General features: G+C 75.2%; 92 protein-coding genes and 1 pseudogene (1 of these 93 running past the window's edge). 45 read left to right on the forward strand and 48 right to left on the reverse strand.

From position 1 onward, the window contains the following. Window positions 1-38: 38 nt before the first annotated feature. The gene (locus ACFYUY_RS10535; protein ID WP_387899876.1) at window positions 39-941 is read left to right on the forward strand and encodes a DeoR/GlpR family DNA-binding transcription regulator; all 903 of its coding nucleotides are present in this window, start codon (window positions 39-41) and stop codon (window positions 939-941) included. Between the two features lie 16 nt (window positions 942-957). On the opposite strand, the gene ACFYUY_RS10540 is transcribed toward ACFYUY_RS10535, so the two are convergent. Genes ACFYUY_RS10540 through ACFYUY_RS10560 form a run of 5 tightly spaced genes read right to left on the reverse strand, consistent with a single transcriptional unit; the run spans window position 958 to window position 6844 of the window. Continuing rightward, entirely contained in the window at window positions 958-1977 is a 1020-nt protein-coding gene (locus ACFYUY_RS10540; protein ID WP_360214844.1) for a LacI family DNA-binding transcriptional regulator, read from the reverse strand. Window positions 1978-2014: 37 nt separating this feature from the next. Next, complete coding sequence (locus ACFYUY_RS10545; protein WP_387899878.1) at window positions 2015-3733, reverse strand: glycoside hydrolase family 36 protein; 1719 nt, start codon at window positions 3731-3733, stop codon at window positions 2015-2017. A 2-nt stretch (window positions 3734-3735) separates the two neighbouring features. Next, window positions 3736-4563 carry a carbohydrate ABC transporter permease gene (locus ACFYUY_RS10550; protein ID WP_360214850.1) on the reverse strand — a complete coding sequence of 276 codons (828 nt, stop codon included), beginning with the start codon at window positions 4561-4563 and terminating at the stop codon, window positions 3736-3738. After that, window positions 4560-5504, reverse strand: coding sequence for a sugar ABC transporter permease (locus ACFYUY_RS10555; RefSeq protein WP_360214853.1), 945 nt, complete (start codon window positions 5502-5504; stop codon window positions 4560-4562). The genes ACFYUY_RS10550 and ACFYUY_RS10555 overlap by 4 nt, the downstream gene beginning before the upstream one ends. Then, on the reverse strand, window positions 5501-6844 hold the full coding sequence (locus ACFYUY_RS10560) for an extracellular solute-binding protein (RefSeq protein WP_360214856.1): 1344 nt from the start codon (window positions 6842-6844) through the stop codon (window positions 5501-5503). The genes ACFYUY_RS10555 and ACFYUY_RS10560 overlap by 4 nt, the downstream gene beginning before the upstream one ends. Before the next feature lie 382 nt (window positions 6845-7226). Between ACFYUY_RS10560 and ACFYUY_RS10565 the strand changes: the two genes are divergently transcribed. Further along, window positions 7227-8513 (forward strand): hypothetical protein, encoded by a 1287-nt coding sequence (locus ACFYUY_RS10565; RefSeq protein ID WP_387899880.1) that lies wholly within the window; start codon window positions 7227-7229, stop codon window positions 8511-8513. 120 nt (window positions 8514-8633) lie between these two features. Here ACFYUY_RS10565 and ACFYUY_RS10570 read toward each other — a convergent pair whose 3' ends face one another. Next, window positions 8634-10622, reverse strand: a complete 1989-nt coding sequence (locus tag ACFYUY_RS10570; RefSeq protein WP_387899882.1) for a transglycosylase domain-containing protein — start codon at window positions 10620-10622, stop codon at window positions 8634-8636. 235 nt (window positions 10623-10857) lie between these two features. Between ACFYUY_RS10570 and ACFYUY_RS10575 the strand changes: the two genes are divergently transcribed. Then, window positions 10858-11523, forward strand: coding sequence for a hypothetical protein (locus ACFYUY_RS10575; protein WP_387899884.1), 666 nt, complete (start codon window positions 10858-10860; stop codon window positions 11521-11523). A gap of 187 nt (window positions 11524-11710) precedes the next feature. Continuing rightward, window positions 11711-12598, forward strand: coding sequence for a LysR family transcriptional regulator (locus tag ACFYUY_RS10580; RefSeq protein ID WP_360214867.1), 888 nt, complete (start codon window positions 11711-11713; stop codon window positions 12596-12598). A gap of 30 nt (window positions 12599-12628) precedes the next feature. On the opposite strand, the gene ACFYUY_RS10585 is transcribed toward ACFYUY_RS10580, so the two are convergent. The 3 genes from ACFYUY_RS10585 to ACFYUY_RS10595 all read right to left on the reverse strand — a co-directional run bounded on the left by ACFYUY_RS10585 (window position 12629) and on the right by ACFYUY_RS10595 (window position 15247). Then, window positions 12629-13423, reverse strand: coding sequence for a DUF2785 domain-containing protein (locus ACFYUY_RS10585; protein ID WP_387899886.1), 795 nt, complete (start codon window positions 13421-13423; stop codon window positions 12629-12631). A 121-nt stretch (window positions 13424-13544) separates the two neighbouring features. Then, complete coding sequence (gene lysA / locus ACFYUY_RS10590) at window positions 13545-14900, reverse strand: diaminopimelate decarboxylase (RefSeq protein WP_387899888.1); 1356 nt, start codon at window positions 14898-14900, stop codon at window positions 13545-13547. 155 nt (window positions 14901-15055) lie between these two features. After that, entirely contained in the window at window positions 15056-15247 is a 192-nt protein-coding gene (locus tag ACFYUY_RS10595) for a hypothetical protein (protein WP_360214873.1), read from the reverse strand. 334 nt (window positions 15248-15581) lie between these two features. Between ACFYUY_RS10595 and ACFYUY_RS10600 the strand changes: the two genes are divergently transcribed. After that, window positions 15582-16067: a universal stress protein gene (locus ACFYUY_RS10600; protein WP_360214876.1), complete on the forward strand. Its 486-nt coding sequence runs from the start codon at window positions 15582-15584 to the stop codon at window positions 16065-16067. A 14-nt stretch (window positions 16068-16081) separates the two neighbouring features. Here ACFYUY_RS10600 and ACFYUY_RS10605 read toward each other — a convergent pair whose 3' ends face one another. Then, window positions 16082-16891: an FAD binding domain-containing protein gene (locus ACFYUY_RS10605; RefSeq protein ID WP_387899890.1), complete on the reverse strand. Its 810-nt coding sequence runs from the start codon at window positions 16889-16891 to the stop codon at window positions 16082-16084. A 470-nt stretch (window positions 16892-17361) separates the two neighbouring features. Here ACFYUY_RS10605 and ACFYUY_RS10610 point away from each other — a divergent pair, with 470 nt between their 5' ends. Beyond that, window positions 17362-17826 (forward strand): hypothetical protein, encoded by a 465-nt coding sequence (locus ACFYUY_RS10610; protein WP_360214882.1) that lies wholly within the window; start codon window positions 17362-17364, stop codon window positions 17824-17826. Here ACFYUY_RS10610 and ACFYUY_RS10615 read toward each other — a convergent pair. Further along, the gene (locus ACFYUY_RS10615; protein WP_387899892.1) at window positions 17814-18443 is read right to left on the reverse strand and encodes a hypothetical protein; all 630 of its coding nucleotides are present in this window, start codon (window positions 18441-18443) and stop codon (window positions 17814-17816) included. The two genes, ACFYUY_RS10610 and ACFYUY_RS10615, sit on opposite strands and share 13 nt — an antisense overlap. 281 nt (window positions 18444-18724) lie before the next feature. Between ACFYUY_RS10615 and ACFYUY_RS10620 the strand changes: the two genes are divergently transcribed. Both ACFYUY_RS10620 and ACFYUY_RS10625 read left to right on the forward strand, forming a co-directional pair. Beyond that, a complete protein-coding gene (locus ACFYUY_RS10620) occupies window positions 18725-20143 on the forward strand; it encodes an APC family permease (RefSeq protein WP_360214888.1) in 1419 nt (472 codons plus the stop codon). Between the two features lie 55 nt (window positions 20144-20198). Continuing rightward, window positions 20199-21836, forward strand: a complete 1638-nt coding sequence (locus ACFYUY_RS10625; protein ID WP_387899894.1) for an amidohydrolase — start codon at window positions 20199-20201, stop codon at window positions 21834-21836. 110 nt (window positions 21837-21946) lie between these two features. Here the strand turns inward: ACFYUY_RS10625 and ACFYUY_RS10630 are convergent, their stop codons facing one another. The 4 genes from ACFYUY_RS10630 to nirB form a co-directional block, all read right to left on the reverse strand. Continuing rightward, window positions 21947-22558, reverse strand: a complete 612-nt coding sequence (locus tag ACFYUY_RS10630; RefSeq protein WP_387899896.1) for a hypothetical protein — start codon at window positions 22556-22558, stop codon at window positions 21947-21949. A 117-nt stretch (window positions 22559-22675) separates the two neighbouring features. Further along, window positions 22676-24007 carry a nitrate/nitrite transporter gene (locus ACFYUY_RS10635; protein ID WP_387899898.1) on the reverse strand — a complete coding sequence of 444 codons (1332 nt, stop codon included), beginning with the start codon at window positions 24005-24007 and terminating at the stop codon, window positions 22676-22678. Next, the gene (gene nirD / locus ACFYUY_RS10640; protein ID WP_360214900.1) at window positions 24004-24378 is read right to left on the reverse strand and encodes a nitrite reductase small subunit NirD; all 375 of its coding nucleotides are present in this window, start codon (window positions 24376-24378) and stop codon (window positions 24004-24006) included. Before nirD ends, ACFYUY_RS10635 begins: the two co-directional genes overlap by 4 nt. Continuing rightward, entirely contained in the window at window positions 24375-26984 is a 2610-nt protein-coding gene (gene nirB, locus ACFYUY_RS10645; protein WP_387899900.1) for a nitrite reductase large subunit NirB, read from the reverse strand. The genes nirD and nirB overlap by 4 nt, the downstream gene beginning before the upstream one ends. A gap of 191 nt (window positions 26985-27175) precedes the next feature. Here nirB and ACFYUY_RS10650 point away from each other — a divergent pair, with 191 nt between their 5' ends. Together ACFYUY_RS10650 and ACFYUY_RS10655 are read left to right on the forward strand one after the other, a co-directional pair. Next, window positions 27176-28297 (forward strand): uroporphyrinogen-III synthase, encoded by a 1122-nt coding sequence (locus ACFYUY_RS10650; protein ID WP_387899902.1) that lies wholly within the window; start codon window positions 27176-27178, stop codon window positions 28295-28297. Then, a complete protein-coding gene (locus ACFYUY_RS10655) occupies window positions 28297-29001 on the forward strand; it encodes a sirohydrochlorin chelatase (protein WP_387899903.1) in 705 nt (234 codons plus the stop codon). Before ACFYUY_RS10650 ends, ACFYUY_RS10655 begins: the two co-directional genes overlap by 1 nt. A gap of 157 nt (window positions 29002-29158) precedes the next feature. On the opposite strand, the gene ACFYUY_RS10660 is transcribed toward ACFYUY_RS10655, so the two are convergent. Beyond that, window positions 29159-30286 (reverse strand): NADH:flavin oxidoreductase, encoded by a 1128-nt coding sequence (locus ACFYUY_RS10660; RefSeq protein WP_360214912.1) that lies wholly within the window; start codon window positions 30284-30286, stop codon window positions 29159-29161. 328 nt (window positions 30287-30614) lie between these two features. Here ACFYUY_RS10660 and ACFYUY_RS10665 point away from each other — a divergent pair, with 328 nt between their 5' ends. Next, window positions 30615-31208: a hypothetical protein gene (locus ACFYUY_RS10665; RefSeq protein ID WP_387899906.1), complete on the forward strand. Its 594-nt coding sequence runs from the start codon at window positions 30615-30617 to the stop codon at window positions 31206-31208. Between the two features lie 89 nt (window positions 31209-31297). Here the strand turns inward: ACFYUY_RS10665 and ACFYUY_RS10670 are convergent, their stop codons facing one another. After that, a complete protein-coding gene (locus tag ACFYUY_RS10670) occupies window positions 31298-32959 on the reverse strand; it encodes a purple acid phosphatase family protein (protein WP_387899908.1) in 1662 nt (553 codons plus the stop codon). Window positions 32960-33536: 577 nt separating this feature from the next. On the opposite strand from ACFYUY_RS10670, the gene ACFYUY_RS10675 reads away from it, so the two are divergent. Further along, on the forward strand, window positions 33537-33977 hold the full coding sequence (locus ACFYUY_RS10675; RefSeq protein ID WP_360214921.1) for a hypothetical protein: 441 nt from the start codon (window positions 33537-33539) through the stop codon (window positions 33975-33977). A 305-nt stretch (window positions 33978-34282) separates the two neighbouring features. After that, window positions 34283-34918 (forward strand): transglycosylase family protein, encoded by a 636-nt coding sequence (locus tag ACFYUY_RS10680; RefSeq protein WP_360214924.1) that lies wholly within the window; start codon window positions 34283-34285, stop codon window positions 34916-34918. A gap of 89 nt (window positions 34919-35007) precedes the next feature. Here the strand turns inward: ACFYUY_RS10680 and ACFYUY_RS10685 are convergent, their stop codons facing one another. From ACFYUY_RS10685 to ACFYUY_RS10695, 3 genes are all read right to left on the reverse strand, one after another. Further along, entirely contained in the window at window positions 35008-36819 is a 1812-nt protein-coding gene (locus ACFYUY_RS10685) for an amino acid transporter (RefSeq protein WP_360217925.1), read from the reverse strand. Window positions 36820-37367: 548 nt separating this feature from the next. Further along, a complete protein-coding gene (locus ACFYUY_RS10690; protein WP_387899910.1) occupies window positions 37368-38990 on the reverse strand; it encodes a multicopper oxidase family protein in 1623 nt (540 codons plus the stop codon). Between the two features lie 87 nt (window positions 38991-39077). Further along, complete coding sequence (locus ACFYUY_RS10695; protein WP_387899912.1) at window positions 39078-39566, reverse strand: hypothetical protein; 489 nt, start codon at window positions 39564-39566, stop codon at window positions 39078-39080. 284 nt (window positions 39567-39850) lie between these two features. Between ACFYUY_RS10695 and ACFYUY_RS10700 the strand changes: the two genes are divergently transcribed. The 4 genes from ACFYUY_RS10700 (at window position 39851) to ACFYUY_RS10715 (ending at window position 45926) form a co-directional block, all read left to right on the forward strand. Next, complete coding sequence (locus ACFYUY_RS10700; RefSeq protein WP_387899914.1) at window positions 39851-42253, forward strand: collagenase; 2403 nt, start codon at window positions 39851-39853, stop codon at window positions 42251-42253. A 580-nt stretch (window positions 42254-42833) separates the two neighbouring features. Then, window positions 42834-43235, forward strand: a complete 402-nt coding sequence (locus ACFYUY_RS10705; protein ID WP_360217834.1) for a YccF domain-containing protein — start codon at window positions 42834-42836, stop codon at window positions 43233-43235. Between the two features lie 262 nt (window positions 43236-43497). After that, window positions 43498-44679, forward strand: coding sequence for a glycosyltransferase (locus ACFYUY_RS10710; RefSeq protein WP_387899916.1), 1182 nt, complete (start codon window positions 43498-43500; stop codon window positions 44677-44679). 140 nt (window positions 44680-44819) lie between these two features. Continuing rightward, window positions 44820-45926, forward strand: coding sequence for a hypothetical protein (locus ACFYUY_RS10715; protein WP_387899917.1), 1107 nt, complete (start codon window positions 44820-44822; stop codon window positions 45924-45926). Window positions 45927-46178: 252 nt separating this feature from the next. Here ACFYUY_RS10715 and ACFYUY_RS10720 read toward each other — a convergent pair whose 3' ends face one another. The 3 genes from ACFYUY_RS10720 to ACFYUY_RS10730 all read right to left on the reverse strand — a co-directional run bounded on the left by ACFYUY_RS10720 (window position 46179) and on the right by ACFYUY_RS10730 (window position 51295). After that, complete coding sequence (locus tag ACFYUY_RS10720) at window positions 46179-48005, reverse strand: ABC transporter ATP-binding protein (protein ID WP_387899919.1); 1827 nt, start codon at window positions 48003-48005, stop codon at window positions 46179-46181. Beyond that, on the reverse strand, window positions 48002-49891 hold the full coding sequence (locus ACFYUY_RS10725) for an ABC transporter ATP-binding protein (protein WP_387899921.1): 1890 nt from the start codon (window positions 49889-49891) through the stop codon (window positions 48002-48004). Before ACFYUY_RS10725 ends, ACFYUY_RS10720 begins: the two co-directional genes overlap by 4 nt. Window positions 49892-50083: 192 nt before the next feature. Continuing rightward, window positions 50084-51295, reverse strand: coding sequence for a helix-turn-helix domain-containing protein (locus tag ACFYUY_RS10730; RefSeq protein WP_387899923.1), 1212 nt, complete (start codon window positions 51293-51295; stop codon window positions 50084-50086). A 295-nt stretch (window positions 51296-51590) separates the two neighbouring features. Between ACFYUY_RS10730 and ACFYUY_RS10735 the strand changes: the two genes are divergently transcribed. From ACFYUY_RS10735 to ACFYUY_RS10780, 10 genes are all read left to right on the forward strand, one after another. Next, on the forward strand, window positions 51591-51857 hold the full coding sequence (locus ACFYUY_RS10735) for a hypothetical protein (RefSeq protein WP_360217852.1): 267 nt from the start codon (window positions 51591-51593) through the stop codon (window positions 51855-51857). Window positions 51858-51906: 49 nt separating this feature from the next. After that, on the forward strand, window positions 51907-52737 hold the full coding sequence (locus tag ACFYUY_RS10740) for a phytanoyl-CoA dioxygenase family protein (RefSeq protein WP_360217855.1): 831 nt from the start codon (window positions 51907-51909) through the stop codon (window positions 52735-52737). Between the two features lie 34 nt (window positions 52738-52771). Next, window positions 52772-53866: a polysaccharide deacetylase family protein gene (locus ACFYUY_RS10745; RefSeq protein ID WP_387899925.1), complete on the forward strand. Its 1095-nt coding sequence runs from the start codon at window positions 52772-52774 to the stop codon at window positions 53864-53866. Next, window positions 53863-55179, forward strand: coding sequence for a D-arabinono-1,4-lactone oxidase (locus ACFYUY_RS10750; RefSeq protein ID WP_387899927.1), 1317 nt, complete (start codon window positions 53863-53865; stop codon window positions 55177-55179). The genes ACFYUY_RS10745 and ACFYUY_RS10750 overlap by 4 nt, the downstream gene beginning before the upstream one ends. Next, a complete protein-coding gene (locus ACFYUY_RS10755; protein WP_387899928.1) occupies window positions 55176-56342 on the forward strand; it encodes a 2-deoxy-scyllo-inosose synthase in 1167 nt (388 codons plus the stop codon). Before ACFYUY_RS10750 ends, ACFYUY_RS10755 begins: the two co-directional genes overlap by 4 nt. Then, a complete protein-coding gene (locus tag ACFYUY_RS10760; RefSeq protein ID WP_360217867.1) occupies window positions 56342-57076 on the forward strand; it encodes a cupin domain-containing protein in 735 nt (244 codons plus the stop codon). The genes ACFYUY_RS10755 and ACFYUY_RS10760 overlap by 1 nt, the downstream gene beginning before the upstream one ends. Continuing rightward, window positions 57073-57882 (forward strand): SDR family NAD(P)-dependent oxidoreductase, encoded by an 810-nt coding sequence (locus ACFYUY_RS10765; RefSeq protein ID WP_387899930.1) that lies wholly within the window; start codon window positions 57073-57075, stop codon window positions 57880-57882. The genes ACFYUY_RS10760 and ACFYUY_RS10765 overlap by 4 nt, the downstream gene beginning before the upstream one ends. Before the next feature lie 183 nt (window positions 57883-58065). After that, window positions 58066-59343 (forward strand): DegT/DnrJ/EryC1/StrS family aminotransferase, encoded by a 1278-nt coding sequence (locus ACFYUY_RS10770; RefSeq protein WP_360217873.1) that lies wholly within the window; start codon window positions 58066-58068, stop codon window positions 59341-59343. A 169-nt stretch (window positions 59344-59512) separates the two neighbouring features. Beyond that, window positions 59513-60814 (forward strand): ATP-grasp domain-containing protein, encoded by a 1302-nt coding sequence (locus ACFYUY_RS10775; RefSeq protein WP_360217876.1) that lies wholly within the window; start codon window positions 59513-59515, stop codon window positions 60812-60814. A 74-nt stretch (window positions 60815-60888) separates the two neighbouring features. Then, a complete protein-coding gene (locus ACFYUY_RS10780; RefSeq protein ID WP_387899933.1) occupies window positions 60889-62262 on the forward strand; it encodes an MFS transporter in 1374 nt (457 codons plus the stop codon). A gap of 187 nt (window positions 62263-62449) precedes the next feature. On the opposite strand, the gene ACFYUY_RS10785 is transcribed toward ACFYUY_RS10780, so the two are convergent. The 3 genes from ACFYUY_RS10785 to ACFYUY_RS10795 form a co-directional block, all read right to left on the reverse strand. Continuing rightward, on the reverse strand, window positions 62450-63850 hold the full coding sequence (locus ACFYUY_RS10785) for a glutamine synthetase family protein (RefSeq protein WP_360217882.1): 1401 nt from the start codon (window positions 63848-63850) through the stop codon (window positions 62450-62452). Window positions 63851-64040: 190 nt separating this feature from the next. Then, a complete protein-coding gene (locus ACFYUY_RS10790; protein ID WP_360217885.1) occupies window positions 64041-64856 on the reverse strand; it encodes a hypothetical protein in 816 nt (271 codons plus the stop codon). Beyond that, on the reverse strand, window positions 64769-65581 hold the full coding sequence (locus ACFYUY_RS10795) for a class II glutamine amidotransferase (protein WP_387899935.1): 813 nt from the start codon (window positions 65579-65581) through the stop codon (window positions 64769-64771). The genes ACFYUY_RS10790 and ACFYUY_RS10795 overlap by 88 nt, the downstream gene beginning before the upstream one ends. Window positions 65582-65729: 148 nt before the next feature. Here ACFYUY_RS10795 and ACFYUY_RS10800 point away from each other — a divergent pair, with 148 nt between their 5' ends. Together ACFYUY_RS10800 and ACFYUY_RS10805 are read left to right on the forward strand one after the other, a co-directional pair. Further along, complete coding sequence (locus ACFYUY_RS10800) at window positions 65730-67013, forward strand: hypothetical protein (RefSeq protein ID WP_360217890.1); 1284 nt, start codon at window positions 65730-65732, stop codon at window positions 67011-67013. Next, window positions 67010-68353, forward strand: coding sequence for an MFS transporter (locus tag ACFYUY_RS10805; RefSeq protein ID WP_387899937.1), 1344 nt, complete (start codon window positions 67010-67012; stop codon window positions 68351-68353). Before ACFYUY_RS10800 ends, ACFYUY_RS10805 begins: the two co-directional genes overlap by 4 nt. Window positions 68354-68415: 62 nt before the next feature. Here ACFYUY_RS10805 and ACFYUY_RS10810 read toward each other — a convergent pair whose 3' ends face one another. After that, window positions 68416-69201, reverse strand: coding sequence for an SDR family NAD(P)-dependent oxidoreductase (locus ACFYUY_RS10810; RefSeq protein ID WP_387900025.1), 786 nt, complete (start codon window positions 69199-69201; stop codon window positions 68416-68418). 143 nt (window positions 69202-69344) lie between these two features. On the opposite strand from ACFYUY_RS10810, the gene ACFYUY_RS10815 reads away from it, so the two are divergent. Beyond that, window positions 69345-70340: an aldo/keto reductase gene (locus ACFYUY_RS10815; protein ID WP_360217896.1), complete on the forward strand. Its 996-nt coding sequence runs from the start codon at window positions 69345-69347 to the stop codon at window positions 70338-70340. A gap of 62 nt (window positions 70341-70402) precedes the next feature. Here the strand turns inward: ACFYUY_RS10815 and ACFYUY_RS10820 are convergent, their stop codons facing one another. The 7 genes from ACFYUY_RS10820 to ACFYUY_RS10850 form a co-directional block, all read right to left on the reverse strand. Next, a complete protein-coding gene (locus ACFYUY_RS10820; protein WP_387899939.1) occupies window positions 70403-72073 on the reverse strand; it encodes an AMP-binding protein in 1671 nt (556 codons plus the stop codon). A 99-nt stretch (window positions 72074-72172) separates the two neighbouring features. Continuing rightward, window positions 72173-72412 carry a chaplin gene (locus ACFYUY_RS10825; protein ID WP_360217902.1) on the reverse strand — a complete coding sequence of 80 codons (240 nt, stop codon included), beginning with the start codon at window positions 72410-72412 and terminating at the stop codon, window positions 72173-72175. Between the two features lie 179 nt (window positions 72413-72591). After that, window positions 72592-72990, reverse strand: coding sequence for a hypothetical protein (locus ACFYUY_RS10830; RefSeq protein ID WP_360217905.1), 399 nt, complete (start codon window positions 72988-72990; stop codon window positions 72592-72594). Continuing rightward, on the reverse strand, window positions 72987-75557 hold the full coding sequence (locus tag ACFYUY_RS10835) for an Hsp70 family protein (protein WP_387899941.1): 2571 nt from the start codon (window positions 75555-75557) through the stop codon (window positions 72987-72989). Before ACFYUY_RS10835 ends, ACFYUY_RS10830 begins: the two co-directional genes overlap by 4 nt. 31 nt (window positions 75558-75588) lie before the next feature. Then, entirely contained in the window at window positions 75589-76398 is an 810-nt protein-coding gene (locus ACFYUY_RS10840) for a nucleotide exchange factor GrpE (RefSeq protein ID WP_387899942.1), read from the reverse strand. Next, a complete protein-coding gene (locus ACFYUY_RS10845) occupies window positions 76395-76820 on the reverse strand; it encodes a hypothetical protein (RefSeq protein ID WP_360217914.1) in 426 nt (141 codons plus the stop codon). Before ACFYUY_RS10845 ends, ACFYUY_RS10840 begins: the two co-directional genes overlap by 4 nt. 191 nt (window positions 76821-77011) lie before the next feature. Continuing rightward, window positions 77012-81121 carry a hypothetical protein gene (locus tag ACFYUY_RS10850; protein ID WP_387899944.1) on the reverse strand — a complete coding sequence of 1370 codons (4110 nt, stop codon included), beginning with the start codon at window positions 81119-81121 and terminating at the stop codon, window positions 77012-77014. Between the two features lie 186 nt (window positions 81122-81307). Here ACFYUY_RS10850 and ACFYUY_RS10855 point away from each other — a divergent pair, with 186 nt between their 5' ends. After that, complete coding sequence (locus ACFYUY_RS10855; RefSeq protein ID WP_387899946.1) at window positions 81308-83101, forward strand: hypothetical protein; 1794 nt, start codon at window positions 81308-81310, stop codon at window positions 83099-83101. Window positions 83102-83317: 216 nt separating this feature from the next. On the opposite strand, the gene ACFYUY_RS10860 is transcribed toward ACFYUY_RS10855, so the two are convergent. Then, on the reverse strand, window positions 83318-85558 hold the full coding sequence (locus ACFYUY_RS10860) for a heavy metal translocating P-type ATPase (RefSeq protein WP_387899948.1): 2241 nt from the start codon (window positions 85556-85558) through the stop codon (window positions 83318-83320). 277 nt (window positions 85559-85835) lie between these two features. On the opposite strand from ACFYUY_RS10860, the gene ACFYUY_RS10865 reads away from it, so the two are divergent. Next, window positions 85836-86120 (forward strand): metal-sensitive transcriptional regulator, encoded by a 285-nt coding sequence (locus ACFYUY_RS10865; RefSeq protein ID WP_387899950.1) that lies wholly within the window; start codon window positions 85836-85838, stop codon window positions 86118-86120. A 58-nt stretch (window positions 86121-86178) separates the two neighbouring features. Then, complete coding sequence (locus tag ACFYUY_RS10870; RefSeq protein WP_363363037.1) at window positions 86179-87108, forward strand: hypothetical protein; 930 nt, start codon at window positions 86179-86181, stop codon at window positions 87106-87108. A gap of 136 nt (window positions 87109-87244) precedes the next feature. Here the strand turns inward: ACFYUY_RS10870 and metF are convergent, their stop codons facing one another. Then, window positions 87245-88219, reverse strand: coding sequence for a methylenetetrahydrofolate reductase [NAD(P)H] (metF, locus tag ACFYUY_RS10875; protein ID WP_387899952.1), 975 nt, complete (start codon window positions 88217-88219; stop codon window positions 87245-87247). A gap of 265 nt (window positions 88220-88484) precedes the next feature. Here metF and ACFYUY_RS10880 point away from each other — a divergent pair, with 265 nt between their 5' ends. Beyond that, on the forward strand, window positions 88485-88799 hold the full coding sequence (locus ACFYUY_RS10880) for a cation transporter (protein ID WP_360223465.1): 315 nt from the start codon (window positions 88485-88487) through the stop codon (window positions 88797-88799). A gap of 170 nt (window positions 88800-88969) precedes the next feature. Here ACFYUY_RS10880 and ACFYUY_RS10885 read toward each other — a convergent pair whose 3' ends face one another. Next, window positions 88970-89596 (reverse strand): TetR/AcrR family transcriptional regulator, encoded by a 627-nt coding sequence (locus ACFYUY_RS10885; protein WP_387899954.1) that lies wholly within the window; start codon window positions 89594-89596, stop codon window positions 88970-88972. Window positions 89597-89809: 213 nt separating this feature from the next. On the opposite strand from ACFYUY_RS10885, the gene ACFYUY_RS10890 reads away from it, so the two are divergent. Next, window positions 89810-91423: an FAD-dependent monooxygenase gene (locus tag ACFYUY_RS10890; protein ID WP_387899955.1), complete on the forward strand. Its 1614-nt coding sequence runs from the start codon at window positions 89810-89812 to the stop codon at window positions 91421-91423. A 61-nt stretch (window positions 91424-91484) separates the two neighbouring features. On the opposite strand, the gene ACFYUY_RS10895 is transcribed toward ACFYUY_RS10890, so the two are convergent. Beyond that, on the reverse strand, window positions 91485-91889 hold the full coding sequence (locus ACFYUY_RS10895) for a DUF4345 domain-containing protein (protein ID WP_387899957.1): 405 nt from the start codon (window positions 91887-91889) through the stop codon (window positions 91485-91487). An 87-nt stretch (window positions 91890-91976) separates the two neighbouring features. Between ACFYUY_RS10895 and ACFYUY_RS10900 the strand changes: the two genes are divergently transcribed. From ACFYUY_RS10900 to ACFYUY_RS10915, 4 genes are all read left to right on the forward strand, one after another. After that, complete coding sequence (locus tag ACFYUY_RS10900; RefSeq protein WP_387899959.1) at window positions 91977-92630, forward strand: TetR/AcrR family transcriptional regulator; 654 nt, start codon at window positions 91977-91979, stop codon at window positions 92628-92630. Window positions 92631-92788: 158 nt separating this feature from the next. After that, window positions 92789-94024: a cytochrome P450 gene (locus tag ACFYUY_RS10905; RefSeq protein WP_387899961.1), complete on the forward strand. Its 1236-nt coding sequence runs from the start codon at window positions 92789-92791 to the stop codon at window positions 94022-94024. 192 nt (window positions 94025-94216) lie between these two features. Further along, complete coding sequence (locus tag ACFYUY_RS10910; RefSeq protein WP_360214275.1) at window positions 94217-94654, forward strand: helix-turn-helix transcriptional regulator; 438 nt, start codon at window positions 94217-94219, stop codon at window positions 94652-94654. A 10-nt stretch (window positions 94655-94664) separates the two neighbouring features. Further along, window positions 94665-95081 carry a VOC family protein gene (locus ACFYUY_RS10915; RefSeq protein WP_360214277.1) on the forward strand — a complete coding sequence of 139 codons (417 nt, stop codon included), beginning with the start codon at window positions 94665-94667 and terminating at the stop codon, window positions 95079-95081. Between the two features lie 92 nt (window positions 95082-95173). Here ACFYUY_RS10915 and ACFYUY_RS10920 read toward each other — a convergent pair whose 3' ends face one another. Then, entirely contained in the window at window positions 95174-96133 is a 960-nt protein-coding gene (locus tag ACFYUY_RS10920) for a pirin family protein (protein ID WP_387899963.1), read from the reverse strand. A gap of 212 nt (window positions 96134-96345) precedes the next feature. Next, window positions 96346-97029, reverse strand: a complete 684-nt coding sequence (gene rpe, locus ACFYUY_RS10925) for a ribulose-phosphate 3-epimerase (RefSeq protein ID WP_360214281.1) — start codon at window positions 97027-97029, stop codon at window positions 96346-96348. 324 nt (window positions 97030-97353) lie between these two features. Here rpe and ACFYUY_RS10930 point away from each other — a divergent pair, with 324 nt between their 5' ends. Beyond that, window positions 97354-98205, forward strand: a complete 852-nt coding sequence (locus ACFYUY_RS10930) for a hypothetical protein (RefSeq protein ID WP_360214283.1) — start codon at window positions 97354-97356, stop codon at window positions 98203-98205. Window positions 98206-98358: 153 nt separating this feature from the next. On the opposite strand, the gene ACFYUY_RS10935 is transcribed toward ACFYUY_RS10930, so the two are convergent. From ACFYUY_RS10935 to ACFYUY_RS10955, 5 genes and pseudogenes are all read right to left on the reverse strand, one after another. Continuing rightward, window positions 98359-98988: a C39 family peptidase gene (locus ACFYUY_RS10935; RefSeq protein WP_387899965.1), complete on the reverse strand. Its 630-nt coding sequence runs from the start codon at window positions 98986-98988 to the stop codon at window positions 98359-98361. A 208-nt stretch (window positions 98989-99196) separates the two neighbouring features. Further along, a pseudogene (locus tag ACFYUY_RS10940) lies at window positions 99197-99694 on the reverse strand (DUF4188 domain-containing protein); the annotation flags it as partial. A 124-nt stretch (window positions 99695-99818) separates the two neighbouring features. Then, window positions 99819-100436 carry a TetR/AcrR family transcriptional regulator gene (locus ACFYUY_RS10945; protein WP_360214287.1) on the reverse strand — a complete coding sequence of 206 codons (618 nt, stop codon included), beginning with the start codon at window positions 100434-100436 and terminating at the stop codon, window positions 99819-99821. A gap of 127 nt (window positions 100437-100563) precedes the next feature. After that, window positions 100564-101550: an aldo/keto reductase gene (locus ACFYUY_RS10950; RefSeq protein WP_360214289.1), complete on the reverse strand. Its 987-nt coding sequence runs from the start codon at window positions 101548-101550 to the stop codon at window positions 100564-100566. A gap of 321 nt (window positions 101551-101871) precedes the next feature. Continuing rightward, entirely contained in the window at window positions 101872-103251 is a 1380-nt protein-coding gene (locus ACFYUY_RS10955) for a pyridoxal-phosphate dependent enzyme (protein WP_387899968.1), read from the reverse strand. Between the two features lie 334 nt (window positions 103252-103585). Between ACFYUY_RS10955 and ACFYUY_RS10960 the strand changes: the two genes are divergently transcribed. Then, window positions 103586-105043, forward strand: coding sequence for a glycosyl hydrolase family 18 protein (locus ACFYUY_RS10960; protein WP_360214293.1), 1458 nt, complete (start codon window positions 103586-103588; stop codon window positions 105041-105043). Between the two features lie 172 nt (window positions 105044-105215). On the opposite strand, the gene ACFYUY_RS10965 is transcribed toward ACFYUY_RS10960, so the two are convergent. Beyond that, entirely contained in the window at window positions 105216-106463 is a 1248-nt protein-coding gene (locus tag ACFYUY_RS10965; RefSeq protein WP_387899970.1) for an alpha/beta hydrolase family protein, read from the reverse strand. Window positions 106464-106836: 373 nt separating this feature from the next. Here ACFYUY_RS10965 and ACFYUY_RS10970 point away from each other — a divergent pair, with 373 nt between their 5' ends. Both ACFYUY_RS10970 and ACFYUY_RS10975 read left to right on the forward strand, forming a co-directional pair. Next, on the forward strand, window positions 106837-107979 hold the full coding sequence (locus tag ACFYUY_RS10970; RefSeq protein ID WP_360214296.1) for a serine hydrolase domain-containing protein: 1143 nt from the start codon (window positions 106837-106839) through the stop codon (window positions 107977-107979). Continuing rightward, window positions 107976-108533, forward strand: coding sequence for a hypothetical protein (locus ACFYUY_RS10975; protein ID WP_360214298.1), 558 nt, complete (start codon window positions 107976-107978; stop codon window positions 108531-108533). Before ACFYUY_RS10970 ends, ACFYUY_RS10975 begins: the two co-directional genes overlap by 4 nt. 127 nt (window positions 108534-108660) lie before the next feature. Here the strand turns inward: ACFYUY_RS10975 and ACFYUY_RS10980 are convergent, their stop codons facing one another. Continuing rightward, window positions 108661-110055, reverse strand: a complete 1395-nt coding sequence (locus ACFYUY_RS10980) for an alpha/beta fold hydrolase (protein WP_387899972.1) — start codon at window positions 110053-110055, stop codon at window positions 108661-108663. A gap of 215 nt (window positions 110056-110270) precedes the next feature. Here ACFYUY_RS10980 and ACFYUY_RS10985 point away from each other — a divergent pair, with 215 nt between their 5' ends. Further along, complete coding sequence (locus ACFYUY_RS10985; RefSeq protein WP_387899974.1) at window positions 110271-111287, forward strand: ArsR/SmtB family transcription factor; 1017 nt, start codon at window positions 110271-110273, stop codon at window positions 111285-111287. A 39-nt stretch (window positions 111288-111326) separates the two neighbouring features. Here the strand turns inward: ACFYUY_RS10985 and ACFYUY_RS10990 are convergent, their stop codons facing one another. Then, window positions 111327-112136 carry an alpha/beta hydrolase gene (locus ACFYUY_RS10990; protein ID WP_360214304.1) on the reverse strand — a complete coding sequence of 270 codons (810 nt, stop codon included), beginning with the start codon at window positions 112134-112136 and terminating at the stop codon, window positions 111327-111329. 275 nt (window positions 112137-112411) lie between these two features. Here ACFYUY_RS10990 and ACFYUY_RS10995 point away from each other — a divergent pair, with 275 nt between their 5' ends. After that, window positions 112412-113647, forward strand: the 5' portion of a protein-coding gene (locus ACFYUY_RS10995; RefSeq protein WP_387899976.1) for a tetratricopeptide repeat protein. It continues 1149 nt past the right edge of the window; only the first 1236 of its 2385 coding nucleotides appear in the window; its start codon is at window positions 112412-112414; the stop codon falls past the right edge of the window.

Consider the following 113647-nt stretch of genomic DNA (forward strand, 5'->3'; position numbering starts at 1 on the left):
ACCGGTCGGACCACCCCCCACCCCGAGGAGGCCCCCCGATGGCTGACAGCGCCCAACCGCTCGCCGGGCAGCGCCGCGTGCTGATCCTGGAGCAGGTCCGCGCGCGCGGCGGTGTCAGGGTGACCGAGCTCGTCCGGGACCTCGGGGTGTCCGACATGACGATCCGCCGCGACCTGGACGCGCTGGCCCGCCGCGGGCTGGTGCACAAGGTGCACGGCGGGGCGGTGCGGATCGAGGCGCCGGCCAGCGGCGAGCCCGGGTTCGAGACCAAGGCGCACTGGGAGCTGCCCGCCAAGGAGGCGATCGCCCGGGCCGCCGCCGCCCTGGTGCCGCCCGGCTCGGCCGTCGGACTGGCGGCCGGGACGACCACCTTCGCGGTCGCCCGGCACCTGCGCGCCGTCGAGGGCCTCACCGTGGTCACCAACTCGCTGCGGATCGCCGAGCTGCTGGAGCAGCCCGACGAGGACGGCACGCCCGCCACCGCCACGGTGATCCGCACCGGCGGCGTCCGCACCCCCTCGGACGCGCTGGTCGGACCGGTCGCCGACCAGGCGATCCGCTCCCTGCACGTCAACGTGCTGGTCATGGGCTGCCACGGGCTGTCCGCCGAGACCGGGCTGACCACCCCGAACCTCGCTGAGGCGGAGACCAACCGGACCTTCCTGCAGTCCGCCCGGCGGGTGGTCGTGGTGGCCGACCACACCAAGTGGAACGCGGTCGGCCTGGCCTCCTTCGCCGAACTGGACCAACTGGACGTGCTGGTCACCGACGACGCGCTGCCGGCCGAGCACCGGGCGGCGGCGGCCGGGCTGGTCGGCGAGCTGATCGTGGCAGCCTCCGGCGAGGGCGGTACCGGTGCCGGTGCCGGTGCCGGTGGCGCTGCCGCTGCCGGTGGCAGTGCCGGCACCGGCGGCGGCGAGGCCAACGGGGGCACCCCGTAGCGGACGCCGTGGCCGCTCACCCCGAGCTGGCCCGCACCACCAGCTCGGCCGGCAGCTCCAGCCCCTCCCCCGGCGCCCCGCCGCCCCGCACCTGGTCGAGCAGCCGCTCCACCAGCGCGACCGCGATCGCCCGCAGCGGCAGCCGCACCGAGGTGAGCGCGGGGTGCAGGTGCCGGCAGAGCGGCGTGTCGTGGAAGCCGGTGACGGCCACCCCGGCGGGCCCGACCGCCAGCCCCTCGGCCCGCACCGCCTCGTAGACGTCCAGCGCCAGCAGGTCGCTGCCCGCCACGAAGGCCGTCGGCCGCTCCCGCCCGCCCAGCAGCTCCCGCACCGCCGCCACGTCCGGGCGCGCCGCCGTCACCGCGGAGAGGCCGAGCCGCCGCGCCTCGGCGAGGAAGCCGGCCCGCCGGGCGGCCATCCACGGCAGCTCCTCGGCGCGGCCGAGGTAGCCGATCCGCCGGTGGCCCAGCCCCGCCAGGTGGCGCACCACCGCGGCGGTCGCCGTGTCGTTGGCGATGTCCACCCAGTGCTGCGGTTCCCCCGGGCCGGTCCGTCCGAAGGCGACGAACGGGACGCCGACCCGGGCCGCGTGCGCGATCCGGGGGTCGTCGCGCAGCACGTCGGCGAGGACCAGTCCGTCGACCTGACGGGCCGCCACCAGTTCGTCGATGGCGGCCAGCGGGTCGGTGCCGCCCGGGGCCGGGCGGAACAGCAGCACCCGCTGGCCCCGGGCCCCGGCCGCGTCGACCAGGGCCTCCAGGAAGCCGGCCATCAGCGGGTTGGGGTCGAGGGGGTCGTCCACCGGGGCGAGGTAGCCGAGGGTGCGCCGGGCGCCGCTGCGCAGCGACCGGGCCGACTGGTCGGGCTGGTAGCCGAGCTCGCGGACGGCCGTGCGCACCCGCTCCAGGGTGTCCGGGCGGACCCGCTGGGGCGCGTTGAGCGCGTTGGAGACGGTCTGCCGGGACACCCCGGCCGCACGCGCGACCTCCTCGATCGTGGTGGCGCCGCGGCGCGGTCGGCGGGTTCCCTCGGGCATCGCAGCTCCCAGCACGGTTTCTCGGACGGCCGGTCGGTCAGACCGCCGGGCGGCGCAGGGTCAGCAGTCCACCGCGCGGCACGGGCACGACGCCCGCCCCGCCGAGGTCGATCCCGCCCTGCCGGACGATACGCCCCCGGGCGTCCTGCACGGTGGCCTCGGCCGTCCCGCTGCCGCCGGTGAGCCGGACGTCCGGGTCGGCGTCGGCGTTGGCGACCAGCAGGGTGCGCCAGCCGTCCCCGGAGACGTCCACCGGCAGCGCGGCGTAGCGGGCGACCGCGACGGTGCCGCCGCCGACGGCGGTGACCATCGGGTAGCCGAGGTCCGGCCGGGCCGGGCGCAGTTCGCCGAGCTGCAGGGTGCCCGCGTGCTCGCGGAAGACGCCGAGCCAGAAGGCGATCGCCTCGCGCTGGGCGGTGCTCTGCGCCGCGAGGTCGACGGACACCTGCGGCACCGAGAACAGCACGTTGATCAGGTGGCAGGCGATCTGCTCCGGCGGCTCGGCCGGGTGCCACATCAGCATGTCGGCGTGGACCGGGACGGGCCCGGCGGCGAGCCGCACGTCGACGGTGCGCTGGCGGTTCTCCTGCGGGCTGAGCGGGCAGTCGGTGGCGCGGATCATGGTGACGTACGGCCACAGGTCGGGGCTGACGTACGGCTGGCGGTACTCGATCATCGCCTCCGGCTTCACCACGGCGATCCGGCGCCGGATCCCGGCGAGCAGCCGCTCCACGCCCTCGTCGACGCTCTCGCAGTCCGCTCCGGGCCCGGCGGGCGGGGCGTCGGCGCGGGCGAACCAGTCGACGAAGTCGACCTTGAGCCCGTCCATGCCCCACTCCTCGACGGCCCGGGCGAGCCGGCCGATCAGGAACTCGCGGACCTCCGGGTGGCGCGGGTCGGCGACGATCGCGCCCATGTGGGCGGCGTCGGCGAGCGCGTACCCGCCGATCCGCTCGAAGGCGGCGCTGTCCTTGCCGATGAACGGCAGCGCGTACCAGAGCAGGTACTGCACGCCGAGGTCGTGGACGCGCCGCACGTGGGCGGCGGTGTCGGGCAGCGAGACCGGCTCCCAGTCCCCGCAGTGCGCGTAGCCGCGGGTGCGGTCGGCGGTCATCCACCCGTCGTCGACGATGATGACGTCCATGCCGAGCTCCTTGCCGAGCGCGGCCTGCGTCTCCACCGCCTCCGGCGAGACGTCCTGGTGCATCGAGTACCAGGTGGAGTAGGCGGGGCGGCGGGCGGCCGGCGGGATGTCGGCCTCGCGGCCGGTCCACCACCAGGCGGCGAGGCCGGCCAGGCAGCGGGCGAAGTGGCGGCGCGAGGTGTCGATGCGGACGGTGAGCCGGCCGGCGGCCTGGGCCCAGAACCGGAACTCGCCGGTCTCCTCGAGCACTCCGGCGCCGGCCAGGACGTCGGCACGCTCGGCGGCGAAGGCGCAGAGCGCCACGTCGCCGGTGCCGATCAGGGCGGCGATCGGCGCGCCGTTGGCCAGGCTGGTGCGGCGCGGGGCGCTCCAGGCGGCGGGCAGCCAGCCGGTGCCGCGCGGCTCCGGGGTCCAGAAGGCGGTGGCGTCGACGCACGGCAGGCGCCACTCGATCCGGACCTCGCCCTCGCCCTCGGCGGTCACCTCGAGGATGCCGTCGCCCACCTCGCGGGCCGTCGCCGCGCCGCTGACCCGCAGGTCCAGGCCCTGGGCGGGCAGCGGGCGCAGGCCGCCGGCCGCGGCGGGGGCGTGCGGTTCCCAGATCTCGGTCATGCTCAGCCTTTCGTGGCGCCGGCCAGCAGGCCGGAGATGAACTGCCGCTGGAGGACCAGGAAGAGGACCATCATCGGCAGGGTGGACAGCGCGGTGCCGGAGAGGATCGCGCCGTAGTCGGTGGTGCTCTTGTTGCCGTAGAGCGTCGCGATGGCCACCGGGAGGGTGTGCATCTCCGGGCTGCGCAGCGCGATCAGCGGCCAGACGAACTGGTTCCAGGAGCCGAGGAACAGGAAGATCGACAGAGCCGCCAGCACCGGCCGCATGACCGGGACGACGACGCTCCACAGGACCCGCAGCTCGCCCGCGCCGTCGACCCGGGCGGCGTCCAGCAGTTCGTCGGGCAGGCTGGTGAGGGACTGCCGCATCAGGAAGATCGCGAACGGCACGCAGAGCCCGGGCAGGATGATCGCCTGGTAGGAGTCGAGCAGGCCGAAGCTCATCATCATCTTGAACAGCGGGACCAGCATGACCTGTTCGGGCACCACGAGGGTGGAGAGCAGCAGCCCGAAGAGCAGGCTCCGCCCGCGGAAGCGGAACTTGGCGAAGGCGTAGCCGGCCAGCAGCGCGACGACCAGCGCACCGGCGGTCTGCACGCCGGCGACCAGCAGCGAGTTGCCGACGACCCGGAGCAGGCCGATCTTGTGCTGGAGGCGTTCGAGGTTGTCGCCGAGGGCTCCGCCGGGCAGCAGCTTGGGCGGCCAGTCGAAGATCTCGGAGTCCTTGCGGGTGGTGGCGATCACCAGCCAGTAGAACGGGCCGACGGACAGGCCGGTGACGCCCGCCAGCAGGAAGGTCAGCGGCCAGCCCCGCAGTTTCGTGGACTTCACTTGTCGCGCTCTCCCATCAGGCGCATCTGGACCGCGCCGAGCACCGACACCAGCAGGGTGAGCGCGTAGGCGATGGCGGAGGCGTAGCCGAAGTCGAAGTACCGGAAGCCGTTCTGGTACAGGTACATGGAGACGGTCAGGCTCGCGTTGTCCGGCCCGCCGCCGGTCAGCACGTAGGGCTCGTCGAAGAGCTGGAGCGTGCCGATGGTGGACAGCACGACGGTGAACAGCAGCACCGGGCGCAGCGCCGGGACGGTGATGGCGGTGAAGCGCCGGACGGGGCCCGCGCCGTCGACCATCGCGGCCTCGTACAGCTCCCTGGGGATGCCCTGCAGGCCGGCCAGGTAGATCACCGCGTTGTACCCGGTGTAGTGCCAGGTGAGCACCAGGACGACGGACATCCGGGCCCAGAACGGCTGCCCGAGCCAGTCGACGGTGGGCAGGCCGACGGCGTCCAGCAGCCAGTTGACCGCGCCGTGGTCGGTGTTGAGCAGGAAGGCGAACATCACGCCGGTGGCGACCAGGCCGGTGACGGCCGGCATGAAGACGCCGAGCCGCCAGACGGCCCGCCAGCGGACCAGGACGGAGTTGATGCCGACGGCCATCAGCAGGGCCAGCCCGAGCATCAGCGGCACCTGGACGACGAGGATCTGCGCGGTGTTGCCCAGCGCCGTCCAGAACAGCGGGTCGTCCAGCAGCCGACGGTAGTTGGCCAGGCCGGCGCCGCGGGTGGCGGCGCCGGATCCGGTGGTGAACGACAGCAGCAGCGAGTCGACGATCGGGTAGGCCTTGAACAGCCCGAAGGCGATCAGGGCGGGGGCGAGCAGGAGGTACGGCAGGGCGGTGCGCCGCCGCCGGGCCCGGCGGTGGGCCCGCTCGGCGGCCGGCCCGGCCGGGGCGCCGGGCCGGGTCGGGACGGCGGGTCGGGTGGCGGTGGTCATGCGATGCCGCGTCCGGTCTGCTGGGCGAGCTGCTTGGCGGCGTCCTGGAGGACGGCCGCCGGGTCGCCGCCCTTGAGGAAGACCTTGGTCTGGGCGTCGCTGGCGAGCTTGAGGGCGCGGGCGTAGTCCCCGGAGTAGTTGGTCGGGTCGCCGCCGTCGGTGGCGAGCTCGGCGAAGGTCCGCAGGACCGGCTGGCCGCCGAAGTACGCGCTGGGCTTGGCGTACATCGGGTCGCCGTAGGCCTCGGTGAGGGCGGGGAAGACGCCGCCGGCGTCGAACATGCTGTTGACGGAGGCGGGGCGGGTGAGCGCGTACTCGACGAACTTCCAGGCGGCGCGGCGGCGCGGGCTGGAGCCGGCGACGGCCAGGTGGGTGGAGTTGACCAGGGCGGTGCGCTTCCCGCCGGCGGTGACGGCCGGGGGCTTGGCGAGGCGCCAGTTGCCGCTCTGGTCGGCGAACTTGGTCTCCAGGTAGTGCGCGGCCCAGGCGGGCATCGGGGCGATGGCGAGCTTGCCGGCCTTCATCAGGGTGGACCAGCCCTGGTCGCCGGGGGCGTCGGCGACCAGCCCCGCGTCGTCGAGGCGCTTGAGGGTGGCCAGGGCGCGGACGTCGGGCTCGGAGCCGAGGGTGACCTTGCCCTGGAGGTCGAAGTAGAAGGCGCCCTGGAGCTGCATCAGGGACTGCAGGAAGTCCAGGTCGGGGCTGGGGTTGGCGGCCTTGTTGATGCCGATCAGCGAGATGCCGGGGTTGGCGGCCTTGAACCGGTCGGCGATCGCGATCAGGTCGTCCCAGGTGGCGAGGGTGGCCGGGTCGACGCCGGCCTTGTCGAAGTAGTCCTTGCGGTAGAAGAAGCCGAGCGGGTTGACCTCCCAGGGCAGCGCGTAGGCGTGGCCGTCCTTGCCGCTGACGACCGGCCACAGGCCCTTGGCGAACTTGTCGCGGTGGGCGTCGGCGCCGAACGCGGAGAGGTCGGCGAGGCCGCCGGGGAACTTCTCCAGGTATCCCGGGAGGTAGTCGCAGCCGATGTGCAGGACGTCGCCGAGGCCCTGGCCGCCGGCCGCGAGGCCGACGGTGATCTTGTCCCAGATGGCGGGGTTGCCGATGTCCTGGACGTCGACCTTGATGCCCGGGTTGTCCTTCTCGAAGGCCGGGACGACCCCGCGCAGGGCGGCGGCGGCCGTGGCCCAGGACCAGACGGTGATCGTGCCGGTCTCGGCGTCCCCGCCGGAGCCGCCGCCCGAGCCGGAGTCGCCGCAGGCCGCGAGCGTGCCGCCGGCGGCCAGGGCCAGCAGGCCCGCGCCCGAGGCGCGGAGCAGGTCGCGACGGGAAAGGTGTGACATTGCATTCCTCTCGACGGGGTGGCACGAGGTGGGGGCGGAGTGAAGGGGGATGGGTGGGGCCGCTCAGGGCATCGCGGAAGCCCGGGTTCGATTTGAACGTTCAAACACACAAAAGAAACCAGAACCAAACAGGTTCGAACGGGCGGGTCACAGCAAACGCCCACCCTCCCCGCGCCGTCAAGACCCCGGCACGCGGAGAACCGGCTCCGAAACCGTTCCGTTATCCGCCCGCTCCGACCCCGGCGAATCCCCTGACAACCCGAACGAGGCCCCAGGTGATCTTCATCAGTGACAGGTCGACGTATTCGAAATACAGCTGACGCAGCGTCAAACCCGTGGTGCAGGACCTCGGGACCGCGGCGTCGGGGAAGCGGAGGACAGTGTGCGGACCGCCCGTGGCGTGGCCGCCCTGCTGGCGGTGGGGGTCCTCGCGGCCCTCTCCCTGGCCGCGGACGGCTCCGGCCCGCAGGACAGACCCGCCGAGGCCGGGGCCGCCGAGACCGCCGGGGCCGAAACCTCTGCCGCGGACGGCACGGCCGGGGGCGCCGGGGCCGCGGCGGCCACGCCGTCCGGGCCGCCCGCCCCCACACCGGCCTGGGACGGCCGGGTCAGGGTGCTCGGCGACGGCTCCACCTCCGACACCGGCCCCCAGCCCGGGCCGCTCAAGCCCGAGAAGCTGAAACCCGGCGAGAAGCCCCCGCAGTTCGTGGTCTTCTCCTGGGACGGCGCCCTGGAGGGCGACGACCACCTGTTCTCCCGCTTCCGCAGGCTCGGCGCGGAGAACAACGCCCGGATGACCTTCTTCCTCAGCGGCATCTACACCCTGCCGAAGGCCAAGCGCACCCTGTACCACCCGCCGCGGCACGACCCCGGCACCGCCTCCATCGACTTCGCCACCGACGGCCACATCAAGGACACCCTGGAGCAACTGCGCCTCGCCTGGCAGGAGGGCAACGAGATCGGCACGCACTTCAACGGGCACTTCTGCAACGCCAAGGGCGGAAAGGACTGGACCACCGAGGAGTGGCGGAGCGAGCTCGACCAGGCCGTCTCCTTCGTCACCCACTGGAAGACCAACACCGGCCTCAAGAACCTCCCGCCGCTGCCCTTCGACTACACCAAGGAGCTCGTCGGCGGCCGGGCCCCCTGCCTGGAGGGTCAGCAGGCGCTGCTCCCGGCCGAGAAGGCCGTGGGTTTCCGGTACGACGCCAGCTCACCGGGCGAGTTCCAGGTCTGGCCCGGAAAGAAGGAGGGCCTCTGGAACTTCCCGCTCCAGCTGCTGCCCTACCCGGGCCGGTCGGCCCAGGGCCTCTCGATGGACTTCAACTTCCTCGCCGGCCAGTCCGGGAACACCTCCGAGGGCGACCCCAGGAAGTACGCCGCCTGGGAGAAGGAGACCAGGGACAGCTACCTCAGCGGCTTCGAACGGGTCTACAACGGCAGCCGGGCCCCGCTCTTCATCGGGAACCACTTCGAGACCTGGAACGGCGGCATCTACATGCAGGCCGTCGAGGACGTGATGAGGAGCGTCTGCAGGCGCGACGGCGTCCGCTGCGTCTCCTTCCGCGAGGTCGCCGACTGGCTGGACGCCCAGGACCCCAAGGTGCTCGACAAGCTGCGCCGGCTGGACCCGGGGCAGCCCGGGGACTGGTCACGGCCGACCCGCTGACCCCGCTGTGGTGGCCGTGGTGCCGGCGCCACGGCCACCACGGCCACCACGGCCCGCGACGGGCCCGCGACGGCGGGGGCGCCACCGGACCGCCGCCCGCCGCGGCCGGGCACCACCGCCCTACCGGCCGCCGGTCGCCCTGGTGTACGAGGTCCAGATCCGGCCCGGCAGGGCGGAGTCCGGGGTGTCCGGGGCGGCGCCGCCCACCCCCTCCAGGGAGAGCAGCTTCATGTCCTTCAGGTCCGCCCGGAAGACCGTCACCGCCGTGGACGTCCGCCCGTCGTAACCGACCCACCACCCGGCGGTGCGGTCCGGCGTGGTGCCGGGCTTCCCGGCCAGGTCGGGCCCGGCCTCCGCCGCCGGGCGGGCGCTCCCGGTGCGCACCGCGCCCTTGAGCGCCGCGTCCACCTCCCGCGCGGCGGCCGCGGGCAGCGCCCGCACCGGCGCCGGCAGGCGCAGCGCGAGCGGCTCGCCGTTGCGGGTGATCCTCAGCACCGAGTACGGGTCCGTCCGGCTGCCGCCCCCGGCGAAGGCGGTGTAGGCGCCCGCGGTCCGGATCGCGCTCGGGGTGGAGTTCCCGGCCGCGAAGGCCGGCACCAGGTCCCCCATGCTGCCCGGCAGCAGGCCCAGGTCAACGGCGGTGCGCTGCACCTGCTCCAGGCCGACGTCCATCCCGAGCTGCACCAGCGGCCCGTCGACGGACTGCTCCACCGCGTTCCTGAGGGTCACCGTGCCCCAGTCCCGGCCGCCCTCGTTCACGGTCCTCACGATCTTGCCGTCGCTGCCCCAGTACGGCCCCTCCGGGGTCATCACCTTGACGCCGTTGTCGCCGTCGTAGGTCGTCGTGGGCAGCACCGGGGTGCGGGCGCCGCCCCGGCGGCGCTGCACGCCCTGGCTGAGCCCCGCCGCGTACACCAGCGGCGTGAAGGCCGAACCCACCGGCACCGTCGTGGCGTTGGCGTTGTCGAAGCCCTGCTTGAGGTAGTCGGGGCCGCCGTACAGCGCGACCATCCTCCCGTCCAGGGCCACCGAGGCGGCACCGACCCGCAGCAGCCGGTCGGCCTCCCGGCGGCCGGGGTCGACGCCGCTGGTGGCGTCCTGCACGGCCGCGGCCAGGGCATCGACCCGCGGCTTCTCGAAAGTGGTGAAGACCTGGTGGCCACCGAGGTCGAACTGGGCCGCGGTGATGTCGGCGTGGCTCTCCGCGTAGCTCCTGGCCATGTCCACCAGGTAGCCGATCTGGCCGCTCAGCCCCGCCGCCCTCGGCTGCGGCCTCGGCTCGGGGAAGACCGTGTACCGGGCGCGTTCGGCGGCGGAGAGCCGGCCGACCTCGACCATCCGGTCCAGGATCCAGGACCACCTGTCCTCGGCCCGGCGGCGGTTGTCCGCGCCGATCGCCGGATCGAACTGCCCGGCCCCGTTCAGCACGGCGGCCAGGAACGCCCCCTCGCTCGGATCGAGCTCCGAGACGTCCTTGCCGTAGTACGCGGCCGCGGCCCGCTCGATGCCGTAACTGCCGCGCCCGAACCAGCTGGTGTTCAGGTACCCGGCCAGGATGTCCTGCTTGCTCATCCGGTGGTCCAGCTTGATCGCGATGACCATCTCGCGCGCCTTGCGGGACACGTCCTGGCGCTGGTTCAGGTAGATGTTCTTGACGTACTGCTGGGTGATCGTCGAGCCGCCCTGGGTGTCGCCGCCCGAGACCATCTGCACGACCGCGCGGCCGATGCCGGTGAGCGAGATCCCCGGATCCTCGTAGAAGGTCTCGTTCTCGGCCGCCAGCACGGCCCACTGCACCGGCTCCGGCACCCGGTCCAGCGGCACCTCCTGCCGGTTGATCTGGCCCACCCGCGCCATCTCGGTGCCGTCCGCCCAGTAGTAGACGTTGTTCTGCTGGGTCGCGAAGGAGTTCAGGTCCTCCGGGACGGCCGTCCGGACGAAGAACCAGGCCACCAGCCCGACCGGCGCCGCCGCCGCGGCCCCCGACACCAGGAGCAGCAGCCGCCAGGACGGCAGCCAGCGGCGCACCCCGCGCCGCCCGCGGCGCGGGTAGTCGATCCACCGACGCCGCCCGGACGTCCCGTCCCCGCCGGCCCGATCAGCACGCACAATCCCGCCTCCGACTCACTCGTGGGCATACAGACCCCCCGCAGGGACAGATGCGGTGGGGGCCCGTGCAGGGAAGCCGGGATTCGGTGTGATCATGGTCATACCGAGCGGGGCCGCCGGCCGCCGCACCGGTGCGCGCCCACCGGACAGTCCGAGGGCGGGCCGTCCCGCGCGGGGAGCTCGAGCACACCGCGGGGGTCGAGCACCCTCGCCGCAGCAGCACACCGGAGAAGCCGTGAAACTGTCCGTCGCCGTCCACCGGGCCCGCCTGGGAGCCGACGAGTTCCGGGTCCTCCGGCCCGCCCGGCCGCCGGCCCGCGCCCTGCTCGTCGACCACGACCGGTACCTGGGCGCGTACCTCGACCACACCGCCGCCCTGACCGTCGCCGGACTGTGGCTGCTCGCCGCCCGCTCACCGCGCTCGCTGATCCACCTGCCGCTGCGGGCCAACCGCCCGCCGGCCGGGGCGGAACCGGACGGCGCCGGCCGGTACCTCGACCTTGTCCTCCTGCACCACTCGCTGCGGTTCGCCCCCGCGCGCTGGAAGCAGCTGCGCGGCCGCCTCGGCCCCGGCCGCCCCGGGACCGCGGACCTGCCCGAGGCGGACCACGACGCCGGCACGGAGCCCGACTTCGCGGCCCGGCACCACCGGGAGAACCGCGACCTGTTCCACCAGCACCTCCACGCCGAGACGCTGTTCATGACCGGCAGCGCCAAGGTCTTCCGGGAGACGGCACGGCACTTCCTCGACGTCGCCCGCGAGGGCCCGGTCCACACGCCGCTCCACCCCGGACGCCCGCACTACTGCACGGAACTGCACACCAACGACGGCGTCCTCGGCAACGCCCGCGAGATCCACATCGAGTACTGCGACGCCTGGGACGCCCCGGGCAAGGCCTGAACGGCCGACCGGGGGCGCCGCGCGCCGGGCCCGGCCGGCCGGCCGGGGACCCGACCACGTCGGCTTCCCCCGTGGAGAAGCGGTTCTGACCCCTCGACAGCCGGCCGGGCAGGAGAAACGATCACCGTATACTTCTGCGGCCCCGGCGGCCGCCGGGCCGGCGGGAGGGGACACCGGGAGGGGCGTCATGGAGCTTCGGGAGATCGAGATCTTCCTGACGCTGGCCGAGGAACTGCACTTCGGCCGGACCGCGGAACGGGTCCGGCTCTCCCAGGCCCGGGTCAGCCAGGCCATCAGGACGCAGGAGCGGCGCATCGGCGCCCCCCTGTTCGAGCGCACCAGCCGCACCGTGCGCCTGACCGCCGTCGGCCGCCAGCTGCGCGACGACCTGCAACCGGTCTACGCGGGCCTGCACGCGTCCCTGGACCGCGCCCGGCTGGCCGCGCGCGGCGCCACCGGCCGGCTCCGCGTCGGCATGATGCCGTTCAACGTCGTCGACCTGCACGGCTACTGGAAGGAGTTCCGCCGGCGGCACCCGCAGTGGGAGCTGGAGGTCCGCCAGCTGGTGTACCTCGATCCGTTCGGCCGGCTCCGGGACGGCGACCTGGACGTCCTCGTGGTCTGGCTGCCCGTGGAGGAACCGGACTTCACCGTCGGCCCGGTCCTGCTGACGGACCCCCGGATCCTCGCCGTGTCCGCCGACCACGAGCTCGCCGACCGGACCACCGCGCGGCTGGACATGTTCGCCGACTTCCAGCACGCCATGCCGCCCGCGATGCCGGACTACTGGGAGGACGGCTACCTGCCCTTCCACACCTCCCGGGGCCGGGCGATCGAGCGCGGCGAACCGGTGACCAACGCGGAGGAGCTGATCAACCGGGTCGGCATGGGCGAGATCGTCCACGGCTTCCCCAGCCACGTCACCCGGCACTGGGGCATGCCGAACATCCGCTGGATACCCGTCCCCGACCTGGCGGCCCTCTCCTACGCGCTGGTCTGGCGGACCGCGTCGGAGAACGAGGCGATCCGCGCGCTCGCCGACACCGTCCGCGACCTCGGCACGCACCGCTTCTGACGCTCCGTCATTGCCCTTTGCGCGCAGGCCTCACGGCAGATACGGGAAGACCTGGTCCGACACCTCGGCCAGCCGGGACTTGACCGCCTCGGCGTGGGTGAGCGGTGTGCGGGGCTCGCCGCGCCGCGCGGAGACACCGACATCCGCCACCACGTACAGGGCGCGCAGGGTGCGGACGGTGTTGGAGACCCAGAACGGCAACGGCCCTCCCTCCCGAGCGGCGAGGGCGGCCCCGACCGGGGACAGCCAGGCCGTCGACCGCTCCGCGGTCAGGTCGGCGCGGGTCAGCACGAAGGCGAGCGCCTTGGCGAGCCGGTCGTCCTCCCGCTGGGCGAACAGGTGGTCGGTCGGGGTGACCAGCCGCTCGGCGGCGAGCGCGAGCAACGGCTCCGGGTCGACCTCGGGCCTCCGGCCGAGGGCCGCCAGGAGGTCGGCGCCGTGCGCCACGGCGTGCAGCCAGCCGAGCGCGGCGTCGTGGCCCCGCAGATCGGTCTCCGAGCGGTACCAGGCGGTGAACGCCTCGACCCAGGCGGGCCGGAGGTCGCCCCGGCCCACGATCATCGTCAGGACGAGCGGGGCGAACGTCCGGGCCTGCACCCGCGGGTCGGTGAGCCGCGCCGCCATCAGGTCGCCGAGCGCCAGACGCCGGTCGCGGTCGATCACCCCGCGCGCGATCCAGGTCTCCAGCACCGCGTAGGGGTGGCCGTCCCGGACCGCAGGGTCCGGATCGCCCAGCGCCGCCGCCAGCTCCGCCACCAGGTCGTCCAGGGGGCGCCCCGGTGGGAGGGCGCAGTCGGTTTCGTAGATCTCCGGCCAGTCCGTCACGGACGGGACCCTAGCTGCGGCGGACGGTTCGCTCACCTGCTTTTCCGGGCGGCCGGCGGGCGGGCGGGCGGATGGCGGCCGGTCCGTCGGGGGCCGGGGCCGGCGGTCCGGCGGCCGCGGGTCAGCGGCCGACCTCCCGGGCGCGGAAGTCCTCCACGGTCTCGCGGCGGATCAGCAGCCGCGCCCGGCCGTCCTTCACCGCCGCCACCGCCGGACGGCCCACCAGGTTGTAGCCGGAGGCCATGGACAGCTGGTACGCGCCCGCCGCGGGCGCCGCCAGCAGGTCCCCCGGCCGCAGGTCGGCGGGCAGGACGGCGTCCCGCACCAGCACGTCGCCGGCCTCGCAGTGCCGGCCCACCACGTCCACCCGGACCTCCCCGGCCGTCGACCGCCGCCCCACCAGCCGCACGCTGTACGGCGATCCGTACAGCGCCGGGCGCGGGTTGTCGCTCATGCCGCCGTCCACCGCCGCGAAGCAGCGGCCGTCCGCCGTGTGCTTCACCGACAGCACCCGGTAGACCGCCACCGCGGCCGGCCCGACCAGTGCCCGGCCCGGCTCGACGACCAGGCGCGGCACCGCCAGGCCGGCCCCGGCGCAGCGCAGCGCCAGCCGCTCCGTCACCCGGGCGGCGAAGTCCGCGACGTCCAGTTCCGCGTCCCCGGGCAGGTAGCGGATGCCGTGGCCGCCGCCGAGGTCCAGCTCGGGCAGGACGACGCCGTGCCGCTCCCGCACCTCGGCGAGCAGCCGCACCAGGGCGTCCACCGCCTCCAGGTAGGGCTCCACCGCGGTGATCTGCGAGCCCAGGTGACAGTGCAGGCCGACCAGTTCGAGCCCGGGCTGGTCCAGGACCCGGGCGATCGCCCCGGCCGCGTCGCCACCGTCCACCGGGAAGCCGAACTTCTGCCCGCCGACGCCCGTCCGCACCGCCGGGTGGTGCCCGGCCGCGATCCCGGGCACCACCCGGACCAGCACGCGCTGCGGGGCGTCGGCGGCGACCAGCGCCGCCAGCCGGGCGATCTCCGCCGGTCCGTCGATGACGATCCGGCCGACCCGCAGCCGCCGTGCCAGCCGCAGCTCCTCCGGCGACTTGGCGTTGCCGTGCAGCAGGATCCGCTGCGGGGGGAAGCCGGCCGAGGCGGCCAGCCAGAGCTCGCCGGAGGAGCAGACGTCGAGGCCCAGGCCCTCCTCGGCGACCCAGTCGGCCATCGCGCTGCACAGGAAGGCCTTCGCCGCGTACAGCACCTCGGCGTGCGGCAGCGCCCGGCGGTAGGCCCGGGCCCGGGAACGGACCTCGGCCTCATCCAGCACGTACAGCGGGGTGCCGAACCGCTCGGCGGCCTCGGCCAGTCCGACTCCGCCGACCAGCACCTCGCCGCCCGGGCCGGACCGCGCCGAGGCCGGCCAGGGGCCGCCGAGGGCCTCGGCGGCCGTCGCGGGGGCGGGGGTGGGGACGGCCGGGGTGCTGAGCTGGGTCATGACGGCTGCTCCTGTGGGTGTGGTGCCGGTGGCGCGCGGTCGGGTCGGTGCTCGGGGCTGTCCTCGACGGGCGTCGACGGTGCTGGTCGGTCCCACCTGGCCCCGCCTGGTCCCGCCTGGCGCGGACGGTGCCGGTCGGTCCTCGACGGTGCCGGTCAGTCCTCGACGTGCATGGCGAACCGGCAGTGCGCCGGCCGGGTGCGGTCGTGGCCGCCCTCCGGCCCGACGCCCGGCGCGGGGGACGGCTCGGGCGGCTCGGGCCGGTCCCGGCGGCCGGTGACGGGCAGCAGGCGGACGGGGCGCCCCAGCGGCGCGTCGGTGTCGGCGGTGGTGGTCGCGGTGGTCATGGTGCGGTCCCTTCGGATGGCGGCCGTGCGGCCGGGCTCCTCCAGTGGAGACCCTCCGCGCACCGGCCGCACCCGTCCTTGACGCAGGGCCTACGCCCCGGCCGCCGACCTTGACGCCGCCCTGACACCGGCCGGGTCGGGACGGGACGGACCGGCACCGGCCCGTGCCGCGGGCCGCCCGGGCGTGTGCGGGCCCCGGCGTCAGCAGTCCGTCAGGAGGTGTGCGGCGGGCGTCATGGTGGTGTCAACAGCGGTACGGACGGGCGGGTTCCGGGGTTCACTGGAGTCATCCGAAACGGGGAGTGCGGCACCGGACAGACGGAGGCGAACGGCCATGACCGGGACCACCCGAGTGATCGTCGGCCTGAACGGGTCACTGAGCAGCCTGGCCGCCCTCTACCACGCCGTCGGGGAGGCGGCCCGCGCGCGGGCGCTGCTGGTGCCCGTCGCCGCGTGGACGGCGGGCGAGCGGGGCGACCTCCGGGGGCGCGACGAGCTGGAGCACGCCGCGCGGCGGCGGCTGGACGTGGCCTTCGAGCAGGCCTACGGCGGCTACCCGTCCGGGGTGGTCGTCCACCCGCTGGTGGTCGACGCCGAGCCGGGGCCCGCGCTGGTCGGCGCCGTCACCGGGGCGGACGACCTGCTCGTCCTCGGCGCCGCCACCCGCCGCCGCCTGGAGCGCCTGCGGCACGGCTCGGTGGCCCGGTACTGCCGGCACCGCGCGGGCTGCCGGGTCGTCGAGGTGGCGCCGTCCGCGCTGCTGACCCGGCTCGAGCTCCCGGCCCGCAACGGTGCGCCGCTCCCGCTGCCGGCCCGCTGACACCCGAGCACGCCCTAGGCCAGTTCGGCGCGGATCTGCTCCGCGAAGCGGAAGGTCATGTGGCGCCGCCAGGCGGGCAGCCCGTGGATGTCGTCGAAGTACTCCTCCGCCCGGATGCCGTCCCGGACGGCCTCCTCGACGGCCGCGGCGTTGGGCCGGGGCGGGAACCAGAGCCGGATCGGGCGCACGGTGGAGGCGGTCACGGTGATGGTCAGCGAGCCGTCCACCGGGTCGACGGTGCCGATCAGCAGAGCGCCGGACCGCCCCAGCCCGTAGAGCGAGGCCTGCCGGAAGGCCGTCCGGCTCTCGAGTGCGCGGGCGGGCAGCGTGATCGAGCGCAGCAGCTCGCCCGGCCGCAGGTCCTTGACGCCGGCTCCGGTGACGAACTCGGCCACCGGGACGCTGCGTTGCTCACCGGACGGGGCCCGCAGCAGGCAGCGCCCGTCCAGGGCGGCGGTCAGCGAGATCATCGGCCCGGCGGGCAGCCCGTTGCAGAGGTTGCCGCCGACGGTGGCCATGTTCCAGATCTTCCAGGAGGCGAGGAACGCCCGGCAGCACTGCTCGAACAGCGGCGCGGCCGGCCGGTCCAGCGTCTCGGCGAAGCGGGACAGTTGGGCGATCGTGCAGGTCGCGGCGATCTCCAGGCCGCCCTCGGGGGTGGGGGTGAGCGGCTCCCAGCCCGTCCGGCCGAGGTCTATCAGCCGGCGGATGTGCGGCTGCGGCTCGGAGAACAGGTAGGTGCCGCCGCCGAGCCAGGCGTCGCCGGGCCGCCAGGTGCCGCCGCGGCGGGCGTCACGCACCTCCGCCACCGTGTTCAGATCCATGTCGCTGCACCGTCCCCGGCCGGTCGATTTCCTTCGGTAGGCCGATTGAAGCCGGGCCGGCCCGCCGGCACGAGTGGGCACCCGCACCAGTCGCGCCCGTCGCGACCTGGTCGATCGTCCAGCGGGCCGGTCCGACCGGGCTCGAACTTCGACAGCCGTGTCGAAGTTCGCCGACGGGCCGGGCTATGCTGTCCGGAGCCTGGGAGGAAGCACCCGCCCCGTCGACGAACGCGCCCGCGCGGCGCGCCCGACCGGAAGGAGGCGAGACGCATGGACACCAGCAGTCCGGGCCGCCGGCACCCCCGACCCCGCTCCGGAAGCCCCGAGTCCGCCTCTCCCAGACGGTGAACCGGCCCTCCGCGCAACCAGCCTGACGCCACGTCACAACCAGGGCCCCGCGGGCTCCGCCACGCCGCCCACGGCCGCCCTCACCCCACCCCGGTCCGCACAGCCGCGGAATGAGGCACCCCATGACGACGTCCCGGCCCTACCCGCGCCCCGGCGAGGCCGCGGTCCTGCTCACCGTCCTCGCCCTGCTCGTCGCCGAGGAGCTCGCCCTCGGCCTCGCCGAGGAGGAGGACCGCCCCGTCATCCACGCCATCCTGATCGGCGCCTCCGGCTCCGGCCTGCTCGCCGTCGGCGCCGTCCTGTTCGGCCGCTGGCTCGACGCCCGCCGGCCGCTCCCGCTCCCGCCGCCCGGCCCCAACGGCCGCGAGTACAGCGCCGAGGCGCTGCACGACTTCCCGATGGACGCCGTCCGGCCCCTCCTGCTCTGCCCGCACGCGCCCCAGCTGGGCCAGCTGTACTCGGCCTGGATGCTCGCCCGGACCGGCCGCAGCGCCCCCTGGATCGCCCGCCGGCTCGCCGTCCCGCTGGACGCCGCCCACCTGCTGGTCGACACCGCCCGGGGCCGCGGGCCCGGTCAGCGCCGCTGACCGGGCGCCCCCGCGTTCACCTGCGCGAGCAGGAACGGCATCAGTCCGCGTTCGGCCAGCGCGGCCCGCCAGGCGTCCCGCGCCGAGGCCAACTCGCCCACGGCGCCGGGCTCCTGGCCGGCCTCGCCCGCACCGGAGCGCGAGGCCGCCCCCAGCAGCCCGAACCCGCCCACCGCCAGCGCCACCGCCGCCACCCCGGCCGCGACCCACCCGGCGCCCACCAGCGCGTGCCCCAGCACCTCCACGTCCTCGTCGAGCCCCAGGACGTACCCGAGCAGCAACAGGACCCCGGCGGCCGCCCCGGCCACCACCGGCACGATCACCGCCAGCACCCCCCACCACCCGGCGACCCGCCCCCGCTCCGGGCCGTCCACCGGGAGCCGCGCCACCGCATCGGCGTCCGCGCGCAGCGCCGCGTACCGCTCGTACTCCGGGGCCGCGGCCGCCAGGACGAACTCCGCGTTCTCCCGGGCGCTGCGCCGCAGCCGCTCGACCCCGCCCGCCTCGCCGCCCGCCGCCCGCAGGGCCGCCCGCACCTGCGGCCCGGCGAGCACCCGGCCCAGCACCGTCTCGAAGTCGGCCCGGTCCTGCTGCGGCAGTCGAAGCGGCCTGTCCATGCGCGTCCCCGTTCCCTCTCCAGCTTGTTCTACAGCACTGTAGAACAAGCTGGCGCCCGACAGCAGCCCTGCTCACCCGCCTACCCCGGCGCCCGGCGCCCGGAATCGGGCCTGGCACCCCGGGCCCGGGGTTCTTATGACAACGGCATTGACGTGTTTGCGCGGCACCGGTTTCATGACCGCACCCCCCGCACACCCCCCACGACCAAGGCGGTGATCCGTTGGCATCGACGGTGAACGACGAGAGTGCCGGTCCGAGAGCGGACGCGAGCCGTGTCGAGATGCGCAAGTCCATCGGGCTGCTGGACGGGGCGGCGATCGCCGCCTCCAGTACGGCGGCCACCAGCAGCATCGGCATCGGCCTCGGGCTGATGGCCGGCGTGGTCGGCCTGCACCTGCCGGCGATCATGCTGCTGGCCTTCCTGCCGGTGCTGGCCATCGCCGGCGGCTACGGGCGGCTGAACGCCGTCGACCCGGACGCCGGGAGCAGCTACCGCTGGGTGGGCCGCACGCTCAGCCCCTGGCTCGGATTCCTGACCGGCTGGGTGAACACCGTCGGCACGATCGTCTTCATGGCGTACACCACGACCGTCACCGGCTCCGCCGTCATCCAGCTGCTCGACGAGGCGCACCTGCGCAGCGTCGCCGGGCTGCGGCTGGACGCGGACTCCACCGTGCAGTGCACGCTGCTCGGCCTGGTCGTGCTGGTCGGGGCGGCGCTGGTGGCCGTGCGCGGGCTGGACCTCGCCGCCCGCCTGCAGAAGGCGCTGCTGGTCTTCGAGTACGTGGTGCTGATCGGCTTCTGCGGGTACGGGCTGTTCGCCGGCGACCAGCCGTTCTCGCTGCAGTGGTTCAACCCGTTCGACATCCCGTCCTTCGACGCGCTCGCCCAGGGCATGGTGCTCGCGGTGTTCTGCTACTGGGGCTTCGAGTCGGTGTTCAGCGTCGGCGAGGAGGTGCGCGACCCCCGGGACGCCTCACGCGGCGGCATGGTCGCCCTGGTGGTGATGATGCTGCTGTTCCTGCTCGCCGGAACGGCCTTCCAACGGGTCCTCCCACTGGGCGAGTTGGCCGACAACGGCGCGCACGGGCTGACGTACTTCGGCGCCGCGCTGGCCCGCCAGCCGCTCGCCGCGCTGCCCCTGATCGCCCTGATGTTCTCCGCCGTCGCCTCGCTGCAGTCCTCGGTGATCCCCACCGCCCGCGGGATGTACGCGATGGGCCGCGACGGCGTCCTCGGCCCGGTCTGGACCCGGCTGCACCCGCGGCACGCCACCCCCGCCGTCGGCACCCTGCTGATCACCGGCGTCGCCGCGCTGCTGGCCGTGGCCTCACTGGTCATCCCGACCGTCAACGACCTGATATCCGCCGCCGTCAACGCGATCGGCATCGTCGTCGCCCTCTACTACGCGCTGACCGCCGTGGCCGCGGCCGTCCGGTTCCGCCACCTGCTGCGGGCCGGCGTGGGCGAGGCGCTGCGGGCGGTGGTCGGTCCGCTGCTGGGCGCCGCGGCGCTGCTCGCCGTCGGCGGCTACCTCGCCTGGTCGTTCTACGACTCCGCCGACCACTTCGAACTGGCCGCCGACAACGGGTGGTTCGAGCTGACGGTGACGGCGTTGATGGTCGTCACCGGGCTGCCGGCCGCGGCCTGGGCCCGCTGGCGGCGCCGCTCGCCGTACTTCCTGCGCGACGCGGGCTGACGCCCGGCGGCCGCCGGACGCCCCACCCTGATCCCCCGAGAACGGAGCACCACCCATGACCGATGCCGATCTGGTCTTCACCCACGGCCCGATCCACACCGGTGACGCCGCCCGCACCCGGGCGACCAGCCTGGCCGTGACCGGACAGCGGATCACCGCCGTCGGCCACGACGAGGTCCGGCAGCTGATCGGGCCGGGCACGGAGGTCGTGGACCTCACCGGCCGGCTGCTGCTGCCGGGCTTCCAGGACGCGCACGTCCACGCGGTCTACGGCGGCTCCGAGCTGGCCGGCTGCGACCTCACCGGCACCGTCGGCGTCGCCGACTACCTGGAGCGGATCCGCGCCTACGCCGAGGCCAACCCGGAGCAGGCCTGGATCACCGGCAGCGGCTGGTCGATGGAGAGCTTCGACGGCGGCCTGCCGAGCCGCCGGCTGCTGGACTCCGTCGTCCCGGACCGCCCGGTGTACCTCACCAACCGCGACCACCACGGCGCCTGGGCGAACACCCGCGCCCTGGAGCTCGCCGGCGTCACCCGGGACACCCCCGACCCGGCGGACGGACGGATCGAGCGCGAGGCCGACGGCACCCCGGGCGGCACCCTGCAGGAAGGCGCCACCGCGCTCGTCGCCCGGCTGGTCCCGCCGGCCACCGCCGCCGAGCGGCTCGCCGGGCTGCTGCGCGCGCAGCGGCTGCTGCACTCGCTGGGCATCACCGGCTGGCAGGACGCGCTGCTCGGCGAGTTCAACGGGCAGCCCGACCCGTCCGACGCCTACCTGGCCGCCGCCCGGGCCGGCACGCTCACCGCCCGGGTCACCGGGGCGCTCTGGTGGGACCGCGAACGGGGATCCGAGCAGATCCCCGAACTCGTGGCCCGCCGCAGCGAACTGAGCCACGGCCGGTTCCGGGCCGGCTCGGTGAAGATCATGCAGGACGGCATCGCGGAGAACTTCACCGCCGCGATGACCAGCCCGTACCTGGACGGCTGCGGCTGCGCCACCGCCAACTCCGGCCTCAGCTTCGTGGATCCGCTCGCCCTGCGCGGCCACGTCACCGAGCTGGACGCCCTCGGCTTCCAGGTGCACTTCCACGCCCTCGGCGACCGGGCGGTGCGCGAGGCGCTGGACGCGGTCGAGGCCGCCCGCGCGGCCAACGGGTGGCGGGACACCCGGCACCACCTCGCCCATCTGCAGGTGGTCCACCCGCAGGACGTCGACCGCTTCGCGCGGCTCGGCGCGATCGCCAACATCCAGCCGCTGTGGGCCGCCCACGAGCCGCAGATGGACGAGCTGACGATCCCGTTCCTCGGCCCGGAGCGCGCCGCCTGGCAGTACCCGTTCGGCGCGCTGCAACGCGCGGGGGCGACCCTGGCCGCGGGCAGCGACTGGCCGGTGAGCAGCCCGGACCCGCTGGCCGGCCTGCACGTGGCCGTCAACCGGATGGAGCCGGGGGCCTCCGACGGCCGGGTCTTCCTGCCCGAGCAGCGCCTCGACTTGGCCTCCGCGATCGCCGCCTACACGGCCGGGTCGGCGCACGTGAACGGCCACGACGACGCGGGCGTCCTCGCGGCCGGGCGGCTCGCCGACCTGGTGGTCCTCGACCGGGACATCCTCACCGCCCCGGCCGCGGAGATCGCCGACGCCCGGGTCCTGCGCACCTACGTGGGCGGGGAGTTGGTCCACGCGGCGGACTGACGAGCCGCCCCGGCCGCTTCTCGCCCGCCGCTCCCGCCTCCGGCCGCACCCCGGGCACGCCGCCGGCCGCCACCCGCACGTCGGGTGGCGGCCGGGGCGGTCCGGCGGGGTCAGGAGGCCGGCGCCGGGGCGACGGCGAGGTTCACCGCGCGCGCGTCGGCGGAGGCCGGCGGCGTGGAGCCGATGTCGGCGACCGTGGCGATCACCGTCGCGGGTGCGCCCGGGATCCAGTTGACCGTCTTGGACTGGACGATCAGCTGCCGCTGCTGCGGCGTCCCGTCGCAGACGACGTCGGCCTCGGCCGTCCGACTGGAGCCGAAGGCGATCGAGGAGGAGTCCTCCGGGTCCTTCTGCTCCACCGAGACGGTCAGCGAGCGGGCCCCGCCGGCGACCCCGCAGAGGTAGCCGACGTTGAAGCGGACCCGGCCGGGGATCTTCGGGTCGATCAGGACGTCGCCGATGGTGACCGCCGTGGCGGGCGGCACCGGGTCCGTGACCGGCACCGGGTCGGTCGGTGCCGGGTCGGTCGGTGCCGGATCCGTCGGTGCCGGATCCGTCGGCACCGGGTCGGTCGGCGCCGAGGGATCGGCGACCGGCACCGTGACGGGCGCCGCGGCGACCGGGTCGGAGCCGGGATCGGGGTCGGCGGCCAGGGCCGGCGCCGTGAGGCCGGTGAGGGCCGTGGTGAGAACCGTCAGGACGAGCCACCGCTGCACTGCCAACCTCCCGGATCCGAGGACGTGTTGCGGCCGACGCTAGCCTCCCGGCCGTCGGCCCGCGCGCCGAGCCGTCCGGTCGTCGCACGGACGGCCCAGCGGCCCCGGGGCGGGCCACGGACCTCAGCGCCGGCGCAGCCACACCGCCCAGGTGAGCACCGAGCACCCCAGGTACGCCGCGAGGAAGCCCAGGTAGGCGGCGTCCCCGTTGTGGCTGGCCAGGAAGGACTGCCGGAACGCCAGGTTCACCAGGACGCCCCCGAAGGCCCCCACCGCGCCCGCGAGGCCGATCAGCGCGCCGGCTCGGCGCCGGGAGTCGGCCTCGGCGGCCGCCGGGTCGGCCCCGGCCGCGACCGCCGCCCGCGCGAGGGCCTGGTAGTGGGCGGGGATCATCTTGTACGTCGAGCCGTTGCCGATGCCGCTGAGCACGAACAGGGCGATGAACCCGCTGAGGAACAGCGGCAGCGAGCCGGCCCGGGAGGCGGTGATCACCACGGCCGTCCCGGCGCCCATGGCCGCGAAGGTGGCGAGGGTGACCCGGGCGCCGCCGAAGCGGTCCGCGAGCCGCCCGCCGACCGGGCGCAGCAGCGAACCCAGCAGCGGCCCGAGGAAGGTGAGCGCGGCGGCCTTGACCGGGGTGTCGAAGCGCGCGTGGAACTGCACCTGGAGCACCTGCCCGAAGGCGAAGCCGAAGCCGATGAAGGAGCCGAAGGTGCCGATGTAGAGGGTGGAGACGGCCCAGCCGTACGGGTCGCGGGCGACCTCGCGCAGCGCCCGGCCCTCCCCCGCCGGGGAGACTGCGAGGTTGTCCATCCGCCACCACGCCCCGGCCGCGGCGAGCACGATCAGCGGCAGGTAGATCAGCGGCAGCAGCCGCGGGTGGGCGGCGCCGGCGGTGGCCAGCACGAGGAGGCCGAGCAGTTGGACGGCCGGGACGCCGAGGTTGCCGCCGCCGGCGTTGACGCCGAGCGCCCAGCCCTTGAGCCGGTGCGGGTAGAAGGCGTTGATGTTGGCCATCGAGGAGGCGAAGTTGCCGCCGCCGACGCCGGCCACGCAGGCCACCGCGAGCATCGTCCCGTAGGAGACCCCGGGTTCCAGCACCAGGGCGGCGAGCGCGGTGGGGACGAGCAGCAGCAGTGCGCTGACCACCGTCCAGTTGCGCCCGCCGAAGCGGGCGACGGCGAAGGCGTAGGGCAGCCGCAGCAGGGCGCCGAGCGCGGTCGGCAGCGCGGTGAGGGTGAACTTGCCCGCGGTGTCGATGTGGTACTCGGGCCCGAGGAACAGGACGAGGACCGACCACAGGCTCCACACCGAGAAGCCGATGTGCTCGGAGAGGACGGAGAAGACCAGGTTGCGCCGGGCGATCCGGGCCCCGGCACGGGCCCAGAACTCCTCGTCCTCCGGATCCCAACCGCTGAGCGCTGCGGGCTGTCTGACGTCGGCGACGGTGGTCATGCCGCCTCTCCTTCCGGGGCGAGTCCGTCCGGGGCGATCCGTACCGGCCAGCGGCGCAGGACGGCGGGAGCGCCGTCGGGGGCGGTGTCCTCGTCCAGGCAGCGGCCGTCGGTGAGATCGTAGACCTGCTTGTACATCGGCGAGATGAGGGTCGGCCGGTCGCCGCGGCTGCCGAGCAGACCGCGGGAGAGCACCTGCGCGCCGCTGAACGGGTCGAGGTTGTCGACGGCGTACAGCGTGCCGGCGGCGTCGCGGAACAGCGCGATCTGTCCTGCGGCGGGGAGCAACACGGCCACTCCGCGGCCGGGTTGCAGGTCCTCCAGGGCGCAGGCGGTCCGCCAGGCGGTACCGTCGTGGATCTGTACGGTCACGGGGTGACCACCTCCAGTCGGGCCCCGGCGATCAGGACCGGGGCGGTGAGGGTCTGTCCGGCCTCGCCGGGGCGGGCGGGGCGGATCTGGCCGCGTTCGGGGACGAAGGTCACCGCGGGGTCGGGGGTGCCCGGGGCGTTGACGAAGGAGGAGAAGCGCCGCATCCGGTCGGGATCGGCGAGGGTCTGCGCCCATTCGTCCTGGTAGGCGCCGACATGACGGGCCATCAGGTCGTCCAGCTCGGCGGCGATGCCGAGCGAGTCGTCGAGGACGACGGCCCGCAGGTGGTCGAGGCCGCCCTCCAGTCGCTCCAGCCAGACCGAGGTGCGTTCCAGCCGGTCGGCGGTGCGGATGTAGAACATCAGGTAGCGGTCGATGGTGCGGATGAGGGTCTCGCGGTCGAGGTCCGCGGCGAGCAGGTCGGCGTGCCGCGGGGTCATGCCGCCGTTGCCGCCGACGTAGAGGTTCCAGCCGGCCGAGGTGGCGATGACGCCGAAGTCCTTGCTCTGGGCCTCGGCGCACTCCCGGGCACAGCCGGAGACGGCGGACTTGAGCTTGTGCGGGGAACGCAACCCCCGGTAGCGGAGCTCCAGTTCGATGGCGAGGGCGGTGGAGTCCTGCACCCCGTAGCGGCACCAGGTCTCGCCGACGCAGGACTTCACGGTGCGCAGCGCCTTGCCGTAGGCGTGGCCCGACTCGAAGCCGGCGTCGACCAGCCTGCTCCAGATGACCGGGAGCTGGTCCACGGTGGCGCCGAAGAGGTCGATCCGCTGTCCGCCGGTGATCTTGGTGTAGAGGCCGAAGTCCCGGGCGATCTCGCCGATCACGATCAGGCCCTCGGGGGTGATCTCGCCGCCGGGCACCCGGGGCACCACCGAGTAGGAGCCGTTGCGCTGGAGGTTGGCCAGGAAGTGGTCGTTGGAGTCCTGCAGGGCGCCCTGCTCGCCGTCCAGGATGTGGCCGTTGCCGAGGCTGGCCAGGATCGAGGCGACGGTGGGCTTGCAGACCTCGCAGCCCTCACCGGAGCCGTGGCGGTCGCGCAGCTCCGAGAAGGTCGTGGCGCCGGTGACCCTGGCGATCTCGTACAACTCGGCGCGGGTGTGGGCGAAGTGCTCGCAGAGCCCCTTGGCGGTGCTGACGCCTGCGGCCTCCAGCTCCTCGGTGACGACGGTGCCGAGCTGCTTGAGGCAGCTGCCGCAGCCGGTGCCGGCCCGGGTGCACTTCTTGACCGCGGCGACGCCGTCGCAGCCCTGCTCGCGGACGGCCGCGCGGACGGCGCCCTGGGTGACGTTGTGGCAGGAGCAGAGCACCGCGTCGTCGGGCAGCGCCACCGGGCCCGCGGCGCCGAACCCGGCCGGCAGCACGAGCTGTTCGGGGGCGACGGTGAGCGGCTTGCCGGCCACCGCGAGCGGGCGCAGGGTGCCGTAGGCGTCGGTGTCGCCGACCAGGACGCCGCCGAGCAGCGCGCCGTCCGCGCCGATGACGAGCTTGCGGTAGACCCCGCTGCGGCTGTCGCTGTACAGCACGTCGAGCGCGCCCTCGGCGCTGCCGTGCGGGTCGCCGAAGCTGGCCACGTCGACGCCGAGCAGCTTCAGCTTGGTGGAGGTGTCGGCGCCGGTGAAGCCCTCGCCGAGCCGCCCGGCGCCCTCGCCGTCGAGCTCCGCCAGGGTGCGGGCCGCGGTCTCGGCCATCTGGTAGCCGGGGGCGACCAGGCCGTACACCCGGCCGTCGACGGCCTGGGCGCACTCGCCGACGGCGAGGACGGCCGGGTCGGCGGTACGGCAGTGCGCGTCGACGACGACGCCGCCGCGCTCGCCGACCGGCAGGCCGCAGTCGCGGGCCAGCTGGTCACGGGCGCGCACCCCGGCCGAGAACACCACCAGCCCGGCGGCGAGTTCCCGCCCGTCGGAGAGGGCCAGGCCGCGCACCCTCCCGTCCGGGCCGGTCAGCACGGCGCTCGCGCCGGCGCCGGTGTGGACCGTCACGCCGAGGTCCTCGATCTTGCGGCGCAGCACCGCGCCGCCGCCGTCGTCGACCTGCACGGCCATCAGACGGGGCGCGAACTCGACCACGTGGGTGGCCAGTCCGCCGGCCCGCAGGGCTCCGGCCGCCTCCAGTCCGAGCAGCCCGCCGCCGACCACCACGCCGGTGCCGGCCGTGGCCGCGTCCTCCCGGATCGCGGCCACGTCCTCGACGGTGCGGTAGACGTGGCAGCCCGGGGCGTCCTTGCCGGGCACCGGTGGCACGAACGGCACGGATCCGGTGGCCAGTACCAGCGCGTCGTAGCGGACGGTCGCGCCGGAGCGGGTGGTGACGGTCCGTGCCGTCCGGTCGATCGCGGTGACCGGATCGCCCAGGCGCAGGTCGACGCCGCGCTCGGCGACGAAGCCGTCCGGGCAGAGCGAGAGGTCCTCGGGGGTGCTGCCGTCGAACAGCGAGCTGAGGTGGACCCGGTCGTAGGCGGGCCGGGGCTCCTCGGCGAGCACCGTGACCCGCCAGCCGCGTGCCGCGGGCTGCTCCGTCCAGGCTTCCAGGAAGCGCTGGCCGACCATGCCGTGGCCGACGAGGACGAGGTCCCGGATCCGGTCGTGGGTGCTTGTCGTCATGCCGGAAATCTGACCGCCCGCTGTTTCCGGTCCGGGTCACGGGTGTTGCGGGCGCGGTACGCCTCGCTCACGGTGCCCGGGCCACCGGGTGCGCTCCCGGACATCCGCCGTAACCGGAGCCGCGGTTTCGCTTACCTGTGGGTGACGGCCGGGCAACGCCCCCGTAACACGCGCACCGCACGCTTCCCGGCATGGCAACCCTCACCCAGCCAGGACCGCTCACCGGCTTCACCGTCGGGGTCACCGCGGCGCGCCGCCGCGAGGAGCTCAGCGCCCTGCTCAGCCGGCGCGGCGCCCACGTGGTCGAGGCCCCGGTGCTGCGCATCCTCCCCCTCGCGGACGACCTCGCCCTGCGCGCGGCCACCGACCGCTGCCTGGCCGGCCCGCTCGACTACGTCGTCGCCACCACCGGCGTCGGCTGGCGCGGCTGGATGAGCGCCGCGGAGGGCTGGGGCCGGGGCGCGGAGCTCGCCCTGGCCTGCCGGGGCGCGGTCGTGCTCAGCCGTGGCCCCAAGGCCACCGGCGCGGTGCGCGCCAGCGGGCTCGACGAGGGCTACTCCCCCGGCACCGAGGCCACCGACGAGCTGCTCACCTGGCTGCTCGCCCGCCCGCTCGCCGGGCGCCGGATCGCCGTCCAGGAGCACGGCGTGCGCCTGGACTCCTTCGCCGCCGCGCTGCGCGAACGCGGCGCCGAGGTCATCTCCGTCCCGGTCTACCGGTGGGCGCAGCCCGAGGACCCGGGCGCGGTGCGGCGCCTGCTCGACCAGACCGTCCGCCGGCAGGTGCACGCGCTCACCTTCACCAGCGCCCCCGCCATCACCGCCCTGCTGGCCACCGCGGAGACCGAGGGCCTGTACGAGGCACTGGTCGACGCCCTGCGCACCGACGTCCTGCCGGTCTGCGTCGGCGCCCTGTGCGCCCGGCCGCTCACCGACCTCGGCCTGCCCGCCGTCCACCCCGAACGCGGCCGGCTCGGCTCGCTGGTCCGGCTGCTGGCCGACACCCTGCCCAACCGCGGCAGGCGCGAACTCGCCTTGTCCGGAACGGTCCTGACGCTGCAGGGAAACGCCGCCCTGGTCGACGGCGAGAGCCACTGGCTCAGCCCGCGCGGCGCCGCCGTCCTGCGCGCCCTCGCCGAACGGCCCGGCCGCGTCCTCAGCCGCGCCGAGCTGCTGCGCGCCGCCTGGCCGGACGCCACCGCCGACGAGCACGCCGTGGAGGCCGCCGTCGGCCGGCTGCGGGCCGCGCTCGGGCCGCACGCCGCCCTGATCCGCACCGTCCCCAAGCGCGGCTACCGCCTGGCGGCCGGCTGATGCCGCCCGTCCTGCTCGCCGTCGCCCACGGCAGCCGGGACCCGGTGGCCGCCGCCTCGACCCGGTCCCTGCTCCGGCTGGTCCGCGCCCTCCGGCCCGGACTGACCGTCCGCTGCTGCTTCCTGGACCTCGCCCGCCCCTCGCTCGGCGACGCCCTCGCCCGGCTCTCCGACGCGCGGCCGGTCCTCGTCCCGCTCCTCCTCGGCACCGGCCACCACGTGCGGGTCGACCTGCCCGCGGCACTGGCCGACGCCCGTCTGCCGCTCTCCCACCTCGCCCCCGCGCTCGGCCCCCACCCGCTGCTCGCCGACGCCCTCGCCGACCGCCTCGCCGAGGCCGGCGCCCCGCCCGGCGCCCCGGTGGTCCTCGCCGGCGCCGGCTCCACCGACCCGACCGCCCTCGCCGACACCGCCCGGATGGCCCGGTTGCTCGCCGCCCGCCTCGGCGGCACCGTCACCCCCGCCCACCTCTCCGCCGCCGAGCCCACCCCGCACCGGGCCGTCGCCGCCCTCCGGGAGGCCGGTCACCCCCGCACCGCGCTCGCCAGCTACCTGCTCGCCCCCGGCTTCTTCGCCCGCCGCGCCGCCACCACCGCCGCGACCTGGACCAGCGCTCCGCTGTCCGCCCACCCGGCCGTCGCCCGCCTCGTGCTGCACCGCTACGACGAGGCCCGGGAGGCGGCGGTGCTGCGCCCGGCGGCCTGAGCGGCCTGGCCGTCCGCCCGCCCGTCTGCCCGTCTGCCTGGCCGGGCGACGCACCACGGCCCGGGCCCGGGCCACCACCGGGGCGTGCGACGGCCCGCCGCGCTGCTGCGCGCGACGGGCCGGGCGGCCGGGGCCGGGGCCGGGCTGACGACGGGCGTCAGCTGAGCGTCCGCACCGCCGCCGCGTCGTACGGCTTCAGCTCGGAGAACCGGTCGCCGAGGACCTTCGCCGCCCACTCCGGGTCCTGGAGCAGCGCACGGCCGACCGCGACCAGGTCGAACTCGTCGCGCTCCATGCGGTCCAGCAGGTTGTCGAGGCCCTGGACCGGCGCGCCCTCGCCGGCGAACGCGTGGATGAAGTCGCCGTCGAGGCCGACGGAGCCGACGGTGATCGTGGGCCGGCCGGTGAGCTTCCTGGTCCAGCCCGCCAGGTTGAGGTCCGAGCCCTCGAACTCCGGCACCCAGTAGCGGCGGGTCGAGGCGTGGAAGGCGTCGACGCCGGCCGCGGCGAGCGGGGCCAGGATCGACTCCAGCTCCTCCGGGGTCTCGGCGAGCCGCGCGTCGTACGCCTCCTGCTTCCACTGCGAGTAGCGGAAGATCACCGGGAAGTCGGCCGAGACCCGCTCGCGGACCGCGGCCACGATCTCCGCCGCGAACTTCGTGCGGGCCACCGGGTCGCCGCCGTAGGCGTCGGTGCGGCGGTTCGTCCCCGCCCACAGGAACTGGTCGACGAGGTAGCCGTGGGCGCCGTGCAGCTCGACGCCGTCGAAGCCGATCCGCTCGGCCGCCGCGGCGGACTCGGCGAAGGCGCCGACGACCTCGTCCAGGTCGCTCCGGGTCATCGCCCGGCCGGCGCCCTCGGTGCCGTCGAGGCGCAGGCCGGAGGGGCCGACGGCGGGGGCGTCGGCGTAGGGCGGCTCGCCCTGGTTGCGCACCATGCCGATGTGCCAGAGCTGCGGCACGATCGTGCCGCCCGCCGCGTGCACGGACTCGGCGACCTTCGCCCACCCCGCCAGCTGCTCCTCGCCGTGGAACCGGGGCACCCGGTCGCTCTGCCCGGCGGACTCGTGGCCGACGTAGGTGCCCTCGGTGACGATCAGGCCCACGCCCGCGGCCGCACGGCGGGCGTAGTACGACTCCACGTCCGCGCCGGGGACGCCGCCCGGGGAGAACATGCGCGTCATCGGCGCCATCACGATGCGGTTGGGGACGGTCAGGCCGTTCAGGGTGACCGGACGGGAGAGGATCTCGGCCGCGCGGGAGGCGGCGGACGCGGTGACGGTCATGGGTGTTCCTCGCGGGTAGCGGACGTTATGTGCACGTGCATGGAATACGTGCGGTTCCAACCGCCACGGCGTCCGGCGCATTTCGCGCACCGGGCGATCCGCGGTGTGATCCGCGGCACTCCCCCGCGGGCCGCCGCCGCCCGTCCGGCGTCACGGCACCGCGGCGCGCTGCCGGGCGGCGCCGCCCGCCTCGACCGGCGCCCGAGGCGGCCGTGAGCACGCCGCGCTAGAACCGTCGGCGGGCCGCAACTCCCGTTGCCCGCCCGGTACCGCACGCCCCGTCGTTCCCGTGCCACCCCCCTCGTCCGGCCTCGACCCTGGGAGAGACATGCCCGCCGCACACACCCGCCCCGTCCGTCTGGTGCTCGCCGCACTGGCGGCCCTCGTCCTGCTGCTCTCCGGCGCGGTCGCCGCCACCCCGGCGCAGGCCACCACCAGCAGCCTCGACGGCGCCTGGGCCTGCGACGTCCCGGCCGGGTACGTCTACGACCAGGTGTCGATGAACCGCTCCTGCAGCGGCGGCGGCAGCTGGAACTCGCCGCAGTTCCACCTGCGGACCCCCGTCGACGGCCTGACGGCCTGCAAGAGCGCGCCCGGCTTCGTCTACGACGCCATCACCTGGGGCAGTGCCTGCAGCCAGATCTCCGGCGTGACGTCCAACCAGTACCACCTGCGCAAGCCCTACGACGGTCTCACCGCCTGCATGGGCACGCCGGACTTCACCTACGACTACCTCACCTGGGGCACCGCCTGCAGCCTCACCCAGGGCGTCCAGTCGAACGCCTTCCACCTCCGCAAGCCGGTCAGCGGCCTCTGGGCCTGTGACGTCCCCAGCGGCTTCACGTACAGCCAGACCACCCAGAACTACGACTGCAGCACCTACCGGGGCGCCACCTCCACCAAGTTCCTCCTGCTCGGCTGACCACCGCGCGCCGAAGGGCGGGAGCGGGAGGTCGGCCGGTCCGACGTCCCGCTCCCGCCCTCGGCGTGACACCCCGGGTCGGACACGCCCTAACGGCCGGCGGCCGCCTCCGCCCGCGCGTCGGTGGCGCCGTCCTCGTCGTGGCGGTGCCGGCCGTCGCTGCGGTCGCGCCGGAGGGTGAAGCGGTCGAAGAGCACCGGCACGGGGAACGGGTCGGCGACGGTCGCGGGCGCCGAGTGGTAGTAGCTGACGGTGATGGTGGTCCGGCCGCCCGGCAGGGTGCCCGGGTCGACGTCGAACACCGCGACGCCGTGGGGGAAGGCGGTGTCCGGGTCGATGACCGCGGACCAGTGCGCCTTCTCCTTCGCGTCCGGGTCGGCCTTGAAGGTGAGGCGCTGGGTGCGGACCGAGGCCTGCCGCACGCCGTCGGGGTCGGTGGGCAGGTAGACGTCGTCGTGCCCGGCGGTGCCGCCCCCGCCGAGGATCAGGTGGACGGTGCCCTTGGAGGTGTCGATCAGGCGCAGGTCGTCGTCGGCGACGGCCGGGGTGAGCAGGCCGCCGGGCTCGGTGCCGCGGACCGGGTGGGTGCGCTCGTAGTCGTGGTCGTGACCGGCCAGCACGAGGTCGACGGAGTAGCGGTCGAGCACCGGCAGCAGGTGCTCGCGGATGCCCATGTCGCCGCCGTGGCTGGCGGCCGAGGAGGACATCGCGAACTGGTGCAGGTTGACGACGATCCAGTCCACCTCGCGGCCGCGCCGGGCGCGTGCCAGGACCCGCTCCAGCCAGCGGAGTTGGGCGCCCTCGCTGTAGCCGCTGATGTAGATGGACAGCCCGGTGGCCGGGTCGATGCTGGCGTCGTCCTCGACCGCGATCTCGTTGCCGTCGAGGCTGACGAAGAGCACCGCGCCGATCTGGAAGCTGTACCAGGTGCCGCAGTGGTCGCGGGTGCCGTTGTCGGGGAGCTCGAAGCGGGTCAGGTAGGAGGCGTAGCCGAGGTCCCCGCCGCCGGCCTCGACCTCGTGGTTGCCGGGCGCGGGCATCCACGGGCGGTTCGCGGCGGAGGTGGACAGGTTGTTCATGAACGCGTTCCAGCACTGCGGCTGGAGGTCCGTGTTGTTGTTGGCGTAGGCGAGGTCGCCGTTGAGGAGGTGGAACAGCGGCGCGAACCGCTCCACCTGGCGGACGGCCGCGGCGCCGTGGATCGAGGACTTCTTGAACACGCCGTCGCCGGTGCCCAGGTCCCCGAAGCTGGTGAAGCGGAAGGCGGCCCGGCCGCGGGCGGGGGCGGTGCGGAAGGTGCCGCGCACCGGGTCGGAGCCGTCGTGCAGCACCTCGTAGACGTAGGTGGTGTCGGGCCGCAGGCCGTCCAGACGGGCGTGGTGGGTGTAGGTCTCGACCTTGTTGAGCCCGTCCACGTAGGTCCGCGTCTCGGCGTCGACGCTGTGGCCGGCGCCGCCGCGCGGGGTGCCGATCCGGACCCGGGGCCGGCGCACGCTGCCGGCGGTCGCCCAGGAGACCGTCATCTCGCGGGAGGGCTCCTCGCCCCACTGCAGGTGGATCTGTTCGGGGCCGGGGGTGCCGGCGATCGCCGGCCGGGTCCACAGCAGGGTGGACGCGGGCAGCGCGGCGAGGGCGCCGGCCGCCGTACCGGTGCGCAGGACCGTCCGGCGCGAGGGGCGTGCCGGGGGCGCGAGGTGCGCCGGGTGCGCCGGGTGCGCGGGATGCGTGGGGTGCTCCGAAGGGTGTGCCACTGCCGCCTCCTGGGCTCGGGGAAACGCCCAGGAGAGTCCCAGCCGGACGGGAACCGGCGCGCCACTTCGGACGGTGCGGCCGGCGAACGGCAGTTGAACGCTCGGCCGCGGTCCCGCCCGGACCGCGGCCGCACCGGGCCACGGGCCCCCGGCACGGGCCCGCGCCCTGGCACCCCACAGGGGAGGTGGAAGCTGGCGCCGGGGTCCAGGGGGTCTTGCAGGGTGCCGGTCGTGCACCACGCGTGCGGCTGTCGCCCAACCGCCTCTCGGCCCCTCGGTCAGGAGTGCCCCGGCGGCACCCTTCGCGGCGTCGCGGCCGAGCCTGCCAGATGCCCCGAGCTGCGACAAGACGTCGGCCGTACCCCCTACTCCACGTCCGCCGCCCGCCACTGCGGGTGCTCGTGCCCACCCGCCCGGGGCTGACGGATCGTTTCCGGTCAGCTTCGGCGATCTTTCGGTCCGGACCTGCCGCCGACCGATCGTCCGCCGCTAGGGTGCGGCGCAGCCCCGCCTCCTCTGCTCCTCCCTCCCCGCGCCGTCCCGACGGCCGGCTGACGACGATCGGAACGGTGTCGCCGTGACCAGGATCCTGCGCCGACTGATGACCCGCTTCGGAAGGGCCGCCGCGGTGGTCGCCGTGCTGGCGGCCGCCCTCACCGGCACGACGGCCGGCACCGCCTCCGCGGCCGGCGGCTGGAGCTGCTCCGGGGCGCCCGTCCCGGCCGGCTACGTGATCACCATGTACAACGCGAGCGGCTGCAACAACCACGGCTCGTGGTACCAGCAGCCCGCGCAGAACCGCCTCTGGACCTGTTCGGGCTCCCCGATCGTCTCCGGCTACGTGCTGACCAACTACAACCCCCAGGGGTGCAGCGGCGTCGGCGCCTGGTTCCAGGAGCTGGTCCGCAACGGCGTCTGGACCTGCCCCTACTCGCCGATCCCGGCGGGCTACCGCAGCACCAGCTACGACGCCGGCGGCTGCAACGGCCTGGGCGCCTGGCTCACCATCAAGGCCTGACCCCGCGGAACGGCCCGGGCCGGGGTGCCGGCCCGGGCTCGGGGCGCCGGTCCTCCGGGAGGCTCTCCAGGCCCCTCCCCGCTCCGTTCGCCGCGCCGTTCCCGCCCGGATCCCGAACGGATCCCGCGCGGATCCCGAACGGCCGGTACGGCCGGATGGCCGCGGGCCGGCGGGGTGGTCCGGCGCGGCCGGGCGGGTGACCTGCCGGACGTGTCGGCGGCGGCCCGCCCCACTCGGCGTGCGTCGGTTGGGAGTGCGCCGCCTCCGGGCGGTGCAGGCCCTGTTCCCGAACCTGAGAGCCGCCCATGCCTGCCACCGCGTGTCTCCGACGTCTCCTCCCCGCCGCCCTGTGCGCCGTCGCCGTCGCCGTCGCCGCCCCCACGGCCCAGGCCGCGCCACCGGGCCGCGCCACCGGATCCGACCCCGGCGGGAGGCACGGCGGCAGGTACGACTGGGAGAGCGTGGCGGCCTGCGAGAGCAGCGGCGACTGGCACGTCAACACCGGCAACGGCTACTTCGGCGGCCTCCAGTTCGACGCCCCCACCTGGCGGGAGTACGGCGGCCTCGCCTACGCCCCGCGCGCCGACCTCGCCAGCCGCGAGGAGCAGATCGCGGTGGCCCAGCACCTCGCCGCGAAGCGCGGCCTCTCGCCCTGGCCGGTGTGCGGCGCCCGCGCCACCCGCGACCACGGGCGCGCGCACGACGAGGCCCTCCCCCTGCCGGCCGCACCGGCCGCCGCGGCCCCGGCCACCGCCCCGACCACCACCCCGACCGCCGGGGCCGGCACCTGGACGGTCCGCGAGGACGACACCCTGGCCGACCTCGCCGACGCCCTGCGCGTGCCCGGCGGCTGGCCCGCCCTCTACGCGCTCAACCGCGCCGCCGTCGGCGGGGACCCGGACCTCATCCAGCCCGGACTCCTGCTGCGCCTGCCCTCCTAGGGAGCCGTGAACGCCGTCGGCCCGCCTGGTCCGCTGTGGACCGGGCGGGCCGACGGCGTTGCCGCGGGTGCAGGGGCCGGACGGGCGCCCTACCCGACGTGGACGCGGGGGCGGCGGGAGCGGTCCGGCTCGGCCTCGCGCAGGACCTCACGGGTGACGGGCGCGACCTCGCCCTGACCGAACAGGAAGAACCGCAGGAACTGGGCGAAGGGGTTGCCCTCGGTCCACTCGAAGTAGAGGTGCGGCTGCTGGCCGGTGCGGTCGCGGACGGTGAGGGCGAGGGCGGCGATCGCGTTGGGGATGCTGGAGCTCTCCAGCGTCAGCACCCGGTAGCGGCCGTGCAGCACCTCGCCGCGCACGGTCAGCGCGGCCTCGAAGTCGGAGGCGTCCCGGACGGTGACCTCGACGAAGACCAGGTCGTCCTCACCGGGGATGTCGTTGTCGGCGCGGATCTGGCGGATCTTGTCGCGGTACTCGGCGACGTCGCGGTGGGTGGGCTCGTTGGCGATCAGCCGCAGCGGGCGGTGCGCGTAGTCCCTGACGAAGCGTTCCGCCACCTCGTCCAGGGCCACGTCGGTGACCCGCAGCTCGAAGGCCCGCCGGAGCCTGGACAGCAGCGAGACCAGGATGATGCCGGCGATGAAGCAGGCGCCGATCTTCAGACCGTCGGGGCGCTCGGTCACGTTCAGCACCGTGGTGTAGAGGAAGATCACCGCGATGATCGCGAAGGCGGTGGTCCAGCCGCGCTGGCGCGCCTTGTACGCGGCGATGGTGACCGCGATCGCGGCCGAGCTGATCAGCACCAGCACACCGGTCGCGTAGGCGCCGCCCTGGGCGTCCACGTCGGCGTGGAAGATCCAGGTGACCAGGAAGCCGATCAGGGTCAGCACGATCACCATCGGCCGCACCGCGCGCGCCCAGTGCGGCGCCATGCCGTAGCGCGGCAGGTAGCGGGGCAGCAGGTTGAGCATGCCGGCCATCGCGGAGGCGCCGGCGAACCAGAGGATGGCGATGGTGGAGAGGTCGTAGACGCTGCCGAAGGCCCCGCCGAGGTACTGGTGCGCCAGGTAGGCCAGCGCGCGGCCGTTGGCGTCGCCGCCCGGCTTGAACTGGTCGGCCGGGATCAGCAGCGTGGTGATGAAGCTGGTGGCGATCAGGAAGCAGCTCATGATCACGGCGGCGGTGGTGAGCAGCTTGCGGGTGCCGCGGATCCGGCCGGTGGGCTTCTCCTCGGTGTCGTCCGGGTCGCCCTCGATGTGCGGCATCACGGCGACACCGGTCTCGAAGCCGGACAGGCCCAGCGCGAGCTTCGGGAACACCACCAGCGCGACGCCGACCATGAGGACCGGGTTGCCGTGCTGGGCGGTCAGCGCGTCGGTCCAGTCGGTGACGACGTGCGGGGCCTCGACGACCTTCCAGAGGCCGACGGCCACCACGACCACGTTGAGCACCAGGTAGATCCCGACCAGGACGACGGCCAGGCCGATCGCCTCGCCGAAGCCCTTGAGGAAGACCGCTCCGAGCATCGCGACCAGGACCAGCGTGATCAGCACCTGCTTGCCGCCCAGGACACCGGTCAGGTGCGGGTTCTCCACCAGGTGCGCGCTCGCGTCGGCGGCCGACAGCGTGATGGTGATCAGGAAGTCCGTCGCCGCGAAACCCAGCAGTGCGAGGACGAACAGCTTGCCCTTCCAGAACGAGAGCAGCCGCTCCAGCATCGCGATCGAACCCTCGCCGCGCGGGCTCTCCTGGGCGACCCGGCGGTAGACCGGCAACGCTCCCAGCAGGGTGACGACCACCAGCACGATCGTCGCGATCGGCGACAGCACACCCGCGGCCAGGGCGGCGATGCCCGGCTGGTAGCCGAGCGTCGAGAAGTAGTCCAGGCCGGTCAGGCACATCACCCGCCACCAGCGCTCGCCCTTGTGGGCGCCGGAGTCCCCCGACTCCGCCCCACCGTGCCCGGAGCCCTCGGCGGCCTCGGCGGCGGAGGGCTTCTCCGCGGACACGTCCTCCAGCAGCCAGTTGCGCAACCGTATTCGCGCCGACGACGGATCCGCCGTCGCCGTGTCCGTCGACCCCGACGAAGCCACCTTGCACCTCTTGTTTAAAGACCCCGTAAAAGCGCCGTCGGGCGACGGCAGTGCGCCAGGCTATGCGACGGGCGTCAAGGAATCGTCATCGGCCCGCGTTAAGAAAGCGTCATTGCTCCGCAGGTCGCGGCGGGTGGCACGGCGGGGGCGCGGGGGTGCCGCCGGAGCCCGGCACCGGGCGGGACTCCCACGGCACCGCGGCGGGACTCCTGCGGGGGGGGCGAACGGCGAGAGCGGGACCCGGGCGAAAGGGCGCCGGGGCGGGCCCCCGCCGAGCCGGCGCCAGGGCGGGCCCCCGCCGAGCAGGCGCCGGAGCGGGACGGACGGACGGCCGGCCCCGCCCCGGCACCCGCCGGTCAGGCCCGGTACCCCAGGACGGTCATCATGCCCGCCTCCGCGTGGTACACGTTGTGGCAGTGCACCATCCACAGACCCGGGTTGTCGGCGTCGAAGTCGACCGCCAGCGTCTCGCCCGGCAGCACCACCGCGGTGTCCTTGCGGGGCCCGTCACCGGCCAGCGCGAAGCTGTGCCCGTGCAGGTGGACGGGGTGCCACATGCCCGTGGTGTTGCGGAACTCCAGCCGGACCCGCTCCCCCGCCGCCACCGGATGGCGCTGCGACGGCTCGTACCGGCGTCCGTTGAACGCCCAATCGGCCGTCGCCATACCGCCGGTGAGGTCCAGTCGCACCGTGCGGTCCGGCGCCCTGGCCGGCAGCCGCACCGCCGGATCGGCCTTGAGCCGCGCCGCGGTGACCAGCCGCCCGTCCAGCTCGACCGGGCGCACCGAGGCGTCCGGGGCCGTGCCGCCACCGGTGCGCAGCAGGGCGAGCGCGGTGGCACCCTTGCCCTCGGCGAGCGCGGTGAGCGGGAAGACGCCGTCCTTGACGGTGACCAGGACGTCGTAGCGCTCGCCCATGCCGAGCAGCAGCGCCTGGGTGGTGGTCTGCTCCACGGGGAAGCCGTCGGTGTGGGTGACCGTCAGCTCGTGGCCGCCGAGGGCGACCCGGTAGGCGGTGTCGCCGCCCGCGTTGACCAGCCGGATCCGCACCCGGTCGCCGGGCTTGGCGGTGAAGGTCTCGGGTGCGGCCGCCAGGCGGCCGTTGACCAGGTGGAAGGGGTGGGCGACGTCGCCGGCGTCGCCGCCGAGCAGGGCGCTGCGGGCGCCCATCAGCATCCGCGAGGGACCGGTGGCGCCGGCCGTGCCGGACATCCCCGGCATGTCGTGGCCGCCCGCCGCGTGGTCCGTCCCGCCCGCGCCTGCGGCGAGTTCGGCCAGGACGGCGTCCGGGGTGCTGCCGTCGACGCCGTCCAGCCAGTCGTCCAGGACGACGACCCACTCCCGGTCGTAGCGCAGCGGCTCCCTCGGGTCCTCGACGATCAGCGGCGCGTACAGGCCGCGCTCCTGCTGCACCCCGGAGTGCGGGTGGAACCAGTGGGTGCCCGGGTGGCCGAGCGCGAAGCGGTGCTCGGCGGCGGCGCCGGGCCGGACGGCCTCCCGGGTGAGGCCCGGCACGCCGTCCATGTCGTTGCGCAGCGCGAGACCGTGCCAGTGCAGCGAGGTCGGCTGCGGCAGGTGGTTGGCGAGGGTGACGGCGAGGGTCTCGCCGGCGGTGGCGCGGATCTCCCGGCCGGGCAGCCGGTCGCCGTAGGCCCAGCTCCTGACGGTCCGGCCGCCGAGGTCGAGCGTCGTCTCGGTGGCGGTGAGGGCGACCCTGCGCTCGGGTCCGGGCCGGCGCGCGGCCTCGGCGGCGGCGACCTCGGGGCCGTCGGGGGTGACGAAGCCGCCGGGGGCGGTGGTCGTGGCGGTGGCGGCCGGGGCGTTCGGGTCGCTCGAGCCGAGCGTGCCGTTCGGGCCGGGGTGGCCCATGGCGGAGTGGTCCATGCCTCCCGTGCCGCCGGAGGAGCAGGCGGTGAGCAGGCCGGTGCCGGCGGCGGCGAGCGCCGCGCCGAGCAGGGTACGACGGGTGGGTGTGCGCATGACGGAGTGCACCTCGTGCGGTGGTGTGGGTGAGTCGGACGACGCGTCGGCCGTTCCGCGCGCGGGCACGGGACGGCCGGCGCGCGCCTACTGACGCAGCACCGACAGCCGGGCGAGGAGGATCCGCCCGCCCCCGGGCGGGGGCAGCGCGCGGACGGCCGCCAGCAGCCGGGCCCGGACGGCGGCCGCGGCGTCGCGGTCGCGGTGCGGCAGCGGGCCGGCGGCGAGGAGCAGCAGCGTCCAGCCGACGAGGACGGCGAGGCAGACGGACATCGGGTCGGTACCGGCCGCCGCGGGGTGGGCGGTGGCGGAGCCGGCCGGTCGTCCGGCGGTCGGCGGGTGCGGCGCGGCGGGCTCGCCGGGCTGCGCGGCCGTCGCCCGGTGCGGCGCGGCGGCGGCCGCGTGCCCCGGGGCGCCCGTGCCGTTGCCACCGGGACCGTGCCCGCCCGCGGGGTGGCCGAGGGTGTGCATGGTGACGAGGCCGAGCAGCAGGGCGGCGAGGAGCAGCAGCCGCAGTGCCCGGGGCGCCGGGGGCGGGGCGAGCCGGGCCGGTCCGAGGGGTCGCGACCGCGCCATCCTCCGCCTCCCGACCGTCCGTGCCTCCGACCGAGGCCGCCCACGTACCCCCGCAGGGTATCCCGAAGGCTACCCGGAGCCGGGCCGTCCACCCGATCCGGGGTCAACTTCGTTCATCCTCTTGGCAGGTGCAATTTCACATTGCTATGTTACGCAGCACCCCAAGGGCGCCGACGACCCCACCGTCCGCCCCGGCCCCACCCCACCCCCCGGCAGTCCCGGGCCGGAAACCCACGGCACTGCCGCCTCGCACCGCCCTGCCACTTCCCCCACCAGGAGTACCGGTGTCAACCTCCCGTGTCGCCAAGCGGGTCCTGCTCGCCGCCACCATGGCCGCCACCCTCACGCTGCCCACCCTGCAGACCGCCCAGGCACTCACCCCGGCCGCCACGACGGCCACCACCCCCACACCCGGCGCCACCGCGTCCACCGCCGGAAGCCCCGTCGGCGCCGACCAGCGCACCGCCTACGACGACGCCGACCACCTCGGCAGCGCCGCCGCCCGACCCGGCTCCGCCGCCCCGGCCCCCGGCGGCGGCTCGCTCGGCGGCTCCCCCGTCCCCGGCCTGCTGCCCGACCGCGTCGGCGCCCCCGCACCCACCGCCGCCCCGGCCTCCCCCGCCACCGCCACCGCCGCACCCACCACCCGCGCCGGCGTGCCCTGCACCGTCGACGGACTGACCGGCCTCGGCGCCGACCAGCTGGTCGCCTTCCTCACCGACCCGGCCGTCACCGCCGACGGCTGCCTGCGCGGCATCATCTGGACCTGGGACGCCCGCTTCACCACCACCATGGACAACGCCCACGTCCAGGCCGTCGCCCACCGGATCACCCAGCTGTCCGCCACCGACGACGGCAGCAACGCCTCGCACCTCTACGAGCTGTGGACGTACCTGCACGCCACCGTCTACCACGGCTTCAGCCACCACGAACTGAACGTCACCGACCCCGGCACGCTCGCGGCCCTCCAGGAGGCCGTCACCGCCTACACCGGCAGCGCGCACGCCTTCGACCGCACCGACCTCGCCGCCGACATCCTGCGCGAGGCCACCATCACCGCCGGCGCCGACGGGCTGCGCCAGCACAACCTCGGCCTCGCCCGTCGCCTGCTCGGAGTCCTCGCCCCCGGCACCACGGTCGCCGACAGCTCCGCGTGGGGCAACGCCGTCCTCCAGGCCCTCAACATGAACTACCTCGGCGTCGCCAACCAGGACCCGGCCTACCTCGCCGCCGTCACCGCCGACGGCGACTTCCGCGCCGCGATCCGCGCCTACGCCGGCTGGGGCCACCTCAAGGGCACCGCCAACGCCTGGGCGGCCCGCGACGCGATGGGCGAGTACGGCCGCCTCGGCCAGGTCGCGGCCCTGCACGACGGCGTGGTCGCCGAACTCGGCGCCCTGCTCACCACCACCAAGGCCACCTTCGGCGAGTGGTCCGACCCGTGGGCCAAGCTCATCGGCTGGGCCAACACCTACGGCGTCTGCCAGCAGTTCGGCGTCTGCGTCGCCGACCTCGAGAAGCGTCTCTTCCCCAACACCTACACCTACGACAACGGCGCCATCGAGGTCCGCACCGCCCTCGACAAGGCCACCGTCGACCAGATGTACTACGCCAGCAAGCAGGTCAAGAGCCAGTTCCTGCGCGTCCTCGGCACCGACCAGCCGCTCGCCGGCGACGTCAACAGCACCCTGCACATCCAGCTCTACGCCTCCCGCGCCGACTACGAGGTCTACCACCCGATCCTCACCGGCTACAGCACCAACAACGGCGGCATCTACATCGAGCGCGGCGCCACCTTCTACACCTACCAGCGGCGCGTCCCGCAGGACTCCACCCTGACCCTCGAGGAACTCTTCCGCCACGAGTACGTGCACTACCTCAACGGCCGCTGGGCGGTGCCGGGTTACTTCGGTGACACCCGCTGGTACGCCGGTGACCGGACCACCGCGATGGACGAGGGCACCGCCGAGTTCTTCGACGGATCCACCCGCGACCAGGGCATCCGGGTCCGCAAGTCGCTGGTCGCCAAGCTCGCCTCCGACGAGGCCTCCGGCATCCCCCGGATGACCATCGCCCAGATCCTGCACGCCGGTTACGACGACACCCCGGCGTTCCACTTCTACAACTACGCCGGCACCTTCTTCGAGTTCCTCTGGACCGCCCACCCCTCGCTGCTCCGCGAGATGTACGACCACCAGCGCGCCGACGACCCGGCCGGCTTCGACGCCTGGCGCGAGCGCCTCGGCGCCGACGCCGCCCTGAACCGCGAGTACTCCGCCTTCCTCGACGCGCAGATCAAGGACGTCGACCACCTGTACGTGCCGTCCACCTCCTTCACCGCCAACGGCTCGCTCGACCTCGCCTGGGCCTCCGAGGTCCGGACGGCCTTCGCCGCGGCCACCCAGAACACCCCGGACTGCAAGGACAACGGCGACTGGGCCAACAAGCCGATGCGCTTCGTCTGCACCGGCCGCATCACCGCCAACCTCACCGACGCCACCGACCCGGACAAGGTCTTCAAGGACATGTCCGACACCGTCGACTACTTCGTCCTCGCCCGCACCAGGGACGTCGCCGGCGCCGACAACCTCAACGACATGAACTGCACCTTCGGCAAGGTCGACGTCTGGCCCACCGGCCGGGCCGGCACCGCCGACTACACCTGCGAGGGCCCGCTGCGCCGGTAGGCCCTCCCCTCGACCCGGCCCGGTGCGGACCGTGTGGGATCCGCACCGGGCCGACCGGGCCGCCGCACGGCCACACCGCCCGCCGGCGCCGGGCGGGCCGCGCGGCCCCCGAAGGCCGGGCGGCGGGCCCTGCACCCGCCGCCCGGCCGCCACCGCGACCGCGGCCCGAATCCGCCGGCCGGATCCGTCCGCCCGTCATCGCGGCCGGCTGCCGGAATCGCGGGATATCCCTCCCCGACCGCCGGCGCGGGGATTCCGGGGAACCGGGCCGTCACACACCGGCAGAGGCGAGGAGGAATTCCCGTCCGCGGAAATCCGCCGCCAGGCCGCGGCCGTGACCCCTGCAGCCCCGGCCCCGGCCACCGGCGGCCGGGCGGGCCCGATGGTCGACGCCTCGGCCCGCCCCCACCCGGCCGGACGGGGGTCCGGCGCCCGTGGCTGGTCCCACGCCTGCACGGCCGTCCCGACCCGCACCCCCGAGCGGACCCCGACGATCGACCCCTAGGGGCGTAGACACGGGGCGGGGCGGGAATGGCTGGATCGTAGGGGCCAGCCCGCCAGCCGTGAGAAGGTGTCAGCCATGACGGTTTTCAAATTCATCCTCAATGTCATCTGGCTGCTTTTCTGTGGGATCTGGATGGCGATCGCCTACGCGGTCGCGGGAATCATCTGCTGCATTCTCATCATCACCATTCCATTTGGCATTGCGTCCTTCCGGATCGCCGGTTTCATCCTCTGGCCGTTCGGGCGGACGACGGTGGAGAAGCCGGAGGCCGGGGCGGCGTCCTGCATCGGGAACGTGATCTGGCTGATCTTCGCGGGGTGGTGGCTGGCCCTCGCGCACCTGATCACCAGCGTCCCGTTGTTCCTGTCGATCATCGGGATCCCCTTCGGGTGGGCGAACCTGAAGATGATCCCGATCTCGCTGATGCCGCTCGGCCGCGAGGTCGTGCCGACCGACGAGGCGTGGGGCGCCCGCTAGGGGTTGCTCCAAAAGGTCGACGGCGCCCCCGCGGGGCGGGCGGCGGAACGGAAACGGCTCCGCACCGGTGCAGGTTCACCGGTGCGGAGCCGTTTTCGCACGTCCGGGCAGGTGCGGGCGGGTCGGAACCCGGCCGCACCAGCCACCTTGCCAGGGCTTGCCTTGAGTTTCCAAAGTTCAGTCACGTTATTGCCTGATGTTGCCAATCCTCCTAGGCTGGGGTGCGCCAGTTCAGCTCCCCACGGCCAGACGAGAGGCAGCAGTGACCGAACCGAAGATCAGCGTGGTGATCCCCTACAAGCAGCGCCTGGACAACATCCGGGCGGTGTTCACCTCGCTCGCCGAACAGACCCTGGACCGCTCCGAGTTCGAGGTCGTGGTCGGGGTGATGGAGTACGACCCGGCGTACGTCGCGCTGTGCCGCGAGTTCACCGGGCGGCTCGACATCGTCTCGGTGCTCACCAGCAAGGAGTGGAACACCAGCCACGCCCGGAACCTGGGCATCCGGCACGCCACCGGGAAGGCCGTCATGGTGCTCGACGCCGACGTCGTCATCCCCCCGGCTGCCCTGCGCACCCTCTACGAACGGCACTTCCAGCACGGCCAGCAGGTCTGCGTGCTCGGCCAGGTCTTCGGCTACGACGAGGTGATCTCCACCGACCTGGACACCGTCGAGGCCCCGGACTACGCGCACTACCGCCAGGTCCTCGCCGACCTGGAGTCGGCGGACCGGGCCCGGCTGGACCCTCGCTGGTCCGCCGGACACGCCCCGGCCTTCGCCCGGTTCCCCTGGGCCTTCGCCCGCACCGGCCTGATGGCCCTGCCGACCGCGGCCGTCCGCACCCACGGACTGCTGCTCGACGAGGGCTTCCTCGGCTGGGGCGCCGAGGACCAGGAGTGGGGGCTGCGGATCGCCCGGGCCGGGCTCCCGATCACGCTCGGCCAGGACGTCTACGGCGTCCACCTGCCGCACCGGCGGGACTCCGGCGCCCAGGACCGCTCGGCCGTCGAGACCAACCGGTACTACCTGGCCAAGTGGCCCCGGCTCGACCTGGAACTGGCCCTCGCCTTCGGCGGGTGGCTGGAGGCCGACCGGCTGATGCCGGAGGTCGAGCGGGAGCTGGCCGCAGCCGCCCCCGGGCACACCCTCGGTGCCGTCCGCGGCACCGTCGACGGACGCGACGTGCTGGCCCTCGGCGTGCTGCTCGACGAGCACGGGCGGATCGCCGACCCGGAGGCGGCAGCACTGTTCGCCGGACGCGCCCCGGCCGAGGTGCTCCCGCTGGTCGGCTTCGCCCTGCCGTACGAGGACGCGAGCGTCGACGAGTGCCGGCTGCTGGCACCGGTCTGCGGCCTCGGCGAGCCCTACCGGGCGGCCGTCCGGAACTCCGCCGAGCGCGTCGCGCGCAAGGTCGGCGCACCGGCCGGCGACGACCGGCGCTGACCGCCCCGGGGGCGGCGGCGCGCGGCCGTGCCGCCGGCCCCGCACCCGTTTCGCCGGCCCCGCGTCCGTTCGCCGACGACGCCGGCGCCACCGCCGGCACCAGCAGACACCAGAAGACACCGAAGACGAGGAGACGAGACATGACCCTGCCCCCGATCCGGCTCTCCGCCGCCGTGATGACCCACCCCCGGCGGGCCGCGGCCGCCCACGCCCTGGTCGAGCGCTTCCCCGGCCTGGACCTCACCATCGCGCTCGACCCGGAGCCCGACGGCCCGCCCTCGGCGCTGCGCAGCGCCCGGGTGGCCTGGGAGTCGGTCCGCCCCGGGGCCACCCACCACCTGGTGCTCCAGGACGACGCCCTGCCGGTCGAGGACCTCCTCGACCGCCTGCTCCCGCTGATCGAGGCCGAACCGGACGCCGCCCTGTGCCTGTTCACCGAGTGGGGTTCGCGCACCTCGTACGCGGTCCGGATCGCCGCGCTGCTCGGGCACGACCTGGCGCCCGCCGTCGACGACTACGTGCCCTCGGTCGCGCTGGTCCTGCCCGCCGACGTGGCGCTGGGCTTCGGCGAGTTCGTCCGGACCAAGGCCGACAGCGGGCACCCGGACGACCTGGCGCTGCTGAACTACCTGGCGGACCGGGGCACCCGGACGCTGATCCCGGTGGCCAACCTGGTCGACCACCACAACGACGTCAGCCTGGTCGGCAACAACGTGCACGGCCGCCGTTCCGCCGCCTGCCTGGCCCCGGTCGGCGCGGCCCTCCCGGCGGGCGGCCCGTACTCGCTGCTCACCGGCCTGGAGACCGTCCCGTACTACGACTTCTGGGGCCAGTACTCGGACGCCTGCGTGCCGGACGACTCCACGGTGGACGGGCGGGTGCGGACCTCGGCGCGCGAGGCCCTGCTGGAGCGCGGCGTCACCGTGGACCGGTTGGCGGCCGAGCTGCGGGAGTCGCTGGGCCGGCGCCCGGAGAGCGAGCTGCTGACCGACCGGGTGAGCGAGGTGGTGCTCACCGAGGTCTGGATCGTCTCGTTCCTGCTCGGCGTCATCACCGCGGAGGTGGACCCGGGGCGCGGCGCGGGCATCGACCCGGACCGCCCGCTGGCCGGCGCGGCGCTGGCGACCCTCGGCCCGGGCGCCGTCCGCCGGGTGGTGCCGGACCGGCTGCTGCCGGCGGTCGGCGCGCTGCTCCGTCCGCTGGTGCGGGACGCCGTCCTGGCCGGCGCCGCGGCGGTCGCCGGCTGACCGCCTGACCCGGCCCGCCCGTTCGGGCCCGCCTCTCCGGGGCCGTGGACCGCTGCCGAGCGGTCCACGGCCCCGAGGCGTGACCGGGCCCGACGCCCGGACGAGAACACCCGGACGACGGTGCGCGGACGGGGGCGTACGGACGGGGGCGTACGGACGGGGGCGTACGGACGGGGGCGTACGGACGGACGACGGCGGTGCGGCGGGCCCAGGGCCTGCCGCACCGCCGTCGTCCGTCCCCGCGGTCGTCCCTCAGCTGTAGCTGCGCGCCTGGAGCGCGAACAGGTCCGCGTAGAGTCCGCCGCGCGCCACCAGCTCGACGTGGTCGCCGCACTCGGCGACGGTGCCGCCGTCCAGCACGACGATCCGGTCGGCCATCCGGACGGTGGAGAAGCGGTGCGAGACGAAGAGCGTGACACCGCCGTGCCGGCCCACCTGCTCGGCGGAGCCCGCGTAGCGCTCGAAGACGCGGTGCTCCGCGGCGGCGTCCAGCGCGGCGGCCGGCTCGTCCAGGATCAGCAGCAGCGGTTCGTCCCGCAGCGCGGAGCGGGCCAGGCCGAGACTCTGCCACTGGCCGCCGGACAGTTCGGCGCCGTCCACGTAGCCGCGTCCGAGCGGGCCGTCCAGGCCGCCGGGGACCCGGGGCAGGACCGGCCCGGCACCGGCCTGTTCGAGCGCGGCGACGAGGATCTCGTCCGCGTCGATCCGGGCGAGGTCGCCGACGCCGACGTTCTCCCGCAGGGTGAGCTCGAACCGGGCGAAGTCCTGGAACAGCGTGGAGACCCGGGCCTGCCACTCCTGCGGCGGTGCGTCGCGCAGGTCCACTCCGTCGACCAGGATCCGCCCCGAGGTCGGCTGGTAGAGCCCGCAGAGCAGCTTGACCAGCGTGCTCTTGCCGGCGCCGTTCTCGCCGACCAGTGCCACCGTGCTCCCGGCCGGCAGGTCGAGGTCGACACCGCGCAGGACGGGGCGGTCGGTCCCGGGGTAGCTGAAGCCGACGCCCTCCAGCCGGATGCCGCGGCTCAGCCGCAACGGGACGCTCCCGGCCGGCGCGGCGGCCGCGGGGCCGGCTCCCGGCGCGGCCCCGCCCGCGGTGGCGGTGCCGGCCTGCCGGGCGGGCCAGGCCCGCAGGCCGAGCAGCCGCTGGACGGTGTGCCCGGCCGCCTGGAGCGTCGACAGGGTGCTCAGGGCGGCGGCCACCTGGCCGTTGACCTGGACGGCCAGGGTGATCACCAGGACGACGTCACCGATCGTCAGCCGGCCGCGGACGGCCTGCCGGATGACCAGGTAGACCGCCCCGCAACAGGCCGCGGCGAAGGCGAGCTGGCCGAGCGCCCGGAACGCGGCGGCGGACAGCTGGCCGCGCCAGAGCCGCCCGGTGGCCTGCTCCCAGCTGCGGTCGTGCAGGCGGACCAGCGCGGCCTCCGTCCCGAACAGCCGGGCCTCCTTGGCCGACCTGGCGGTGGTCGCGGTGTGCAGCAGGTGGCGGGCGCGGCGGTTCTGTTCGGCGGCGGCGGTGCGCGAGCGGTCGATGCGGCGCTGTGCGGACCGGCCGGTCAGCACCGGGGGCAGGGCGGCGAGCGGGAGGAGCAGCAGCCAGGGTTCCAGCGAGCCGAGGACGGCCGTGGTGATGGCCAGTTGCACGACGAGGGCCACGATCTGCAGCAGGGCCTCGACGTAGGCCCGCATCCGCTGGACCTCCTCCCGGACCAGCTCGACGGTGTCGGCGAACTCGGAGCTGTCCAGGTGCTCGATCCCGGGCGTGCCGTTGGCGAGGGCCATCAGTTCGGAGGTGACCTCGCCCTCGGCCTGCTCGCCGAGCTCGAAGTAGTGGAGGTGGGCGAAGTGCCCCATCATCAGCTCGGCCACCAGGGCCGCCGCGATGACACCGGCCAGCAGCAGGGCGGGGGCGAGGCGGTGGTCGAGCAGGTCGTCGGTGAAGGCCCGCAGGGCGAGCGCGCCCAGCGGGACGGCCAGGTGGCCGAGGGAGATCAGGGTGGCGGCCTTGAGGAACCGGCCGCGGTCGGTGCGCCAGGCGAGTCCGAACAGCCAGCGCATGGTGCGGGCGAGGTGGGTCATGAGGCGGCGTCCGTCAGCAGGTCGGGTTCCGCCGGCTCGGCCTGGTCGGTGAAGCGCTCGGCCTGCAGGCGGAACAGGGTGGCGTACCGGCCGCCGGCGGCGACCAGTTCGTCGTGGCTGCCGCGTTCGACGACCTTCCCGTGTTCCAGGACGACGATCTGGTCGGCCCGGCGGACGGTCGAGAAGCGGTGGGAGATGATCAGCGTGGTGAGCCCGCGGGTCATCTCGAGGAAGCGGTCGTAGAACTCGACCTCGGCGCGGACGTCGAGTTGGGCGGTGGGCTCGTCGAGGACCATGACCGAGGCGCCGGCGCGCACGGCGTACATGGCGCGGGCGAGGCCGATCCGCTGCCACTGGCCGCCGGAGAGGTCGCGGCCGTCGCGGTACTGGCGGGAGAGCACGGTGTCCAGGCCCTGCGGGAGCGCGGCGAGGACCTCGGTGGCGCCGGCGCGGCGGGCGGCGGCGAGCAGGTCGGCCTCGTCGCCGGCGAAGCCGGGTGCGCCCAGGGCGATGTTCTCGCGGGCGCTCAGCTCGTAGCGGACGTAGTCCTGGAAGATGACGGCGAGCCGCCGGTGCCACTCCTCGGGCGCGATGTCGGTGAGGTCGTGGCCGTCGACGGTGATCCGGCCGGCGGTCGGGTCGTACATCCGGGTGAGGAGCTTGACGAGGGTGGTCTTGCCGGCGCCGTTGAGGCCGACCAGTGCGGTCGAGGTGCCGGCGGGCAGTTCCAGGTCGAGGCCGTCGAGGACGGCGCGGCCGCCCGCGCCGTAGCGGAAGCCGACGTCGTGGAAGCGGATCGAGCGTTCGGGCAGGCCGGCCGCCGGGCGGTCGGCGCCGGGGGTCAGGGCGGGCAGGGCGCGGGCGCCGTCGCGGAAGTCCAGCAGGGCCTGGTGCGCGATGGCGCCGTACTGGGTCTGGACGTCGCACTCGGGGAAGTAGACGCCGAAGCGCATCAGGGTGAGGACGGCCTGCAGGGCGATGCCGAGTTCCAGCAGGCCGAGGCCGTGGTCCACCGCGGCGACGGCGAGCATGGCGACGGTGGCGGCCGATCCGGCCACGCCGACGGCCGACAGCAGGACGAAGGGGCGGCCGAGGATGCGCCGCCGCCCCTGCCACATGGTGGTCAGGTAGCCGAGGTTCTCGCGCGCGTACCGGTCGCGCAACCAGCCGATCAGGCCGAGCAGCCGGATCTCCTTGGCGGCGTGCGTGCCCGAGGTGAGGGTGCGCAGGTAGCCGACGCGGCGCTTGTGGCCGGTGATGCCGTCGTAGAAGTCGCCGAAGGCGCCGAGCGAGCCGCGCTGGCCGAAGCGGATCACCAGGGCGGTCAGGCCGATCACCACGGCCGCGGCGGGGGACAGCGCGAAGCCCACGAGGAGCACCGAGCCGGTGAGCTGGGTGTAGCGGGCGACCAGGGCGAGGGCGCCGGCGGCGGCGTCGCCGGGGGAGGCGGACTCACGGTCGAAGGCGGTCCTGGCGGCGTCGAGCCGGTCGAGCAGGCGCGGGTCGTCGAGGGCCATCGCGGGGGCGTCGGTGAGGGCCGCGTGCATCAGCAGGCCGCGGCAGCGCTGGTCGACGTGACGCATCACCAGTTCGCCCGCGGCGGCCTGGAAGGGGGCGAGGGCCTGTTGCAGGGCGAGCGCGAGGGCGGCCACCCCGAGGGCGGTCAGGACGGCGGTCCAGGCGTGCGGGGCGGCGCCGGTGACGGCGGCGGGCACCCGCTGGAGCAGGACGCTCATGGCCACGACGAAGCCGACGGGCAGGATCCCGAGCAGCACGTTCAGCAGCAGGGTCGCGGCGAGGGTCCCGGGTGGGACGTGGCGCAGCAGCCGGGCCACCGAGAGCCAGCGGGCGGTGCGACGGCGCAGTTCGGCGGTGGTGGCGCTCATGTCCGCTCCGACCGGGGGGCGGGCCGGTGCGCTGCTGCCTGGTGGTGCCCGTTGGCACGTCTTGTCACGGCCTGGGTCTCCTTTCAGTTGCCGGGGTCAGGCCCGCGGGCAGTGAGGGTCGCGACCGCGGGCCATGAAGCAACTGTGCCAGAGTAGGCAACTCTCAGGCAACGACGTGACAAGAAAAGTGTCTCAGGCCGGACCCTCCTCCAGGATCTCCGCCAGAATGCGCCAGACCTCGGCCGCGAGATCGATGTTGGAGGCCTGCCGGGCCTGTTCGGCCAGCTCCTTCAGCTGCTTGATGCCCTCGCTCCGCCGGCCCTCGATGATCAGCAGCCGGCTGTTCATGATGCTCAGCCGGATCTGGTCCCGGTAGGTCAGCCGCAGGTCGCCCCGGAACAGCTCGTCGTGGGCGGCCCGCGCGTCGGCGTGGCGGCCCTCCTCGAAGGCCAGGTAGGCCTGCAGCGTGCGGAACTCCTGGCGCAGCATCGGGGTGCCGACCAGCGCGAGCGCCGACTCGGCCTCCGCCATCCTGGCCCGGGCCAGCTCGGTGCGCGGCGGCGTCAGCTGCAGCGCGAGGGACGCGCCGGCCAGGCGCAGCCGCATCCAGAGGGTGAGGTCCACCCGGCTGTCCAGCCATTCGATGGCCCGCTCCAGGTGCTCGATCGCGCCCTCGTGGTCGCCCTGGCGGTAGCGCACGGTGGCGGCCGCCCAGAGCGCCTCGGCGCGCAGCGCGTCGGTGCGGTCCCCGACCAGGCCGAGCAGCTCGTCCACGTGCGCCCGCGCGTCCGGCAGCCGGCCCGCCTCGGCCTCCGCGGAGACCAGGGCCAGCAGGGCCCCGGCCACGGTGAGCACGGACAGCCCGGACTCCTTGGCCAGGCGGTGCGCGCCGGCCGCGTGCCCGATGGCCTCGTCGATCTCGCCGGCGGAGCGCTCGAAGCGGGCCAGCTGGGTCCACGCCCGGCACTGCAGCTCGGGGAGCGCCAGCTCGCCGCCGATCGCGGCGAGCTCCTGCAGGCAGGCCAGCTCCCGGGGGCGGTCGCCGAGGGTGCGCCAGTGCCGGGCGACCAGCCAGAGCGCCTGCCAGCGCTGCAGCGGGTCCTGCTCGTCGCCGGACTCGAGGGCGGTGAGGAGCCCCTCGACGGCCTCGTCGCCCTCCATCGAGGTGGCGATGCTCAGCGCCTGGGCAAGCGAGTTGCCCGACGGCGGCAGGTCGAAGGCGGACCGGTCCACGTCGAGTTTCCCGGCGAGGTAACCCACCACCCGGTCGGTCGGCTGCCGCAGCCCCGACTCCAGTCTCGAGAGGTATCCGGTGGAGATCTCCTCGCCGGCCAGTGCCGCCTGGGAGAGGCCGCGCTTGGCGCGCAATTCCTTCAGTCGGCGCCCGAAAAGAGGCTGTTCCATCAATGTGAGTCCCTGATGTCCGGAGGCCCGCATTCAGGTGCTGCTCAGCGAGTGCGAAGCCGCCTGAATTCAGCATCCGATGGCGGGCGAGAGCTGATGACAGCACCGCAGCGTAGTGGAAATCGGGACAGATGGGCAAACCTAGGCTACGTCAGTTGGTCTAGACTTGCCAACTTGAGGCAATCTATTGCCAAGGCTCGGACGGCCTGACTAAGTTGGCCTCGTTGGCAACGGCAGACACCACGAGTTGCCCCCAGCAACACCCCCCACACACACCCATGTCCTGGAGTGACCCATGCGTGCTCGCACCCGGCTGACCGCCGCCGCCCTGTTCGCCGTCCTCGGCCTCGCCGCCGTGGCCGGCCTGAACGGTCCCGGCAACGGCATCGACTGGCCGACCCCGCCGACCCGCACCAGCGCCGCCAGCGGCCCGGACAACGGCATCGACTGGCCCACCGGGCCGTCCGGCGCCACTCCCACCGCCACCCCGACGCCCACCGCCACCGGCGGCACCCACGGCCCCGGGATCAACACCCCGGGCAACGGCATCGACTGGCCGTAAGCGGCCCCCACGCCCGCTCGTCCGAACCAGCCGAACGGAGTCAACGCACGTGTCGCTCCACTACCCGACCCGCCTCGACGCCACCGCGACCCCACTCGACGCCACGGCGCCGCTGAGCCCCGAACAGCTCGACCGGTTCGCGGAACAGGGCTACCTGATCCTCCCCTCGTTCCTCCCCGCAGACCTGGTGGACCGGCTCAGACCGGAGGTCGACCGCTGGGTCGACGAGGGCCTGCGGGCCCGCTCCATCGCCTGCTGCCTCCAACCCGCGGTGCACGGCGACCCGCCCGTGCTGGAACTCGAACTGCCGGCCCACGGCGAACTGATCGGTCACCCGCCACTGCTGGCCGTGCTCGACCGGCTGCTCGGCCCGTCCTTCGTCTTCCACCACCTGCACAGCGACCGCCAGGCCCCCGGCCTGGCCGGCAAGCAGTGGCACCACGACTACGAGCAGGCCCTCGCCTCGGACCGCGCGTACGGCATGGTGCACACCCTGCACTACCTCGACGGGCTCGACCGCGAGACCTCGGCCCTGGTCGTACTGCCCGGCTCGCACCACCGGGCCGCGCCCAAGACCGCCCTCGCCCACCTGGACACCGGGGTGCTGCCCGGCGAGGTCGTCGTCGACGAACTCCCGCCCGGCTCCACGGTGGTGCTGCACTCGGCGCTGTTCCACGCCCGCCGGCCGAACCCGCACCACCCCGGCAAGGAGCGCTACTTCGTCGACGCGTCGTACTGCCAGACCGGCGCCCTGTGGCCGCCGGTGAAGCCGTACTGGCGCCACATGCTGCGCCGGGCACGCGAGTTGGAGCTCGACCGCGGGACGCGGCCGGAGCTCTTCGCCGAGCGGCACTTCACGGAGTACCGCAAGCCCGCGTGACCGGACCACCGGACCACCCAAGGAAGGAACTCGGATGTTCTACTCGGGAGTCTCCTGGAGCGCCGAGGGGTACCACGTCCACACCGTCGACCAGGACGGCCTCGCAGCGGCGCCGCTGCACTTCGCACCGGCGCGCACCGAGGAACTGATCCGCCACCTGCGCGGCCTCGACGGGCCGCTGGTCACCGTGGTGGAGAGCACCAACGGGATCCTCGACGGCCGCCTGATGGCCGCCGGGATCACCGTGCACCGGATCGACGCCCACGCCCTGCCCGCGCGCCCGCCGTTCAGCTCGGTCGGCGCCGAGGAACTGGCCCGCACCGCACGGCTGCGGCCCTCCGCACTCGTCCCGCTGGAGCGCCGGCGCGGCACCCAGACCGGCCGGGAGGGCGAGCTGGAGGCCTGGATCGCCTCCACCACCGCCGAGGTGGCCGCCCTCACCCGGGCCGGACGCCTGATCAGCCACGGCGGGGCCGGACGCCGCGAGGTCGCGCTGACCTTCGACGACGGCCCGCTGCCGCCCTACACCGACCGGATCCTCGACGTGCTGGAGCGCTACGGCGTCCCCGCGACGTTCTTCTGCGTCGGCATGAACGCGGGCGCGCACCCCGACCTGCTGGTCCGGATGCGCGAGCAGGGCCACCGGATCGGCAACCACACCTGGTCGCACCCGTTCCTGCCCGAGCTGACCCGCGCGCAGCTCGTCGAGCAGCTGGAGCGCACCGACGAGGCCATCGCCACGGCCTCCGGCGGCCCGGCCCCCACCCTGTTCCGCCCCCCGTACGGGGCGCGGACGCCCGAGGTGCTGGGCTGGCTGGAGGAGACCTTCGCGCGGATCGCGCTCTGGGACGTCGCCCCCGACGACTGGACCATGCCGGGCGCCGAGGCGATCTCCGCCCTGGTGCTGGAGCAGGCCCGGCCGGGCTCCATCGTGCTGCTGCACGACGGCGGCGGCGACCGCACCCAGACCGTGGACGCGCTGCCCGCCATCATCGAGGGGCTGCACGGGCGCGGCTACCGCTTCGTCACCGTCGACGAGCTGGCGCCGCCCACCCAGGCGCCCCCGGTGGGCGCGGGCCTCAGCGGCGCGTCCCCGGCGGGCGCGGGCCGCGCGGAGCGTGCCCGGTGAGCGCCCGGGAACCGGCCGCGAACTGGGCCGGGAACGTCGTCTACGCCCGCAAGCGGCTCCACCGCCCAGGCAGCGTCGAGGAGTTGCGCCGTCTGGTGGCACGGACCGCCCGGATCCGCGCCCTGGGCAGCGGCCACTCCTTCAGCCTGGTCGCCGACACCGTCGACGACCAGGTGGTGCTGGACGGCCTCCCGCCCGAGGTCGTCGTCGCCCCCGACCGGTCGACGGCGACCGTGGCGGCCGGCCTGCGCTACGGCGACGTCGCGGCCGCCCTGCACCGCTCCGGCCTGGCCCTGGCGAACCTGGCCTCGCTGCCGCACATCTCGGTGGCGGGCTCCGTCGCCACCGGCACGCACGGCTCCGGCGACGGGCAGCAGTGCCTGTCCGGCGCCGTCACCGCACTGGAACTGGTCGGCCCCGACGGCGGGACCGTCCGGCTCAGCCGGGCCGACGACCCGGAGGTCTTCCCCGGCGCGGTGGTCGCGCTCGGCGCGCTCGGCGTCGTCACCCGGCTGACCCTGGCCGTCGAACCGGCCTACCGGGTCGCCCAGCGGGTGCGGGTCGACGTGCCGCTGGAGGAGGTCGCCGACCGCTACGACGAGGTGTTCGGCGCCGCCTACAGCGTCAGCGCATTCACCGACTGGCGCAGCGGCCGGGCCGACGTCTGGCTCAAGCACCGCGTCGACCGCCCCGCCGGCACCTGGAGCGGCGGCCGCCCGGCGGACCGCCCGATGCACCCCGTCCCCGGCATGCCGGCCGGCTCCAGCACGCCGCAGCTGGGCGTCGCCGGGCCCTGGCACGAACGCCTGCCGCACTTCCGGCCGGACCTGACCCCGGGCGCCGGCGCCGAACTGCAGTCCGAGTACTACCTGCCGCGGGAGGCCGCCCCGGCCGCGATCGCCGCGGTGCGCGAACTCGGCGAGCTGGTCGCCCCGGTGCTGCACGTCGCCGAACTGCGGACGGTCCGCGCGGACGACCTGTGGCTGAGCCCCGCCTACCGGCGCGACTCGGCGACCTTCCACTTCACCTGGGTGCGGGACCTGCCCGCCGTCCGGCCCGTCCTGGAGGCCGTGGAGCGGCGGCTGATGCCGCTGGGCGCCCGGCCGCACTGGGGCAAGCTCACCGCCGCCGCCCCGGCCGCGACCGCCGCCGGCTACCGGCGGGCCGCCGACTTCGCGGCGCTGGCCCACCGGCTCGACCCCGACGGCAAGTTCCGCAACGGCTTCGTCGACGCCCTCTTCCCGCGCGGGCCGCACCCGGCCCCGCACCCGACCGACACCCACCGCCCCGTCTCCGTGAGGGAGAACCCATGAGCGTCATGACCGCCCCGACCGCCGGCCTCGACCGCGAGGTGCGCTTCGGCGACGTCCGCTACGACTTCCACGTCCGGCACGGACGCACCGCCTGGCTCGACCTGCGCACCCGCTTCGCCCGGCTGGACGCCGACCGCTTCGTGGTCGTCGCGGACGCCGGCCTGCCCGCCCACGTCGTCGCCGAGACCGAGCGGCAGCTGGCCCTGCTCGCCCCCACCGTCGTCCTGAGCGCCGCCGCCGACGAGACCGAGAAGAGCCTCACCACCCTGGACCGCCTCGCCGAGCAGGCGCTGCGCAGCGGCATCACCCGGCGCTCGGTCGTGGTGGCCCTCGGCGGCGGCGTGGTCGGGAACATCGCCGGCCTGCTGGCGGCGCTGATCTTCCGCGGGATCCGGCTGGTGCACATGCCGACCACCCTGCTGGGCATGTCCGACTCGGTGCTCTCGCTGAAGCAGGCGGTCAACTCCCGCTGCGGCAAGAACCACCTGGGCACCTTCCACGCCCCCGTGCTGGTCTGGAACCACCTGGACTTCCTGGAGTCGCTGCCGGCCGCGGAGACCCAGTCCGCGCTCTGCGAGATGATCAAGAACGTGCTGGCCATCGTGCCGGAGCGGTACGACGAGGTCGCCGCGCTGCTGCGCCCGGACGGCCGCTACTCCCCCGACGTGATCACCTCGTTCATCGACCTGTGCGTGGACGCCAAGACCTCGGTGATGCACGACGACCCGACCGAGAAGCACGGGGCCCTGGCCCTGGAGTACGGGCACACCGTCGGCCACGCGGCCGAGCTGCTGACGGACGGCCGGCTGCGGCACGGCTTCGCCATCGGCGTCGGCATGCTCGCCGCCGCCCGCGTCTCCCGCGAGCTGGGGCTGCTCGACCGCGCCGACGAGGCGGCCCACCGCCGTCTGCTGGAACTCAACGGCGCGCCCACCGCGCTGCCCGAGGGGCTGGAGACCGACGCGCTGCTGGGCGTCGTGCGGCTCGACAACAAGCGCGGCTACCTGCCGCACCGCGACGGCAGCTGCGACCTGATCCTCCTGGAGGGCCTGGGCCGCCCGCACCGCCCCGGCGGCGCCCAGATCACCCAGGTCGAGGAGGCCGTGGTCCGGATCGGCATCGACTCCGTGCTGGCCCGCCGCGCCGAGCTGGTGAGCGCCTGATGGCCACCGTCGTCCGCGGCGAGCGCCGCCCCTTCGGCCCCATCACCAACGACGTGTCCGGACCCGCCGTCACCCGGGCGCAGGTCGGCGGCGAGGGGGTGTGCCGCTGGAAGATGCTGATGAACGGCATGCACCTGGAAGGCGAGTGGAACTGCGTCGAGTACGTGGTGATCGAGCCGGGCGGCTCGGTCGGCGAGCACGTGCACCTGCGCACCGAGGAGATCTACTACATCGTCTCCGGCCGGGCCGTGGTCACCATGGACGGGGTCGAGATCGAGGTGGCCGCCGGCGACCTCGTCACCACCCCGATCGGCTCCGCCCACTCGATCGCCAACCGCGGCACCGAGGACATGCACTTCTTCGTGACCGAGGTCTTCCCCGGCGAGGGCCCCGCCGCCGCCCCCGGCCGGATCCACGTCCCCGACCTGCTCGCCCCGGCCGGCACCGGCCTGGCCGCCGAGGTCGACCTCACCCCGTACTTCACCGGGGACTGGCACCGGTTCCGGCTGCTGGAGGTGCCGGCCTCGGGCCGGCTGGAGGAGCGGGTGCCGGCCGGGCGCAGCATCGTGCTGCACGTCCTGGAGGGCAGCGCCGTGATCTCGGTGGACGGCGTGCCCACCGTCGGCTCGGCCGGGCTGTCGGTGGCCGTACCCCCCGGGTACGCCGTCACCGTGGCCAACACCGGTGTCTCGGACCGCCTCCGGCTGATCAGCACGGAGGTGGGGGTCGGATGAGGCTCGGACTCGACGGGCAGCACGCCCTGATCACCGGCGCCGCGAGCGGCATCGGCGCCGAGACGGCCCGGCTGTTCGCCGCCGAGGGCGCCCGGCTCGCCCTGGTCGACCGCGACGAGGACCGGCTGAAGCAGCTCGCGGCCGAGCTGGGCGGGGCGGACGGCGCACCCGCCGTCCTGACGGTGACCGGGGACCTCGCCACCGCCGGCGGCGTGGCCGACGCCGTCGGCGCGGCCCTGGACGGCCTCGGCGGCCGGGTGGACGTCCTGGTCAACAACGTCGGCCAGTGCTACGCCCGGACCTTCGACGAGCTCTCGGACCAGGACTGGCTGGACACCTTCGAGCTCAACTTCCTGAGCGCCGTCCGGGCCGCCCGGCTGGTGCTGCCCGGGATGCGCCGGCGCGGCCGGGGCAGCATCGTCACCAACGCCTCCGACCTGGCCCGCCAGCCGGAGGCCGGGCCCGCCGACTACCAGGTCTCCAAGGTCGCGTTGCTCAGCCTGACCAAGAGCCTGGCCCTGTCCGAGGGCCCGGCCGTCCGGGTCAACGCCGTCGCGCCGGGCCCGGTCTGGACCCCGCTGTGGACCCGCCCCGGCGGCTTCGCCGACACCCTCGGCAGCGTCCACGGCCGCGACGCCAAGGCCGCCGTCGAACACGAGCTGAGCAAGCGCCAGTTGCCGCTCGGCCGGATGGGCACGCCGGAGGAGGTGGCCCGGGTGATCGCCTTCCTGGCCTCCGAGGCCGCGTCCTTCGTCACCGGCTCCGTCTGGGGCGTGGACGGCGGGACCGTCCGCGGCCTGCTCTGAACCGGCGCCGGCCGGCGCCGGCCCGGGTCGGCGCCCACCGGCCCGGCCCGTCCGGTGCCGCCGGCCCCGGCGGCACCCACCCCGCACCCCCTCAGGAGGACGTCCCATGCGCGAGCGAGACCAGTTCGGCACCGCGAGGTGCGCCGGGGCGGCGGCCCCCGCCGGGCCCGGCGAGGTGCGCGCATGAGCACGGCACTTGCCGTCCACGGCGGCGCACCCGTCCGGACCGGCCGGGCCTGGCCGCGCTGGCCCCGCCCGGCGGCCGGCGCGCGGGCCGCGCTGAACGAGGTGCTGGACTCCGGCCGCTGGTCGATCGCCAGCCCGTACCTGGGGGCCCCGACCCAGGAGGAGCGCTTCGCCGCCGCGTTCGCCGGATACCTGGGCGCGGCCCACTGCGTCCCCACCGCCAGCGGCACGGCGGCCCTGATGACGGCCCTGGAGGCCTGCGGGGTCGGCGCGGGCGACGAGGTGATCGTCCCTGCCGTGTCCTGGGCCGCCTCGGCCTCGACGGTGGCCGGCGTCAACGCCGTGCCGGTCTTCGCCGACGTCGACCCGGACACGCTGTGCCTGGACCCGGCGGCCGTCGAGGCGGCCGTCACCCCCGCGACCCGGGCCGTCGTCGTGGTGCACCTGTACTCGGCGGTGGCGGACCTGGACGGCCTGCGGGCGGTCGCGGACCGGCACGGGCTGGCGCTGATCGAGGACGCCGCCCAGGCCCACGGCGCGGTCTACCGCGGCCGCCGGGCCGGCACGCTGGGCGACGTCGGGACGTTCAGCATGCACCACACCAAGGTGCTCACCAGCGGCGAGGGCGGGGCCGCCGTCACCGACGACCCGGCCCTCGCCCGCCGGATCGCGCACCTGCGGGCCGACGGCCGGACCCGGGCCGCCGCACCGCCACCGGTCGGTCTGCCGGAGCTGGTGGAGACGGGCGAGCTGATGGGCAGCAACCGCTGCCTGTCCGAGTTCCAGTCCGCCCTGCTGGTGGCGCAGTTGCGGGAGCTGGATGCCCAGAACGCCGCCCGCCGGGCCAACGCCGAGCGGCTCGACGCGCTGCTCGCGGCGGACGGCTTCCGCCCCCAGACGAGCGCGCCCGGCACCACCGACCGGACGTACTTCGGCTACGCGGTCGGCCTGCCCGAGCAGGAGTTCCGGGGCCTGCCCGCGGGCCTGGTCGCCGAGGCCCTGACCGCCGAACTCGGCCTGCACGTCAGGCCGGTGTACCGGCCGCTGTACGAGAGCCCGCTGTACGCCCCGGCCACCAGGCGCCGCTTCGACCTCGGCCCGGACCACCTGAAGCGGCTCGACCCGGGCCGCTACGACCTGCCGGTCAGCCGCCGGGTGGCGGCCGGCTTCCTGACCTTCCACCACGCCGCGCTGCTGGGCGACGAGTCCGACGTGCGCGACCTCGCCGCGGCCTTCCGCAAGGTGCTCGCCGGGCGCGCCGCGCTGGCCCGCTGACCGGCCCCGCCCTCCGCCCGACCTGTTCCCCGCCCGCCCCGCCCTCGACCGCCCCGCCGTCGACCGCCCCACCCCGCCCTCGACCGCCCAGCCCCGCCCTCGACCGTTCGGGGAACGTGCCGCACCACGGCGCCACCTCCCGGCAGAACTCCCAGAAAGCGACACCACGTTGACCACGTCTACCGCGCCGGCGCCGCGCGCCGCCCACCCCGTGCCCTCCGACCGGCCCGTCGTGATCGTGGACGGCTACTCCAACGCCTCGGCCCTGGTGAGCGCCTTCGCCGCCGCGGGCCACCCGGCCGTCCACGTCCTCAGCACGGCCGAGCCCAGGCCCGCCATGATCCCGCCCCGCGCCGAGGACTACCGGGAGAGCCTGGTCTGCCCGGACGCCTCCGCCTTCGAGGCGACCGTCGCCCGGCTGGCCGCGCTCGCGCCGGTCGCCGTCGTCGCCGGGCAGGAGCCGGGCGTCCCGCTGGCCGACGCACTCGCCGAGCGGCTCGGCCTGCCCGGCAACGGCACCGCGCTGTCGGCGGCCCGGCGCGACAAGTTCCGGATGATCGAGGCGCTGCGGGCCGCGGGCATCCGCTGCGCCGAGCAGTTCAAGGCCGACACCGCGGAGGCGGTGGTCGGCTGGGCCCGGGCGCGCGCCGACTACCCGGTGGTCGTCAAGCCGCTGTCCTCCGCCTCCTCGGACAACGTCTACATCTGCCACGACGAGGCCGAGGTGGAGTCCGCGGCCCACCGGGTGCTGGCCGGCACCTCGATGTTCGCCGAGCGCAACACCGAGGTGCTGGTGCAGTCCTTCCTGCCGGGCACCGAGTACTGCGTGGACTCGGTCAGCGCCGACGGCCACAGCTTCGTCGCGGCCGTGTGGGAGTACGAGAAGAACGTCGTGGACGGCGGCCGGAAGATCTACGACCGGGACGTCCTGCGCGACCCGGACGCGGAGCCGGTGCCCGCCCTCGTCGCGTACGTGCGCCGGGTGCTGGACGCGCTCGGCATCCGGCACGGCGCCTCGCACGCCGAGGTCATCATGACCCCGCAGGGGCCGGCGCTGGTGGAGATCGGCGCCCGGTTCAACGGCGCCATGCAGCCCGACTTCTACGACCACGTGCTCGGCACCAACCCGGCGGCCCTGGTCGCCCGCGCGCTGCTGGAGCCCGAGGACTTCGCCCGCCGCCTCGGCGGGCGGGTCTACCGGCCGCGGCTGGCCGCGGCGGTCTACGAGAGCCCGACCGCGCTGGACGGGGTCGTCGACTCGGTCGACGAGTCCGTCGTGGACCGGATCGCGGCACTGCCCACCGTGCACTCGGTGGTGGTCCGATCCGCGCCCGGCCGGCGCATCCGGCCGACGGTGGACCTGCTGTCCAGCCCGCTGCGGCTGTTCATGGCCGGCGCGGACCAGGAGGAGCTGCGCCGGGACCGCGAGGTGGTCGACACCCTCAAGGACCGGGTGTACCGCCTGCGCTGAGCGCACGGGGACCAGGGCGGGGCCGGGGGCAGTGCGCACCGGCCCCGCCGCCGCACACCGGGAGAGGAGAGACCATGGCCGGTGACAACCCGTCGGGCGACGGGACGGCCACCAGCACCACCACGACCGCCGTCGGCCCGGCGGCCACCGCGACGACGGCCACCTCCGGGTCGGCCGCGGACCGGACCGCCCCGGGGACCGCCGAGGGCGGCACCGCCGCCCCGCCGGCCGCGGAGCCGGGCCCGGCCGCCGACCGGTGGGCCCGGGCGGTGCCCCCGCGGGGGCCACTGCGGGTCTACGCCGCCCTGTCGTTCTTCGACTCGCTCGCCCGCGGGGTGATGCTCGCGGGCGGCGTGCTGTTCTTCACCCGGGTCGCCGGGCTCGGCGCCGTGCAGGTCGGCACCGGGCTCTCGATGGCGACGCTCATCGGGCTCTCGGCCGCGCTGCCGGCCGGGCTGCTCGGCGACCGGATCGGCCACCGGCGGCTGCTGGTCGGGCTCGGCGTCGTCCGCGGCCTGCTGCTCGGCAGCTACCTGCTGGTCGACTCCTTCGCGGAGTTCCTCCTGGTGGTCTGCCTGGCGGGGCTCGCCGAGAGCGCCGTCGACCCGGTGCGGCAGGCCTACCTCGGGGCGCTGACCACCCCGGAGAACCGGGTGGACACGCTGGCCTACAACCGGGTGGTGCACAACGTCGGCGCCACCCTGGGCACGCCCGCGCTCGGCGCCGCGCTGGTCGTCGGCACCCCGTTCGCCTTCCGGCTGCTGATCGCCGGCGGCGCGGTGTGCGTCCTGCTGGTCGGGCTCGTCGCGCTGCGCCTGCCGGAGACGCCGCGCGTCCGCCCGGCCGGCACCGGCGGCGGGGCCGCGGTGCTGCGCGACCGCTGGTACCTGGGCCTCGCCCTGCTGAACGGGCTGCTGATCCTGCACGGCGAGCTGCTGGAGATCGCCGTGCCGCTGTGGGTCACCCAGCACACCGCGGCGCCGTCCTGGACGGCCTCGGCGCTGCTGCTGGCCAACGTGTTCCTGGCCATCGGCTTCCAGATGCGGGCGGGGCGGGGCGTCACCGACACCGGCAGCGCGGCCCGGGCGATGCGCCGGGGCGGGCTGGCCGTGCTCGCCTGCTCGCTGGTCTTCGCCACCACCGGGTCGCTGCCGCCGCTGCCCGCGGTGGCGGTGCTGCTCCTCGCGGTGGCCCTGCTGACCGCCGCCGAGCTGCTGCAGTCGGCCGGCGCCTGGGGCCTGTCCTACGAGCTCGCGGTCGACGGCCGGCTCGGCGAGTACCAGGGCGCCTGGAGCGTGGGGACCCAACTGGGCCGTTCCTGCGGGCCGTTCGTCATCACGCTGGCGCTGTCCGGGCTCGGCGGCGCCGGGTGGGTGGTGCTCGGACTGGGCTACGCGGCCGCCGCCGTGCTGGCACCGCCGCTGGCGGCCCGGGCGGCCCGGCGCTGAGCGGGGCCCGCACGCACACGATCGGAGGCGCCGGCCGCGATGGCCGGCGCCTCCGATCGTTGCCGTCCGGCGGCCCGGGACAGGGGTCCGGGGCGGGGGTCCGGGGCGGCGCACAGGACGGGAGTCCACGGGGCTGTCCGGGACGGGACTGTCCGGACCGCCGGGTGGCGGTGCGGACCGTGCCGGTTCAGAACCGCACGGCGTGGGTGAAGTACTCGGAGTCGGAACCCAGTTCCTTCATGTCCCGGACGTCCGCCCGCTTGATCGCCGGGTAGAGGGCGGCGCGGGCCGGGCCGAGCACGGACATCAGGAACTCGTCCCGCTCCAGCGCGTCCACGGCCTCCTCCAGCGTCCGCGGCAGCGCCGTGACGCCGAGCCGGCGCAGCTCGTCGGCGGAGAGCCGGTTGGGGTCGGCGTGCAGCGGCTCGCCCGGGTCCAGGCCTCGGCGGACGCCGTCCATCCCGGCGTGGACCAGGGCGCCCAGCGCCAGGTAGGGGTTGGCGGTGGAGTCGCAGATCTTGACCTCGACGTTGGTGGAGCCCGCCTCGTCACCGCGCAGCCGGGTGGGGATGCGGATCGCGGCCTCGCGGTTGTCCAGTCCGTACGCGCCGAAGGCGCCCGCCCACATGCCGGGCCGCAGGCGGTGGTAGCTGTTGACGCTGGCGTTGGTGAGCGCGGTGAGCCCGGGCAGGTGCGCCAGCAGTCCGCCGATGAAGTGCCGGGCCAGGGTGGAGAGTCCGAGCTCGTCGGAGGGGTCGGCGAACAGGTTCACCGGGGGGCGGCCGTCCTGGCCGGGCTGCCAGAGCGAGAGGTGGGCGTGGTTGCCGTTGCCGCGCATGCCGGGGGCCGGCACCGGTGCGAAGGTCGCCCACAGGCCCTTGCGCCGGGCCGTGCCCCGGGTGGTGGCGCGCTGCCAGACGTAGTTGTCCGCGGCGCGCAGGGCCGGCGCGTGCCGCAGCGTCATCTCGTGCTGGCCGGCTCCGAACTCGGGGTGGTACGTCTCCACGGTCAGGCCCTGGAAGCGCAGCGCGCGCAGCAGGTCCACGGTGTAGGAGTCAGCGGCGTCGAAGCCCTCGTTGTCGAAGCAGAGGCTGTCGTCGAACAGGTCCAGCACGCCCGGCGACGGCTGGGTGGAGCAGAGCGTGAACTCCGGCTCGAAGGCCGCGACCACCTGGTACTCGCCGGCGGCGGCCAGGGCCTCCTTGAGGAAGGTGCGCGGGCAGGCGTCCCAGGGGTCGCCGTCCACGGTGAGCAGGTCGCAGAGCATCGCGGCCGAACCGGGGGCGTGCGGCAGGCGGACGAAGGAGTCGGGGTCGGGGACGAGCCGGACCTCGCCGACGGCGTCGAACCCGGGGACGGGCTGGCCGAGGTCTAGCAGACTGGACGCCTGCCGGCTCCGGGCCAGGCCGATGCCGGAGTCCATCCGGCCGGGCAGGGCCTGGCGGGAGACCGCCTTGCCGCGGGTGACGGAGTTGTGGTCGACCCACAGGAAGCGGATCAGTTCGATGTCCTCCTGCTCGACGATCCGCTGGATCCTCGCGCGGGATTCGGCGGCGGGCACGCCGCCGTTGCTGTCAGGGCTCGCCATCGTCGGTTCGGCTCTCTCTCGGGGTTCGGGCCGGGGGCTCGGGCCCACTGGTGCGGCCGGGGTTCGGGTCGCTGGTACGGCCGGGGTCCGGGCCGCCGGTGCGGCCGGGGTCCGGGCGCGGCGCCGGCCCGTCCGCCGCCCGCGGGGGCGGGGGCGGGGGCCGGCGCCGCGCGGCCGGGGGCGGTGGGGGTCAGACCCAGGCCACGGCGCGGGTCAGGGCGGGGTCGAAGAACCCGAAGAAGAAGCCCATGGTGACCCGGTCCGTCCCGGTCGGCTTCTCGATCGAGTGGTAGTGGGTCGGGTTGAGCAGGTAGACGTCGCCGGTCTGCGGCTTGAAGCGGTGGGCGGGGGCGCCACGGGTGACGGCCTGGTCGTAGCCGAGGCCGCCTACCACCTTGAATTCCTCGTCCAGGGGCTCCCACTGCTTGCGGTGGATCTCCAGCTCGCCGCCGCCGTCGCACTCCTGGATGCAGACCACGACGCTCAGGTGGTGCAGCAGCCCGGCCAGCACCAGGCCGGTCCCGGCGGCGTCGCGCATCATGTTGTCGTTGTGCAGCGGGGTGCGGACGCCGTCGGAGTAGATCCGGACGTTCTTCCGGGCGTACTCGCGGCCGTCCGGTTCGGCGGCCACGTCGAAGGCGTCCAGCCCGAGCACCTCGGCGAGCCGGGCGCGCACCCGGTCGGCGAGGTCGAAGCCGACGCCGGCGGTGAGCCGTTCGGCGGCGGCCGCCTGCTCGAAGTACGTGTCCGGGGCGGCCAGGTGCTTGGCCAGGTAGGGCCCGAGGGTGGTCAGGCTGCCGTTGCTGTACTCGGTGGTGTCGGCCCGGCCGAACAGCGGCACGACGCGTTCCCGGTTGGCGGTGAACTCCTCCTCCGACAGCAGCCCGCGCAGGACGACGACGGCGTGGTCGCCGGAGATCAGGCCCTTGAGGAGGCCGGGACCGTCCGGAGCGGGCTCGCCGGGCTGGTCGAGGTGGTGGACGACGCGGCCCCAGAGCTCGGGCATGTCGGGGTCCTCTCGGTGGTGGGGGCGGTGAACGGGAAGGTCAGCACGGTGCCGGGGGCCACCGGCCGCCAGGCGGCGGGCGGGGCCAGGGCCGGGACGGTCTCGGAGGCGACGATCTGCGCCGTCGCGGTGGTGGTGCGCCGCATCGCGAAGAAGCGCGGGGTGCGGGTGTCCGGCGGGCTCCAGTGCACGAGGTGGGCCCGGTCGGGGTGCACGGCGACGGCGTTGCCGGAGGTGCCGCCGGGCTCCAGGGCCCGGAGCCGGGCGAGCGCCGTCCGTTCGTCCAGCCGCTCGGTGCCGGGCGGGATCAGGTAGTCGAAGTACTCCGCGGAGTCGAAGGCGGAGGCGGCCAGCCCGAGCCCGCGGTAGGCCGTCGGCAGGTACCCGTTGTGCATGAAGTACCAGGGGTCGCCGGGGCGTTCGAGCGGGTGGGTGAAGGCGGGGCCGCGGTTCTCGGGCAGTGTGGCGTTGCGGACGTGGATGGCCAGGAAGTCGGTGCGGGCGGTGGCCACCGGGGAGTCGGGGGCGCTCTCGGCCGCCGGGCGCTCGTCCCGGTGCGCCCGCAGCGCTCCGCTCCCGGGGTCGCGCCAGACCGCGCCCCAGCCGTGTGCGTGCACGGTGGTGGCGTTGTCGTGGTCGGCGGTGAGGCCACGGCTCATCTGTACGGCGGCGGCCACGATGTCCGCCGGGTCGAACGTCCCGGAGGCCAGGATCAGGCGGCACATGGGTCCGGATGCCCTCCTTGTCTGAGTGGGCGGCTGCGCTGGGCGCCGGTTGTCGGGGTCGACTCTAGAAGGCCTGGCAACTCTTGGCAATAACTTGCCTCTCACTGGCAACATCTGTATATGCTCGGCCGGAGAACAGGGAGGGAACGTGACAGAGAACGACCCCCGGCCGCTCGTCCTGCTCCTGGGCGCGGCCAGGTACACCCTCGACGCGTGCGTACGCCTCGGCGTCGACGCCGTCGTGGTCACCGGCGCCCCGGAACGGGACGCCGGCGCGGTGCCCGTCCCGGCGCAGCTGACCGCCGTCCACGCCGACAGCCAGAGCGACGCCGAGTCCGTACTGGCCGCCCTGCACCGGGCCGGCCTCGCCGGTCTGCGCTACGACGCGGTGGTCACCACCGACGAGTTCGCCCTGGTGACGGCCGGACTGCTGGCCCGCCACCTGGGCTGCCGGGCCATCGACCCGGACACCGCGGTGCGCTTCCGCGACAAGGAGGTCCAGAAGCGCACCGTCCGCGCGGCCGGCGTCCCGACCGCCCGCACCACGGTGATCGAGGACGTCCACGACCTGACCGGGCTGACCGCGCTCCCCTACCCGCGCGCGGTGGTCAAGCCCGTCGCCGGCGCCTCGACCCGGCTGACCGCCACCGTCACCGACCTCGCCGGACTGCGCGCCTTCGGCGACCGCCTGCGGGCCGGGCGCTCCACCGAACGGACTTTCCTGCTGGAGGAGTTCGTCAGCGGGGAGGAGTGGATCGCGGACGGCTTCGTGCTCGACGGCGAGGTCCGCTTCCTGGCCCTCGGCGCCTACGGCAGCCCCTGCCTGAGCGTGGTCGACCAGGACCGCCCGCTCTGGATGCGCCGGATCGACCCGCAGCGCGAGGCCTGGCGGTACGCCCTGGCCGAGCCGCTCGTGCGCCGCTCCCTCACCGCCCTCGGCCTGACCGACGGGGTGTTCCACATGGAGCTCTTCCACGACCCCGCCGACGGCCGGCTGGTCTTCAGCGAGTGCGCGGCCCGCCGCGGCGGCGGGCTGATCCACGAGGAGACGCTGGCCAAGTTCGGGATCGACCTCGGCGAGGCCATGCTGCTCTGCGGGCTGGGCCGCCTGCCGGACCGGGAGGTGCGCACCGACCCCCGGGTGATCGGCAGCAGCTTCCTGCCGGGCCGGCCGGGCACCGTGGTCGCCTGCCCCTCCGCCGGGGAGCTGGAGGCCCTGCCCGGCGTCGAGTACGCCCGGGTGGAGGCCGCCCCGGGCACCAGCTGGTCCGACTCGCTCGCGAGCACCGACCAGCGGGCCGCCCAGGTCCTGGTGGCCGCGGAGTCCGAGGCCGCGCTGCTGCGCCGCTTCGACGAGCTGCGCCGCTGGTTCGACGACCGGCTGGTCACCGTGCCGAACGGGTCCGCGGCGCCGGTCGGGGTCCCGGCATGACGCTCACCGCCCCGACCCCCACCGCACCCGCGGCACCCGGGACACCGGCCGCACCCACCGCACCCGCGGCACCCGGCACACCGGCCGCACCCGCCGCCGCCGACCGCCCGGCGGCGTGGGCCCGGCTGCTCCCCGAGCCGGGGCCGCAGCGGGTCCTCGCCGCCGCGACGGTGGTGAACACCTTCGGCAGCGGCCTGTTCGTCGCGAGCAGCGCCCTCTACTTCACCCGGGTGGTCGGCCTGCCGACCGGCCAGGTCGCGCTCGGCCTCACCGCGGGCGGCGTCACCGGGCTGTTCGCCGGGCTCGCCGGCGGCCGGATCGCCGACCGCTGGGGCGCCCGCCGGACCCAGATCGGCGTCATGCTGCTCGGCGCCGCCTTCACGACCGGCTACCTGTTCGTCCGCGGGTTCTGGCCGTTCCTGGCCGTCGCCTGCCTGACCGCGGCCGTGCACGCGGCCAACCCGGCCAGCCGCGACCCGCTGGTCCGCGCGTTCGGCGGCACCCGGCCGGCCGCGTTCCGCGCCTACCTGCAGGCGGTGACCAACCTCGCCCTGTCGCTGGGCGCGGTGCTGGCCGGGCTGGCCGTCCAGGCCGACACCCGCGGCGCCTACACCGCCCTGCTGGTCGGCCGGGTGCTGGCCTTCCTGGGCTGCGCGCTGGTGCTGGCCCGGCTGCCCCGGCCGGCCCCGCGGGCGGCCGGGGCGGACCGGCCGCGGACCGGCTGGACGGCCCTGCGCAACCGCCCCTTCCTGGTCGCGACGGCGGCCAACGGGCTGCTCGAGCTGCACTACTCGGTGCCCGCGTTCGCGCTCCCGCTGTGGATCGTCGGGCACACCTCGGCCCCCCGCTGGACGACCTCCGCCGTCCTGCTGCTCAACACCGGCCTGATCGCGGCGTTCCAGGTCCGGGCGGCGCGCAACGTGACCGGCGTCGACGCGGCCGGCCGGCGGCTGCGCTGGGCCGGTGGGGCGCTGGCCGCCGCCCTGCTGCTGACGGCGGCCGCCGAGGGGCCGCCGTGGTGGGCGGCCGCGCTGCTCCTCACCGTCGCGACGGCGGTGTACACGGCGGGCGAGCTCTGGCACGCAGCGGCGTCGATGGAGTACTCCTTCGGCTTCGCCGAGCCCGGGGCCCAGGGCCAGTACTCCGGGGTGTTCGGCTTCGGCGCCGGCCTGGGCGACGCGCTCGGCCCCGCCGTCCTCGGGGTCTTCGTGCTCCCCTGGGGCCGGCCGGGATGGCTGCTGCTGGCCGCGCTGCTGCTCGCCGTCGGCACCCTGACCGGGCCGCTGGTGGCCCGGGCCGCCCGCCCCGGGCGCCGCGCCGGGGCCGGGGCCGGGGTGTGAGCCCGCGGCCGACGCGTGCTCCGGGGCGCCCCGTGACGCCCCGGAGCACGCGCCGGCCGGCCTCAGCGCAGCGCGCGCTGCGCCGCGACGATGCGCCGGGCCGCCGTCTCGTCCCCGCGCCCGCCGCGCTCCGCGTAGCCGGGGAACTGCCCGGCCACCGCGCAGCGCAGCCGCAGGGTGAGCGGTGCCACGTTGGTCTCGGCCCGGTCCTCCTCGATCGCCCGGAGGACGGCGGTCGCGACCTGCTCCGGCGACACCGTGCGCACGCCGCTCGGCACCTCGGCCCCGGTGTCCGCGAACATCCCGGCCCCGCCCACGAACCCGGGCTGGACGAGCGAGACCCCGACCCCGGTGCCGCGCAGGTCCTGCCGCAGGCTCAGCGCGAAGCCGCGCAGCCCGAACTTGCCCGCGGTGTACAGCGACGAGTAGGGCGTCGCGGCCTTCCCCGACATCGAGCCGACGAAGGCGAGCTGCCCGCGGCCGGCCGCCACCATCCGGGGCGTCAGCAGCCGGCTGAGCATCACCGGTGCGCTCAGGTTGACGGCCAGCGCCCGGTCGATCTGCTCGGGCGTGTAGTCGAGCAGCTCGCCGCTGGCGGGCAGGGCGGCGTTGGCCACCAGCACGTCGACGTCCGGGCACTCCTCGGCGAGCCGGCGGACCTGCTCCGGGTCGGCGAGGTCGGCGACCACCGGCCGGGCACCGAGTTCGGCCGCCAGCGACCGCAGGGGCTCCCGGCGCCGGCCGGTGACGATCAGGGTGGCGCCCGCCCCGGCGAGCCGGCGGGCCAGGGTGCGGCCGATGCCTCCGGCCGCACCGGTGAGCAACACGGTCGCCTTGTTCAACCGCATGGTCGGAACCTCCCGGTTCATCGGTCTTCCTCCGGATATCTGCTCTGGACGATAGGAACTTGGCAAACATTTGTCTAGTCTGGCAATTCCTGTGCCAGGATGGTGTCCGGAAGCCCCACCCCCACGACCCGAGGACGGCCCTCATGGAGAAGCGGACGACGAGCAGGCTCGGCCACCGGCAGCTGTCGGTGATCGGCCTGGGCACCTGGCAGCTCGGCGCGGACTGGGGGCACGTCTCCGAACCGGACGCCCACGCCGTCCTGGACGCCGCGGTCGGCTCCGGCGTGACCTTCCTGGACACCGCCGACGTCTACGGCGACGGCCGCAGCGAGCGTCTGATCGGCGGGTACCTGCGCGGGCTCGCCCCCGACCGGGCCGCCGCGATCACCGTCGCGACCAAGCTGGGCCGCCGCGGCCCCCAGCAGCCGGAGGCCTTCACCCTGGACGCCTTCCGCAGCTGGACCGACCGTTCACGGGAGAACCTGGGCGTGGACACCCTCGACCTGGTCCAGCTGCACTGCCCGCCGACCGCGGTCCTCGCCACCCCCGCCGTCTACGAGGCGCTCGACACGCTCGTCGCCGAGAAGCGGACCGCCGCCTACGGGGTCAGCGTCGAGACCTGCGCGGAGGCCCTCGCCGCGATCGCCCGCCCGAACGTGGCCAGCGTCCAGATCATCCTCAACCCGTTCCGCCGCAAGCCCCTCGCCGAGGTGCTGCCGGCGGCCCGGGAGGCCGGCGTGGCGGTCATCGCCCGCGTCCCGCTGGCCTCCGGGCTGCTCTCCGGCGCCTACCGGCACGACACGGTGTTCCCCGCCGAGGACCACCGCACCTACAACCGGCACGGCGACTCCTTCGACGTCGGCGAGACCTTCTCCGGCGTCGACTACGCGACCGGGGTGGAGGCGGCCGCCGAGTTCTCCGCGCTGGCGCCCGAGGGCGCCACCCCCGCCCAGACCGCGCTGCGCTGGATCGTCCAGCAGCCGGGCGTCACCAGCGTCATCCCGGGCGCCCGCACCCCCGCCCAGGCGGCGGCCAACTCCGCGGCCGCCGCCCTGCCGCCGCTCCCGGAACGCGTGCTGGCCGGGGCGGCCGAGCTCTACGACCGCCGCATCCGCGCGCTGGTCCACCACCGCTGGTGAGGCACCCCGGGCCGCCGGCCCGTGCGCGGCGCACGCGCGGACGGCTCACCCGGGCGGACGGCTCACGGGTTGAGGAGGCGCACCGCCATCTCCCGCATCTCGACCTTGCGGATCTTGCCGGTGACGGTCATCGGGAACTCCTCGACCACGTGCACGTAGCGCGGGATCTTCACGTGGGCCAGCCGGCCGGTGCAGTAGGCGCGGACGGCCTCGGCCGTGAGCGGCTCGGCGCCCCCGCGCATCCGGATCCACGCCATCAGCTCCTCGCCGTACTTCGGGTCGGGCACCCCGATGACCTGGACGTCGAGGATGTCGGGGTGGCCGTGCAGGAACTCCTCGATCTCGCGCGGGTAGAGGTTCTCCCCGCCCCGGATCACCATGTCCTTGATCCGGCCGGTGATGGCGAGATAGCCGTCCCCGTCCATCACGGCGAGGTCCCCGGTGTGCATCCAGCGGGCGGCGTCGACGGCCTCGGCGGTGCGCTCCGGCTCGCCCCAGTAGCCGAGCATCACGGAGTAGCCGCGGGTGCAGAGTTCGCCGGGCTCGCCGCGCGGGACGGTGCGGCCGGTGACCGGGTCGACGACCTTGACCTCCAGGTGGGGGCCGACCCGGCCGACGGTGGAGACCCGGCGCTCGACCGGGTCGTCGGTGCGGGTCTGGGTGGAGACCGGCGAGGTCTCGGTCATGCCGTAGCAGATCGACACCTCCGCCATGCCCATCCGCTCGATGACCTCCTTCATCACCTCGGTCGGGCAGGGCGAACCGGCCATGATGCCGGTGCGCAGGCTGGAGAGGTCGTGCCGGTCGAAGTCCGGGTCGGCGAGCTCGGCGATGAACATGGTCGGCACGCCGTACAGCGAGGTGCAGCGCTCGGCGGCCACGGCGGCCAGGGTGGCCCCGGGGTCGAAGGACGGGGCGGGGATGACGGTGCAGGCGCCGTGCGAGGTGGCGGCGAGGTTGCCCATCACCATGCCGAAGCAGTGGTAGAAGGGCACCGGGACGCAGATCCGGTCCTGCTCGGTGTAGTCGAGCAACTCGCCCACGAAGTACCCGTTGTTGAGGATGTTGTGGTGCGAGAGGGTGGCGCCCTTGGGGAAGCCGGTGGTGCCCGAGGTGTACTGGATGTTGATCGGGTCGTCGGGGGCCAGCTCGGCTCCGCGTTCGGCCAGTCGGCCGGGGTCCCCGCGGCGTCCGGCGGCCAGCAGCGCGTCCCAGCCGGGGCCGCCGATCAGCACCACGCGCTCCAGCTCCGGGCAGCGGGGCCGCACCTCCTCGATCATCCCGGCGTAGTCCGAGGTCTTGAAGCGCTCGGCGGCGACCAGCAGCCGGATGCCCGACTGGTTCAGCACGTACTCCAGCTCGTGCGGGCGGTAGGCGGGGTTGACGGTCACCAGGATCGCGCCGAGCTTGGCGGTGGCGTACTGGGTGAGCGTCCACTCGGCGCAGTTGGGGGCCCAGATGCCGACCCGGTCGCCCTTGGCGATCCCGAGGTCGAGCAGACCGAGCGCGAGCGCGTCGACGTCGGCGGCGAGTTCGGCGTAGGTCCAGCGGCGGGCGGTGGCCCGGTCGACGAGGGCGTCCCGCCCGGGGAAGGCGCGCACCGCGCGGTCGAGGTTCTCCCCGATGGTGTCGCCGAGCAGCGGGACGTCCGCGGTGCCGGAGGAGTAGCTGCGCGGGGTCGGCTGGATCGGCACGTACGGCTCCTGGGTACGGCGGGGCGGGACGGGCACCATGCTCCCGGCCCGGGCGCCGCGCCGCCACCCCCGAACGGGGGTGCGGACACGCCACCGGGGCCGCCCGTCAGGTGCGACGGGCGGCCCCGGTGCCGGGGGTCAGCCGTTGATGCAGGTGTTCCCGATGGCCGGGTTCAGGATCGAGATGACACCGATCGTGTTGCCGCAGACATTGGCCTCGAGGTTGATCGGGATCTGGATCTGGTTGCCGGACAGGACGCCCGGCGAGCCGAACGCGACACCGTTGGCGGTGGCGTCGCCGGCGGCGGCGGTGCCGGCACCGGCGAGGACGGCGACGGCGGCGAGCGCGGTGGCGGCGAGGGTGGTGCGAATACGCATTGCGTCACTCCTTGTGAGGGTGGCGAACATCCGTGTGACGATCACACTCACCTCCGATCAGACGCGACGCCACCCGGGGAACGCCCGGATTGCTCGCTTGGAGGGCGTGTCGGCGCCCCGCACCCCGTGGGCGGCGGCGGTGGGCCCGCCCCCGACGGGCCCACCGCGGCCGCCACCGGTCAGTCGCCCGTCCGGGTCACCAGCGCGTCCAGCAGGTCCCGGGCCGGCCGCAGCCCGGGCTCGGCCGCCAGCGACCGCCGCAACAGCACCCGGGCGGCCGCGTCGTCCCCGGTCCGCAGGGCCGCCAGCGCCTCGTTGTAGTCGATCCGGCCCGCGTGCCGCAGCCGGACCAGCGCCGCGAGGTCCTCCCGGCAGGAGGGGCAGCGCAGGCCCTCCGGATCCGCCGGGACGGCGCACTGCGGGCAGGGCACCTCCAGCGGGGGCACCGCGGGCCCGGCCGCCCTCGGGGCGGGCACCTGCGACCCGGGGCCTCCGGGCGCGGGGTTGTCGTGCCCGGGAGCGTCGTGCGGGGGAACCCCGTCCGCCGGGGTCGTCCGGGTGGTCTCGGGAGAGCTCATCGCGGCCCCGCCTCCTCGGGCCGCACCGGGCCCAGCGACTCCGCCGGCGGCTCGCTGCCCAGCTCCCGCTGCGCCTGCGCGTACAGGGCCAGCAGGTTCGACATGTGCCGGTTGACCTTCTCCATGTTCGGCGCCTCCACGCCCTCGTCCAGCCCCCGCAGCTCCGCCATGATCAGCTGGGACAGCGCCGGCGAGACCATGTTCTGGTTCACGTAGACGTTGCACATGGTGAGCATCCGGAAGGTGTGCCCGAGCGAGTCGCACAGCTCGTCCGCCCGCTGGGCCGCGACCATCGCGCCCTCCCAGTCGGCGGCCTCGCGGCGCAGCCGCAGCTCGGCGGCCACCGACCGCAGCCGGTCCAGGTCGCTCGGGTCGAGGTGCTTCTCGCAGTAGTGGAGGAACAGGCTCAGGTACGCCTCCGAGCCGCGCACCCAGCGCTGGGCGCGGAGCTGGCGCTGGGCCCGCTCCAGCGCCTCGTCCACCGACTGGCCGCGGGTCTGGCCGGCGGCCAGGTCGTCCAGCCGGTCCATGAGCTGCTGCGCCTCGCGCAGCTCGGCCTCGGTCAGCTCGCCGCCCCAGCGGTCGGTGAAGGACTCGATCTGCCGCTGCTGCTCCTCGACCTGGACCTTGAGCTCCGGGTCCAGGGTGACCCGCTCCAGCTTGACGGTCTTCTCGCCGCCCCCCTGGATCCGCACCGAGAGGGTGATCGTGCGGTCCCGGTCCAGGCCGAAGGAGACCTCCACCGGGGTGCGGCCGCCGAGCCCGGCCGGCAGCCGCAGGGTCAGGTGGCCGATCAGCTCGTTCTGCTGGGCGATCTCGTGCTCGCCCTCGTAGACCGCGACCTCCAGCCGCTGGCGGCCGCTGCCGGCGACCACGAACTCCCGGCTGACCGGCGAACCGGTCGGGTAGCTGGTGTTCTTGGGGATGATCACGGCCAGCCGGCCGTCGTTGAGCTCGATGCCGAGGTTCTTCGGCGTGATGTCGAACGGGTTGGTGACCTGCATCAGCTCACCGCAGCCCTGGCAGACCTCGCTGCCGGGCGGGTTGACCACGCCGCAGGCCGCACAGCGCAGACCGACGTCCTCGGCGGCCGTGGAGGCCACCCTGGTGCCGCCGGGCGCCGCCGAGTTGAGGGCCTCGCCGCACAGCCCGCAGGCGGTGACGCCGGGCGCGGCGGGGGTGCCGCAGCGCGGGCAGTTCTCCCCGTGGGCGACGGTCGGGGCCGGCGACCGCACCGGCGCGGCCGACCGGGGGGCGGGCGAACCGCTCGCCTCCAGACCGCACTTGGGGCAGGCCGCGGCCTCGGCGTCGAACGGGATGTGGCAGCCGGTGCAGGAGATCCGGGGGCCGCCGAGCAGCGAGGTCGCGCAGTTGGCGCAGTTGGAGGCGGAGAGGTCGCCGGGGGCCCGGCACTCGGGGCACTCCACCTCGCCGACCAGCGCGGACTGCACGGCCGCGCCGAGCGCCACGCACTGCATCGGGTTGACGCCGCGCCGGATCCGCCGGGGGCCGAACACCTCGCCGAGCCGCCGGGCCACCAGCGGGATGGCGGTGGAGCCGCCGACCAGCACCACCTCGTCGACGTCCCCCACGGTGAGGTTGGCCTGCATGATGGCCTTGTGGGTCAGTTCGATGGTGCGCTCGATCCGGGCCTCGATCAGCTCCTCGAAACGGGCCCGCTCGAACTCGGTCTCCAGCACCAGCTGGCCGGCGCCGAGGCCGGGCAGGATGACCTCGGAGGCCTCCTGGTGGGAGAGCTCGATCTTGATGGTCTCTGCGGTGGAGGCGATCTTGGGGCGGTCCCGCAGGTCCGGCTGGTAGTCGGCGCCGTACTCCTCGCGGATGTCCTCCAGCAGCGCGGTGGTGATGGCGCGGTCGAAGTCGTCGCCGCCGAGCAGGTTGTCGCCCTCGATGCCGAGCACCGAGACCGAGCCCGGCACCAGCAGCAGGATCGAGATGTCGAAGGTGCCGCCGCCGAGGTCGTAGACCAGGACGGTCCGGCCCTCGTCGCCCGCCTCGGTGGTGATCCCGTAGGCGAGCGCGGCGGCGGTCGGCTCGTTGATGATCCGCAGCACGTGCAGGCCGGCCATCCGGCCCGCCTCCTGGGTGGCCGCGACCTGCCGCTCGCCGAAGTACGCGGGCACGGTGATCACGGCCCGGTGGAAGGGCTCGCCGAGGCGCTGCTCGGCGTCCTCCTTGAGGCGGTGCAGGATGATCGCGGAGATCTCGATCGGGGTGTAGGAACGGCCGTTGAACCAGACGTTGACGTCGCCGTCGGTGCCCGCGGTGACCTTGTAGTCGACCTCCTTCAGGGCCGCCTGGACCTGCGGGTCCTTGAACTTGCGGCCCATGAAGCGCTTCACCGAGCGGATCACGTTGGCGCCGTCGACGGCGGTCCGGCTGCGTGCGGTGGAGCCGACCAGCAGCTCGCCCTTGCGACCGCTGCCGACCACGGAGGGCGTGGCCTCCTGGTTCTGCCGGTTGAAGATGATCTCCGGCTCGCCCCGGCGCAGGTGGGCCACCACGGAGTTGGTGGTGCCCAGGTCGATGCCGAGTGTGCGGTACATGTCGTTCCCCTCTTGCCCCTCGTGGTCCTGGCTACTTCTTGCGCCTGCGCCGGGCACCGGCGGCCGCGCCCTTCCGGCGGGCCGGGGGCCGGACGGCGGGCCGCCCGGGCCCCCCGGGTCCCGCGGTCTGCTCCGGTTCCGGTGCCGGCTCCGGTTCGGGCCCGGGCTCCGGTGCCGGCTCCCCGGCGACGTCCGGCGTCGCGGGGTCCGCCGGCCCGGGGTCCTCGGTGGCGCCCGCGTCCCCGAACCCCTCGAAGCCCCCGGGGCCCTCGGGGCCCCCGGTGTCCGCCGCGTGGACCGGCTCCGGCGCCGGGTCCGGCCCCGGCGGCGCGGCGACGACCACCTGCGCCCGGCGCAGCACCTCCTCACCCCAGAAGAACCCGGTGATGACCGTCCGCAGGACCGTCTCCGGCGCCACCCCGGTCCGCGGTTCCACGCCGACGATCTCGGTCAGCGCCGGGTCCGCCGCCAGGCCCTCCAGCCGCATCGGGCGCACGCCGGCCTTGGCCAGGCGGCCGAGCAGCCGGCGTCGGGTGGCCTCGATCCCGGCGCCGCGCCCGAGCAGCACCAGTTCCTGGTCCAGGCCGAGCGAGGCCAGCGCGTCGTCGACCTCGACCAGGATGCCCAGCAGGTCACGCTGGGTGGCCCGGGCGGTCTGCGCCTCCTCCGCCCGGAGCCGCTGCAACAGCGAGGCCCGGAAGAGGAGTTGGCTGAACGCCTGGTCGAGGTCGACCTCCAGCGCGCGCTGCGGGACGTCCAGCGGCCGGAGGCCGTCGGCCGGCCCGGCGGTCGGCCCGGCGATGGGGTCGGCGGTCGGTACGTCGGTCGGTGCGTCGGTCACTCGGGTACCTCGATCTGCGGCAGCACCGACAGGTCGGCGGCGTAGCGGGCGGGGACGGGCGGTTCGGGGTCGGCGCCGCCGGGGGCGGGTTCGGTGAAGTCGGCGGCCAGCTCGGCCCGGTGCAGCGCCAGCAGGGAGGCGGCGGGCGGCAGCGCCGGGCGCTCGACGACCAGCAGCGGCTCGGCGAGGGCGGGCGCCAGCAGCCCCGCGGCCTGGTCGACGGGCTCCGGCGGCAGCGGGCGCTGGAGGTCCGCCTCCAGCCGCCGGTCGGGGTGGCGCAGCAGCGCGGCGGCGTCCTGGATCTGCTGACGGGTGAAGCGGCCGGCCTTCATCGCCGGTCCGACGGCCAGGTTGATCTCGCGCACGCCGGCCGTGAGCGCAACGCCCAGGACCTCGTACGGCGACGGTTCGTGCAGTGGCATGGCGGGCGGTTTCTCTCCTCACGACTCACGAATCACGGCTAGCGGCTTGCGGCTTGCAGCTTTTGACGTGCGGCTCACGTCCGGTGGCGTGCGGCCTGCCGCAGACGTCCGGTGGCTCCCGACTCGGCCTCGGGATGGGGAATCTGACGCCCCACCACATCAGGACGGCACCGGCGGCACGGCGGTTGCCGTCAGCGGAGCGCGTTGATCCTCCGCTGGAGGGCCCGCAGCTCCCGGTCGTCCGGGTTGTGCTCGACGGCCTGGCGGATCAGTGCGCGGGCCTCCCGGAACCCGCGGGCGTTGGCCCGGGCGACGGCGTAGGAGCTGAACACCACGCCGAGTTCGGTGTGCAGCTTGGCGACGTCCTCGGGGGTTCCGGACAGCTCGAGCGCCTCTTCCAGGAGACGGATCGCGTCGGGGTAGCGGCGGGCCTCGTAGTGGCCGACGGCCTCGCCGCGCCAGACGCTGACCATCAGCCGCCGGATGTCGGGCGAGTCGTCGTAGGAGCTGGCCTTGCGGAGCATGGCGGCCTGCGTGGTGAACGGGCTGTCCTGCAGGTTGTCCAGCACGTGGTTGGCGAGCATCACGCCGACCCGGCGCGGCGCCTCGCGCTCCGGGTCGCCGTCCCAGTCCGGGTCGGCGCGCAGCGCGTCGGCCATCCGGCCGACGGCGAGGGTGCGCTGGTCGGCGAAGGCGGCGGAGCGGGCGAGGTGGCGCAGCACGAAGGCGAGGCCGTGCCGGTGGTCCGGGTCCGGGTTGAGCGCGATCAGCTCCCGCCAGGCCTCGGCGGCCTCCTCCAGCTCCGCGTCCGGGGCGTCGGGCCGGCTGAGCTGGCTGGCCCGGTTGCCGAGGGCGGCCTCCAGGAAGTGCCGGGCGGTCGGGTCGCCGGGGGTGAGTGCGAGGCTCTTGCGGAGCAGGCGCAGGGCGCGCGGGTAGTCCTTCGTCTCGTTGTTGATCTTCCGGGCCCACTGGGCGTAGGTGGCGCCGAGGTCGCCGCGCACCTCGGCGTGGTCGGGGGCCAGGGCCAGCGCCTTCTCCAGGAGTTCGGTCGCTCCCGCCTGGTCGTCGTCGCTGGTCTTGAGCAGGGCGCGGGCCGCCCGCAGGCCGGACTCGGCGGCGATCGCCGGGGCGTCGGCGGGCAGCACGGCGCCGGGTACGGTGCCGGCGCGGGTGAGGCAGTCGAGGGCCTCGCGCCAGTCCTGGTTGCGGTGGTGCTCGCGGGCCTGGCCGACCAGGCTCTCGGCGAGCAGGGCCTGCCAGTCGGCGCCGCGTTCGGTCTCGGGCACGGCGTCCAGGGCGCCGACCGCGGCGGCCTGACGGCCCTGGAGGAGGAGGTAGTGCTGCGGTCCGAGCCCGCCGAACAGGTCGAGCGCCCGGGCCAGCGGGTGTCCGTCTGGCTCCCCGGGCCGCCGCCAGGGCTCTACGGCCCGGTCGAAGGCGGCCGCCCAGGCGGCGAGTCCGGGCTCCTGCCGGAGCAGCCGGTCGAGCGTGGGGCCGAGCGCCAGGCGGCGGGCGGGGCGGCCGGGCAGCGCCAGGCGGACGTCCTCCCGGGCGAAGGCGTCGGCGCTGTGGGTCTCCATGCCCAGCCGCAGGGTCCAGGCGGTGACCTCGTCGCCGCCGCGGCCGGCGGCGCGGTCCAGTGCCCGCAGGTCGTCCCGGAGGCGGTCGGTGAGCGCGGTGCGGGCGGTGGCGATCCGCTGGGGTTCGAGCGGGCGGCCGGTGATCCGGGCGGACTCCGCCCACAGCTCGGGCTGGTGCAGGGCGGCGACCAGGCAGCCGAGCGTCCAAGCCCAGGTCCGCTCGTCGGGTTCGGCGCCCTCGGGGGCCGCGGCGGCGAGCCGGTAGCCGGCGAGTCCGAGGGCGTGCAGCAGCCGCGGCTGGGCCGGGTCCCGCAGCAGCAGCGCGTGGTAGCCGTCCCAGGCCTCCCGGTGGCGGCCCTCGACGGCGTGCTGGTGGGCCTCGTGTTCGGCGAGCAGGACGAGGGCGGGGCCGGCCTGTGGGTGGTCCGGGGTGTGGCCGAGGGCCTGGCGCAGGTCGCCGGCGGCCCGTCCGGGCTCCCCCGCGTCGAGCGCGGCGGCGGCCCGGCGGAGCAGCACGGCGCTGCGGGCGGCCCCGGCCTGCGCGGGCAGCTCGGCCAGCGCCTCGTCCAGTCGGCCGAGTTCGGCGCGGAGCAGGGCCAGGTCGAGCCGGACGGGCGCGGCCGCGGGGCTGTCTCCGAAGGCCCGGGCCCAGGCGGCGAGGACGGGTTCGGCCTGCTCGGGCGTGCCGGCCCGGCGGGCGCAGTCCAGGACGGCGCGCAGCGCGGGCCCGGCGCAGCGGACGCAGCGCGGCGGGGCGCCCTCGGCGGCCCGGTGCAGGTGGGCGTCGCAGGCCTCGCGGCCGCAGCCGCCGCAGGCGCCGGTGGCCGGGCCGGCGCAGACGGCGCAGTCGGCCGGGGCGGCCTGCGGCGCGGGGGCCGGGCCGGCGGTGAGGAAGTGGCGGTACCAGTCCAGTGCGGCGGCCCAGTTGCCGGCGCGTTCGGCCAGCAGGGCGCGCAGCCGGGCGAGCGCCGGGTCGCCGGCCGGGTCGGGTGCGAGCGGGGCGAGCAGCGCGATGGTCTGCACCGGGCGGCCGGCCAGCAGGGCGGCGGCGGCCAGGTGGTAGCGCTCGCGCGGTCCGGCGGCGGGGTCGAGCACACCGGCCAGGGGCTCGGTCCGGCCCTCGGCCAGGGCCAGGGCGGCGCGCAGCCGGGCCTGCCGGTGGGTGATCGCGCCGGGCAGGGTGTCGGCGAGGGCGAGGGCGGCGGCGGCCCGTTCGCGCTCCTCGGCCCGGTCGCGGCCGGTGACCAGCAGGTGGGCGGCCTCGCGCAGCGCGGCTTCGCGCAGCGCGGCCCGGTAGCCGGGGGCGGCCGGGTGCTCGGCGGCGGCCTGCTGCCAGAGCTCCCGGGCGGCGGCCGGGTCGGCGGCCAGTCGGGTGCGGGCGAGCCGGTCGCGGGCGAGGGCGAGGCGGTCGTGCAGCTCCTCGTCCTGCAGCGGTTCCCAGCGGGTCAGCGCCCCGGCCGGGTCGTCGGTGCGGGACAGCGCGAGGCCGTGGTGGAAGGCGGCGATCCGGGCCCAGCGGGAGTCCGGTTCGCGGTCGGCCTCGGCGCGGAGCAGCGGTTCGGCCTCGGCGGCGCGGCCGGCGGCGAGCAGGGCGGCGCCGAGCCGGACCCGGGCGGGGCGCCAGTCGGGGGCCCGGTCGAGGGCGGCACGGTAGTCGGCGGCGGCCTCGGCGGGGCGGTCGGCCCGCTCGTTGACCAGGGCGAGGCCGAACCCGGCCGGGGCGAAGCCGGGTTGGACGGCGAGGGCGGCGGCGAACTGCTCCCGGGCCTGTTCGTCGGCGCCGAGCAGCAGGGCGAGCCGGCCGAGGGCGTAGCGGGGGCGGGGGTCGCCGGGGGCCTCGGTGGCGGCGGCCGCGAGGTCGGCCCAGGCGGCGTCGGTGGCGCCGAGCCGCTGGCGGGCGAGGCCGCGGAAGAGCAGGGTCTCGGTGCGCAGCGCCGGTCCGCGCCCCCACGGGGAGGGGTCGCCGGCGCCGCGGCGCAGCGCCTCGTCGAAGGCGACGACGGCGGGTTCGTCGCGGTGCAGGCTGAACAGCTGGGCGCCCCAGCGGAACCAGAGTTCGCCGCTGCCGCCGGGGGCGGCCGCGGCGAGCAGGGTCTCGGCCTCGGCGGCCCGGTCGGTGCCGCGCAGCTGGGCGGCGCGGGCGAGGACGGGCCAGTCACGGCCGGGCAGGGCGGCGAGGGCGGCGGCGGTGGTGTGCTCGCGCTGTGCGGGGCTGCCTTCGCGGCAGAGGCGTTGCAGCCAGTCCCGGGTGCGGGCGACGGCCTCGGCCTCCTCCCCGGGTTCGGCGCCGTCGGCGGTGGCCTGCAACAGGGCGAGGACCGGCCCGAGGTCGCCGTCGGCGGCGGCGGTGCGTTCCGCGGCGAGGCGCCGCAGGCTCCACCGGGGCAGTTGCCGGGCCGGGTCGGCGAGCAGCGGGAAGGCCTCGCGGTGCAGGGCGAGGGTGGCCTGCTGGTCTCCGGTGGGGATGGTGGCCTCGGCTTGGCCGAGGAGGGCGAGGCCGCGTTGCGGGAGCAGTTCGGCGGGGCCCTCGGCGAGCCGGCGGGCGAGCCGGGCGTAGCGGCGCCGGGCCTGCGGGGCCTTGCCGGCGGCGAGCCGTTCGGCGGCCGTGGCGAGGGCCGCGGCCACCGTCCCGGCGTCCAGGGCGCGGTGGCGCCGGGCCAGTACGACGGCGGCCGCACCGACCAGTGCCACCACGATCAGCAGCACCGCGAGCTGCACCATGCACCGTCCCCCTGCTGGTCAGATCCACCGATTTCATGATCAACATGCTGGTGATGATCATGAGTTGACGTACTGTCATGATGTTGTCCGATCGAATGCAGGATAGGCCCTTCGTGGGACGTCCGAACAGCGGAGAGCACTATCCTGGGATCAGCTGAAAAGCCGAGGCATCGAGTCGGGGGTCGAGTGTCCGAGTCGCGTTGGGTACCCGGGCTCCGGTTCGGGCCGGAGTTCGACCCCGAGCAGTACGAGCTCCTGGAGTTCCACCACCGGGGCGGCGAGGCCGAGGTGTGGCGGGCGGTGCGCACCGGCCACAGCGGGCTCAAGGAGCTCGTCGCCGCGAAGATCATGCTGGAGCGCGACCCCTCCGAGGTCCGCCGCTGGCTCGGCCGCTGGGACGACGTCTCGCACAACGCCCACCGCCTGGGCGTCACCGACCTGGTGGTGCCCAGCTTCCTGCTCGGCCCCTCCCCGCACCGGCCCGGCGCCCTGCCCGCCGGCGGTCTGCTCGGCTACCAGATCTCCCCCTGGGTCGAAGGGGTCCCGCTGCACACCTGGGCCCGCACCCAGCGCGGCGGGCCGGCCGCGGCGGCCGAGGTCCTGTCCCGGCTCTGCCGGATCGTCGACGAGCTGCACCGCAAGCGCTGGGTGCACCGCGACATCTCCCCCGCCAACGTCCTGGTGGACGCCCACGGCCAGGTCAAGCTGATTGACCTGACCTTCCTGGCCCCGCTCGACCACACCCTGACCGTCGCCGTGTTCACCCCCGGCCACGTCCCGCCGGAGGCCGAGCAGGTCGGCGGCTTCCCCACCACGGCCAAGGACCTGTTCGCCGTCGGCACCCTCGCGCGCACCCTGCTGCTGCCCGACCACGGCCGCCTCGACCACCGGCTCGCCGCCGAACAGGCCCGCGCCGAACTGCTCGCCGCCGGCTACGGCGAGGAGCTGGTCCGGTGGGCCTGCGAGCCGCTGGCCCGCGACCCGCAGCGCCGCCCCGCCCCGCTCGGCCCCTGGGTCGGCCGCGGACGCGAACTGCTGCGCGCCCACCGGCCGGTGGCACGCACCGCGGGCCTGGCCGTACTGCCCGACCGGGCCGGCCGGCCGCTGCTGGTCACCGGCGGCCCGGACGGCACCGCCCTGACCGGCCCCGGACACCCCGGCCACCGGCTGCCGACCGGCCAGGGGCCCGGCCCCGTCCGCGAGTTGACGGCCGGCTGGGCAGGCCGGCAGGGCGAGCTGGTGGTCTGCGCCGAGGACCGCGGCGGATCGCTCTGGGTCGGCACCGCGGCCGGCTGGTGGGAGGCCGCGCGCGGCGTCAGCGGGCTCGCCGGGGGCGTCGACCCGGCCGGGGAGATGACGGTCTGGACGGCGGTCGGCGGCGCACTGCGCTCCTACCGCTGGGCGCCCGGGCTCACCCTCACCGGCCGGGAGCTGCCCGGCTGCCCGGCCGACCGGGTGCTCGCCGCCCTGGAGGAACGCCCCGGATCCTGGCTGGTCCTGGTCGAACACCGGGAACAGGTGCTGAGCTGGCGGCCCGGCTCGGCGGAGCACCCGGCCCCGGTCGGACCGCCCGGCGCACCGCGCGCCGGGGCCCTGGCCCTCACCTCCGCCGGGCCGCAGGCCGTCACGCTGCAACCGGACGGCTCCGTCCGGCTGCACCCGCTCGGGGCGGGCGCCGGGCCGGGCTCCGAGATCGGCGACGGCGAACCCGCCCTGGGCGTCGCGGTGGCCGGGCACCGGGGCGGCCCGACCGTCGCGCTGGCCGGCGCGGGCGGGGTCCGGCTGCGGCTGCCGGCCGGCGGCGCCTCCCGCCGCCCGCGCTGGTGGCGGCCCACGCTGCGCCCGGCCACCCGGGTCGCGCTCGCGGTCGGCGACGACTGGCGGCTGTGCCTGGCCGCGGTGGTGGAGGGCGAGTTGCAGTGCTGGCAGGAGGACGCGGCGTACCGCTGGCTGCCGGTGGCCCTGCCGGAACAGGGCTGACGCCGGTGCCGGGCCCGGGGCCGGCGCCTCTCCCGGACCGGACAGGACCGGAGGGGCCCCCGGGCCCGGGCCCGGCCTCGCCGTGGGCGCTCGGCCGGAACGCGCCGAGGCCCCGGAACCTGGTGGGTTCCGGGGCCGCGGCGCGGTGCTCCTCGGCGGTGCTGCTCGGTGCTGGCCCTCGGTGGTGCTCCCGGTCGTACCCGTCGGCGGTGCCGCTCAGCGGAAGCGGCGCAGCCGCAGGCTGTTGCCGACCACGAAGACCGAGGAGAAGGCCATCGCCCCGCCCGCGATCATCGGGTTGAGCAGTCCGGCCGCGGCCAGCGGCAGGGCGGCCACGTTGTAGCCGAACGCCCAGAACAGGTTGCTCTTGATGGTGGCCAGGGTCCGGCGGGAGAGCCGGATCGCGTCGGCGGCGGCCCGCAGGTCCCCGCGGACGAGGGTGAGGTCGCCGGCCTCGATGGCGGCGTCGGTGCCGGTGCCCATGGCCAGGCCGAGGTCGGCCTGGGCGAGCGCGGCCGCGTCGTTGACGCCGTCGCCGACCATGGCCACGACCCGGCCCTCGGCCTGCAGCCGGCGGACGGTGTCCACCTTGTCCTGTGGCATGACCTCGGCGATGACGTGCTCCGGGGCGATGCCGACCTCGGCGGCGACGGCCTCGGCGGCCGCGCGGTTGTCCCCGGTCAGCAGCACCGGCGTCAGGCCCAGGGCGCGCAGCCGGGCGATCGCCTCGGCACTGGTCGGCTTGACGGCGTCGGCGACCTCCAGCACGGCCCGCGCCGCGCCGTCCCAGCCGACCGCGATCGCGGTGCGGCCGGCCGCCTCGGCGGTGCGCTTGGCCTCGGCCAGGTGCCCGGGCAGGTACTGCGACCAGTCGTTCAGCAGCGCCTCCCGGCCGGCGACCACCGCGTGGCCGTCCACCACGCCCTGGACGCCCAGTCCCGGCACGTTCTCGAAGCCCTCGACGGCGGGCAGCGCACCGGCCCTGGCCGCGGCGGTGGCGATGGCCCGGGCGATGGGGTGTTCGGAGGCGTGTTCCAGGGCGCCGGCCAGGCGCAGGGCCTCGGCCTCGGTGACGCCCTCGGCGGTGTGCACGGCGAGCAGGGTCATCCGTCCGGTGGTGACGGTGCCGGTCTTGTCCAGGACGACGGTGTCGACCTTGCGGGTGTTCTCCAGCACCTCGGGGCCCTTGATCAGGATGCCGAGCTGGGCGCCGCGGCCGGTGCCGACCATGAGCGCGGTCGGGGTGGCCAGGCCGAGGGCGCACGGGCAGGCGATGATCAGCACCGCGACGGCGGCGGTGAAGGCCGCGGTCCAGCCCTCGCCGGTGCCCAGCCAGTAGCCGAGGGTGGCCACCGCGAGGGTGATCACGATCGGCACGAAGACGGCGGAGATGCGGTCGGCGAGGCGCTGGGCGGCGGCCTTGCCGTTCTGCGCGTCCTCGACCAGCTGGGCCATCCGGGCGAGCTGGGTGTCGGCGCCGACCCTGGTGGCCTCGACGACCAGTCGGCCGCCCGCGTTGACGGTCGCACCGGTGACCGCGTCGCCGACGGAGACCTCCACGGGCACCGACTCACCGGTCAGCATCGAGGCGTCGACGGCCGAGGCGCCCTCGACCACCGTGCCGTCGGTGGCGACCTTCTCCCCGGGGCGCACCACGAACCGGTCGCCCACCGCGAGCTCCGCGACCGGGATCCGCACCTCCTGCCCGGCCCGCAGGACGGCCACGTCCTTGGCCCCCAGCTCCAGCAGGGCCTTGAGGGCGGCCCCGGCGGTGCGCTTGGAGCGGGCCTCGAAGTAGCGGCCGGCCAGGATGAAGGCGGTGACGCCGGCGGCGGCCTCCAGGTAGATGTTCGACGAGCCGTCGCTGCGGGCGATGGTCAGTTCGAAGCCGTGCCGCATGCCCGGCATGCCCGCGTCGCCGAGGAACAGCGCCCACAGCGACCAGAGGAACGCGGCGCCGGTGCCGAGCGAGACCAGGGTGTCCATCGTCGCCGCGCCGTGCTTGAGGTTGGTCCAGGCGGCGCGGTGGAACGGCCAGGCGGCGTAGGTGACCACGGGGGCGGCCAGGGTCAGCGAGAGCCACTGCCAGTTGTCGAACTGCAGGGCCGGCACCATCGCCATCGCGATCACCGGCACCGCCAGGGCCACCGCGGTGGACAGCCGCTGCCGCAGCGGGGCCAGCTCGTCGGCCGGCTCCGCGGGCCCGCCCGCACCCTCGGCGGCCGGCGGCGCGGGAAGCGCCGCGGTGTAGCCGGTGGCCTCGACGGTGGCGATCAGGTCGGCGACCACGACGTCGCCCTCGTAGGAGACCTTCGCCTTCTCGGTGGCGTAGTTGACGCTCGCCGAGACGCCGTCCATCCGGTTCAGCTTCTTCTCGATGCGGGCCGCGCACGAGGCGCAGGTCATGCCGCCGATCGAGAGTTCCACCTCCGTGGAGGCGGGTGCCTGGGTGGTCATCGTTGCTCCTCGTGACTGTCGTCGGACAGGGCGCGTGCGACGTGCCGGGTGGCACCGCCGGATCCGGACCCACCGGACTGGTACCCATGGGGGGTATCGGGCGGCGCCGAGTTCATTTATACCCCTGAGGGGTATCCAGGGCAAGGCTTCACCGATACCCCCCTCCCGTATTTTCCGGACCGACCGAACCGCTTGACTTGATACCCCCACGGGGTATTCACTCGGGGCATCGGACCGGGGCCGGCAGCGCCCCGCCGGAGCTCCCGAGGAGGCCCGCATGACCGGCTACCGGCACGACCAGGACCGCCTGCGGCGCCGACTGCGCCGGATCGAGGGCCAGGTCCGCGGCCTCCAGCGGATGGTCGCCGACGACACCTACTGCATCGACGTGCTCACCCAGGTCTCGGCCGCCACCAAGGCCCTCCAGTCCGTCGCCCTGCTCCTGCTCGACGGCCACCTCGCGCACTGCGTCCAGGACGCCGTCGCCGACGGCGGCACCGCGGCCGCCGACACCAAGGTCGCCGAGGCCTCCCGCGCCATCGCCCGCCTCCTGCGCGCCTGACCCCTCCACCCGCGCCGCATCCGCCCGCGCCCGCCGCCCACCACCGAGGAGACCCGCCATGAACACCGCCCTGAAGATCACCGCCTTCACCGCCGGGCTCACCGCCGCCTTCGGCCTCGCCCTCGGCGTCGGCCACGCCACCGGACGCGGTCCCGCCCCCGCGCCCGCCGGCACCACCGGGCACGGCGGACACGCCGGACACACCGAGGCCGCGACCCCGGCCGACCACCTGCCCGGCGGGCTGCAGGTCTCCGAGCGCGGCTACACCCTCAGCCTCGACGACCCCTTCGTCACCGCCGGCACCCCCACCGACCTGCGCTTCCGGATCCTCGGCGCCGACGGCCGGGCCGTCACCGCCTTCCAGCCCTCGCACGAGAAGGAACTGCACCTGATCGTCGCCCCGCGCGACCTCTCCGGGTACCAGCACCTGCACCCCACCCGCGCCGCCGACGGCACCTGGAGCGCCACCGCCGCGCTGCCGGCCGCCGGCACCTACCGGGTCTTCGCGGACTTCACCCCCGCCGGCGCCACCGAGGGCCTCACCCTGGGCGCCGACCTGCACGCCGCCGGCGACCTGCGGCCCGCGCCATTGCCCGAGACCGGACGGACCGTCACCGTCGACGGCTACACCGTCGCCCTCGGCGGCGAGCTCACCCCCGGGCGCAGCGGGCGGCTCACCCTGACCGTCACCCGGGACGGCCGACCGGTCACCGACCTCCAGCCCTACCTCGGCGCCTCCGGCCACCTGGTCGCCCTCCGGGCCGGGGACCTCGCCTACCTCCACGTCCACCCGGACACCACCGCCCCGGGTCCGGAGATCGGCTTCACCACCACCGCGCCGAGCGCCGGGAGCTACCGGCTCTTCCTGGACTTCAAGCACCAGGACGCCGTGCACACCGCCGCCTTCACCGTCACCACCGAGGGCGCCGCCGCCCCCGGCCCGGCGGCCGCCCCGACCACCGGGGAGACCGTGGACCACCAGCACTGAGGCCCACCTGCGCGCCGTGCCGGGCGGTCCACCACGGACCGTCCGGCACGGCGGCTTCGGCGGATTCGGCGGCGGGGCGGCGCCCGGCCCGGGATCGGGTCCGGGATCGGGTCCGGGACCGGGATCGGGCCGGGTTTCAGGCCCGGGCGCCGGTCAGCGGCCGGTCCTGTCGCGCCGGGGAGCACGACGGCGCCGCGGAGCCCAGTGGCGCCGGGCGGTCCAGTCCCAGGTTCCGGTGGATCTCCAGGGCCGCCGTCGAGCGGTTCAACGTGATGAAGTGCAGCCCGGGCACCCCCTCCCCGAGCAGGCGCTCGGCCATCCGGGTCGCGTGGTCCACCCCGATGCGGTGGGACGCCGCCCGGTCGCCGCGGGCGGCCTCCAGCGCGGCGGCGAGCGCGGGCGGGAAGGAGGCACCGCTCAGCTCGGCGAAGCGGGCGATCTGGCGGACGTCGGTGGCCGGCATGATCTCCGGGATGACCGGGGTGTCGCAGCCGGCCGCCGCCAGCCGGTCGCGCAGCCGCAGGTAGTGCTCGACCTCGAAGAACATCTGGGTGACGGCGTAGTCCGCCCCCGCCCGGCACTTGGCGACGAAGTGCCGGATGTCCTCGGACCAGTCCGCCGAACGCGGGTGGCGCTCCGGGAAGGCCGCCACGCCGACCGTGAACGCACCGCAGCCCCGGACGAGTTCGACCAGTTCGGCGGCGTGCCGCAGGCCCTGCGGATGCGGCCGCCAGACACCGTTCGGGTCCCCCGGCGGGTCGCCGCGCAGGGCCAGCACGTCCCGGATCCCGACGTCCGCGTAGCGCCGCAGGACGGCCTGCAGCTCGGCGGTGGAGTGGCCGACGGCGGTGAGGTGCGCGACGGGGCGCAGCGTGGTCTGGGCGGCGATCCGTTCGGTGGTCCCGATGGTGCGGTCGCGCGAGGAGCCGCCGGCGCCGTAGGTGACGGACACGAAGGTCGGCGCCACCGCCTCCACCCGCCGGATCGCGGCCCACAGGGCGCGTTCGCCGGCCTCGTCCTTGGCGGGGAAGAACTCGAAGGAGTAGGTCCGCTCGCCGGCCGCCAGGATCTCGCGCAGGCCGCGCGGGCCGGGGCGGGTGGTGTGGTCCATGGGGTGCTCACCTCGTGTGGTGGGGTCGGCGGCCTGCCGAGGGGCCGGCCGGCCCGGGATGCCGGCGGGCGTTCCACCCTGCCCCGGAGGGCGCAACAGGACCGCCACAAGGATGACTTGACGATCGCTGGAGGCGGTCCACCCGCCCGCTCCCGACCGCTCCACACCCCTCTTCAATTACCCCCTGGGGGTATGCTAGCTTCAGTGGTGAAGCAGCCGACCGGATCGCGCGGCCGGCGCCCGGCACGATGACAGGAGCACAGCCATGACCGAGATCGCCGTCACCGTCGAGTCCACCGAGACCGCCTCCTGCTGCGGCTCGTGCGGCACCGGCGCCACCGACGCCCCCGCCGCCGCGACGGCCGGCCCGGCCGTCTTCCAGGTCAAGGGCATGACCTGCGGGCACTGCGTCACCGCGGTGACCGCCGAGCTCCAGCGGATCGACGGCGTGGGCGCCGTCGCCGTGGACCTCGCCACCGGCCGGGTCACCGTCGACAGCACCGCCCCGCTCTCCGACGAGGCCGTCGCCGCCGCCATCGACGAGGCCGGCTACGAGCTGGTCGGCCGCCTGGACGGCTGACGGACCGCGACACGACGCGGAGCGGCCCCCGACGACCTGGTCGTCGGGGGCCGCTCCGCGTTACCGGGTGGGGGTATGCCGGGCGGGGGTGCGTCAGGTGGGGGTGCACAGGGAGCGGCCCCGCAGGGCGCGGGCACCCCGGAACGGGGCACCCCCGGCGGCCCGGCCAGTCACCGCGCGTCGGACGGCGCCCGCAACAGGGGGAGGACGACCTCGTCGAGGATCTCGTCGACGACCCGGTCGGGCGGCACCGTCCCGCCGATCAGGAAGGCGTCGCGCAGCAGGTCGAGCGGGAGGGAGAGGACCCGCGGGGTGAGCCGCGCGGGGTCGATCTCGCCCCGGTCGACGGCCCGGCGCATCATCACCTCCAGGCTGCTCACCGGCCCCTGCGCGGTCAGGCCGCCGCGGAAGATCCCGCGGAGCTCGGGGTCGCGCATCAGGTCGACCAGGAACCCGTGCACGGCGTCGGTCGGCAGGTCGTCGAAGCGGTGCAGCAGGCCGCGCAGGAAGAGCGCCAGGTCCGTCTTCAGGTCGCCGGTGTCCGGCGGCTCCCGGTAGTCGGGGGCGTTGCGGCCGAGGGCGGCGACGACGAGCGCCGCGCGGTTCGGCCAGCGGCGGTACAGCACCGGCTTGCTGGTCCGGGCCCGGGCGGCGACGCCGTCCATGGTGAGCCGGTCGTAGCCGTGGTCGGCGAGTTCGGCCCAGACGGCGTCGAGGATCGCCCGTTCCAGCTCGTCGCCGCGGCGCCGCGAGGGCCTGCCGCGGACCTCCTCGCCCACCGGCACGCCGGACGTCACCGGTTCGCCGGGCGCCGCTCCGCCCCTCGCCGCTCCGCCTGCCGCCGATCTGCCCGCTGCCGATCCGCCTGCCGCCGATCCGTCCGCCATCGAGTGCCGCACCCGACCTTCGTCAATTCGTAGATACGTTGCGTTTCTTATCCGGATGAGTCTACAGTCGTGACTAAGAAACGCTCCGTATCTTATGGCCGGATGACCTGGGGGGAACCCGTCATGCGCACTCTCCGAACGACCGACGTCCTGGTGGTCGGCGCAGGCCCGGTGGGCCTCGCCCTCGCCCTCGGACTGGCCCGCGCCGGGATCGACTGCCGCGTCCTCGAACGCGAGCCGCGGTTCCGCGACCGCGGCGTCCGCGGCAAGGGCGTCAACTCCCGGACGCTGGAGGTGTTCGACGACCTCGGCGTCGTCGACGGCATCCTCGCCCGCGGCCGGTCGGACCTCGGGGTCCGCAGCTACCAGGGCGTCCGGATCGTCCACGAGGTCGCCCCTCGGCCCGCCGGCGCCGCGACCCCGGACCGGCCCCACCCCGGCATGCTGCTGCTCGGCCAGCACCACACCGAGGCCGCCCTGCGCGACCGGCTCGCCGGGTACGGCGTCACCGTCGAACTCGACACCGAGCTGCTCGACCACCGGCAGGACCCCGAGGGCGTCCTGGCCACCGTCCGGCGCGGCGCCGCGACGGAACACCTCCGCGCCCGCTACCTGGTCGGCTGCGACGGCGGCCGCAGCACCGTCCGCAAGCTGGCCGGCATCCCGTTCCTCGGCGAGACCTGGGACCAGGAACGCTTCCTGATGGCCTCGCTCGCCGTGGACGGGCTCGACCCCGACCTCATGCACGTCTGGAACCACCCCGACCTCGGCGCGGGCGCCATGGTGCTGGTGCCGATGCGCGAGGACGACAACTGGGCCATCCACGCCTCCATCCCGCCGAGCGCGGCCGGCGAGCCGCCCGCCCCCACCCTGGACACCTTCCGCCGACTGTTCGCCGAACGCGCCGGCCTGCCCGGGGTCCGACTGCACGAACCGTCCTGGTCCACGGTGTGGCGGCCGACCGTCCGCATGGTCGAGCGCTACCGCCAGGGCCGGGTCCTGCTCGCCGGGGACGCCGCGCACTGCCACTCCGCGGCCGGCGGCCAGGGCATGAACACCGGTATCCAGGACGCGCACAACCTGAGCTGGAAGCTCGCCGCGGTACTGCGCGGCGCACCCGACGCCCTGCTCGACAGCTACCAGGCGGAACGGCTGCCCGTCGCCGCCACCGTCCTCGCCGCCACCTCCGCCCAGCACAAGGCGCTGTTCTCCGCCGACGGCGCCCGCGCCCTGTCCGCGCAGTTCGCCAGCCTGGCAGGCACCGCGGGCGCCGACCTCACCGGGCTCTCGGTCGGCTACCGGGGCGGCCCGCTCGGCCTCGACCTGGACGACGGCACCGGCATCCGTGCCGGGGACCGCGCCCCGGACGCCCCCTGCGCCACCGCCGACGGCACGCCCACCCGGCTGTTCGACCTCTTCCGCGGCACCCACTTCACCCTGCTGACCCTCGCCGGACGGCCCGCGCCGACCGGCCCGACCGCACCGCCCGGGCGGCCCGACGGGCTCGACGGGCTCGAAGGGCTCGACGGACGGGAGTGGCTCGACGGGCTCGAACGGGCCGGTCGCCTGCGCCGGGCCGTCGTCACCGACCCGGGCGGCCACGTCGGCCGCGCCTACGGACTGAGCGGCACGGCCGTCGCCCTGGTCCGGCCGGACGGCTACGTCTCGCTGACGGCGGGGCGGCCGGACCGGGCCGCGCTCACCGCCCACCTGCAGGGCTTCGGCCTGAGCAGCTGAGCGCCTGACCGGCGGGCCGGTGCTCCGGCCGACCGGCGGGCCGGGTCCCTCGGCCCGCCGGTCAGCCCGCCGATCGGGCGCGGGCGGCGGCAGCCCGCTCGTCCGCGTCCGCGAGCAGGAAGTACACCGGGGACAGGCCCAGTTCGACCACCATCAGCACCACCTGGAACCCGTCCGGCCACCCGGCCACCGCGGTCGACAACACCCGGCCGAGCCCGCCCAGCAGGAACACCGCCGTCAGCCACCGCACCGCGTGGGCCGGCACCGGCGACTGCCGGACGGCCCACAGCCAGGCCGCGCCGTAACCGGCGAAGATCGCGCCCATGAACCGGCCGAAGCTGTCGACCGTCGCACCGGCGTCCTCCTCGCCCGGGATCGCCGCGTTCCCCGCCAGCAGGTGGTAGAAGCCGATCGCCACGCAGGCGACCCCCATCGTCCACCCGAGCACCCGCAGAACCCTGGCCATGAACCCACCACCCGTCGGACGGTTAGTTGACACGTGTCCACTAAGCTAGCGCGCGCTAGTGGACACGTGTCAAGTAGCCTTCGCCGCATGCCAGTCCACCAACGGCGCCGCCGCCTGTCCCCCGCCGACCGACGCGCCCAGCTGCTCTCCGTCGGCGCCCGGCTCTTCGCCGCCCGCCCGTACGAGGAGGTGCTGATGGAGGAGGTCGCCGAACAGGCCTGCGTCTCGCGCGCCCTGCTCTACCGTCACTTCCCGGGCAAGCACGACCTGTTCGCCGCCGTCTACCGGCAGGCCGCCGACGAGCTGCTCGCCAAGTCCCGCTTCGACCCCGCCGACACCCTGCTCGAACAGCTCGTCGAGGGCATGGACGCCCATCTGGACTACTTCGTCGCCAACCGGCACGCCGTGCTCGCCGCCAACCGCGTCCTGGCCGGCGACCCGGTGATCCAGACGATCATCACCGGCGAACTCGACACCCTGCGCGGCCGCCTGCTCGGCGTCCTCCCCCTCACGGACGAGACGGCCCGGCGGGCGGTCTCACAGGTCCTCGGCAGCTGGCTGGTGTTCGTCCGGGTCCTGGTCGTCGACTGGCTCACCGAGGAGAGCTGCACCCGCGAGGAGCTGCGCGACGCCTGCATCGGCGCGGTGCTCGGCGCCCTGCGCCCGCTGCTGCCCGCCGACCCGAGCGCCGACGCGGCCGCCGGACCGAGTGCCGACCCGACCGCCGACCCGAGCCACTGAGAAGAACCCCCGACCACCGGCGGGAACCCCGTTCGGCAGGGGCGGAATCGCTACCATCGGGATCCAACGGGAAACACGCCCAAAGGCACCAATTTCCCATGAAAATAACACAGTTGGATCCTCACCTCAGCGCTGGACCCCGACCCCCGAAGGGACCCATGTCCTCCGCCGCACCCGACACCGGGACCGACCTCCCCCCGCTCCACCGGCTCCCCGTCACCCCCGCCCGGGCGCCCCACCCCACCACCCTGCCCGACGGCACCCCGGCCTGGCTGGTCACCCGCTACCACGACGTCCGGCAGGCCCTCACCGACCCGCGCTTCACCCGCGGCGACCTGCACACCGTCGGCACCCCCGGCGGCGGCGCCGACGTGGCCAGCAACCCCGCCTCCCTGTTCAACCAGGACGGCCCCGCCCACCGCCGGCTGCGCAGCACCGTCCAGCGCGCCTTCACCGCCCGCGCCATCGCCGACTGGCAGCCCTGGGTCGCCGAGGCCGTCCAGCAGGCCGTCGACGCGCTCGCGGCCGCCGGCCCCCCGGCCGACCTCGTCACCGCCTTCACCCGCCCGGTGCCCTTCGCCGTCACCACCCGCCTGATGGGCCTCGACGGCGACGGACCGGACCACCTCGACGCGGAACGCCTGCGCCACTGGACCCGCGCCGTCCTCGCCGACGGAGGGGCGGGCACCCCCGCCACCCAGGACCGGTCCGCCCAGGACCCCGCCCAGAACCCGGAGAGCGCCCTCGCCGAGTACGCCGCCTTCACCGCCGAACTGATCGCCCGCCGGCGGCGCACACCCGGCGACGACCTCGTCAGCCGCCTGGTGCACGCCGCCGACCAGGACGGCGGAGTCCCCGAGGAGTCGCTCGTCCACCTCGTCTGCGGGCTCACCGCCAGCGGCAACGAGAGCGTCACCGGCGCCCTCGGCAACGCCCTGGTCTACCTGCTCGGCGAACGCCCCGAGCACTGGCCCAGCCTCGCCGACCCGGACACCACCGAGCGCACCACCGAACGCCTGCTCCACTTCATCCCCCTCGGCGACGACGAGGCCACCACCCGCCGCGCCACCGAGCCGGTCGGCCTCGGCGGCGTCGACATCCCCGCCGGCGCCGTCCTCGCCGTCAACCTGGGCAGCGCCAACCGCGACCGCGCCGTCTTCCCCGACGGCCTCGACGCCGACCTCGACACCGCCCTCCCCGCCCCCACCCTCGCCTTCAGCGCCGGCCCCCACTACTGCCTCGGCGCCTGGCGGATGCGGCTCGAGATGCGGGAGTCCCTCCGCCGCCTCGCCACCGCCCTCCCCGGCCTGCACCTCACCACGCCCGTCCACCGGATCGCCTGGCAGCTCGGCACCACCACCCGCAGCCCGGCCCGCCTCCCGGCGGCCTGGTGACCACGCGCCGCCGGGGCGGGCCGACCCGCCCCGGCGGCCCGCCGGACACCCCTCCGGACACACCCGCACACACGTTCAACCCACCACGTCCACAGCACAATTGGCCGGATTCCCGGTTCCCGTCCGGCACTGTCCGCACCCCGCCCCGGCAACGGCGCGACCCGGCTCGGTCGGCCCGCTAGGCTGGCCGGCATGTCCCGTGCGTCCCGTGTGCCACTCCCCGACCTCGTCCGGCTGCGCCAGGCCCGTGATCGCATGGACCGCGAGTACGCGCAGCCGCTGGACGTCCCCGCGCTCGCCCAGACCGCCCTGATGTCCCCCGGCCACTTCTCCCGCAGCTTCCGCACCGCCTTCGGCGAGACGCCGTACGGCTACCTCATGACCCGCCGGATCGAGCGCGCCATGGCGCTGCTGCGGCGCGGCGACCTCTCGGTGACCGACGTCTGCATGGCGGTGGGCTGTACCTCGCTGGGCTCGTTCAGCACCCGGTTCACCCAGTTGGTCGGCGAGAGCCCGAGCGCCTACCGGGCCCGGGACCACTACGAGGACGCCGCCGTCCCGGCCTGCGTCGCGAAGGTCTACACCCGGCCGGTCAGGAACGGAGAAGCAGGAGGTCCGGGAGCTAAGTAGCGTGAAGGACATGGACATCAAAGTTGGACAGACCTTCATCACCGTCGACGACCACGACAAGGCGCTCGGCTTCTACCGTGACGCGCTGGGCCTCGAGGTGCGCAACGACGTCGCCTTCGGGGACCTCCGCTGGGTGACCATCGGCTCGTCCGCGCAGCCGGAGGTGGACATCGTCCTGGAGCCCCCGCTCGCCGACCCCAACGCCGACGACGCCGACCGCAAGGCCGTGGCCGACCTGATGGCCAAGGGCCTGCTGCGCGCGGTGATCTTCCGCACCGAGGACTGCGACGCCACCTTCGAGCGGATCCGCGCCGCCGGCGCCGAGGTCATCCAGGAGCCGATCAACCAGCCGTACGGCGTCCGCGACTGCGCCTTCCGCGACCCCGCGGGCAACATGGTCCGCTTCAGCCAGCCGCGCACCAACTGACCACCCCCCGGGCGGCCCCCTGAGCCGCCCCGAACACCCCCCCGAACGGGTCCGCCCACCCCCGGTGCGCGGACCCGTCCGCGTGCCGCGCGTCAGCGCTCGCGGCCGCGGGGTTTCAGCGGGGTGGCGGGCAGCTCCGGGGCCGGGAGGCGGGCGCCGGCGTAGCCGTGGACGGTGCCGAAGCGCGAGCCCGTCTCCCAGTCGGTGCGGGCCCGGGCGATCTCCTCGGTGGAGCGGCCGATGAAGTTCCACCACATGACGATCCGCTCCTCGAAGGGCTCGCCGCCGAGGAGGAGGACGGCGGCGTCCGTGCGGGCGAGGAGGGGGAGTTCGCGGCGGCCGCAGCCGAGGTAGAGCAGGGAGCCGGGCTCGACGGGGACGCCGTCGACGTCGACGCCGCCGGACATGGCGAGGACGGCGTACTCGAAGTCGGGGACGAGGGGGAGCCGGAGGTCGGCCCCCTCGGTGAGGGTGAGGTCGGCGCCGACCAGCGGCGTGTAGGCGGTACCGGGGGACGTCGCGGTGTCGAGGGTGCCGAGGATGACGGTGCCGTGCAGGCCGCGGGCCGTGACCACGGGCAGGTCCGCGTGGTGTTCGAAGGCGGGGGCGGTGTGCCGGTGGGCGTCCGGGATGGCGACCCAGAGCTGGGCGCCGTGCAGGAACCGGGCGTGCGGGCGCGGGGACTCCTCGGAGTGCGAGATCGCCCGGCCGGAGGTCATCAGGCCCAGTTCGCGGGGGCGGACGGTCTGCAGGCTGCCGAGGCTGTCGCGGTGCAGCACCTCGCCCTGGTGGAGCCAGCTGACGGTCTGGAGGCCCGTGTGGGGGTGCGGCGGGACCTGCATGCCGGGCTCGTCGGCGATGTCGTCGGGGCCGTAGTGGTCGACGAAGCACCAGGCGCCGACCATCCGGCGGCCCAGGTTGGGGAGCAGGCGGCGGACCACCGTGCTCTCGCCGAGCGGGACCTGACGGCCGGTGAGCAGGTCCCGCACCGGGCCGGTGTCGGCCTCGCGACCGCAGGCGGTCGGGGCGGGCTTGCGGTCGAGGTTGCTCATGTGCACTGCACCACCGTGCGGAGAGGGGCCGGGCGAGGGGCGTTCGGCACCGATCCTCCAGGACGGCCGGCGGTTCCTCCACCACACGCCGGGCGGGTCCGCGCGGTTCGACCCGCTCGGACCCGCCCGGACGCGCTGGGACCCGCCCGGACACGCCCGGACACGCTGGGACCCGCTCGGACACGCCGCTGCCGAGGGTCCCGCCCACGGGCTCAGTGCGAGCAGGCCCACCAGGCGTCGGCGGTGGCCGCGGCCGCGAGGTCCCGCAGCTTGCCGACGGCGGCGGCCGGGTCCTCGGCGCCGTAGACGGCCGAGCCGGCCACGAACACGTCGGCGCCGGCCTCGGCGCAGCGCTCGATGGTGCTCGCCGAGACGCCGCCGTCGACCTGCAGCCACAGTTCCAGGCCGTGCTTGTCGATCAGCTGCCGGGTGCGGCGGATCTTCGGCAGCATGATGTCCAGGAAGGCCTGGCCGCCGAAGCCCGGCTCGACGGTCATGATCAGCAGCATGTCGAGCTCGGGCAGCAGGTCCTCGTACGGCTCGATCGGCGTGGCCGGCTTGAGCGCCATCGAGGCGCGGGCGCCCTTGGCGCGGATCTCCCGGGCGAGCCGGACGGGCGCGGCGGCGGCCTCCACGTGGAAGGTGACGGAGCCGGCGCCGGCCTCGACGTACTGGGGGGCCCAGCGGTCCGGGTCCTCGATCATCAGGTGGCAGTCGAGCGGGATGTCGGTGGCGCGGGCGAGGGACTCGACGATCGGCACGCCCAGGGTCAGGTTGGGCACGAAGTGGTTGTCCATCACGTCCACGTGCAGCCAGTCGGAGCCCCTGACGGCCTCGGCCTCCTCGGCGAGCCGGGCGAAGTCCGCGGACAGGATGCTGGGGTTGATCTGCGCCATTACCGACTACCTTCACACGAGGGTTCACACGAGAGCGCCGACGGGCGTCCGCACGGGTATCCGCCCGGGCGTCCACGCGTGGCCGAGGCGCCCCGGGAACGGACACCTCACCCCCATCATCTCGCGCCACCGGTGCACCGGGCGCCCGCCCCCTCCCCCGCGTGACCGTCATCACACCGCGCGCGGGGTTACCCCGGCGGCGGCCGGGGCCATCAGCAGGGGGACGACCCGCACGCCCGGGCCGCCGGCGCCCGCCGGACGCGGGCCCTCCCGCTTCGCCGCACCACCGCGCGTTCCCGTGTCCCCGTGAGGAAGGTCCCCGCCATGGCCGATGTCGTCCACCCCGCCCGAGCCCTGTGGTGGCTCTTCGAGCCGGTGCACGCCGTCACCTACTTCGTGCCCGAGGGCCGGGACGCCTTCGAGGCGGTCGGGCTGCACGGCGCCTGGCGCGGCTACTTCGCCAGCCGTTCGGCACCGCTGGGCGCGGTGGACGCGGCACCGGTGACGGCCGCCTTCTTCAACTTCGCCCCGGCGCTGGTCGAGCGGGCGCTGCCCGAGGTGTGGACGCACGCCGGCCCGGAGGAGGCGCTGGCCGCCCGGCTGAAGGGTTCGGCGGACGCGCTGGCCCGGCTGCTGGAGCACGTGCCGCAGGAGCAGGTCGAGCTGGTGGCGGAGGCGCTGGAGCGGGCCGCGGGCCGGCTGGACTGCGTCGGCCGGGTGCTCGCCGCCGCCAACGCCGCGCTCCCCCGGCCCACCGGGCTGTACGAGCGGCTCTGGCAGGCCGCCACCGTGATGCGCGAGCACCGCGGGGACGGCCACGTGGCCGCCCTGGTGACGGCCGGGCTGGACGGCTGCGAGGCACTGGTGGTCCGCTGCGCGATGGACATGCGGCGGGAGATGATCCAGCCGCTGCGCGGGTGGACGGACCAGGAGTGGGAGGCGGCCGCGGCCCGGCTGGTCGAGCGGGGCTGGCTGACCCCCGAGGGCACCGTCACCGAGCTCGGCCGGATCCGGCACCAGTCCCTGGAGGCCGCCACCGACCTGGCCGCGGCACGGGTGTGGGAGAACTACCCGCGGGCCGAACTGGACGCCCTGGCGTCCGCGTTGAAGCCGATCTCGGCGCTCTGTCGGGGCAGCCTCCCGGTCAATCCGGCCGGACTGCCGGACAAGCCGTAGCCCTCGGCCCCGTGGCGCCCGGCCGGTCAGGGCCGGGCGCCACGAGGCCGGGCGCCGAGAGGCCGGGCGCCACGGGGCCGGGCACCGGGAGACCGGGTGCCGGGAGACCGGGCGCCGAGAGGCACGACGACCGTCGTCGCACCCAGCCGGCCGTCACGTCCCCGGCGGCCCGAGGACGATGCCCCGCCCGGAGTAGAACCGCGCGAAGGCCCGCCACGGAACGTGTGCGAAGGACTGCGACTCCCCCGGAAACCCGGACGGGTTGTGGAGGACCACCGCCGTCTCCGTGGTGCCGACCGCCAGCACCAGGTGCCCGCCCCGCCGGACCGGCTCCGGACCGGCCGGCTCGCGGATCGCCGGATGCACCGACACCATCACCAGCCCCCCGTCGGCCACCGCGGCGGAGACCTCCTCGGGCGCCAACTCCGCGGCCCGCGCGGCCAGTCCCCAGCGCTCCCGGGCATAGGCGGCGAACGGGGTGTGGATCAGTCCGCGCAGGCTCTCGCCGTCCCGGACGTAGGCACCCGCCGCCACGCACTCCTCGGCCAGGGTCAGCGCCGGCGGCGCCAGGCCCCACCAGTGGTCGAGCGCCATCCGCAGGCAGGCGACCCCGCAGAGCCGCCACGACCACCACGCGTACTCCTCCGGGGTGCCCGCGCCGGACTGCCCCCAGCGCGGGTCCTCGGCCGCGTCGACCTGCCCGTCGATGATCGCCCGCACCAGCTCCGCCGACTCCCACTGGGAGTGGTACGGCACCTGGTGCACCACAGCCTCGTCCGCCATCCCCCGACGCTCCCACACCGCGCCGACGGACCGACCCGCGACACTCCCTGCAGGCCCCCGGTCAGGCGGCGCCGCCCTCCGCGGCGGCCTTCCCAGCAGCCTTCCCGGCGGCTTTCCCGGCGGCCGACGCGCCGCTCGTCTCACCCACGCCGCCCTCCCCGGCCGCCCCGGTCCCTCCCGCCGCCCCGGCCGAACCGGCCCCGCCCCCCGTCCCGGACCGGAACGCCAGCCGCGCCGCAGCGTGCCGCCCGCGCTCCTCCACCGGCAACGAGCCGGTGGCGCCGGCGAGGCCGAACGGCGGCATGTCGAAGTAGATCGACTCGTATCCGCCCTCCGGCACGATGTACGTCTCGTGCCAGAGCCCGACGTGCTGCCGGGCCTTCCCCTCCCGCAGCTTGCGGTTGGCGATGCCCCACACGGTGTGGTGGAAGCCGTCCGGCGCGGTGGCGTACCGGTACAGCTTCTCCTTGGACTCCCAGTACTGCACGACGTAGTAGGTGCGCGGCGAGGCGGTGAGCAGGATGCGCCCGCGCAGGCCCCGTTCCGGGCTGCGGGCGAGTTCGTGCAGCATCCGGAACATCGCGAACATGACCGGGCCCCAGTGGTGGACGGCCCAGAAGCGGTTGATCCGCATGCCGATGAGCAGCACCACGGTGTCGCCGGTCGCGGCCGCGGTGGTGTAGCCCGGTGCCGCCTTGGCGAACATCGAGCGGACGAACGTCGTTCCCGTGGACATCCCGACCTCCCCGTACCCGTTCCACACCCCATGTAAGCGGTGATTACATCAGCGCCCGGTAGCCCGGTCAAGGCTCCCCACAGGCACAAGTCGGTTACTGCGGAGGGCGGTTGGCGATCCCCTGACCGAAGGTGTCCAGCACCTGCACGACCAGCTCCTCCGCCTTCTCGGCCGGCAGGTACCCGTCCACGATCATCTGCGCCAGCCCGTACACCAGCGCCTGCCCGGCCAGGCCCACCAGCAACGGGTCCCCGGGGCGCAGCCGGCCGGCCTCCTGGTCCGCCACGATCATCCCGGTCAGCGCCCGGTCGATGCCGTCCAGCTGCTCCCGCAGCTCCGGCTCCCGCGAGGCCGTGAACACCCGCGACCGCACCAGCTCGAAGCGGCGCGGATGACGCAGCGCGTACCGGACGAACCCGAGCCCGATCGCCCGCATCACCGAGCCGCCCGCCGCCTCCACCGACGCCGCCTCGGCCTCCTGCCAGCGCGCGAAGTCCGCCAGCACCCGGTCCGCCAGCGCCGTCAACAACGCCTGCCGGTCCGCGAAGTGGCGGAACGGCGCCCCCGCCGACACCCCCGCCCGGCGCGCCACCTCCCGCATGCTCACCTTGTCCTGCCCGCACTCGTCGAGCAGCTCGAACGCCGCCCCGACCAACGCCTCCGGCAGGGACCCGTGATGGTACGAGCTGCGCCCGTCAGGCCGTTCCGTCATACCCGCCTTGCTACCACAACGACCGGCCACCACCACCACGCACCATCGGCACCGGCGCACCGCGCACCGCCGCCACCGCCACCGCCACCGCCAGCAGGACCCGGTCGGTGGCGGCGGCGGACGCGGGCTACCAGGCGTAGTCCTCCGGGGCCGGCCGGTGGCCGGGGAAGATCTCGTCGAGGCGGTCGAGGGTCTTCTGGTCGAGCTTCAGGTCGACGGCGGCGACGGCCGCGTCGAGGTGGGCCGGGGTGCGGGGTCCGATGATGGGGGCGGTGACGGCCGGGCGGGAGAGTAGCCAGGCGAGGGCGAGGTCGGCGGGGTCGGTGCCGAGCTCGTCGGCGAGGTCCTCGTAGGCCTGGAGGCGCTCGCGGTGGGTCTCCAGGAGCGCGCCGGCGTGCTCCAGCGCACCGCGGACGCGGGTGCCCTCGCGTTCCTTGCGCAGGATGCCGCCGAGGACGCCGCTGCGCAGCGGGGACCACGGCAGCAGGCCGAGGCCGTAGTGCTGGAGGGCGGGGACGACCTCCAGTTCGACGGTGCGGTCGAGCAGGTTGTAGAGGGACTGCTCGCTGACCAGGCCGAGGAAGTGCCGGGCGCGGGCGGCCTCCTGGGCCTGGGCGATGTGCCAGCCGGCGAAGTTGCTGGAGCCGACGTAGATGACCTTGCCCTGGGCGACCAGGAGCTCCATCGCCTGCCAGATCTCCTCCCAGGGCGTGTCCCGGTCGATGTGGTGCATCTGGTACAGGTCGATGTGGTCGGTCCGGAGTCTGCGCAGACTGGCCTCGACGGCCCGGCGGATCGCGAGGGCGGAGAGCCGCCCCTCGTTGGGCCAGTCGCCCATCGGGGCGTAGGCCTTGGTGGCGAGCACGGTGCGCTCGCGGCGGCCGCCGCCCTGGGCGAACCAGCGGCCGATGATCTCCTCGGTGCGGCCCTTGAGGTTGCCCTCGCCGTCGCGTCCGTAGGCGTTGGCGGTGTCGAAGAAGTTGATGCCCCGTTCGTGGGCGGTGTCCATGATGCGGTGGGCGTCGGACTCCTCGGTGTAGGGGCCGAAGTTCATGGTGCCCAGGCAGAGTCGGGAGACGGTCAGGCCGGTGCGGCCGAGGTGGGTGAACTCCATGGGCTCCACCTTCGGCCGCACCGGCACCGGTGTCCAGCACCTCCCGCCCTCCGGGACGGCCCCGGGGCCCCTGACCACCCCGACGGCGTTCACGCCCCCGCCGGCCCGACCGCCCCGGTGGCGTTCACCGCCCGTGCGTGGCGAACTTCCTTACGGCGAGCGGCACGCAGAGCGTGAGCAGCACGGCGCTCCACAGCAGCGAGGCCGCGACGGCGTGCTGCACGGGCCAGGCGTCGCCGGCGGCGGAGGGGTTGCCGAAGAGCTCCCGGCAGACCCACCCCCTGACCGCCCCCTGCCCCCGGCCCGCCCGCGGCGCGGCGCCTAGCGGACCGCCCCCGCCGGGAGCACCGCGACCGCCCGCCCGTCCACCAGCACCAACGCGGCCGGGTACGTCCCGCCGAGCGCCTCCCGCACCTCGGCCGCCGACTGCCCGACCCCGACCGTCGGCAGCGCCGGGCCCAGCAGCCCGGCCACCGGGTCGCCGGGCTTCGCCGTGCCGTCCGCGAGCGCGGCGGCCAGCACCGCGTGCGACACCGAGCCGACCACCTCCGTCGCGCTCACCCCGTACGGGCGTGCGGCCCGCGCCAGGACGGCCGGCGCGACACCGCCCGGCGCGGTGCGCAGCGCCTCCAGCGCCCCGCCGACGGTCGCGTCCGCGGTCACCGTCGCGAGCGGGCCGGCGGTGTCCAGGAAGGACCGCAGCGCCCCCTCCCCCGGCTCCTCCAGGAAGCCCCACCGCCGCATCCAGTCGTCGCTGTGCACCTTGGACAGGTAGGAGCGCCCGGAGTCCGGCAGCAGGACCACGACCAGGTCGCCCGGCCCGAGCCGGCGCGCCACCCGCAGGGCCGCGGCGACGGCGGTGCCCGAGGAGGGGCCGGCCAGGATGCCCTCCTCCCGGGCGAGCCGGCGGACCGTCAGCAGGGACTCGCGGTCCGGCACGCGCTCGAAGGCGTCCGCCACGTCCCGCCGGTAGGCCTGCGGCCAGCGGTCCTCGACGGTGTCGGGGTGGAGGAAGTGGCCGATGCTCTCGACGAAGTAGGGGCTGCCGTCCCCGCCGCCGTAGAGCGAGGCCTCCGGGTCGGCGCCGATCACCGTCACCTCGCCGCCGGACACCCGCTTGAGGTGGCCACCGGTGCCGGAGATGGTCCCGCCGGTGCCGACGCCCGCGACGAAGTGGGTGATCCGGCCCCCGGTCTGCTCCCAGATCTCGGGGCCGGTGCCGCGCACGTGGGCGTCCGGGTTGGCCGGGTTGTCGTACTGGTTGGCGAGCCAGGCGCCGGGGATCTCCCGGGCGAGCCGCTCGACGACGTTGAACAGGTGCGCCGGGTCCTCCGCGGGCACCGTGGTGGGCGCGGTCACCACCTCCGCGCCGTACGCCCGCAGGATGTCCGACTTCTCGGCGCTGGAGCGGTCGGACACTCCGGCGATGACCCGGTAGCCGCGCTGCCGGCCGACGATGGTGAGGCCGATCCCGGTGTTGCCGGAGGTCGCCTCGATGATCGTCCCGCCGGGTCGGAGCAGCCCGTCCCGTTCGGCGGCGAGCACCATCGAGAGCGCGGCGCGGTCCTTGACGCTGCCTCCGACGTTGAGGAACTCCGCCTTGGCGTAGACCGGCGCGGCGAGCCCGGCGCCCAGGCGGGCGAGGCGGAACAGGGGCGTCCCGCCGATCGCGTCGAGAACGGATTCGTGCACTGCCGCCATGGCGGGCTCCTTCGCTCGGTGTCCGACCGAGCCTGCCCGACCGCGGGGTCCGGTAGCCGCGACGGCGCGAACTCGCCGTACGGAACCGCACGGAACCGCACGGGAACCGGAAGGGAGCCGGAAGGCAATCACGGAAGCCGCGGAAGCCCGCGCCCGACGGGAGCCGGACCCCACGCCCGGAGGCCGGGCACGCTCGCACGCACCCGACCGCCCGTCAACCCGTTCTCCCGAACCCGCCCGCACCGACCGGCCCGGCCGCTACGCTGCCCGCGCGACCACGCCCGGCACCCGTCCGGGCACTTTCCGTGATCGAAAACGCCGAGGGAGAGCCGCCATGAGCGAACTGGTGCACCCGTCCGACCCCGGACTCGACGGGCTGGCCGTCGACGCCGCCGAACGGACCTACGCCGAGAACGGCTTCGACCCGGCGACGGAGGACCGCCGCCTCTCCTACACGCCCTGCCGGGTCGCCAAGCCCGTCTTCAACACCTACCGGCGCAGCGGCCACCAGACGGTCTCCGGTTTCCTGGACACCTCCTGGGCCTACGACAGCCGGCTGACCCAGGACGGCGGGGCCGAGGGCGGGCCGGGTGCGGACCTCACCGGGATCGTCGCCGCGGACGGCGCCTTCGACGAGCTCGTCCTCGGCCTGGTCGGCATCGTCGGCGACCGCGGCGCGCTGGCCGCCGCCACCGCCCAGGCCGCGCAGGACTTCGGCGTCCCGGCCACCGACCACGGCGCGGTCGTCTTCACGGACGCGTGGAGCGCCGTCGCCGCCTACTTCGGCTACGGCTTCGACGGCTGGGTCTCCAACGACTACCGCGCCCTGTTCGACCAGCAGCGGGCGCAGGGCCTGCTCGGTGCCGCGCGCCGCCTCCAGGAGCGCAGCCCCGGCCTGGCCGTCGGGCTGCACGTGGGCGGCTGGGAGCTGGGCGAGGCCTTCGGTGCCGTCGCCCGGGACGCCGCCGCGCGCCGCCGGTTCGCGGACTCGGTCGCACGACTCCTCGGCCGTTTCCCGATGTTCTCCACGCTCCACCTGGACTGGCGCTGGCCGGACGGTGCGGAGCAGTACGCGGCGCTGGTCCGCGAGACCAGGGCCGCGCTGACCGCCGCCGGAGTCCGCGCCACCATCGCCGTCGCCGTCCCGGCCGTCCCGGCCCAGCTGGCCGCGATGAACGTCCCGCTGCTGCTGCACTCGGGCGCCGACCGGCTCGACCTGATGTCCTTCGACCTCTTCGGCAGCCCCTGGTCGGCCGGGCTCGGCCACCACTCCTCGCTGCGCGACGTCGACACCGCCGTCACCCGGCTGACCGACGGGCTCGGCGTGGACCCGCGCCGCATCCACGTCGGCTACGCCACCACCACCCGCAACGCGCGCCGGGCCCGGGTCGACGCGGTCTCGCCGCTGCGCGGCGGCTACCAGGGGGACGCGGGCGGGACGCTCGGTTCGTTCCGTCCGGGGGTGAGCACCTACGCCGACGTGCTGCGCCACCACCTGGACCTGGAGAACGGCCGGGGCCGCAACGGCTTCGAGCTGTACACCGACACCGCCGCCAACGCCGACTTCCTGTACAGCCCCGCCAGCGGCGTGTTCCTCTCCCTCGACACCCCGCGCTCGGTGCGCGCCAAGGCGGAGTACGTGCGGGCCCGCGGTCTGGGCGGCCTGTTCGCCGAGCACGCCGCCGCCGACCCCGGCCTGCTCACCAACGCCGCCCGCGAGGGCCTCGGGCACACGGCCACCGCGGCGGTCGTCGACATGAAGCCGTTCTACGTCACCGGCCGCGAGCAGTAGCCCGCCCGCGGTGGAGCGGCGGGCCGGCGGATCGGCCCCCGCTCCACCGCGTCCCCGGCCTCCCGGTCGCGCAGGCCCGGACTCCTGGCTGCGGCCGCGCCCCCGCCGGTGCGCCCCCGCGGCCGCCCCCCCAGGGTCACGCCCCCCGCGGCCAGGCCCCACGGCCCCGGGTTCACCCGAGGAAGGTCACCGCCGGGAAGGCCGGGGAGGGCCCGTCGAGCAGGTGGTCCCGGCGCTCGCGCAGGTGCTGGTCGAAGAACGCGAGCGGGTACGCCTGCTGGATCCGCACGCCCTGGTCGGGGTCGAGGGTGCCGATCACGTCCTGGAGCTGTTGCCCGCTCCACCCGACCAGCTTCGCCACCTGCGGGAACAGCGCCTCGTCGTCGCCGTACGACACGTGGGCGGCGCCCTGGGCCTGGACGGCCAGCCGCCAGCCCCGCAGGAGCGTCCAGAACCGGGCGACGGCCGGTTCCTGCGTCGGGGTCTTCTCGGCGGTCATCAGCATGAACGGACGGTCCAGGTCGCCGGTGAGCGGCGGGTTCATCAGCATCGGGGCGTCGAGGCTGAGCCCGGCCCTGATCCGCCGGTCGTCGAGCATCGCGCAGGCGGTGGCGGACCCGCCCTTCGACCAGCCGAACGCGCCGATGCGGTGGAGGTCGAGGCCGCCGAGCAGTCCGGCCGGGAGCGCGCGCCGCTCGGCGTCCGGGTTGCACCCGGCGGCGAGCTGCTCGACGGCGTCGAGGACGGAGCGCAGGTCGGCGGCGAAGCCCCTGGGGAGGCTGGCGTCGGTCGGGTGGTCGAGCGGGGCGACGAGCCGCCCGTCGGGGAACTCCGCGAAGGTGTCGTAGGTGTGGGCCACCGTCACGACGGCGTAGCCGTGGCTGGCGAGCTGCTGGACGATGGTCGTGTGGTCGCCCTGGTGGCTGTGCGCGCCGTGCGAGTACAGGAGGACGGGCAGCCGCCGGCCCGACCGCAGCACCGGGGCGCCGACGTGGCCGGAGGTGACCGGCGCCAGGTCGGCCAGCGCGCCGAACCCCACGGCGTCGAGGTACGCCTTCAACGGGGCGGGCTGCATCCAGGGCGCCACCGGGAACCGTTCGACGTCCCGGGCGGGGTACCAGACGGTGACCATCAGCTCGCGGAAGTGCCCGGGGCCCGCGATGTCGTCCGGGCGTGACCGGTCGACGAGGTGCAGCTGGACGGTGCCCACCGGGTGCGGTCCGGTCGGGGCGGGCAGCGTGAGCCGGGTCGGGGCGGGCCCGGACGGACCCGGGCCGGCCGGGGCTCCCGGTGCGCCCTGGTCCGCCCGGGCGGGGCCGGCGACGGCGGCGAGCGGCACGGCGGCTCCGGCGGCCAGCGCGGCTCCGAGCACGCGGCGGCGCGTCACGTCCCTCGGGCCGGTGGACGTTGTGGCGGTCACGGTGCCTCCTGTGGTGGCGGGTCGTCAATCGGGGTGCCCCGGAGGGTCCGTGGGCAAGGGGAACGCTGTCACGCGCCTCCTGCGGGCGGCATCAGACCGCCGGTCGATCGTCCGCCCGGGGGTCGGCCCACGGATGTACACCCCTGGGCCTATGCAGTCGACGGTGCCGCCCTCCCCGCCGGGAGCCCGTCGCCCCCGTTCGTCACCGCCCCCCGTTCGTCGCACCGGCCCCGTCCGTCACACCGGTGCGGCCCACCGCGCGGGCTCCGCCCGCCCCGTCGACCCCGGCCTGCGAAAACCCCTCGTACCGGTCGCACCGCTCCCGTAGCGTGGTCCGGTCGATGATCTTGGGGCCGGAAGGACGGGCAGAGCCATGCAGCAGTACCAGGGGTGGGCCGACGAACGCTACGGAGCGGTCGCGGACGCCTTCGCCCGAAACTTCGAGGAGTTCCCCGAACTCGGCGCCGCCGCCACGGTGTTCGTCGGCGGCCGCAAGGTCGTCGAACTGTACGGCGGGACGGCCGACGAGCGCACCGGCCGGCCGTGGACGCCGCGGACCGTCGTCCCGGTCTTCTCCTGCGCCAAGGGCCCGGTGAGCATCCTCGCCCACCTCCTCGCCCAGCGGGGCCGCCTGGACCTCGACGCGCCGATCGCCCGCTACTGGCCCGAGTTCGCCCGGCACGGCAAGCAGGACGTCACCACCCGGATGGTGCTCGGCCACCGCGCCGGCATCCCGGCGCTGGACGCGGTGCTCTCCTTCGAGGAGATCGCCGCCTGGGAGCCCGTCGTGCGGGCGATCGAGGAGCAGCCGCCGCTCTGGGAGCCCGGCACCGGCCACGAGTACCACGGGCACGTGTTCGGCTTCGCCGTGGGCGAGGTGATCCGCCGGATCACCGGGCTGACCCCGGGCGCGTTCCTCCGCGAGGAGATCGCGGATCCGCTCGGCCTGCCGGTCCGGATCGGCCTCCCGGAGAGCGAACTCGGCGATCTGGCAAGGCTGGTGGAGTCGGAGGGCCGCCGCCCGATGCCCGGCCCGGAGCACCTGCTCACCCGGATCGTCACCATGAACGGCGCCCTGGTCTTCCCCGGGCTGGATGCCCCGCACGGCTGGAACGACCCGGCCCTGCACGCGATCGAGCTGCCCGGGGCGGGCGCCGTCGCCTCCGCGACCGGCCTGGCGGGCCTGTACGCGGCGGCCGTGACCGGCCTGGACGGCGGCGAGCGACTGCTGGCGGCGGCGACCGTCACCGACGTGGTGCGCGAACTCTCTTCCGGCCAGGGCTTCCTGGGATTCGACATGGGCGCCCGCTGGGGCTCGGGCGTGCTGCTCGACTCCCCCGGCTTCCGCGGACTGCTCGGCGCCCGCAGCTTCGGCAACGACGGCGCCGGCGGCCAGTTCGCCTTCGGGGACGACGAGTTCGGCGTCGGCTTCGGGTACGTCGCGAACCGGATGATCGGCCACGGCGACGCCCGGGCGACCAGGCTGATCGAGGCGCTGCGCGGGTGCCTGGCGTGACGGACTTCCTGGCCCGGCTGACCGCGATGGCCGCCACCGGCGGCCTCGGCGACTTCCGTTACAACGCCTCGCTGCCCGCACTCGCCGCCCGCTACGGGGATCCCTGGGACGGCGGGCGGATCCACCGCGCGTCCCGCTGGCCGCACGGCTTCGGCTGGGGCGACGTGGTGACGGTGTTCTGCCACTGCCGCCGGCTCCAGTCGCTCTCGCTTCCGGTCTGGCACGGAGACCTCGAACTGCCGCTTCCCGGGGGCGCGTTGCAGACCCTCGACACCCGGGTCACGGAGTCGTCCCTGGTCGCCGCGCTGACCGCCGCCGGCTGCTCCTGGAACACGGTGACGTACGAGAACCTCCCCGACCAGCGCACCCTGGAGGTGCCGGTGGCCGGGGAGGTCCGGGCGGTGTTCGTCCTCGTCGACCGCGAGGAGCGCGACGCGCCCCCGCTCGACGACTGGCTGCTGCACAAGGCCCTGCTCTGGGGCTACGAGCACACCGACTGCCCCGAGCCGGACCGCTCCGTCCCGGACGACGGCTGGGGCCTGGCGAAGGACTGACGCCCGCCCACCGCGGGCCCAGTCCCCACCGGCAGGATCCCGTCCCCCGTACGACGTGCGGACGGACCGTTCAGACCCCCGTCCCGAACGGTCCGTCCCCTCCCGCCGCACGGGCGGGGTTTCCCTGCTACGCGAGCAGGAAGTCGAACACCGCCTTGCGCCCGACGCCGCTGCGGTCCCGGGACTGCACCGAGTGCGCCGCACCCGGCACGATCACGACCTGCGGGTCGTGCGCCATGGCGGCCTCCTGGTGCAGCCACTCCAGCGGGGTGGAGAGGTCACGGTCCCCGCCGAGCAGCAGCACCGGCACGTCGGGCAGCTTCCGGTGCGCGGGCGGGGTCGGCGGGACCTTCTCGCGCGGCCAGTCCAGGCAGGTCAGCAGGCTGCCGAGCCCGGTGGCGGTGGCCGGGTCGAACGGCCAGGTCTGCTCGGCGGTGAGCCGCTGCCGGGTGCGCTCCAGCGCCGCCGCCCGGCCCTCCACCGGGGTGTCCGAGGTGCCCCACGGGTAGTGGCCGTCGGCGCACAGGGTGCTGGCGTGCAGGCCCTGGCTGAGGAATTCGGCCGGCACCGCGTCGCCCTCGTGCGCTCCCTCGATGAAGCCCTGGAGCTTCTCGGGGTATCCGGCGGCGGCCTCGTGCAGGGCCTCCGGGATCCCGCCGTAGTTCGGGTCGACGAACTCGTAGCTGGTGAGCGTGTCCAGCACGGCCGGCCCGTCGTGGTAGCGGCGGACGGTCTCGGCGAGGTCGGCGCCCGGGTCGGTGGTGCAGCCGGTGGCCTGGCAGGCGGCCCGCAGCACCCGGGCACCGGCGGGCAGGGCGGCGAGGTCCAAGGGGTCGTAACCCTGTTGCGGGACCACGGAGTCGAGCACCAGCCGGTTCACGTGGCCGGGGTGGGCGAGCGCGTACCGCTCGGCGACGAAGGTGCCGTAGGAGACGCCGTCCAGCGTGAGGCGGTGGGCGCCGAGGGCGCGGCGCAGCAGGTCGATGTCGTCGACGGTGTCCGCGGTGGCGTAGTGGCGCCGGTCGGGGCCGAGCGCGGCCGCGCAGTCCCGGACGGCCTGCGGGGTGGGCGGGGTGAGGTCGGAGGCGCCCATCTGCTCCTGGAGGGCGGGGCACTGCAGCGCGCCGCCGCCGGTGCCCCGCTGGTCGAACATGACCAGGCGGTAGTCCTTGAGGACGGGCGCCAGACCGTCCGCGACCCGCTTCACCAGCGGCACGCCGGGCTGGCCCGGCCCACCGGTGAGGAAGAGCAGATCGCCCTTGGGGGCGTGGGTGTTGCCGCCGACGGCGACCTTCAGCCCGAGGGCGCCGGGGTCGGAGCCGCTGTGGTCGAGCGGGACGGTGAGGGTCGCGCAGGTGAAGTCCGGCAGGTCCGGGCAGGGGGCCTGTCCGGTGAGTCCGCTGCCGGGGGCGGGCCGGTCGGGGCTCGCCGGGGCCGCGGCGGCGGGAGTGGCCAGCGTGGTGCCGGCGACCACCGCGACGGCGCCCAGCAGGGCGGCGATGCGGCCGCGCGTGCTCGTCATGTTCGTCCTTCCGGTCGGACCGCGTGCCGTACTGACGCGGTCACGGAAAAGCCTGTGCCCTGGGCCGCTCCGGACGCGAGGATTAGGGCCAGGATTCGACCAGCTTCGAAGGGTCGAGGACCCGAACGGCCCATCGGACGGCGTCGGTGACACGGGCGGTGCGCCCCGGTCCGGCGGCGCACGCAGGGCAGGACGCAGGGGGAAGGACGGCGGCCGTGATCCGGCTCACCATCGACTCGACCGGGCTCGCCCGCACCCGTTTCGCGGTGTCACCGCTGCACGAGGCGGTGAACACCCTGATGGCGTCCGGGCTGAACACCCGCACCGGCCCGTACGCCTGGGTGGGCCGGACCCGCCGGGTGTTGCGGCGGGAGCGGCTGGAGCTGCTGTCCGGGCTGGCGCTGGACCAGGCCGGCGGCTACCTGCCCGACTTCCTCTCCCCCCACCCGACCGGCCCGGCCCCGACCGTCGCGGAGCAGCTGGAGGCCGTCCGCCGGACGCCGCCGGAGCGGGTGCGGGCGGAGCTGGACACGGTGCAGCACGGCGTGCCCGCGGCCCGGCTGAACGGCCGCCCGGTGCCCGACGTCGTGCTGCGCACACTGGCGCGCGGGCCCCGCTACTTCGCCGAGCGGGTCGCGGACGAACTGGGCCGCTACTGGGACGTGGCGCTCGCCCCGTACTGGGCGGACGCCCGGGCCGTGCTGGACGCCGAGATCGACCAGCGGGGCCGGTTCCTGGCCCGGCACGGCTCGGGCGCGCTGTTCAACTCGCTGGCCCCGCAGATGTGCTGGGCCGAGGGGCGGATCGAGTTGGAGAGCCGCTTCGAGGTGGCGCTGCCGGCCCGGATGGTCCTGCTGATGCCGACGCTGGTGAGCCACGAGATCCACCTCATCCTGGACCCGGTCGACGGCGTGCACCGCGCACCGACGGTGATGTACCCGGTCCCGCGGGTGCCGTCGACCGTGCCGCACGCCCCCGCTCCCTCGCTGGCCCAGCTGCTCGGGCCGACCCGGGCGGACCTGCTGTCCGCACTGGTCGGTCCGGCCACCACGGCGGCCCTGGCCGCCCGGCACTTCCTCAGCGCGGGCACGGTCTCGTACCACCTCGGGGTTCTGCACCGCGCGGGCCTGGTGAGCCGGGTGCGCAGCGGGCGCGAGGTCTTGTACCGGCGGACGCCGCGCGGCGAGGAACTGGTGGAGGCCCAGGAGGACGGCGGCGAGGGCGGCTCGTGAACCGGCGCGTACGCCCGTCCCACGCCCCCTGGGTACGCGTCACACCAACGCGCGCGGCAGGACCGCCTGCACCCATTCCTCCGGCTGCGACAGGTGCGGAGCGTGACCGGCGCCGGCGTACAGGTGCCGTTCGGCCTTCGGCAGCGTGAGGTCGATCAGGTCCAGCACCTCGCCGAACATCGGGGCGCTGTCGTCGCTCTGCGTCAGCAGCACGGGATCGGTGAAGTGCGCCAGGCCGGCCAGGTCGAGGTCCAGCGCGTCCGGGTCCCGCAGCTCGTCCAGGTAGGTCGGCGCGTTGCGGATGTACGTGTGCCGTATCGGCGCGGGCAGCTGCTCCCACGCGCCGGGGCCGAAGGCCAGGGTCTCCACGTACAGCTCGGCGGCGGCCGCCGACTCCGCCTGCTCCAGCAGCGCCCGGACGGCGGCGATCCGGTCGGCGAAGGCGGTGCCGATCGGGCGCAGGTCCGGGTCGGCGAGCAGGATTCCGGTGCCGGGCGGCTCGTGGACGGCGATGCCCCGCATCAGGTCGGGACGGGCGGCCGCCAGCCGGAGGGCCACCAGGGCGCCGTAGGAGTCGCCGTAGACGAAGGCGGGGGCGAAGCCGAGGGCCTGGATCAGGCCGGCCAGGTCGGCGGCGTCCTCGTGGACCGACCCCTGGGTCAGCGGGTCCTCGCTGCGGCTGTGCCCCCGGCGGTCGTAGGCGACGGCGGTGGTGGACTCGGCCAGGCCCGGCAGCACCCGCGCCCAGCCGTCGGCGTCGCTCCACGAGCCGTGCACCAGGACGATCCCGGGGCCCTCGCCACGGACCTCGTAGTGCAGCGACACCCCGTTGACCCTGACCTCGGACATCACGAGCCTCCCGATCTCGGCGGTGCTCCCCCACCAGCCTGACACAACCGGTCGGAAGGCTCAGATCAGTGACGGAACCGGTGGTCGCCGACGCGGCCGCCGGGGGCGCGGGCCCGACCCGGCGGGGAGGCGGCCGGTCACGGCCCGGCCGGGGCGTCGGTGTCACCGAGGGTGATGTAGCCCGGGCCACCGAGAGCTCGTCGGCGTTCCCGGCCCACGATCGCCCGGCCTTCCCTAGGGTGTGACGGAACAGATCGCGAGGGGGAGGCGCCGGAGTGTCGGCCGAGGCAGCACCGGGTGTGCACAACGAGATCCGTGACGGGGTGTTCCTCAACACCGTGGTCCAGGGCAGGCACGTCAACCTCCGCCTGCCCCGGGAGATCGACCGGGCGCTCTCCGGCCTCCCCCCGTGCTCCTCCACCTTCACCGGCCGCGACGCCGAGCTGGCGACCCTCCTCGCGGGGCTCGCCCCCGGGGCCGCCGGGCAGTCGCCGCGCGTCCAGGTGGTGGCCGGCCTCGCGGGCATCGGGAAGACCGAACTCGCCGTCCAGACGGCCCATGCGGCGCTCCGCGAGGAGTCGTGGTTCCCCGGCGGAGCCCTCTTCGTCGACCTGCTCGGCTACGACCCGGACCACCGCCTCTCCCCCGACCACGCCCTCGACGGCTGGCTGCGCGCCCTGGGCATCCCGGCCGAGCACATCCCGCCCGGCGTCCAGGACCGGTCCCGGCTCTTCCGCAGTGCCCTGGCCGCCCTCGCCCGGGCGGGCCGCCCCGTCCTGCTCGTCATCGACAACGCCGCCGGCTACGACCAGGTCCGCCCCCTGCTGCCGGGCGACGGCGTCACCGCCGCCCTCGTCACCTCCCGTGACGGCCTCGCCGTCGACGCCCGGTTGCACGACCTCACGGCCCTCGGCCCCCGGGCCTCCGTCGACCTCCTCGACCACGCCCTGCGCGAGGCCCGCGGCGGGGGCGACACCCGGGTGTCCGACGCCCCCGAGGACGCGGCGACGGTCGTCCGGCTCTGCGCCGGTCTGCCGCTGGCCCTGCGCATCGCGGGCGCGCTGCTCGCCGACAGCCCCGGCCGGCCGCTGTCCTCCCTGGCGAGGGCCCTGGAGGCGGACCACACCCGGCTGAGGCGGCTCCACTACGAGGACTTCGCCGTCCGCGCCGCGTTCGACCTCTCCTACCGGCGCCTGGACGCCACCCACGCCCGCCTCTTCCGTCTGCTCTCCCTCAACCCGGGCCCCGACCTGGCCACCGAGGCCGCCGCCGCACTGGCCGGGGTCGACGACGTCGAGGCCGAGGAGCTGCTCTGCGACCTCTCCCGCGCCCACCTCGTCGAGCAGGCCGGCGGGTGGGGGCGCTGGCGCATGCACGACCTCGTCCGCCTCTACGCGGGAGAGCAGGGGAACCTGCCCGCCCACGCCGCCGCCGACCACCGCGACACCGCCCAGGACCGGCTGCACGAGCACTTCACCGCCACCCTCCGGGCCGCCAACACCCATCTCGCC

This window comes from Kitasatospora sp. NPDC004745, assembly GCF_042873275.1.
Classification (GTDB): Bacteria; Actinomycetota; Actinomycetes; order Streptomycetales; family Streptomycetaceae; genus Kitasatospora.

Excerpts from the sequence above, each read along its gene's own strand:
- ACFYUY_RS10535 (WP_387899876.1), top strand. The coding sequence starts at position 39 with ATGGCTGACAGCGCCCAACCGCTCGCCGGGCAGCGCCGCGTGCTGATC.
- ACFYUY_RS10540 (WP_360214844.1), bottom strand. The coding sequence starts at position 1,977 with ATGCCCGAGGGAACCCGCCGACCGCGCCGCGGCGCCACCACGATCGAG.
- ACFYUY_RS10545 (WP_387899878.1), bottom strand. The coding sequence starts at position 3,733 with ATGACCGAGATCTGGGAACCGCACGCCCCCGCCGCGGCCGGCGGCCTG.
- ACFYUY_RS10555 (WP_360214853.1), bottom strand. The coding sequence starts at position 5,504 with ATGACCACCGCCACCCGACCCGCCGTCCCGACCCGGCCCGGCGCCCCG.
- ACFYUY_RS10560 (WP_360214856.1), bottom strand. The coding sequence starts at position 6,844 with ATGTCACACCTTTCCCGTCGCGACCTGCTCCGCGCCTCGGGCGCGGGC.
- ACFYUY_RS10580 (WP_360214867.1), top strand. The coding sequence starts at position 11,711 with ATGGAGCTTCGGGAGATCGAGATCTTCCTGACGCTGGCCGAGGAACTG.
- lysA (WP_387899888.1), bottom strand. The coding sequence starts at position 14,900 with ATGACCCAGCTCAGCACCCCGGCCGTCCCCACCCCCGCCCCCGCGACG.
- ACFYUY_RS10595 (WP_360214873.1), bottom strand. The coding sequence starts at position 15,247 with ATGACCACCGCGACCACCACCGCCGACACCGACGCGCCGCTGGGGCGC.
- ACFYUY_RS10600 (WP_360214876.1), top strand. The coding sequence starts at position 15,582 with ATGACCGGGACCACCCGAGTGATCGTCGGCCTGAACGGGTCACTGAGC.
- ACFYUY_RS10605 (WP_387899890.1), bottom strand. The coding sequence starts at position 16,891 with ATGGATCTGAACACGGTGGCGGAGGTGCGTGACGCCCGCCGCGGCGGC.
- ACFYUY_RS10610 (WP_360214882.1), top strand. The coding sequence starts at position 17,362 with ATGACGACGTCCCGGCCCTACCCGCGCCCCGGCGAGGCCGCGGTCCTG.
- ACFYUY_RS10615 (WP_387899892.1), bottom strand. The coding sequence starts at position 18,443 with ATGGACAGGCCGCTTCGACTGCCGCAGCAGGACCGGGCCGACTTCGAG.
- ACFYUY_RS10620 (WP_360214888.1), top strand. The coding sequence starts at position 18,725 with ATGCGCAAGTCCATCGGGCTGCTGGACGGGGCGGCGATCGCCGCCTCC.
- ACFYUY_RS10625 (WP_387899894.1), top strand. The coding sequence starts at position 20,199 with ATGACCGATGCCGATCTGGTCTTCACCCACGGCCCGATCCACACCGGT.
- ACFYUY_RS10635 (WP_387899898.1), bottom strand. The coding sequence starts at position 24,007 with ATGACCACCGTCGCCGACGTCAGACAGCCCGCAGCGCTCAGCGGTTGG.
- nirB (WP_387899900.1), bottom strand. The coding sequence starts at position 26,984 with ATGACGACAAGCACCCACGACCGGATCCGGGACCTCGTCCTCGTCGGC.
- ACFYUY_RS10650 (WP_387899902.1), top strand. The coding sequence starts at position 27,176 with ATGGCAACCCTCACCCAGCCAGGACCGCTCACCGGCTTCACCGTCGGG.
- ACFYUY_RS10655 (WP_387899903.1), top strand. The coding sequence starts at position 28,297 with ATGCCGCCCGTCCTGCTCGCCGTCGCCCACGGCAGCCGGGACCCGGTG.
- ACFYUY_RS10660 (WP_360214912.1), bottom strand. The coding sequence starts at position 30,286 with ATGACCGTCACCGCGTCCGCCGCCTCCCGCGCGGCCGAGATCCTCTCC.
- ACFYUY_RS10665 (WP_387899906.1), top strand. The coding sequence starts at position 30,615 with ATGCCCGCCGCACACACCCGCCCCGTCCGTCTGGTGCTCGCCGCACTG.
- ACFYUY_RS10680 (WP_360214924.1), top strand. The coding sequence starts at position 34,283 with ATGCCTGCCACCGCGTGTCTCCGACGTCTCCTCCCCGCCGCCCTGTGC.
- ACFYUY_RS10685 (WP_360217925.1), bottom strand. The coding sequence starts at position 36,819 with ATGTGCCTGACCGGCCTGGACTACTTCTCGACGCTCGGCTACCAGCCG.
- ACFYUY_RS10690 (WP_387899910.1), bottom strand. The coding sequence starts at position 38,990 with ATGCGCACACCCACCCGTCGTACCCTGCTCGGCGCGGCGCTCGCCGCC.
- ACFYUY_RS10695 (WP_387899912.1), bottom strand. The coding sequence starts at position 39,566 with ATGGCGCGGTCGCGACCCCTCGGACCGGCCCGGCTCGCCCCGCCCCCG.
- ACFYUY_RS10705 (WP_360217834.1), top strand. The coding sequence starts at position 42,834 with ATGACGGTTTTCAAATTCATCCTCAATGTCATCTGGCTGCTTTTCTGT.
- ACFYUY_RS10715 (WP_387899917.1), top strand. The coding sequence starts at position 44,820 with ATGACCCTGCCCCCGATCCGGCTCTCCGCCGCCGTGATGACCCACCCC.
- ACFYUY_RS10720 (WP_387899919.1), bottom strand. The coding sequence starts at position 48,005 with ATGACCCACCTCGCCCGCACCATGCGCTGGCTGTTCGGACTCGCCTGG.
- ACFYUY_RS10725 (WP_387899921.1), bottom strand. The coding sequence starts at position 49,891 with ATGAGCGCCACCACCGCCGAACTGCGCCGTCGCACCGCCCGCTGGCTC.
- ACFYUY_RS10730 (WP_387899923.1), bottom strand. The coding sequence starts at position 51,295 with ATGGAACAGCCTCTTTTCGGGCGCCGACTGAAGGAATTGCGCGCCAAG.
- ACFYUY_RS10735 (WP_360217852.1), top strand. The coding sequence starts at position 51,591 with ATGCGTGCTCGCACCCGGCTGACCGCCGCCGCCCTGTTCGCCGTCCTC.
- ACFYUY_RS10745 (WP_387899925.1), top strand. The coding sequence starts at position 52,772 with ATGTTCTACTCGGGAGTCTCCTGGAGCGCCGAGGGGTACCACGTCCAC.
- ACFYUY_RS10755 (WP_387899928.1), top strand. The coding sequence starts at position 55,176 with ATGAGCGTCATGACCGCCCCGACCGCCGGCCTCGACCGCGAGGTGCGC.
- ACFYUY_RS10760 (WP_360217867.1), top strand. The coding sequence starts at position 56,342 with ATGGCCACCGTCGTCCGCGGCGAGCGCCGCCCCTTCGGCCCCATCACC.
- ACFYUY_RS10765 (WP_387899930.1), top strand. The coding sequence starts at position 57,073 with ATGAGGCTCGGACTCGACGGGCAGCACGCCCTGATCACCGGCGCCGCG.
- ACFYUY_RS10770 (WP_360217873.1), top strand. The coding sequence starts at position 58,066 with ATGAGCACGGCACTTGCCGTCCACGGCGGCGCACCCGTCCGGACCGGC.
- ACFYUY_RS10780 (WP_387899933.1), top strand. The coding sequence starts at position 60,889 with ATGGCCGGTGACAACCCGTCGGGCGACGGGACGGCCACCAGCACCACC.
- ACFYUY_RS10785 (WP_360217882.1), bottom strand. The coding sequence starts at position 63,850 with ATGGCGAGCCCTGACAGCAACGGCGGCGTGCCCGCCGCCGAATCCCGC.
- ACFYUY_RS10790 (WP_360217885.1), bottom strand. The coding sequence starts at position 64,856 with ATGCCCGAGCTCTGGGGCCGCGTCGTCCACCACCTCGACCAGCCCGGC.
- ACFYUY_RS10795 (WP_387899935.1), bottom strand. The coding sequence starts at position 65,581 with ATGTGCCGCCTGATCCTGGCCTCCGGGACGTTCGACCCGGCGGACATC.
- ACFYUY_RS10805 (WP_387899937.1), top strand. The coding sequence starts at position 67,010 with ATGACGCTCACCGCCCCGACCCCCACCGCACCCGCGGCACCCGGGACA.
- ACFYUY_RS10810 (WP_387900025.1), bottom strand. The coding sequence starts at position 69,201 with ATGCGGTTGAACAAGGCGACCGTGTTGCTCACCGGTGCGGCCGGAGGC.
- ACFYUY_RS10815 (WP_360217896.1), top strand. The coding sequence starts at position 69,345 with ATGGAGAAGCGGACGACGAGCAGGCTCGGCCACCGGCAGCTGTCGGTG.
- ACFYUY_RS10820 (WP_387899939.1), bottom strand. The coding sequence starts at position 72,073 with ATGGTGCCCGTCCCGCCCCGCCGTACCCAGGAGCCGTACGTGCCGATC.
- ACFYUY_RS10825 (WP_360217902.1), bottom strand. The coding sequence starts at position 72,412 with ATGCGTATTCGCACCACCCTCGCCGCCACCGCGCTCGCCGCCGTCGCC.
- ACFYUY_RS10830 (WP_360217905.1), bottom strand. The coding sequence starts at position 72,990 with ATGAGCTCTCCCGAGACCACCCGGACGACCCCGGCGGACGGGGTTCCC.
- ACFYUY_RS10835 (WP_387899941.1), bottom strand. The coding sequence starts at position 75,557 with ATGTACCGCACACTCGGCATCGACCTGGGCACCACCAACTCCGTGGTG.
- ACFYUY_RS10845 (WP_360217914.1), bottom strand. The coding sequence starts at position 76,820 with ATGCCACTGCACGAACCGTCGCCGTACGAGGTCCTGGGCGTTGCGCTC.
- ACFYUY_RS10850 (WP_387899944.1), bottom strand. The coding sequence starts at position 81,121 with ATGGTGCAGCTCGCGGTGCTGCTGATCGTGGTGGCACTGGTCGGTGCG.
- ACFYUY_RS10860 (WP_387899948.1), bottom strand. The coding sequence starts at position 85,558 with ATGACCACCCAGGCACCCGCCTCCACGGAGGTGGAACTCTCGATCGGC.
- ACFYUY_RS10865 (WP_387899950.1), top strand. The coding sequence starts at position 85,836 with ATGACCGGCTACCGGCACGACCAGGACCGCCTGCGGCGCCGACTGCGC.
- ACFYUY_RS10870 (WP_363363037.1), top strand. The coding sequence starts at position 86,179 with ATGAACACCGCCCTGAAGATCACCGCCTTCACCGCCGGGCTCACCGCC.
- metF (WP_387899952.1), bottom strand. The coding sequence starts at position 88,219 with ATGGACCACACCACCCGCCCCGGCCCGCGCGGCCTGCGCGAGATCCTG.
- ACFYUY_RS10880 (WP_360223465.1), top strand. The coding sequence starts at position 88,485 with ATGACCGAGATCGCCGTCACCGTCGAGTCCACCGAGACCGCCTCCTGC.
- ACFYUY_RS10890 (WP_387899955.1), top strand. The coding sequence starts at position 89,810 with ATGCGCACTCTCCGAACGACCGACGTCCTGGTGGTCGGCGCAGGCCCG.
- ACFYUY_RS10895 (WP_387899957.1), bottom strand. The coding sequence starts at position 91,889 with ATGGCCAGGGTTCTGCGGGTGCTCGGGTGGACGATGGGGGTCGCCTGC.
- ACFYUY_RS10900 (WP_387899959.1), top strand. The coding sequence starts at position 91,977 with ATGCCAGTCCACCAACGGCGCCGCCGCCTGTCCCCCGCCGACCGACGC.
- ACFYUY_RS10905 (WP_387899961.1), top strand. The coding sequence starts at position 92,789 with ATGTCCTCCGCCGCACCCGACACCGGGACCGACCTCCCCCCGCTCCAC.
- ACFYUY_RS10910 (WP_360214275.1), top strand. The coding sequence starts at position 94,217 with ATGTCCCGTGCGTCCCGTGTGCCACTCCCCGACCTCGTCCGGCTGCGC.
- ACFYUY_RS10915 (WP_360214277.1), top strand. The coding sequence starts at position 94,665 with ATGGACATCAAAGTTGGACAGACCTTCATCACCGTCGACGACCACGAC.
- ACFYUY_RS10920 (WP_387899963.1), bottom strand. The coding sequence starts at position 96,133 with ATGAGCAACCTCGACCGCAAGCCCGCCCCGACCGCCTGCGGTCGCGAG.
- rpe (WP_360214281.1), bottom strand. The coding sequence starts at position 97,029 with ATGGCGCAGATCAACCCCAGCATCCTGTCCGCGGACTTCGCCCGGCTC.
- ACFYUY_RS10930 (WP_360214283.1), top strand. The coding sequence starts at position 97,354 with ATGGCCGATGTCGTCCACCCCGCCCGAGCCCTGTGGTGGCTCTTCGAG.
- ACFYUY_RS10935 (WP_387899965.1), bottom strand. The coding sequence starts at position 98,988 with ATGGCGGACGAGGCTGTGGTGCACCAGGTGCCGTACCACTCCCAGTGG.
- ACFYUY_RS10945 (WP_360214287.1), bottom strand. The coding sequence starts at position 100,436 with ATGACGGAACGGCCTGACGGGCGCAGCTCGTACCATCACGGGTCCCTG.
- ACFYUY_RS10950 (WP_360214289.1), bottom strand. The coding sequence starts at position 101,550 with ATGGAGTTCACCCACCTCGGCCGCACCGGCCTGACCGTCTCCCGACTC.
- ACFYUY_RS10955 (WP_387899968.1), bottom strand. The coding sequence starts at position 103,251 with ATGGCGGCAGTGCACGAATCCGTTCTCGACGCGATCGGCGGGACGCCC.
- ACFYUY_RS10960 (WP_360214293.1), top strand. The coding sequence starts at position 103,586 with ATGAGCGAACTGGTGCACCCGTCCGACCCCGGACTCGACGGGCTGGCC.
- ACFYUY_RS10970 (WP_360214296.1), top strand. The coding sequence starts at position 106,837 with ATGCAGCAGTACCAGGGGTGGGCCGACGAACGCTACGGAGCGGTCGCG.
- ACFYUY_RS10980 (WP_387899972.1), bottom strand. The coding sequence starts at position 110,055 with ATGACGAGCACGCGCGGCCGCATCGCCGCCCTGCTGGGCGCCGTCGCG.
- ACFYUY_RS10990 (WP_360214304.1), bottom strand. The coding sequence starts at position 112,136 with ATGTCCGAGGTCAGGGTCAACGGGGTGTCGCTGCACTACGAGGTCCGT.